The 112,746-nt window shown below is 69.9% G+C and carries 98 protein-coding genes, 1 tRNA gene, 1 other RNA gene and 1 pseudogene (1 of these 101 only partly in view); 58 read left to right on the top strand and 43 right to left on the bottom strand.

The window, feature by feature from the left end:
* Both CSC66_RS11090 and CSC66_RS11085 read right to left on the bottom strand, forming a co-directional pair.
* Positions 1–215, bottom strand: the start of a protein-coding gene (locus tag CSC66_RS11090) for a phospholipase A (protein WP_425501058.1). The gene continues 979 nt to the left of window position 1, outside the view; only the first 215 of its 1,194 coding nucleotides appear in the window; the start codon lies at positions 213–215; its stop codon lies off the left edge, out of view.
* A 19-nt stretch (positions 216–234) separates the two neighbouring features.
* Positions 235–720: a DUF456 domain-containing protein gene (locus CSC66_RS11085; RefSeq protein ID WP_162377452.1), complete on the bottom strand. Its 486-nt coding sequence runs from the start codon at positions 718–720 to the stop codon at positions 235–237.
* 232 nt (positions 721–952) lie between these two features.
* Here CSC66_RS11085 and CSC66_RS11080 point away from each other — a divergent pair, with 232 nt between their 5' ends.
* Entirely contained in the window at positions 953–1,162 is a 210-nt protein-coding gene (locus tag CSC66_RS11080; RefSeq protein ID WP_162377451.1) for a cold-shock protein, read from the top strand.
* An 83-nt stretch (positions 1,163–1,245) separates the two neighbouring features.
* Here the strand turns inward: CSC66_RS11080 and CSC66_RS11075 are convergent, their stop codons facing one another.
* Together CSC66_RS11075 and CSC66_RS11070 are read right to left on the bottom strand one after the other, a co-directional pair.
* Positions 1,246–1,722: a glycine zipper 2TM domain-containing protein gene (locus CSC66_RS11075; RefSeq protein WP_162377450.1), complete on the bottom strand. Its 477-nt coding sequence runs from the start codon at positions 1,720–1,722 to the stop codon at positions 1,246–1,248.
* Positions 1,723–1,865: 143 nt separating this feature from the next.
* A complete protein-coding gene (locus CSC66_RS11070) occupies positions 1,866–2,297 on the bottom strand; it encodes a cytochrome c (RefSeq protein WP_162377449.1) in 432 nt (143 codons plus the stop codon).
* Positions 2,298–2,388: 91 nt separating this feature from the next.
* Here CSC66_RS11070 and CSC66_RS11065 point away from each other — a divergent pair, with 91 nt between their 5' ends.
* Positions 2,389–3,186, top strand: a complete 798-nt coding sequence (locus tag CSC66_RS11065; protein WP_162377448.1) for a tRNA threonylcarbamoyladenosine dehydratase — start codon at positions 2,389–2,391, stop codon at positions 3,184–3,186.
* 145 nt (positions 3,187–3,331) lie between these two features.
* On the opposite strand, the gene CSC66_RS11060 is transcribed toward CSC66_RS11065, so the two are convergent.
* Complete coding sequence (locus tag CSC66_RS11060; RefSeq protein ID WP_162377447.1) at positions 3,332–4,108, bottom strand: TatD family hydrolase; 777 nt, start codon at positions 4,106–4,108, stop codon at positions 3,332–3,334.
* 43 nt (positions 4,109–4,151) lie between these two features.
* The gene (locus tag CSC66_RS11055) at positions 4,152–4,379 is read right to left on the bottom strand and encodes a DUF6116 family protein (RefSeq protein WP_162377446.1); all 228 of its coding nucleotides are present in this window, start codon (positions 4,377–4,379) and stop codon (positions 4,152–4,154) included.
* A 155-nt stretch (positions 4,380–4,534) separates the two neighbouring features.
* On the opposite strand from CSC66_RS11055, the gene CSC66_RS11050 reads away from it, so the two are divergent.
* Positions 4,535–5,353 (top strand): glycine zipper 2TM domain-containing protein, encoded by an 819-nt coding sequence (locus CSC66_RS11050; RefSeq protein WP_162377445.1) that lies wholly within the window; start codon positions 4,535–4,537, stop codon positions 5,351–5,353.
* Positions 5,354–5,500: 147 nt separating this feature from the next.
* On the opposite strand, the gene merR is transcribed toward CSC66_RS11050, so the two are convergent.
* Positions 5,501–5,962 (bottom strand): mercury resistance transcriptional regulator MerR, encoded by a 462-nt coding sequence (gene merR / locus CSC66_RS11045; RefSeq protein WP_046621380.1) that lies wholly within the window; start codon positions 5,960–5,962, stop codon positions 5,501–5,503.
* A gap of 71 nt (positions 5,963–6,033) precedes the next feature.
* On the opposite strand from merR, the gene merT reads away from it, so the two are divergent.
* From merT to merA, 3 genes are read left to right on the top strand one after another with little or no spacing between them, the layout of a single operon-like run.
* A complete protein-coding gene (gene merT, locus CSC66_RS11040; protein ID WP_046621378.1) occupies positions 6,034–6,384 on the top strand; it encodes a mercuric ion transporter MerT in 351 nt (116 codons plus the stop codon).
* 11 nt (positions 6,385–6,395) lie between these two features.
* Complete coding sequence (merP, locus tag CSC66_RS11035) at positions 6,396–6,674, top strand: mercury resistance system periplasmic binding protein MerP (protein WP_028839823.1); 279 nt, start codon at positions 6,396–6,398, stop codon at positions 6,672–6,674.
* A gap of 7 nt (positions 6,675–6,681) precedes the next feature.
* Complete coding sequence (merA, locus tag CSC66_RS11030) at positions 6,682–8,376, top strand: mercury(II) reductase (RefSeq protein ID WP_162377444.1); 1,695 nt, start codon at positions 6,682–6,684, stop codon at positions 8,374–8,376.
* Between the two features lie 94 nt (positions 8,377–8,470).
* On the opposite strand, the gene CSC66_RS11025 is transcribed toward merA, so the two are convergent.
* The gene (locus CSC66_RS11025) at positions 8,471–9,808 is read right to left on the bottom strand and encodes an ISL3 family transposase (RefSeq protein ID WP_062351793.1); all 1,338 of its coding nucleotides are present in this window, start codon (positions 9,806–9,808) and stop codon (positions 8,471–8,473) included.
* A 227-nt stretch (positions 9,809–10,035) separates the two neighbouring features.
* On the opposite strand from CSC66_RS11025, the gene CSC66_RS11020 reads away from it, so the two are divergent.
* From CSC66_RS11020 to CSC66_RS11000, 5 genes are all read left to right on the top strand, one after another.
* Positions 10,036–11,199, top strand: coding sequence for an acyl-CoA dehydrogenase family protein (locus tag CSC66_RS11020; RefSeq protein WP_162377443.1), 1,164 nt, complete (start codon positions 10,036–10,038; stop codon positions 11,197–11,199).
* 84 nt (positions 11,200–11,283) lie between these two features.
* Entirely contained in the window at positions 11,284–11,835 is a 552-nt protein-coding gene (locus CSC66_RS11015; protein WP_162377442.1) for a GNAT family N-acetyltransferase, read from the top strand.
* Positions 11,836–11,849: 14 nt separating this feature from the next.
* Complete coding sequence (locus tag CSC66_RS11010) at positions 11,850–12,473, top strand: glutathione S-transferase family protein (protein WP_238394372.1); 624 nt, start codon at positions 11,850–11,852, stop codon at positions 12,471–12,473.
* Between the two features lie 14 nt (positions 12,474–12,487).
* A complete protein-coding gene (locus CSC66_RS11005) occupies positions 12,488–14,779 on the top strand; it encodes a thiamine pyrophosphate-dependent enzyme (RefSeq protein WP_162377440.1) in 2,292 nt (763 codons plus the stop codon).
* A gap of 202 nt (positions 14,780–14,981) precedes the next feature.
* Positions 14,982–15,536: an NADPH-dependent FMN reductase gene (locus CSC66_RS11000; RefSeq protein ID WP_162377439.1), complete on the top strand. Its 555-nt coding sequence runs from the start codon at positions 14,982–14,984 to the stop codon at positions 15,534–15,536.
* Between the two features lie 80 nt (positions 15,537–15,616).
* Here CSC66_RS11000 and ubiM read toward each other — a convergent pair whose 3' ends face one another.
* Complete coding sequence (gene ubiM / locus CSC66_RS10995) at positions 15,617–16,873, bottom strand: 5-demethoxyubiquinol-8 5-hydroxylase UbiM (protein WP_162377438.1); 1,257 nt, start codon at positions 16,871–16,873, stop codon at positions 15,617–15,619.
* Positions 16,874–17,129: 256 nt separating this feature from the next.
* Between ubiM and smc the strand changes: the two genes are divergently transcribed.
* The 3 genes from smc (at position 17,130) to fosX (ending at position 21,919) form a co-directional block, all read left to right on the top strand.
* On the top strand, positions 17,130–20,633 hold the full coding sequence (gene smc / locus CSC66_RS10990; RefSeq protein WP_162377437.1) for a chromosome segregation protein SMC: 3,504 nt from the start codon (positions 17,130–17,132) through the stop codon (positions 20,631–20,633).
* 88 nt (positions 20,634–20,721) lie between these two features.
* A complete protein-coding gene (gene zipA / locus CSC66_RS10985) occupies positions 20,722–21,468 on the top strand; it encodes a cell division protein ZipA (RefSeq protein ID WP_162377436.1) in 747 nt (248 codons plus the stop codon).
* Between the two features lie 13 nt (positions 21,469–21,481).
* Complete coding sequence (gene fosX, locus CSC66_RS10980; protein WP_274381863.1) at positions 21,482–21,919, top strand: FosX/FosE/FosI family fosfomycin resistance hydrolase; 438 nt, start codon at positions 21,482–21,484, stop codon at positions 21,917–21,919.
* A 112-nt stretch (positions 21,920–22,031) separates the two neighbouring features.
* Here fosX and CSC66_RS10975 read toward each other — a convergent pair whose 3' ends face one another.
* On the bottom strand, positions 22,032–23,156 hold the full coding sequence (locus tag CSC66_RS10975) for a pyridoxal phosphate-dependent aminotransferase (RefSeq protein WP_162377435.1): 1,125 nt from the start codon (positions 23,154–23,156) through the stop codon (positions 22,032–22,034).
* A 78-nt stretch (positions 23,157–23,234) separates the two neighbouring features.
* On the opposite strand from CSC66_RS10975, the gene ligA reads away from it, so the two are divergent.
* The 5 genes from ligA to gyrA all read left to right on the top strand — a co-directional run bounded on the left by ligA (position 23,235) and on the right by gyrA (position 31,456).
* Positions 23,235–25,580, top strand: a complete 2,346-nt coding sequence (gene ligA, locus CSC66_RS10970) for an NAD-dependent DNA ligase LigA (RefSeq protein WP_162377434.1) — start codon at positions 23,235–23,237, stop codon at positions 25,578–25,580.
* A 38-nt stretch (positions 25,581–25,618) separates the two neighbouring features.
* Positions 25,619–26,554 carry an EF-P lysine aminoacylase EpmA gene (gene epmA, locus CSC66_RS10965; RefSeq protein WP_238394371.1) on the top strand — a complete coding sequence of 312 codons (936 nt, stop codon included), beginning with the start codon at positions 25,619–25,621 and terminating at the stop codon, positions 26,552–26,554.
* A 129-nt stretch (positions 26,555–26,683) separates the two neighbouring features.
* A complete protein-coding gene (locus tag CSC66_RS10960) occupies positions 26,684–27,355 on the top strand; it encodes a DUF3011 domain-containing protein (protein ID WP_379655887.1) in 672 nt (223 codons plus the stop codon).
* 55 nt (positions 27,356–27,410) lie between these two features.
* On the top strand, positions 27,411–28,469 hold the full coding sequence (gene mtnA, locus CSC66_RS10955) for an S-methyl-5-thioribose-1-phosphate isomerase (protein WP_162377431.1): 1,059 nt from the start codon (positions 27,411–27,413) through the stop codon (positions 28,467–28,469).
* Positions 28,470–28,855: 386 nt separating this feature from the next.
* Entirely contained in the window at positions 28,856–31,456 is a 2,601-nt protein-coding gene (gyrA, locus tag CSC66_RS10950) for a DNA gyrase subunit A (protein WP_162377430.1), read from the top strand.
* 120 nt (positions 31,457–31,576) lie between these two features.
* On the opposite strand, the gene CSC66_RS10945 is transcribed toward gyrA, so the two are convergent.
* From CSC66_RS10945 to CSC66_RS10935, 3 genes and pseudogenes are all read right to left on the bottom strand, one after another.
* The gene (locus tag CSC66_RS10945) at positions 31,577–32,557 is read right to left on the bottom strand and encodes a restriction endonuclease (RefSeq protein WP_162377429.1); all 981 of its coding nucleotides are present in this window, start codon (positions 32,555–32,557) and stop codon (positions 31,577–31,579) included.
* Between the two features lie 210 nt (positions 32,558–32,767).
* Positions 32,768–33,271 (bottom strand): annotated as a pseudogene (locus CSC66_RS10940) (phasin family protein).
* 69 nt (positions 33,272–33,340) lie between these two features.
* Positions 33,341–33,616: a polyhydroxyalkanoic acid system family protein gene (locus tag CSC66_RS10935; protein ID WP_162377428.1), complete on the bottom strand. Its 276-nt coding sequence runs from the start codon at positions 33,614–33,616 to the stop codon at positions 33,341–33,343.
* 99 nt (positions 33,617–33,715) lie between these two features.
* On the opposite strand from CSC66_RS10935, the gene CSC66_RS10930 reads away from it, so the two are divergent.
* The gene (locus CSC66_RS10930) at positions 33,716–34,501 is read left to right on the top strand and encodes an FHA domain-containing protein (RefSeq protein ID WP_162377427.1); all 786 of its coding nucleotides are present in this window, start codon (positions 33,716–33,718) and stop codon (positions 34,499–34,501) included.
* On the opposite strand, the gene msrQ is transcribed toward CSC66_RS10930, so the two are convergent.
* Together msrQ and msrP are read right to left on the bottom strand one after the other, a co-directional pair.
* Positions 34,470–35,114 (bottom strand): protein-methionine-sulfoxide reductase heme-binding subunit MsrQ, encoded by a 645-nt coding sequence (gene msrQ / locus CSC66_RS10925; protein ID WP_162377426.1) that lies wholly within the window; start codon positions 35,112–35,114, stop codon positions 34,470–34,472. The genes CSC66_RS10930 and msrQ overlap by 32 nt on opposite strands.
* A gap of 34 nt (positions 35,115–35,148) precedes the next feature.
* Positions 35,149–36,120 (bottom strand): protein-methionine-sulfoxide reductase catalytic subunit MsrP, encoded by a 972-nt coding sequence (gene msrP, locus CSC66_RS10920; RefSeq protein ID WP_162377425.1) that lies wholly within the window; start codon positions 36,118–36,120, stop codon positions 35,149–35,151.
* A 145-nt stretch (positions 36,121–36,265) separates the two neighbouring features.
* On the opposite strand from msrP, the gene serC reads away from it, so the two are divergent.
* The 3 genes from serC (at position 36,266) to aroA (ending at position 40,147) form a co-directional block, all read left to right on the top strand.
* The gene (gene serC / locus CSC66_RS10915; protein ID WP_162377424.1) at positions 36,266–37,351 is read left to right on the top strand and encodes a 3-phosphoserine/phosphohydroxythreonine transaminase; all 1,086 of its coding nucleotides are present in this window, start codon (positions 36,266–36,268) and stop codon (positions 37,349–37,351) included.
* A gap of 17 nt (positions 37,352–37,368) precedes the next feature.
* Positions 37,369–38,559 carry a prephenate dehydratase gene (gene pheA, locus CSC66_RS10910; RefSeq protein WP_238394368.1) on the top strand — a complete coding sequence of 397 codons (1,191 nt, stop codon included), beginning with the start codon at positions 37,369–37,371 and terminating at the stop codon, positions 38,557–38,559.
* A 280-nt stretch (positions 38,560–38,839) separates the two neighbouring features.
* Positions 38,840–40,147, top strand: coding sequence for a 3-phosphoshikimate 1-carboxyvinyltransferase (gene aroA, locus CSC66_RS10905; protein WP_162377422.1), 1,308 nt, complete (start codon positions 38,840–38,842; stop codon positions 40,145–40,147).
* 10 nt (positions 40,148–40,157) lie between these two features.
* Here aroA and CSC66_RS10900 read toward each other — a convergent pair whose 3' ends face one another.
* Positions 40,158–40,736 (bottom strand): energy transducer TonB, encoded by a 579-nt coding sequence (locus CSC66_RS10900; RefSeq protein WP_162377421.1) that lies wholly within the window; start codon positions 40,734–40,736, stop codon positions 40,158–40,160.
* Positions 40,737–40,873: 137 nt separating this feature from the next.
* Positions 40,874–41,515 (bottom strand): energy transducer TonB, encoded by a 642-nt coding sequence (locus CSC66_RS10895; RefSeq protein ID WP_162377420.1) that lies wholly within the window; start codon positions 41,513–41,515, stop codon positions 40,874–40,876.
* Positions 41,516–41,631: 116 nt separating this feature from the next.
* Here CSC66_RS10895 and serS point away from each other — a divergent pair, with 116 nt between their 5' ends.
* Positions 41,632–42,909: a serine--tRNA ligase gene (serS, locus tag CSC66_RS10890; RefSeq protein WP_162377497.1), complete on the top strand. Its 1,278-nt coding sequence runs from the start codon at positions 41,632–41,634 to the stop codon at positions 42,907–42,909.
* A 131-nt stretch (positions 42,910–43,040) separates the two neighbouring features.
* Here serS and CSC66_RS10885 read toward each other — a convergent pair whose 3' ends face one another.
* The gene (locus CSC66_RS10885) at positions 43,041–43,628 is read right to left on the bottom strand and encodes an FMN-dependent NADH-azoreductase (protein ID WP_162377419.1); all 588 of its coding nucleotides are present in this window, start codon (positions 43,626–43,628) and stop codon (positions 43,041–43,043) included.
* A gap of 117 nt (positions 43,629–43,745) precedes the next feature.
* Between CSC66_RS10885 and CSC66_RS10880 the strand changes: the two genes are divergently transcribed.
* Both CSC66_RS10880 and CSC66_RS10875 read left to right on the top strand, forming a co-directional pair.
* A complete protein-coding gene (locus tag CSC66_RS10880) occupies positions 43,746–44,726 on the top strand; it encodes a LysR family transcriptional regulator (protein ID WP_162377418.1) in 981 nt (326 codons plus the stop codon).
* Between the two features lie 82 nt (positions 44,727–44,808).
* Positions 44,809–44,898 (top strand) — tRNA-Ser (locus CSC66_RS10875).
* Between the two features lie 245 nt (positions 44,899–45,143).
* On the opposite strand, the gene CSC66_RS10870 is transcribed toward CSC66_RS10875, so the two are convergent.
* Positions 45,144–46,022 carry a M28 family metallopeptidase gene (locus tag CSC66_RS10870; protein WP_162377417.1) on the bottom strand — a complete coding sequence of 293 codons (879 nt, stop codon included), beginning with the start codon at positions 46,020–46,022 and terminating at the stop codon, positions 45,144–45,146.
* Positions 46,023–46,247: 225 nt separating this feature from the next.
* Between CSC66_RS10870 and CSC66_RS10865 the strand changes: the two genes are divergently transcribed.
* Complete coding sequence (locus tag CSC66_RS10865; protein ID WP_162377416.1) at positions 46,248–46,895, top strand: response regulator; 648 nt, start codon at positions 46,248–46,250, stop codon at positions 46,893–46,895.
* Positions 46,896–46,998: 103 nt separating this feature from the next.
* Here the strand turns inward: CSC66_RS10865 and CSC66_RS10860 are convergent, their stop codons facing one another.
* On the bottom strand, positions 46,999–50,109 hold the full coding sequence (locus tag CSC66_RS10860) for an Rne/Rng family ribonuclease (protein ID WP_162377415.1): 3,111 nt from the start codon (positions 50,107–50,109) through the stop codon (positions 46,999–47,001).
* Between the two features lie 420 nt (positions 50,110–50,529).
* Here CSC66_RS10860 and CSC66_RS10855 point away from each other — a divergent pair, with 420 nt between their 5' ends.
* Positions 50,530–51,501, top strand: coding sequence for an RluA family pseudouridine synthase (locus tag CSC66_RS10855; RefSeq protein WP_162377414.1), 972 nt, complete (start codon positions 50,530–50,532; stop codon positions 51,499–51,501).
* Between the two features lie 687 nt (positions 51,502–52,188).
* On the opposite strand, the gene zupT is transcribed toward CSC66_RS10855, so the two are convergent.
* Genes zupT through CSC66_RS10840 form a run of 3 tightly spaced genes read right to left on the bottom strand, consistent with a single transcriptional unit; the run spans position 52,189 to position 53,803 of the window.
* Positions 52,189–52,998, bottom strand: a complete 810-nt coding sequence (gene zupT, locus CSC66_RS10850; RefSeq protein WP_162377413.1) for a zinc transporter ZupT — start codon at positions 52,996–52,998, stop codon at positions 52,189–52,191.
* Positions 52,999–53,026: 28 nt separating this feature from the next.
* Positions 53,027–53,455 carry an energy transducer TonB gene (locus CSC66_RS10845; RefSeq protein WP_162377412.1) on the bottom strand — a complete coding sequence of 143 codons (429 nt, stop codon included), beginning with the start codon at positions 53,453–53,455 and terminating at the stop codon, positions 53,027–53,029.
* 3 nt (positions 53,456–53,458) lie between these two features.
* Positions 53,459–53,803, bottom strand: coding sequence for a 4a-hydroxytetrahydrobiopterin dehydratase (locus CSC66_RS10840; protein WP_162377411.1), 345 nt, complete (start codon positions 53,801–53,803; stop codon positions 53,459–53,461).
* Between the two features lie 78 nt (positions 53,804–53,881).
* Here CSC66_RS10840 and CSC66_RS10835 point away from each other — a divergent pair, with 78 nt between their 5' ends.
* The 6 genes from CSC66_RS10835 (at position 53,882) to CSC66_RS10810 (ending at position 62,685) form a co-directional block, all read left to right on the top strand.
* On the top strand, positions 53,882–54,478 hold the full coding sequence (locus CSC66_RS10835) for an NfuA family Fe-S biogenesis protein (RefSeq protein WP_162377410.1): 597 nt from the start codon (positions 53,882–53,884) through the stop codon (positions 54,476–54,478).
* Between the two features lie 85 nt (positions 54,479–54,563).
* Positions 54,564–56,210, top strand: a complete 1,647-nt coding sequence (locus CSC66_RS10830) for a hypothetical protein (RefSeq protein WP_238394367.1) — start codon at positions 54,564–54,566, stop codon at positions 56,208–56,210.
* Positions 56,211–56,366: 156 nt separating this feature from the next.
* Positions 56,367–57,495 (top strand): peptide chain release factor 2 gene (gene prfB, locus CSC66_RS10825; protein WP_202935635.1). Its coding sequence is split into 2 segments (ribosomal slippage): positions 56,367–56,441 and positions 56,443–57,495, totalling 1,128 coding nucleotides; the frame shifts between segments, so codons are not numbered across the junction.
* 126 nt (positions 57,496–57,621) lie between these two features.
* Positions 57,622–59,148: a lysine--tRNA ligase gene (gene lysS, locus CSC66_RS10820; RefSeq protein WP_162377409.1), complete on the top strand. Its 1,527-nt coding sequence runs from the start codon at positions 57,622–57,624 to the stop codon at positions 59,146–59,148.
* 209 nt (positions 59,149–59,357) lie between these two features.
* Positions 59,358–60,497, top strand: coding sequence for a cyclic di-GMP phosphodiesterase response regulator RpfG (rpfG, locus tag CSC66_RS10815; RefSeq protein ID WP_162377408.1), 1,140 nt, complete (start codon positions 59,358–59,360; stop codon positions 60,495–60,497).
* Positions 60,490–62,685, top strand: coding sequence for an ATP-binding protein (locus CSC66_RS10810; RefSeq protein WP_162377407.1), 2,196 nt, complete (start codon positions 60,490–60,492; stop codon positions 62,683–62,685). Before rpfG ends, CSC66_RS10810 begins: the two co-directional genes overlap by 8 nt.
* Before the next feature lie 94 nt (positions 62,686–62,779).
* On the opposite strand, the gene CSC66_RS10805 is transcribed toward CSC66_RS10810, so the two are convergent.
* Positions 62,780–63,652 carry a crotonase/enoyl-CoA hydratase family protein gene (locus CSC66_RS10805; protein WP_162377406.1) on the bottom strand — a complete coding sequence of 291 codons (873 nt, stop codon included), beginning with the start codon at positions 63,650–63,652 and terminating at the stop codon, positions 62,780–62,782.
* Between the two features lie 251 nt (positions 63,653–63,903).
* A complete protein-coding gene (locus tag CSC66_RS10800) occupies positions 63,904–65,595 on the bottom strand; it encodes a long-chain fatty acid--CoA ligase (protein ID WP_162377405.1) in 1,692 nt (563 codons plus the stop codon).
* Between the two features lie 113 nt (positions 65,596–65,708).
* Between CSC66_RS10800 and CSC66_RS10795 the strand changes: the two genes are divergently transcribed.
* Complete coding sequence (locus tag CSC66_RS10795) at positions 65,709–66,158, top strand: nuclear transport factor 2 family protein (protein ID WP_162377404.1); 450 nt, start codon at positions 65,709–65,711, stop codon at positions 66,156–66,158.
* Positions 66,159–66,316: 158 nt separating this feature from the next.
* On the opposite strand, the gene acnA is transcribed toward CSC66_RS10795, so the two are convergent.
* The gene (gene acnA, locus CSC66_RS10790) at positions 66,317–69,088 is read right to left on the bottom strand and encodes an aconitate hydratase AcnA (protein WP_162377403.1); all 2,772 of its coding nucleotides are present in this window, start codon (positions 69,086–69,088) and stop codon (positions 66,317–66,319) included.
* Positions 69,089–69,318: 230 nt separating this feature from the next.
* Here acnA and CSC66_RS10785 point away from each other — a divergent pair, with 230 nt between their 5' ends.
* Genes CSC66_RS10785 through CSC66_RS10775 form a run of 3 tightly spaced genes read left to right on the top strand, consistent with a single transcriptional unit; the run spans position 69,319 to position 72,561 of the window.
* Positions 69,319–69,522 carry an AbrB/MazE/SpoVT family DNA-binding domain-containing protein gene (locus CSC66_RS10785; protein ID WP_162377402.1) on the top strand — a complete coding sequence of 68 codons (204 nt, stop codon included), beginning with the start codon at positions 69,319–69,321 and terminating at the stop codon, positions 69,520–69,522.
* 7 nt (positions 69,523–69,529) lie between these two features.
* Positions 69,530–69,928: a type II toxin-antitoxin system VapC family toxin gene (locus CSC66_RS10780; protein ID WP_162377401.1), complete on the top strand. Its 399-nt coding sequence runs from the start codon at positions 69,530–69,532 to the stop codon at positions 69,926–69,928.
* 41 nt (positions 69,929–69,969) lie between these two features.
* Positions 69,970–72,561: a bifunctional aconitate hydratase 2/2-methylisocitrate dehydratase gene (locus tag CSC66_RS10775; RefSeq protein ID WP_162377400.1), complete on the top strand. Its 2,592-nt coding sequence runs from the start codon at positions 69,970–69,972 to the stop codon at positions 72,559–72,561.
* 69 nt (positions 72,562–72,630) lie between these two features.
* Here the strand turns inward: CSC66_RS10775 and CSC66_RS10770 are convergent, their stop codons facing one another.
* The 13 genes from CSC66_RS10770 to asnS all read right to left on the bottom strand — a co-directional run bounded on the left by CSC66_RS10770 (position 72,631) and on the right by asnS (position 88,128).
* Complete coding sequence (locus CSC66_RS10770) at positions 72,631–75,867, bottom strand: hypothetical protein (RefSeq protein ID WP_162377399.1); 3,237 nt, start codon at positions 75,865–75,867, stop codon at positions 72,631–72,633.
* 39 nt (positions 75,868–75,906) lie between these two features.
* On the bottom strand, positions 75,907–78,561 hold the full coding sequence (locus CSC66_RS10765; RefSeq protein WP_162377398.1) for an N-acetylmuramidase domain-containing protein: 2,655 nt from the start codon (positions 78,559–78,561) through the stop codon (positions 75,907–75,909).
* 78 nt (positions 78,562–78,639) lie between these two features.
* Positions 78,640–79,242, bottom strand: coding sequence for a DUF2939 domain-containing protein (locus CSC66_RS10760; RefSeq protein ID WP_162377397.1), 603 nt, complete (start codon positions 79,240–79,242; stop codon positions 78,640–78,642).
* 4 nt (positions 79,243–79,246) lie between these two features.
* Positions 79,247–79,933 carry a DUF2461 domain-containing protein gene (locus CSC66_RS10755; protein ID WP_162377396.1) on the bottom strand — a complete coding sequence of 229 codons (687 nt, stop codon included), beginning with the start codon at positions 79,931–79,933 and terminating at the stop codon, positions 79,247–79,249.
* The gene (gene sbcB / locus CSC66_RS10750; protein WP_162377395.1) at positions 79,930–81,369 is read right to left on the bottom strand and encodes an exodeoxyribonuclease I; all 1,440 of its coding nucleotides are present in this window, start codon (positions 81,367–81,369) and stop codon (positions 79,930–79,932) included. Before sbcB ends, CSC66_RS10755 begins: the two co-directional genes overlap by 4 nt.
* An 11-nt stretch (positions 81,370–81,380) precedes the next feature.
* Complete coding sequence (locus tag CSC66_RS10745; protein WP_238394366.1) at positions 81,381–82,763, bottom strand: FAD-dependent oxidoreductase; 1,383 nt, start codon at positions 82,761–82,763, stop codon at positions 81,381–81,383.
* Positions 82,764–82,830: 67 nt separating this feature from the next.
* A complete protein-coding gene (gene kynU / locus CSC66_RS10740) occupies positions 82,831–84,105 on the bottom strand; it encodes a kynureninase (RefSeq protein WP_162377394.1) in 1,275 nt (424 codons plus the stop codon).
* Positions 84,106–84,139: 34 nt separating this feature from the next.
* Entirely contained in the window at positions 84,140–84,703 is a 564-nt protein-coding gene (locus CSC66_RS10735) for a 3-hydroxyanthranilate 3,4-dioxygenase (protein WP_162377393.1), read from the bottom strand.
* Positions 84,704–84,747: 44 nt separating this feature from the next.
* Positions 84,748–85,413 (bottom strand): carbonate dehydratase, encoded by a 666-nt coding sequence (can, locus tag CSC66_RS10730; protein WP_162377392.1) that lies wholly within the window; start codon positions 85,411–85,413, stop codon positions 84,748–84,750.
* A 64-nt stretch (positions 85,414–85,477) separates the two neighbouring features.
* On the bottom strand, positions 85,478–86,113 hold the full coding sequence (locus CSC66_RS10725; protein WP_162377391.1) for an FMN-binding negative transcriptional regulator: 636 nt from the start codon (positions 86,111–86,113) through the stop codon (positions 85,478–85,480).
* A 4-nt stretch (positions 86,114–86,117) separates the two neighbouring features.
* Complete coding sequence (locus CSC66_RS10720) at positions 86,118–86,417, bottom strand: hypothetical protein (RefSeq protein WP_162377390.1); 300 nt, start codon at positions 86,415–86,417, stop codon at positions 86,118–86,120.
* Positions 86,414–86,719, bottom strand: coding sequence for a hypothetical protein (locus tag CSC66_RS10715; RefSeq protein ID WP_162377389.1), 306 nt, complete (start codon positions 86,717–86,719; stop codon positions 86,414–86,416). The genes CSC66_RS10720 and CSC66_RS10715 overlap by 4 nt, the downstream gene beginning before the upstream one ends.
* 8 nt (positions 86,720–86,727) lie before the next feature.
* Positions 86,728–88,128 (bottom strand): asparagine--tRNA ligase, encoded by a 1,401-nt coding sequence (asnS, locus tag CSC66_RS10710; RefSeq protein WP_162377388.1) that lies wholly within the window; start codon positions 88,126–88,128, stop codon positions 86,728–86,730.
* Between the two features lie 181 nt (positions 88,129–88,309).
* Here asnS and CSC66_RS10705 point away from each other — a divergent pair, with 181 nt between their 5' ends.
* The 7 genes from CSC66_RS10705 (at position 88,310) to CSC66_RS10675 (ending at position 94,770) form a co-directional block, all read left to right on the top strand.
* Entirely contained in the window at positions 88,310–88,642 is a 333-nt protein-coding gene (locus tag CSC66_RS10705) for a HesB/IscA family protein (protein ID WP_162377387.1), read from the top strand.
* 213 nt (positions 88,643–88,855) lie between these two features.
* A complete protein-coding gene (locus CSC66_RS10700) occupies positions 88,856–90,652 on the top strand; it encodes a DUF885 domain-containing protein (RefSeq protein ID WP_162377386.1) in 1,797 nt (598 codons plus the stop codon).
* Positions 90,653–90,964: 312 nt separating this feature from the next.
* Positions 90,965–91,393, top strand: a complete 429-nt coding sequence (gene rpsF, locus CSC66_RS10695; protein ID WP_162377385.1) for a 30S ribosomal protein S6 — start codon at positions 90,965–90,967, stop codon at positions 91,391–91,393.
* Positions 91,394–91,417: 24 nt separating this feature from the next.
* Positions 91,418–91,648: a 30S ribosomal protein S18 gene (gene rpsR / locus CSC66_RS10690; protein WP_052633502.1), complete on the top strand. Its 231-nt coding sequence runs from the start codon at positions 91,418–91,420 to the stop codon at positions 91,646–91,648.
* Between the two features lie 155 nt (positions 91,649–91,803).
* On the top strand, positions 91,804–92,253 hold the full coding sequence (gene rplI, locus CSC66_RS10685; RefSeq protein ID WP_162377384.1) for a 50S ribosomal protein L9: 450 nt from the start codon (positions 91,804–91,806) through the stop codon (positions 92,251–92,253).
* 300 nt (positions 92,254–92,553) lie between these two features.
* On the top strand, positions 92,554–93,963 hold the full coding sequence (locus tag CSC66_RS10680) for a replicative DNA helicase (protein ID WP_162377383.1): 1,410 nt from the start codon (positions 92,554–92,556) through the stop codon (positions 93,961–93,963).
* Positions 93,964–94,092: 129 nt separating this feature from the next.
* Positions 94,093–94,770 carry a YiaD family glycine zipper/OmpA-like lipoprotein gene (locus CSC66_RS10675; RefSeq protein WP_202935634.1) on the top strand — a complete coding sequence of 226 codons (678 nt, stop codon included), beginning with the start codon at positions 94,093–94,095 and terminating at the stop codon, positions 94,768–94,770.
* Between the two features lie 131 nt (positions 94,771–94,901).
* Here the strand turns inward: CSC66_RS10675 and CSC66_RS10670 are convergent, their stop codons facing one another.
* Positions 94,902–95,945 carry a LysR family transcriptional regulator gene (locus CSC66_RS10670; RefSeq protein ID WP_162377381.1) on the bottom strand — a complete coding sequence of 348 codons (1,044 nt, stop codon included), beginning with the start codon at positions 95,943–95,945 and terminating at the stop codon, positions 94,902–94,904.
* A 124-nt stretch (positions 95,946–96,069) separates the two neighbouring features.
* On the opposite strand from CSC66_RS10670, the gene CSC66_RS10665 reads away from it, so the two are divergent.
* The 7 genes from CSC66_RS10665 (at position 96,070) to CSC66_RS10635 (ending at position 104,410) form a co-directional block, all read left to right on the top strand.
* Positions 96,070–96,297 carry a hypothetical protein gene (locus CSC66_RS10665; protein ID WP_162377368.1) on the top strand — a complete coding sequence of 76 codons (228 nt, stop codon included), beginning with the start codon at positions 96,070–96,072 and terminating at the stop codon, positions 96,295–96,297.
* Between the two features lie 5 nt (positions 96,298–96,302).
* Positions 96,303–97,085: an SDR family NAD(P)-dependent oxidoreductase gene (locus CSC66_RS10660; protein ID WP_202935636.1), complete on the top strand. Its 783-nt coding sequence runs from the start codon at positions 96,303–96,305 to the stop codon at positions 97,083–97,085.
* Between the two features lie 38 nt (positions 97,086–97,123).
* Positions 97,124–98,314 carry an efflux RND transporter periplasmic adaptor subunit gene (locus CSC66_RS10655; protein ID WP_202935633.1) on the top strand — a complete coding sequence of 397 codons (1,191 nt, stop codon included), beginning with the start codon at positions 97,124–97,126 and terminating at the stop codon, positions 98,312–98,314.
* 109 nt (positions 98,315–98,423) lie between these two features.
* Entirely contained in the window at positions 98,424–101,609 is a 3,186-nt protein-coding gene (locus CSC66_RS10650) for an efflux RND transporter permease subunit (protein ID WP_162377378.1), read from the top strand.
* A gap of 60 nt (positions 101,610–101,669) precedes the next feature.
* On the top strand, positions 101,670–102,419 hold the full coding sequence (locus CSC66_RS10645; RefSeq protein ID WP_162377377.1) for an SDR family oxidoreductase: 750 nt from the start codon (positions 101,670–101,672) through the stop codon (positions 102,417–102,419).
* Positions 102,413–103,831 carry an efflux transporter outer membrane subunit gene (locus tag CSC66_RS10640; RefSeq protein ID WP_162377376.1) on the top strand — a complete coding sequence of 473 codons (1,419 nt, stop codon included), beginning with the start codon at positions 102,413–102,415 and terminating at the stop codon, positions 103,829–103,831. Before CSC66_RS10645 ends, CSC66_RS10640 begins: the two co-directional genes overlap by 7 nt.
* Positions 103,832–103,894: 63 nt before the next feature.
* Positions 103,895–104,410 carry an MgtC/SapB family protein gene (locus CSC66_RS10635; RefSeq protein WP_162377375.1) on the top strand — a complete coding sequence of 172 codons (516 nt, stop codon included), beginning with the start codon at positions 103,895–103,897 and terminating at the stop codon, positions 104,408–104,410.
* A gap of 21 nt (positions 104,411–104,431) precedes the next feature.
* On the opposite strand, the gene CSC66_RS10630 is transcribed toward CSC66_RS10635, so the two are convergent.
* Positions 104,432–104,668 (bottom strand): hypothetical protein, encoded by a 237-nt coding sequence (locus CSC66_RS10630; RefSeq protein ID WP_162377374.1) that lies wholly within the window; start codon positions 104,666–104,668, stop codon positions 104,432–104,434.
* 258 nt (positions 104,669–104,926) lie between these two features.
* Between CSC66_RS10630 and ssrA the strand changes: the two genes are divergently transcribed.
* From ssrA to CSC66_RS10615, 3 genes are all read left to right on the top strand, one after another.
* Positions 104,927–105,281, top strand: a transfer-messenger RNA (tmRNA) gene (ssrA, locus tag CSC66_RS10625).
* Between the two features lie 260 nt (positions 105,282–105,541).
* Complete coding sequence (locus CSC66_RS10620) at positions 105,542–106,942, top strand: site-specific integrase (RefSeq protein WP_379655886.1); 1,401 nt, start codon at positions 105,542–105,544, stop codon at positions 106,940–106,942.
* A gap of 1,082 nt (positions 106,943–108,024) precedes the next feature.
* On the top strand, positions 108,025–108,783 hold the full coding sequence (locus tag CSC66_RS10615) for an MT-A70 family methyltransferase (protein WP_202935632.1): 759 nt from the start codon (positions 108,025–108,027) through the stop codon (positions 108,781–108,783).
* Here the strand turns inward: CSC66_RS10615 and CSC66_RS10610 are convergent.
* Entirely contained in the window at positions 108,674–109,342 is a 669-nt protein-coding gene (locus CSC66_RS10610) for a BglII/BstYI family type II restriction endonuclease (protein WP_162377373.1), read from the bottom strand. The two genes, CSC66_RS10615 and CSC66_RS10610, sit on opposite strands and share 110 nt — an antisense overlap.
* A 38-nt stretch (positions 109,343–109,380) precedes the next feature.
* Positions 109,381–111,036 (bottom strand): MobA/MobL family protein, encoded by a 1,656-nt coding sequence (locus CSC66_RS10605; RefSeq protein ID WP_274381864.1) that lies wholly within the window; start codon positions 111,034–111,036, stop codon positions 109,381–109,383.
* A gap of 398 nt (positions 111,037–111,434) precedes the next feature.
* On the opposite strand from CSC66_RS10605, the gene CSC66_RS10600 reads away from it, so the two are divergent.
* From CSC66_RS10600 to CSC66_RS10590, 3 genes are all read left to right on the top strand, one after another.
* Positions 111,435–111,782, top strand: a complete 348-nt coding sequence (locus CSC66_RS10600; protein ID WP_162377371.1) for a conjugal transfer protein TraD — start codon at positions 111,435–111,437, stop codon at positions 111,780–111,782.
* Between the two features lie 41 nt (positions 111,783–111,823).
* Entirely contained in the window at positions 111,824–111,991 is a 168-nt protein-coding gene (locus tag CSC66_RS10595; RefSeq protein ID WP_162377370.1) for a hypothetical protein, read from the top strand.
* Positions 111,988–112,746: type 4 pilus major pilin (locus CSC66_RS10590; RefSeq protein WP_202935631.1), on the top strand; the 759-nt coding region annotated here is incomplete at its 3' end. The genes CSC66_RS10595 and CSC66_RS10590, both read left to right, overlap by 4 nt.

The following is a 112,746-nucleotide window of genomic DNA, read 5'->3' as shown; positions in this document are numbered from 1 at the left end:
GCCCGCGCCTGCTGGTCGGCATCGCGGGTGTGGTCGGCGTCGCGGCCATACACGGCGTCGTAGCAGGCCAGGCGGGCGGCGTCCGAGGCGATCGCGCGGCAGGCGTCGGCGGTACCGGGGAGGGCGGTCGACTCCTGCGCCGCCAACCCGCCGGCGATGGCGTACAGCGGGGCGATCAGGGCCAGGGTGCGGGGCAAGGCGGGGGACCGGGTCACGGATGGGGCTCCATTGAAGTCAGACGAACCAGGCGAATACGAACAGCCCGAGCATGGCGAAGGCCAGGGCCAGTTTCAGCACGGTGCCGAGCAGCAGGCCCAGCCAGGTGGCCAGCCCCACGTGCGTCGCGCGGCGGAGGGCGCGGGTATGCCACAGCTCGCCCAGCAGCGCGCCGAGGAAGGGGCCGGCGAGGAGGCCGACCGGCCCGAAGAACACGCCCGCCAGGGTTCCCAGCGCGGCGCCCCAGACCGCCAGCGGACCGGCCCCGACCCGCTTGGCGCCCGCGGCGGTGGCGACGAAGTCCGCCACCACCGACAGCGCGGTCAGCAGGCCGAGCAGGACCAGGGTGACCGGGCCGATGCGCTGGAAATCCCCGGCCCAGGCGGCGACCAGCATGCCGGCGAAGACCAGGGGCAGGCCGGGCAGGGCGGGCAGGATCACCCCGGCCAGGCCGACCAGGGCCAGCACGGCCGCCACCACGTACCAGAAGAGTGCGGGATCCATCAGCGTCTTTTCCTGCCCGGGGCGGGCCAAGTCCTTGGCATGATTGCATTTCCCCCGGACGGGGGGTAATTTTGGGCCGCTGCGCTTGACAAGGTCACCGTGACTCGTGGCCGAATGCGGTAGGTCCCGTGATGATGGTCCGCTACATCGTTACACCGCGCGTACTCCTTGCAACCAGCCGCCGTGGCAACGGCGTATCCACCACCCAGCAAAGTTTCGAGGAGTCGCAGTAATGGCAGATCGCGAAGTCGGCACCGTGAAGTGGTTCAACGATGCCAAGGGATTCGGATTCATCAGCCGCGAGAATGGCGAGGACGTGTTCGTCCACTTCCGCGCCATCCAGATGCAGGGCTTCAAGAGCCTCAAGGAAGGCCAGAAGGTCAGCTTCACCGTCGTGCAGGGCCAGAAGGGCCTGCAGGCGGACGCCGTCCAGGCCGCCTGACAAACCTGATCAAGCCTGTACCGGAACGGCCCGCCAGTAGCGGGCCGTTCCTTTTTGCGCGACAGGCTTGATGCGGCGCTGCGTCAGCGCAGCACGACCTTGCCGTTGACCACGCGCACGTAGGTGTTTTCGCGGATGCCGCCGAGGTCGCGCTGGTTGATCACGACCGTGCGGCCATCGTCCATGCGCACGTGGATGTTGTAGGTGTCGGAGGTGACGTTCTTCTGGATGGCGTTGCCGGCCATCGCGCCCGCGGCCGCGCCGGCGACCGCCGACACGTTCTGGTTGCCCTTGCTGCCGCCGGTCTTGTCCGAGATCTCGTGGCCGGCGACCGCGCCGACGATGCCGCCCAGGATCGCGCCGGTGGCCGACGGGGCGCTGCGGTTGGAGGCGACCACGTCGATCCGGGTGACCAGGCCGCAGTCGGCGCAGCGGGCCTGCGAGGGATAAGGCGCGGAGCTGCCGTAGCCGGAGCTGCCGTAGTTGGGCGAAGTCGTGGTGCAGCCGGCCAGGGCAAGCATGCCGAAGGCGGCCAGGCCGATCAGGTGGGTTTGCTTCATCCTCGATACTCCTCGGTGACGGGGTGGCGGACCGGTGCGCGACCTGCGGTCGTGCTGGCGGCCATCGTCATCGCATGCATGTGAACGCAATGCCAATCGTCCGCGGCGCGGCGGGGCCTCGCGGGCATCCTCTCAGCGATGGTTCAGCGGAAATCGCGATGGCAGGCCTTGCAGTCCTCGCCGATGCGTTCGCTTGCCGCGGCCAGTTGCGCGCAGTCCGCCGGCGGCGCGGACAGGGTCTCGTCGAGCGTGGCCCGCAGCCCGCTGGCGGCGGCCGCGAAACGGCTGTCGTCCTTCAGTCCGGGGAAGGCCATCTCGATGTCGTTGGACATCGCCCGCAACGACTGCAGCCGCGGCAGGCTGTCGCTGACCGCGCAGCGGTTGGCCTTGGCCGACTTGCCCAGCTCGGCCGATTGCCTGGCCATGACCTGCATCAGCGCGTCGGGGAACGGGTCGCTGCGCGCCTGCAGCGCCCGCAGCGCCATCACCGCGCAGACCGCGCCGGTGACCAGGCCGACCAGGAAAAGGAACAGGTAACGTCCTGCGTTGCCGGTTCGGGGCGGCTGGCTGGCCATGCGGTGGACTCCTTGTACGTGGCGATGGGTGGCGGCGCGCAGGATGATAGGGCCGCGCCGGGTGTCGATGCACCCCCGGTAGAATGCGCGCATGGAAGCATCCGTTTTCGAACGTTTCGCCGGCATCGACCGGCTGTACGGCCGCGGCGCGGTCGAATGGCTGGCGACCCGGCGCGTGGCGGTGGTCGGCCTGGGCGGCGTCGGTTCGTGGGTGGCCGAGGCGCTGGCGCGCTCGGCGGTCGGCGCGCTCGACCTGGTCGATGCCGACGACCTGTGCATCTCCAACACCAACCGGCAGTTGCCGGCGGTCGCCGGGCAGTACGGACGCAACAAGGCCGAGGCGATGGCCGAACGCTGCCGCGCGATCAATCCGGCGATCGAGGCCCGGCCCGTGGCCGCATTCCTTACCGGCGCCAACCTCGAGGAACTGCTGGGGGGCGGCGTCGAGCTGGTGGTCGATGCCTGCGACAGCGTCCGCACCAAGGTCGAATCCATCGCCTGGTGCCGCCGGCGCAAGCTGCCGATGCTGACCGTCGGCTCCGCGGGCGGTCGCACCGATCCCACGCTGGTCCGGGTCCGCGACCTGTCCCGTACCGAGCACGACGCGATGCTGGCGCTGGTGCGCAAGAAGTTGCGGGGCGAGCACCGGTTCCCGAAGAACCCGGACCGCTTCTTCGGCGTACCGGCGGTCTATTCGCTGGAGAACGTGAAGTATCCGCAGGCCGACGGCAGTGTCTGCGGCGTGCGCCCGGCGATGGGCGCCGACGCCGCGCTCAAGCTGGACTGCGGCGCCGGCCTCGGCGCGGCCACCCACGTCACCGGCGCATTCGCCTTCGCCGCCGCCGGCAAGGCACTGGAGTTGCTGCTCAAGCGCCGCATCGCCGCGTAGAGCGGGGCTCGCCCCGCTGCTTCGACAGGGCGTCCCGCCGGTGGCGGACCATTCGGACCGCGCCCCGTGCCCGTGGAGCGGGGCTTGCCCCGCTGCTGTCGACGACGTGTCGGCCGGCGGGCGCTGCAGCCGGGCAAGCCCGGCGCTACGGGGCAGGGAGGGCGAACAGGCGTTCGGCATTGGCGGTGGTGGCCGCGGCGATCTCCTCGGGCGCCTGGCCGCGCAGCATCGCCACGACATCCAGGACCTGGCGCAGGCGCGCGGGCTCGTTGCGCTGGCCACGGATGCCGGCGTCCGGCTGGTCCGGCGCATCGGTCTCCAGCAGCAGGAACTCCAGCGGCATCTGCGCCACCAGCCGGCGCAGGCGCTGCGCGCGTTCGTAGGTCAGCGGACCGCCCAGGCCGATCATGAAGCCCAGGCTCCAGAGCTGCCGCGCCTGCTCGGGGCTGCCGGAGAAACTGTGGACCACGCCACGCAGCCGTCCATCGCCGAGGCGGCGGATCGAGGCGATCACCGCATCGACCGCGCGACGCGCGTGCACGATCAGTGGCAAGCCATGCTCGCGGGCCAGTCGCAGCTGGCCGTCGAAGTAGTGCGCCTGCGCATCACGGTCGAGCCCTTCGACGAAGTAGTCCAGGCCGCATTCGCCGATGGCGGGCGGATGCTCGTTCTCGATCCAGCTCGCCAGCTGATGAAGGTCGTCGGGCCGGTGCTCGGCCAAGAATGTCGGATGCAGGCCGTAGGCAGGATACAGGCCCGGCGAGGCGCGGCAGACCTGGCGCAGCTTCGGCCAGCTGGCCGCGGTCACCGCCGGTACCACCTGCCCGAGCACGCCGGCGGCGCGCGCGCGCTCGACCACCGCGTCGCGGTCGGCATCGAACTCGGCCGCATCCAGGTGGCAGTGGCTGTCGAGCAGCCGCATCAGGTCGCGTGCGCGCCGGTTGCCGCGGTCATCGCGCCTCCGGTCACTGCGGGCGCCGCTCCGGTTCAGGCAGCGCCGGCGGATCCTTGCGCCGTTTCCAGTTGGCCAGCAGGAGCGTGGCCAGGCCCAGCACGACCTCGTCGATCAGCGGGATCGGATCGAACGGCCACAGGAAGCTGATCGCGAAGGCCACCATGGTGACCTTGAACAGGGTCGGGAAGCGCAGGCCGCGCGCCCATTGCATCAACGGCAGCATGAGGGGGCTGGGCATGGCGGCGGGCCTCGCTCGGAACACGCGCGCAAACTACCATGGCCGTCACAGACTCGAAGAATTTGCCGGTCGAACGCATTCCGGGTCCTGTTCAGGTTTGCCATGATGGAATTCCCCCGAACGTCATGCGGGAACCGCCCGCTAGGAGCCAGGCCATGAAGCAAGCCACTACGATCCTGATCGCCGCCGGTGCCCTGCTGGTGGGGGGCATCGCTACCGCGGCCTTCATGAACAACCGCGACCGGCAACCCGATTCGGTGCTCGCCACCCCGGCCGATGCGGCGCTGGCCGCCGACGACGCGGCCCCGGGCGAGGACGAGATCGCGGCCAACACCCTGGAGTACGCCGAGATCGTCAAGGTCGATCCGGTAACCCAGAAGGAGAAGCTCTACGCCACCGTGATCGGCACCGAGCCGGTGCGCGAAACCACCCAGACCAGCGTACCCAGGGAAGTCTGCGAGGACGTGGTGGTCGAGGAACGGCTGCCCGAGCGGGACGGCAACGTCGGCGGCACCGTGGCCGGCGCGGTCATCGGCGGCCTGCTCGGCAACCAGGTCGGCGGCGGCAGCGGCAAGAAGGCCGCGACCGCGGCCGGCGCGATCGCCGGCGGCGTGGTCGGCAACCAGGTCGACAAGCGCCATGTCGGCGGCAAGGTCGTGACCCGCACCGAGCGCCAGTGCCACACCGAGCAGGCCGTGTCCGAGTCGAGCAAGGTGACCGGCTACAACGTGACCTACCGCAACGCCGACGGCACCACCGGCACCATGCGCATGGCGAGCAAGCCGGGCGACCGGGTGGCGCTGGGCAACACCGACAAGGTCGTCGGCTACGACGTGACCTATCGCTACAACGACCGGGAAGGCACGCTGCGGATGGACAGCAAGCCGGAGACCGACCGCCTGCCGGTGGTGGACGGCCAGATCGTGACGGCGACCGCCGTGGCCGAGGCGCCGGAGGGCGCGACCCGGCAGTAACCACGCCGGCGGGGCGGCGGATCGCCCAGTCGATCGCAGGACGGGAAGGCCGGCACCATGCCGGCCTTCTTTTTTTGGGTATCCGGATTTTAGTGTGGGACGACAGCTAAAGCACTTGCTTGTCTGACTGTTCTTGCTTGTAGGTTTCTAGTTTCGCAGGCTCGTCCGTTTCAAGCCTTCAGTGTGGGTTTTTCCTGCTGGCGCATGTCGGTGCAAGGAAGCAATCAGTGGGCAGGTCACCTTGCCTTGGCTCGAACTGCATGCCTTGACCAATTGGGATAGCGCCAACTCCATGCGCTGGAGATCGGCCAGCCGCAGGCGCACATCCGCCAGCCGCGCTGCCGCGAGGTCGGCGGACTCGTGGCAATGGGTGCCGTCCTCCAGCTTGAGCAATTGCGCAACCTCGTCCAGATTGAAGCCCAAGCGCTGAGCGGACTTCACGAACTTCACCCGGTCCACGTCCGTCGGCCCATAGCGGCGGATGCCGCCGATGGGCCGATCCGGCTCCAGCAGCAAGCCCTTGCGCTGATAGAACCGGATGGTCTCCACGTTGACCCCGGCTGCTTTGGCGAAGGCCCCGATGGTCAGGGTTTCCGGGATGTTCATCATGGCGCTTGACTCCGTACTTGGCTACGGAAGTAACGTTAGCGCATCACGCAAAGTCCCGGAAGGAGACCCTCATGGCAAAACCTAGCAACGGCCGCGGTGCACTGGCTGCCGGCGGCTTGGCCGCCATCCTTGCCTCGACCTGCTGCCTCGGCCCGCTGGTGCTGATCACGCTAGGCTTCTCTGGCGCCTGGATCGGCAACCTAACCGCGCTCGAACCGTATCGGCCGATCTTCATCGGCGCCGCGCTCGTCGCGCTGTTCTTCGCCTGGCGCCGCATCTTCCGGCCCGCCCGCGCCTGTGCACCGGACGACGTGTGTGCCGTGCCCCAGGTGCGAACAGCCTACAAGGTGATTTTCTGGATCGTGTCCGCCCTGGTACTGATCGCCCTCGCGTTCCCCTACGTCATGCCCCTGTTCTACTGAAGGAGACTGTCATGAAGAAATTTGTCGCACTGTTCGCTTTGACTGTAGCCCTGAGCGCTCCAGCTTGGGCCGCCACCAAAACCGTCACGCTGTCGGTACCGGGCATGACCTGCGCCACCTGTCCGATCACGGTCAAGAAGGCGTTGTCCAAGGTCGAAGGCGTCGTTGAAGCCAAGGTGACCTGGGAGCCCAAGGAAGCGGTGGTGACTTACGACGACACCAAGACGACGCCAGCCGCCTTGACCAAAGCCACCGAGAACGCAGGCTACCCTTCCACGGTCAAGAAGTGATCGTCCCATGACCGAGGCGATCACACTGCACGTCGATGGCATGACCTGCGGGGCGTGCTCCGAGCACGTCCGGCAAGCTTTGGAGAAGGTCCCCGGTGTGCGTTCGGCAGCGGTGTCCTATCCGCAACGGCGGGCTGAAATCACGGCTGATGCGGGCGCCGATTTGGAGATGGCACCGCTGGTCGCCGCCGTGTCTGCACTCGGTTACCGGGCGCAGGCTGCCGACAGGCCGAGCAAGCCTGCGGACCTGTTGAACAAGACGCTGGGCGGGTTAAACGGCGAGCCGAAGCGCGGAGATGCAGAGCCGGCATTGCACGTCGCTGTGATTGGCAGTGGCGGCGCGGCGATGGCGGCGGCGCTGAAAGCCGTCGAGCAAGGAGCGCGCGTCACCTTGATCGAGCGAGGCACCCTCGGCGGTACCTGCATCAATGTCGGCTGCGTACCGTCCAAGATCATGATCCGTGCCGCGCATATCGCCCATGTACGGCGCGAGAGTCCGTTCGACGACGGCATTGCGGCCGCTTCGCCGGCGATCCTGCGCGAGCGTTTGCTGGCGCAGCAGCAGGAGCGCGTCGACGAACTGCGTCACGCCAAGTACGAAGGTATTCTGGCCAGCACTCCCGCCATCACCGTGCTACGCGGCGACGCCCGCTTCCTGGACGACCGCCATCTGAACGTGCAACTGGCAGAAGGCGGCGAATGCGCAGTCGCCTTCGACCGCTGCCTGATCGCCACCGGCGCCAGCCCGGCGATTCCGCCGATCCCCGGCTTGCAGGGCACCCCCTACTGGACCTCCACCGAGGCGCTGGTCAGCGACCGTATTCCCGAGCGGCTGGCGGTGATCGGTTCGTCGGTGGTGGCGGTCGAACTCGCGCAGGCCTTTGCCCGACTCGGCAGCAAGGTGACTCTCCTGGCGCGCAACACGCTGTTCTTCCGCGAAGATCCCACTATAGGTGAAGCCGTCACGGCCGCGTTCCGCAACGAAGGCATCGAAGTGCTGGAGCACACGCAGGCCAGTGAGGTGGCCTTTGCAAGCGGAGCATTCGTGCTCACGACCGGGCGCGGCGAACTGCGCGCTGACCGACTGCTGGTCGCCACCGGCCGCACACCGAACACCCGCGCCTTGGATCTCGACGCGGCAGGTGTCGCGGTCAACGCGCAGGGCGCCATCATCATCGACAATGGGATGCGCACCGCCACACCGCACATCTACGCCGCGGGCGACTGCACCGACCAGCCGCAGTTCGTCTACGTCGCAGCGGCGGCCGGTACCCGCGCCGCGGTCAACATGACCGGCGGCGACACGGCGCTGGACCTGACGGCGATGCCGGCGGTCGTGTTCACCGATCCCCAGGTCGCCACCGTGGGCTATAGCGAAGCCGAAGCACACCATGCCGGCATCGAGACCGACAGCCGCACGCTGACACTCGACAACGTGCCCCGGGCGCTCGTCAACTTCGACACACGTGGCTTCATCAAGCTGGTCGCGGAAGCCGGCACTGGCCGGTTGCTCGGTGTGCAGGCGGTGACCCCCGAGGCGGGCGAACTGATTCAGACGGCCGCGCTCGCCATCCGGGCACGGATGACGGTGCAGGAGCTGGCCGACCAGTTGTTCCCTTACCTGACCATGGTCGAGGGACTGAAGCTCGCAGCGCAGACTTTCACCACGGATGTGAAGCAACTGTCCTGCTGCGCGGGGTAGTGCTGTGCTGAGCGTTCAGGCCCAAATGCTCAGCTTCATCCGTTGAGCCAAACACCCAGGTTGAAGCTTCGGGGCTTGTGCGATGGGTCAAGGTTTACTCGAAATACCCCTCTTCGAGCAGCCGCACCAACGTCGGAATGTAAGGTCCATATTCGACCACGCGTCTGACCTGCTTCTTGCGGATCGATGCCATCGTCATTCGCTGGAACTCGAAGTTCGTTGATACCTGGTCATCATCGACATCTACGGTCTCGACTACGGCCCCGTCCTTGCGCGCCTTCTCGTTGTAGAGCATCCGCGCCCGAATCACCTCGAAGCTGTAGCCCCTGCCCATGCGGTTCATGTCTTTGGCCAGTCGGTTGACGGATTCAGTATAGGCATTGGTAATGGGTTGTTCGAAGTAAGAGAAGATTTCGTCGTGCCAGTTGTGCACGGCGGTGGTCAGATCCTTGAACGTGGCCGCCAGCTCCGGCGGAATGTTGCCTAACCACGTCGCGCATGCCGCTTCAGCCTCCGGACGGCTCTTGTGATCCCAGATCGACAAGAAGCCTTCCTTGAGGGCGTGCGCCTCCCCGAGCTGGGGAAACTGGCGGAACCATTCCAGGGCCCGTGTCATGTCTGCGCCCTTCAGATCGTGCTGCCGCTTGAGCAACAGGAAGCGCTCATCCTTGAGCTTGAGGCGCTGCCGAGCCGGCAGATCCTTGCGAATGCGCTTGCGCAGCTTCTCCAGCGCGTCATTGGCCATCCGCTGGATATGGAAACGATCGACCACAATCCGCGCCTGCGGCAGCGTGGCACGCACCACCTGCTTGTAAACGTGGTACATGTCCATCGCCACCCACTCGATGGTGTCCTTGTCCCGCAGGTTGCGGAAATAGGGCAACAGGTCGGCCTTGGCCCGGCTCGGCCGGAGGTCGAATACCGTCTTGCGTTCGATGTTGGTGATCATCGCCCGGTACTGGCCGATGATCTTGAGCTCGTCGATCCCCAGGATGCGGGGCGTCCGGAACCGGACCTTGGCCTCGAACTCCTCGATGAAGTCGTCAAAGACGTGGCGGACCGTCTTCTCGTCCAAGTCCACTTCGCGCGCCAGCGCCGCGAAGGTCTTGGTGAAGCTCTCTTTACGGATATAACGCACCAGGCGGGCCGTGGCTTGACGCTTGCTGTCGAGATCGGCGACAGGCTCGAAGAGCGTCTTATTGCACGAGATGCAGCGATATCGCCTGCGCTGGATGAACACCACGACCGGCTTGCCGTGCGTCGGCGTATCCTGAAACGACTGCTCTTGTGAGCCGTGACCGTGCAAACGTCCGACCTTGCACAGCGGGCAGGTTGCCACTGGCGCAACGCCTTCAGCCTTGACGACATAGCGCTCGTCATCGCCTACGACTTCAAGTGTATTGAGGCTACGCAACTGCAGAAAATCGGTCACTCAACACCTGGGCGAGCCCACACTGAAATCCGGTTTCTAGCTTAGCATGCTCGTTCTCGGTTCCAACACTAGAATCCGTCTTTTGAAATGAGAGCTACAACAGCCATAAACCCTGAAACCCACACCAGATTCCGGATACCCCTTTTTTTGAGCGCGTGCGGCCCCGCGTTGCCCGCCGCCGTGGCTGGGCCGATACAATCGCAACCATCCCAACACCGGTTTCCGTCATGGCCCTGTCCCCGTACGACCTGTTCGATGTGCGTTCCCTGCTCAGCGACGAGGAGCGCGCCGTCCAGGAGGCCGTGGCCCGCTTCACCGACGAGCGCGTCCTGCCGATCATCGGCGAGGCCTTCGACCAGGGCCGCTTCCCGAAGGAGCTGGTGGCCGAGGTCGCCTCGCTGGGCCTGCTCGGTTCCTCGCTCCCCGAGGAATACGGCTGCGCCGGCCTCAATGCGGTCAGCTACGGCCTGATCTGCCAGGAACTCGAGCGCGGCGACAGCGGCATCCGCAGCTTCGTCAGCGTGCAGTCGTCGTTGTGCATGTACCCGATCTACGCTTACGGCAGCGAGGAACAGCGCCGCCGCTGGCTGCCGGACATGGCCGCCGGCAAGGTCATCGGCTGCTTCGGCCTGACCGAACCGCACGGCGGTTCGGACCCGGCCAACATGAAGACCCACGCCCGCAAGGATGGCGGCGACTGGGTGATCAACGGCTCCAAGATGTGGATCACCAACGGCAACCTGGCCGACATCGCCATCGTCTGGGCGCAGACCGACGACGGCATCCAGGGCTTCGTGGTGGAGAAGGGCACGCCCGGCTTCACCGCCCAGGAGATCAAGCACAAGATGAGCCTGCGCGCGTCGGTGACCTCCTCGCTGTTCTTCGACAACGTGCGCGTGCCCGATTCCAGCCGCCTGCCCAACGTGAAGGGCCTCAAGGGCCCGCTGGGTTGCCTGACCCAGGCCCGCTACGGCATCACCTGGGGGCCGATCGGCGCGGCCATCGCCTGCCTGGACGAAGCGTTGCACTACTCCAAGGAGCGCATCCTGTTCGGACGCCCGGTGGCGGCCACCCAGAGCGCGCAGATCAAGCTGGCCGAGATGGCCCGCCGCATCACCCTGGCGCAGCTGCTGGTGCTGCAGCTGGGCCGGCTCAAGGATGCCGGCACCATGCAGCCGCAGCAGGTCTCGCTGGCCAAGTGGAACAACTGCCGCATGGCCATCGACATCGCGCGCGAATGCCGCGACCTGCTCGGCGGCGCCGGGATCACCACCGAGCACGCGGCGATCCGCCACGCGCTCAACCTGGAGTCGGTGATCACCTACGAGGGCACCGAGACCGTGCACCAGCTGGTGATCGGGCGCGAGCTCACGGGGCTGAGCGCGTTCTGACCGGCCGCGCCGCGGCGGCCCGCGACGGGCTGCCGCGCGTGCGCGCCAATGCGCCCAGCGCGCTCCTTCGACGGGCTCCACGCCATGGACCGTTCCTCGCTGCAACTGGAAACCCCACGCCTCCTGCTGCGCCTGCCGCGGCAGGAGGACTTCGAGGCGTGGGCCGCGTTCCTCGCCGACGTCGAGGCGACCCGCCACCTCGGTGGCGTGCAGCCGCGCCCGGTGGCCTGGCGCGGCCTGGCGGCCATGGTCGGCGCCTGGCACCTGAAGGGCTTCGCGATGTTCTCGGTGGTCGAGAAGGACACGGGCCAGTGGGTCGGCCGGGTCGGGCCGTGGCAGCCGGAAGGCTGGCCGGGGACCGAGGTCGGCTGGAGCATCGTGCGCGAGCGCTGGGGACGCGGCTACGCCCCCGAGGCGGCCGCCGCGTGCACCGCCTGGGCGTTCGACACGCTGGGCTGGAGCGAAGTCATCCATACCATCGCGCCGGGGAACGCCAGCTCCAAGGCGGTGGCCGCCAAGCTCGGCTCGCGCTTCATCGGCATGGGTCGCCTGCCCGAGCCCAGCCACGAAAAGCCGGTGGAAATCTGGGGCCAGACCCGCGCCGAATGGCGGGCGCGCAAGGAGCAGTCAGCGTGATCACCGTCTACGGCATGTCCATGTCCGGCAACTGCTACAAGCTGCGCCTGTTGCTGGAGCAGCTCGGCCGCGACTACCGCTGGATCGAGGTCGACAGCGCCCGTGGCGGGACCCGCACTCCGGCGTTCCTGGCCAGGAACCCCAACGGCAGGGTGCCGCTGATCGAACTGGAAGACGGCCGCGTGCTGGTCGAATCCAACGCGATCCTGTGCTGGCTGGCCGAAGGCACCGGCTTCGTGCCCGCCGATGCCTGGCAGCGGGCGCAGGCGCTTTCCTGGATGTTCTTCGAACAGTACAGCCACGAGCCGTACATCGCCGTGGCCCGCTTCATCCGCGGCTGGACGCCGGTCGATTCGCCGCGGCGCGCCGACCTGCCGCGCCTGCGCGAGCGCGGCCACCAGGCGCTGGCGGTGATGGAACGGCACCTGCAGTCGGCCGACTGGTTCGCCGGCGCGGCCTACGGCATCGCCGACATCGCGCTGTTCGCCTACACCCACTGCGCCGGCGACGGCGGCTTCGACCTGTCCGCGTACCCGCGCATCGGCGCCTGGCTGGAGCGCGTGCGCGCCACGCCCGGCTTCGTGCCGATGCCGCCGCTGGACGACGAAGCGACTGCGCGGCTGGCCTCGACCGATTGAACCAGAAGACCCCGATGAACGCTGCCGCCTCTACCCCGACCATTCCCGCCTGGAAACGCGGCATCAACCGCGCCGAGATCTGCGACCGCAACTTCAGCGAGTTCGTCCGCGCCTGGCGCGGCACGCCGGCGCCGCGGCCGCGCGACGGCGATCCGGTGCTGCCGGGCAGCGCGCTGGATGCGCGCGGCTTCCGAGAACTGCTCGAATCGCAGCTGGTCAGCCGCCACCTGGACCTGATGGCGCGCGTGCTGCGCGTGCAGAACAAGGTCTTCTACACCATCGGCAGCAGCGGCCACGAAGGCAACGCGATGGTGGCCCGGCTGGCCCGCCATACCGATCCGGCGTTCCTGCATTACCGCAGCGGCGGCTTCATGGCCGAGCGCTTCCGCAAGCTGCCCGGCATGGACCCGGTAATGGACTCGGCGCTGAGCTTCGCCGCCAGCGCCGAGGACCCGGCGTCCGGTGGCCGGCACAAGGTGTGGGGCAGCAAGCCGTTGTGGGTGCTGCCGCAGACCTCGACGATCGCCTCGCACCTGCCCAAGGCGCTGGGAACGGCGGTGGCCATCGAGCAGGCGCGGCGCATCGGCCACGCGCTGCCGGTGCCGGCCGACAGCATCGCCATCTGTTCCTTCGGCGACGCTTCCAGCAACCACGCCACGGCCCAGACCGCGTTCAATGCCGCCGCCTGGACCGCCTACCAGGGCCTGCCGGCACCGGTGCTGTTCGTCTGCGAGGACAACGGCATCGGCATCTCGGTGAAGACGCCCGACGGCTGGATCGGTCGCAATTTCCGCCATCGCCCCGACCTGGATTATTTCCATGCCGACGGCCTGGACCTGGCCGCCGGCTACGGGCAGGTGCAGGCGGCGGTGGAGCATTGCCGCCGCACCCGCCGGCCGACCTTCCTGCACCTGCGCACGACCCGGATCATGGGCCACGCCGGCACCGATTTCGAGATCGAGTGGCGCAGCATCGAGGAGCTGTGCGCGGTGGAAGCGACCGACCCGCTGCTGCGCAGCGCGGCCATCGCCCTGGAGTCCGGGCTGATGGGCGCCGACGAGCTGCTGGAACTGTACGAAACCACGCGCAAGCGCTGCTTCGCGGCGGCCGAGGAGGCCGACCGCCGGCCGCGGCTGGCGTCGCTGGCCGACGTGGTCGCGCCCCTGGCGCCTTACACCCCGGCCGCGGTGGCCGCCGAGGCCGCGCGTCCGGCGCCGGAGCAGGCGCGCATCGCCGCCTATGGCGGCGAGGACAGGCTGCCGGAGAAGCAGGTGCCGCGGCACCTGGCGATCCAGATCAACCAGGCCCTGCACGAGTTGATGGCCAAGTACCCGGAAACGCTGCTGTTCGGCGAGGACGTGGCGCAGAAGGGCGGCGTGTACACGGTCACCAGGGGCCTGCAGAAGGCGTTCAAGGGCGCGCGCGTGTTCAACACGCTGCTGGACGAGACGATGATCCTCGGCCTGGCCCAGGGCTACGCCAACATGGGCATGCTGCCGCTGCCCGAGATCCAGTACCTGGCCTATTTCCACAACGCCTGCGACCAGATCCGCGGCGAGGCGGCCAGCCTGCAGTTCTTCAGCAACGACCAGTACCGCAACCCGATGCTGGTGCGCATCGCCGGCCTGGGCTACCAGCGCGGCTTCGGCGGCCACTTCCACAACGACAATTCGATCACCGCCCTGCGCGACATCCCCGGCATCGTCGTCGGCTGTCCCTCGCGCGGCGACGACGCGGCGACGATGCTGCGCACGCTGGCGGCCCTGGCCAAGGTCGACGGCCGCGTGGCGGTGTTCCTGGAACCGATCGCGCTGTACATGACCAAGGACCTGCACGAAGCCGGCGACGGCCAGTGGCTGTTCCCGTACCCGGAGCAGGGGCAGGCGATGGTGCTGGGCGAGGGCCGGGTCTATCCCTCCGGTGCAGGGGCGGGGCAGGACGACGACCTGGTCGTGTTCACCTACGGCAACGGCGTGCCGATGAGCCTGCGCGCCGCGCGCCGGATCGAACAGGCGCACGGCTGGAAGGTACGCGTGGTGGACCTGCGCTGGCTGGTGCCGCTCAACGAGGCCTTTATCGCCGAACAGGCGTCGACGGCCAAACGCATCCTGGTGGTGGACGAGGGCCGGCGCAGCGCCGGCGTGGGCGAGGGCGTGATCACCGCGATCGCCGAGGGCGGCTACCGGTCGCGGCCGTTCCGGCGCGTGGTCGGCGCCGACACCTACACCCCGCTGGCCGGCGCGGCGTTCCTGGTGATTCCCGGCGACGACGACATCGTCGCCGCGGCCGCCGAACTGGCCGGTTGATCCCGTAGAGCGGGGCTTGCCCCGCTGCTTTCCGGACGACGCGATCGAGGCAAGGCAGCGGGGCAAGCCCCGCTCTACGGAAGCGTCGCAAGTGCACCAGGGCGAGCGGGGCAAACGTCCCGCCGCGGGAATGGCTTCTTCACCTGCTGCCGGCACCGTTTTGCCTAGCATCCGGGTCTTGTTCCCCCAACAGGATCCAGCCATGGACAAGCGCAAGATCGCGGTATTCGTCGGCAGCCTGCGCGAAGGCTCGTTCAACCGCCAGCTGGCGCGCGCGCTGGAACGGCTGGGCGAGGACCGGCTGGAATTCGACCACGTCGATATCGGCTCGCTGCCGTTCTACAACCAGGATTTCGACGGCGACTACCCGCAGGAAGGCATTGCCCTGAAGGCGCAGGTCCGCGCCGCCGACGCGGTGCTGTTCGTCACCCCCGAATACAACCGGTCGGTACCGGGCGTGCTCAAGAACGCGATCGACCTGGCCTCGCGTCCCTACGGCGACAGTGCGTTCGCAGGGCTGCCGGCGGCGGTGATCGGCGCCTCGGTCGGGGCGATCGGCACGGCGATGGCCCAGCAGCACCTGCGCAACATCCTGTCCTACCTGGACATGGCGGTGATGCCGCAGCCCGAGGCCTACCTGCAGTTCAAGGACGGGCTGGTCGATGAGGATGGCCGGGTGACCCGGCAGGATACGCGCGAGTTCCTGGAGGACTTCGTCGACCGCTTCGTCGAGTGGATCGACCGGCAGCGCGGCTGAGGTGACGGCAACGGCCAGGGCGCGAGCCCTGCGGCCAGCCTGATTGGACAGGCTGCCTGGTGCGCGGCAGCCGGCCGCGCTCAGTGGGCGCCGGTTCCCCTTCCCGCGTCGCGCGCGCCACGCATCCGTGCCAGGCGCGACCGCACGCGCTGCAGGGGCGGCGCGTCGCGCGCCCCTTCGTCGGTGGGGACGTCGGCCAATGCGCGCCGCAAGGGCGGCAACGCGGCGCTGGCGCGCAGGGTCGCGCTCCGCAGCCAGCGTGCCGGCAGGCGGTCGTCCGTATAGAGCCCGACGATCGCGCGGGTGGCCTGGAACAGCGGCCAGCTGCCATGGCGGTGGCGACGCTCGTAGCGTGCCAGCAATGCCGCATCGCCGAGGTCGCGCCGCTCGCGCAGTGCGGTGGCCGCCAGGTCGGACAGCCGCTCGACGCTGGCCAGCCCGAGGTTGAAACCGTGCGCGGTGACCGGATGCATGCCCACGGCCGCATCGCCCGCCAGCGCCAGGCGCGTACCCGCGAAGCGGTGCGCCCAGGTCGCCACCAGCGGGTAGACGTGCCGGCTGCTGGCCAGCTCGATCCTGCCGAGGCGGCCGCCGTAGCGTCGCTCCAGGTCGGCGGCGAACGCGGCCTCGTCCATCGCCGCCAGGGCGCGGGCCTGCTCGCCGGGCAGGGTGACCACCGCGCCGGCCAGTTGTTCCGACAGCGGCAGCAGGGCCAGGGTCTGGCCCAGGCCGAACCATTCCCAGGCTGCGTGCCCGTGCGGCAGCTCGTGGCGGATCCGGCAGACCAGCATGGCCCTGCCGAAATCGTGCAGCTCCGCGCCGATGCCCAGCGCCCGCCGTGTCTCCGAATATCGGCTGTCGGCGGCCACCAGCAGACGCGCTTGCAGGCGCGTGCCGTCGGCCAGTTGCAGCCGCGCGCCGTCGGCACCGGCGTGGATCGAGGCGACCGTGGCCGAGGCATGGAGGTCGATTCCCGCGGTTTCCCGCACCGCCTGCCAGGCCGCGCGCCGGATCAGGTGGTTGGCGACCAGGTCGCCCAGGCGGTCGCCGGCTTGCGGCCGGACGTGCAACTCGTGGGGCAGTTCGCGGTCCATCACCCGCGCGGTGCGCAGCGGGAAGGCTTCGTCCTCCGGAATGCGCTGCCACACGTCCAGCTCCCGCAGCAGGCGCACCGAGGCATGGGTCAGGGCGATCTCGCGGCCGTCGAAGGCCGGGTCGGCCAGCGCGGCCTGTGGCTGCCGCTCGACCAGGGCGACCGCCAGGCCCTGCACGGCGAGGGCTCGCGCCAGGCAAAGCCCTACCGGGCCCGCGCCTACGATGGCGACGTCGTGGTCCATCCATGTGCTCCTGTCGGTCGGTGCGCCAGTGTCGCGGACCGGGTCGTCCCGGCGCCCTGATCGAGGTCAAGCCGCGCCCTGCGCCAGCGCGGGGCGCCGCCGCGGAGACCGGCCCGTGGCCGGCTATACTGCACGGTCCGAACACCGTGGTCGGATGCAGCGGGCGTTGTGATTCAATCACTTGCGCCGCATTCTGGCCAAATCACTTCATTCCGGTGGCGCGTTGCGCCGCATACCCCGGGGAATCGATCGCCGCATGCGCCTGTCCACGATCAAGCTGTCCGGCTTCAAGTCCTTCGTCGACCCCACCACGCTGCACCTGCCGACCAACATGACCGGCGTGGTCGGCCCCAACGGCTGCGGCAAGTCCAACATCATCGACGCGGTGCGCTGGGTGATGGGCGAAAGCTCGGCCAGCCGCCTGCGCGGCGACTCGCTGACCGACGTGATCTTCTCCGGCTCGGCCGCGCGCAAGCCGGTCAGCCAGGCCACCGTCGAGCTGATCTTCGACAACTCCGACCACGCCATCGCGGGCGAGTACGCCGCCTTCAACGAGATCTCGGTCAAGCGCACGGTCAGCCGCGACGGGCAGAGCCAGTACTACCTCAACGGCACCAAGTGCCGGCGCCGCGACATCACCGACCTGTTCCTGGGCACCGGCCTGGGCCCGCGCAGCTATTCGATCATCGAGCAGGGCATGATCAGCCAGATCATCGAGGCCCGGCCCGAGGACCTGCGCATCTACCTGGAAGAGGCCGCCGGCATCTCCAAGTACAAGGAGCGGCGCAAGGAGACCGAGACCCGCATCCGCCACACGCGCGAGAACCTGGATCGCCTCAACGACCTGCGCGAGGAGGTCGACAAGCAGCTCGAGCACCTGCGCCGCCAGGCCCGCCAGGCCGAGCAATACCAGGCGCTGGCCGCCGAGCGCAAGGTCAAGGACGCGGAGTGGAAGGCGCTGCAGTTCCGCGCGCTGGACGTGCAGCTGCAGGCCCTGCGCGAGCGGCTGGCCCAGGAAGAGACGAAGCTGGAGCAGATCATCGCCGGACAGCGCGAGGCCGAGCGCGAGATCGAGACCGGGCGCGTGCGCCGCGAGGCGGCGGCCGAGGCGTTGAACAAGGCCCAGGCCGAGGTCTACCAGGTCGGTGGCGTGCTCGCCCGCATCGAGCAGCAGATCCAGCACCAGCGCGAACTGGCCAGCCGCCTGAACCAGGCCCGCGACGAGGCCGCCAGCGCGCTGGGCGAACTGGACCAGCACATCGCCGACGACCGGCAGAAGCTCGAGGCGCTGCGCGGCACCGTGGAAGAGGCCGAGCCGCGGCTGGAGCAGCTGCGCGAGGACGACGTGTTCAAGCAGGAGGCGCTGCGCGAAGCCGAGGCGGCGCTGGCCGACTGGCAGCAGCGCTGGGAGGCCCACGGCCGCCAGGCGGCCGAGGCCTCGCGTGCCGGCGAGGTCGAGCGCACCCGCGTGGACTACCTGGACCGGCAGGCGCTGGAGGCCGACCGCCGCCGCGAGGCGCTGGCCGCCGAGCGCGCCGGCCTGGACCTGGAGGCGCTGGCCGAGGCCTTCGAGCAGGCGCAGATACAGCACGAGACGCAGAAGTCCGCGCTGGACGGGCTCAACGAACAACTGGAAGCACGCAAGCAGGACGTGTCCGGCCTGCAGGAGCAGCAGCGCGCCGCCCAGGGCGAGCTGGCCGAGGTACGCAAGCAGGCCCAGGCCGCGCGCGGTCGCCTGTCCTCGCTGGAAACCCTGCAGCAGGCCGCCCTGGGCCAGGAGCAGGGCGCGGCGGTGGCCTGGCTCAAGGCGCGCGGCCTGGATTCGGCCGCCCGCGTCGGCGAGCGCCTCACCGTCGAGGACGGCTGGGAAAACGCGGTGGAAGGTGCACTGGGTCAGCTGATCGAAGGCGTGCTGGTCGAGGCGCCCGAACAGCTGGTCGAGGCGCTGGCCGACCTGGGCGAGGGCCGCATCGCGCTGGTCGCCGAGGACACGGCCAGCGCGTCGTTCGCGCCGACCTCGCTGGCGGCCAAGGTGCAGGGGCCGCTGGCCGTGCGCCGCCTGCTGGCGCGACTGCACGCGGCCGACGACCTGGCCCATGCGCGCCGGCTGCTGCCGGCCCTGGGCGAGGGCGATTCGATCATCACCCGCGCCGGCGAGCGGCTGGGCGAGGGCTGGGTGCGGGTGTCGCGGCAGGGCGCCGCCAAGCAGGGCGCACTGCTGCGCGAGCGCGAGATCCAGTCGCTGCGCAGTGCCATCGAGGAGCTGCAGCAGCGCGAGGCGGCGCTGGAAGACCGCCTGGTGCACCTGCGCGACCAGCTGCTGGCCGCCGAGCAGCAGCGCGAGGACGCGCAGCGCCAGCTCTACCTGGCGCACCGCGGCGTCTCCGAGCTGGCGGGACAGCTGCAGAGCCAGCAGGGCCGCATGGATACCGCGCGCCAGCGGATCGAGCGCATCGAGAACGAGCTGGCGCAGCTGGTGCAGACCCTGGACAGCAGTCGCGAGCAGGCCCGCGAGGCCCGTGGCCGGCTGGAAGACGCGGTCGTGTCGATGGGCGACCTGGAAACCGCGCGCCAGGCGCTGGAGGCCGAGCGCCGCCAGCGCACCGAGGCCCGCGACCTGGCCCGCGACGCCGCCCGCGCCAGCCGCGACGCCACCCATGCGCTGGCGCTGGCCCTGGAATCCCAGCGCACCCAGATCGCCTCGCTGACCCAGGCGTTGCAGCGCATGGACGCCCAGCGCGGCCAGCTGGATTCGCGCCTGGGCGAACTGAGCGCGCAGCTGAGCACCGGCGACTCGCCGGTGCAGGCGCTGGAATCCGAACACCAGGCCGCCCTGGCCGAACGCGTGCGCGCCGACCGCGCGCTCGGTGAGGCGCGCTCGCTGCTGGAAGGCATCGACAACGAACTGCGCGGCTTCGAGCAGACCCGCCACCAGCGCGACGAACAGTCGCTGGCCCAGCGCGAGCGCATCTCCCAGCGCCGGCTCGACCAGCAGGCGCTGGTGCTCAAGGCCGAGCAGCTGGTCCAGGCGATCACCGCCGACGGCCTGGTCCTGGAAGACGTGGTCAATACGCTGCCGGAAGTGGCCGACGTGTCGCAGTGGGAGCAGGCGGTCGGCCAGATCGACGCGCGCATGCGTCGGCTGGAGCCGGTCAACCTGGCCGCGATCCACGAATGCGGCGAGGCCGAACAGCGCAAGCAGTACCTGGACTCGCAGAACACCGACCTGACCACCGCGCTGGAAACCCTGGAAGAGGCGATCCGCAAGATCGACCGCGAGACCCGCGGCCGTTTCAAGGACACCTTCGACCGGGTCAATTCCGGCATACAGCAGCTGTACCCGCGCCTGTTCGGCGGCGGCCACGCCTACCTCGAGCTGACCGGCGAAGACCTGCTCGACACCGGCGTGGCGATCATGGCCCGCCCGCCCGGCAAGCGCGTCTCGAACATCTCCCTGCTGTCCGGCGGCGAGAAGGCGATGACCGCGGTGGCGCTGGTGTTCGCCATCTTCCAGCTCAACCCGGCCCCGTTCTGCCTGCTCGACGAGGTGGACGCGCCGCTGGACGAAGCCAACGTCGGCCGCTTCACCGCGATGGTCAAGGAAATGAGCGAGAAGGTGCAGTTCCTGTTCGTCAGCCACAACAAGGCGACGATGGAGGCGGCGCACCAGCTCTCCGGCGTGACCATGCGCGAACCGGGCGTGTCGCGCCTGGTCAGCGTCGACCTGGACGAGGCCGCGCGCCTGGCCGGTGCGGCCTGAGCGGCCGCGGCGGCCGCGCCGGGGTTTTTCCCCGGCCGCCGCTCGTGACATCCTTGCAGCCTTCTGACCCCCGGCGGAGACGCGTTCCATGTCCGACAAAGACCTGCTGCGCATCGGCATCCTGATCGTCGGCCTGCTGCTGCTGGCGGCGATCTGGTTCTTCGGCAGGCCGCGCAAGGAACAGCAGGGCACGCGCCGCGAGTCCCGGCAGTCGCCGGCGATGACGCCCGAGTACGGCAGCGCCCGGCGCGAGCCGTCGCTCGACGGGCTCGACCCGGCGGCGGACGAGGACTACAGCGGTGAGCGGGTCAGCCAGCCCGAGCTGGGCCTGGGCGGCGCGGCGGCGCCCGCGGCCAGCCACCTGGGCCGGCGCGAGACCCAGGATTTCGACAAGATCGTTTCGCTGTACGTGGCCGCCCGCGCCGGGAGCGTGCTGCGCGGGGAAGACATCGTGGTGGCGGCCGAGAAGACCGGCATGGTCTTCGGCCACATGAGCGTGTTCCACCGCCTGCTGGAAGGGCACCCGGAACGCGGCCCGGTTTTCAGCATGGCCAGCATCATCAAGCCCGGCAGCTTCGACATGGGCACGATCCGGGAACTGGAGACCCCGGCCATCGCCTTCTTTCTGACCCTGCCGGCGCCGGTGCCGGCGCTCGATGCCTGGGAGAAGATGCTGCCCACCGTGCAGCGCATGGCCGAACTGCTCGACGGCGTGGTCCTGGACGACAGCCGCAACGCGCTCGGTCGCCAGCGCATCGCCCACATCCGCGACGAGCTGCGCGCCTACGACCGCCAGCACGAAGCGCCGCCGCTGACCAAGGCGCCGCGCTGGTAGGCGGCGACGGGCGATGTCCGTGCGCGGCATCAGCCACGTGACCTTCGTGGTCGCCGACCTGGAACGCACGGCGCGGTTGCTGTGCGAAGGGCTGGGCGCGCGCGAGGTCTACGACAGCGCCGGTCGCGAGCATTCGCTCTCGCGCGAGAAGTTCTTCGTCCTCGGTGATGCCTGGCTGGTGGCGATGCAAGGTGCGCCGCTGGCCGAGCGCAGTTACCGGCACGTGGCCTTCGCGGTGGATGCGGCCGACCTGCCGGCCTGTCGGGCACGGCTGCAGGGGCTTGGCGTGGACATCCTGCCGGGCCGCGGGCGGATCGAAGGCGAGGGCGCCTCGCTCTACTTCCACGACGACGACAACCACCTGTTCGAACTGCACGCCGGCACGCTCGACGAACGGCTGGCCGCCTACGCGGCCGCCGATGCGGCGGCCACGCCGTCTGGGCGAGGTTGAGCGGCGGGCTCTCGAGGCGCGCAGTGCGTATCGACGGCGCCGGTATCCGGCTGGCGGGTATCGAAGCCGGTGGATGTGTAGCAACCGGCTGCGCAGCCCGCGTGCGTGGACCTCAGGCCATCACCTTCGCAAACGCCTCGCGGAACCGCGCCATCTCCGCGTCCGTCCCGACCGTGACCCGCACGTGCCGCGGCATCGCCGGCCAGCTGCGGCCGACGAATACCTTGTGCCGGGCCATCGCCGCGCTGAACGCACGACCGTCGCCTTTTACGTCGACCATGAAGCAGTTGGCCTGGCTGGGCAGGCAGGCATGGCCGCGCGCCGCCAGCCAGGCCACGGTCTCCTCGCGCAGGCGGGTGTTCTCGGCCTTGCGCGCGGCCAGGTGCTGCGGGTGGCGCAGGCTGGCGATGCCGGCCGCCACGCTAGGCACCGGCAGGCTGTTGGCGCCGAACAGCACCAGCCGTTGCAGCAGGTCCGGCCGGGCTACCGCCAGGCCCAGGCGCATGCCGGCCATGCCGTAGATCTTGGAGAAGGTGCGCAGCACGACCACGTCGGCGCCGGCGCGGACCAGGTCCAGCGTGTCCGGCTCGTCGCTGTAGTGGATGTAGGCCTCGTCGACCAGTAGCACGCTGCCGGCCGGCTTGTGGGCCAGCAGCCAGTCGATCCGCGCGCGCGGGGTGATCGAGCCGGTGGGGTTGTTCGGGTTGCACACGTAGACCAGGCCCGCGTCCGACACGCTGGCCGCGGCCGCCATCGCCTCCACGTCGTGGGCGCCGTCGGCCTGCAGCGGTACGCGCACCACCGGCGCGCCGTGGGTACCGGCCATCTGCGCCAGCGATTCGAAGGTGGGATCGGCGGTGACCAGTGCCGCCTGCTTCGAGGTGAACGCCAGCGCCGCCGAATCCAGCGCCACGCCGGAGCCGCAATAGCCGGCGACCTGGTCTTCGCGCAACCGGTTCTGCGCGGCGAACACCTCCACCAGCTCGCGCTGGGGCCCGAACAGGTAGCGGTGGGCCTGGGCCATGCCTGCGCCCGCCGCCGCGCGCGCTTCGGGGAACGGACCCTGCGGGTTCTCGTTGAAGTTGAGCAGCACCGCATCGGGATCGCCCATGCCCGGCAGCGCCGGCGGCAGTTGCGCATGCGCCGGTCCGGTGCCCAGCAGCGGCGCCAGGCCGGCGGTGGCCAGGCTGCAGGCGGTCAGGCCGAGGAAGCGGCGGCGATCGGGCATGTGCGTCATGGTCGCGTGATGGCGGGAGCCTTCCGGCACGCTACGGGAGCGGCCCGGACGCGGCAAGCGCCCGGGTAGAATCGGCGCATGAGCACCCCCGATCCCGCACGTCGCGTCGCCGAGCTCCGCAGCCGGATCGAAGACGCCAACCAGCGTTACCACCAGCACGATGCGCCGGACATCACCGACGCGCAGTACGACGCGCTGGTGCGCGAGCTGGAGGCCCTGGAAGCCCAGCACCCGGAACTGGCCGCCAGCGACTCGCCGACCCGCCGCGTCGGCGCCGCGCCCGCCGGGCGCTTTCCCCCGGTCGTCCACGCCGTGCCGATGCTCTCGCTGGGCAACGCGTTCGAGGACGGGGAGGTGGCCGACTTCGTGCGCCGCATCCGCGAACGGCTGGACCGCGACGTGCTGGTCTTCTCCGCCGAGCCCAAGCTCGACGGCCTGGCGATCAGCCTGCGCTACGAGGACGGCGCGTTCGTGCAGGGTGCCACCCGCGGCGACGGCGCCACCGGCGAGGACGTCAGCGCCAACCTGCGCACCATCGCGGTGATCCCGCAGCGGTTGCAGGGCAAGGGCTGGCCGAAGGTGCTGGAAGTGCGCGGCGAGGTGTACATGGGCCGCGCCGATTTCGAGCGCTACAACGAGCATGCGCGGCTGCACGGCGGCAAGGTGCTGGCCAACCCGCGCAACGGCGCGGCCGGTTCGCTTCGGCAGCTCGATCCGAAGCTCACCGCGCAGCGGCCCTTGAGCTTCTACGCCTACGGCACCGGCCTGGTCGAGGGCGGGACCCTGCCCGATACGCATTCGGCAACGCTGGCGCGGTTGCGCGACTGGGGTTTCCCGGTCAGCGACCTGGCCGAGGTGGTCAGTGGCGTCGAAGGACTGCTCGGGTACTACCAGCGGATCGGCGAGGCCCGCGACGGGCTGCCGTTCGATATCGACGGCGTGGTCTACAAGCTCGACGACTATGCCGGGCAGCGCGAGATGGGTTTCGTCTCGCGCGCGCCGCGCTGGGCCATCGCCCACAAGTTCCCGGCCCAGGAACAGACCACCGTGGTCGAGTCGATCGAGGTCAATGTCGGCCGCACCGGCGCGGTCACGCCGTGGGCGCTGATGCAGCCGGTGCAGGTGGGCGGCGTCACCGTGACCCGCGCCACCCTGCACAACGCCGACCACGTGGCCCGGCTGGACGTGCGCAACGGCGACACGGTGATCGTGCGGCGCGCCGGCGACGTGATCCCGGAGGTGGTGCAGGTGGTGGTCGATCGGCGTCCACCCGATGCCAGGCCCTGGTCGATGCCGATGGCCTGCCCGGTCTGCGGCTCGGAAGTCGTGCGCGAGGAAGGCGCCGCCGTATGGCGCTGCTCCGGCGAGCTGAGCTGCCCGGCGCAGCGCGTCCAGGCGGTGTTCCACTTCGCCAGCCGGCGGGCGATGGACATCGACGGGCTGGGCGAGCGCTACATCGAGTCGCTGTCCGAGCTGGGTTACCTGCAGGACGTGTCGGACCTCTACCGGCTGGGCGTGGACGACCTGCTGGAGATGAAGCGCCGTGCGGACGAGCGCGACGGCACGACGCCCGACACCGTGAAGGCCGGCAAGGTCGCCACCAAGTGGGCCGACAACCTGATCGTGGCGATCGACCGCAGCCGCGACACCACCCTGGCGCGCTTCCTGTACGCGCTGGGCATCGAGCACGTCGGCGAGAGCACGGCCAAGGCGCTGGCGCAGTGGTTCGGCGACCTGGATCTGATCCGCCACCTGCCGTGGCCGCTGTTCAAGCGCGTGCCTGACATCGGCGGCGAGGTGGCGCGTGCGATCGGGCATTTCCTCGACCAGCCCGGCAACCAGCAGGTGATCGACCGCCTGCTCGGACGCGGCGTGCGCATCGGCGACAGCCATCCGCCCAGCTCCAGGCTGGCCGAAGGCCTGGACCTGGCGACGCTGCTGGTCGACCTGGAGATCCCGAAGGTGACGCCGGTGCGCGCGGCGCAGCTGGGCGCGGCGTTCGCGGACGCGCAGGCGGTGCTCGACGCACCCGCACACAACCTTGTCACCGCCGGCCTGCCGGCCGACACCGCCAACGCGCTGGTGGCCTGGCTGGAATCGCCCTCCAACGCCGGGCTGCTGCTGCGCAGCGCGCAGGCGCAGGGACGGCTGCGCGCGCTGCTGCCTGACAGCGGCGGGCAGCCGGCCGGTCCGCTGGAGGGCAAGACGGTGGTGCTCACCGGCACCCTCGCCTCGATGGGGCGCGACGACGCCAAGGCCCGGCTCGAATCGCTGGGCGCGAAGACGGCCGGCAGCGTCTCCAAGAAAACCAGCCTGGTGATCGCAGGTGAAGCGGCCGGTTCGAAGCTGGCCAAGGCCGAGGAGCTGGGCATCGAGGTCTGGGACGAGGCCCGCCTGCTGGCGTTCCTGGAGCAGCACGGTTGAGCGCCGGCGACTGGCGTCCGAGCGGCAGCCTGGAGGCGATGCGCTTGCGCGCGCGCCTCTATGCGGAAATCCGCGGCTTCTTCGCCGCACGCGGGGTGCTGGAAGTGGAGACCCCGGTGCTGTCGGAGGCCGGCAACACCGAACCGAACATCGACAGCTTCACCACCGCCTTCAGCGGTCACCGTGATGCCGGTGCGCCACGGCGCTGGCTGCGGACCTCGCCGGAGTATCCGCTCAAGCGCCTGCTGGCCGCCGGCATCGGCGACTGCTACGAGCTGGGACGGGTGTTCCGCAACGGCGAGGCCGGGGGACGCCACAACCCCGAGTTCACCATGCTCGAGTGGTACCGGGTGGGGTGGGACCACGTGCGCCTGGCCGACGAGGCCGTCGCGCTGGTGCAGCAGGCGCTGGCGCTGGTGGGGCGGCGGGCGCAGGTGGAGTCGACCAGCTACCGGGACCTGTTCCTGCGATGGGTCGGGGTCGATCCGTTCCTGGCCGCCGACGCGCAGCTTCGCCAACCCCTGGACGGAATCGGCATCGACGCGCAGGACCTGAGCCGCGACGACTGGCTCGACCTGCTGATGACGCACCGGATCCAGCCCGCATTCGCCGCCGACCGGATAACCGTCGTGCACGACTGGCCGGCCAGCCAGTGCGCGCTGGCCAGGGTCCGCGATGGCGACCCGCCGGTCGCCAAGCGTTTTGAGCTGTACCTGGGCCGCTTCGAACTGGCCAATGGCTACCATGAACTGACCGATGCGGCCGAGCAGCGCCAGCGCTTCGAACGCGACTGCGCGGTGCGCGCCGCGCGCGGCACCGTGCAACCGCCGGTGGACGAACGCCTGCTCGGCGCGCTGCAGTCCGGCATGCCGGACTGCGCCGGCGTGGCCCTGGGCGTCGAGCGGCTGCTGATGGCCCTGTTGGGCACGGACCGGATCGGCGATGTACTGGCCTTCGATTTCGGACGCGCCTGAGCGGAGTGCGGGGCATTCACCGGATTTTCCGGGGTGGGGTCCAGAATCGGTCGAACAGGGATCCGTCGGGGGGCGGCACGGATGGACGTGGCAGGCGATGCGCAGGTAGGCGGAGGACCGGGCGCGATGGTGCGATGGATGGCGCTGTGCGTCGCCGCGGCGGCGATGGCCCTGGCCGGCCGTGGCGCCGTCGCGGCGGACGGCGTGGTGCGGTGCGAATCGTCCGACCTCAGGCGGGTGCACTGCCCGATGGATACCCGCAACGACGTCGAACTGGTGCGCCAGCTGTCGGGCAACGCCTGCATCCGCGAGTCGGACTGGGGCGTGGACGCCGCGGGCGTCTGGGTGGCGCGTGGCTGCCGTGCGGAGTTCCGGGCAAGCGGCGAGGTCGGCGTGGTGACCCGCCGGATGATCCGCTGCGAATCCAGCGGCGGACGCACCCGCAGTTGCCCGGTGGCGCTGCGTGGGGCGCCGGTGCGGCTGCTGCGCCAGGTCTCGGTGCTGCCGTGCAAGCGCGACGAGAGCTGGGGCGTGGGCCGCAACGAAGTCTGGGTGTCGCGCGGGTGCAAGGGCGAGTTCGAGGTCGGCGACCGCGATGCCGGGTTCCCGCCCGGTCCCCGCCTGCTCACCTGCGAGTCCAAGGACCAGGTGCGCCGCGAGTGCGGCACGACCATCGAACGCGGCGCGACCCTGGTCCGCCAGCTCTCGGGCATGGCCTGCGAGGAAGGTCGCAGCTGGGGCTGGACGCCGGAGAAGGTGTGGGTCGACAAGGGCTGTCGCGCGCAGTTCAGCGTCGAGTAGCGCTCCGGGCGGGGCCGGGCGTGGCGACGGTGCCGGTGCGTCCTACAATGCGCGCATGGATACCACTTTCGACTTCGACCGCTACGACCACATCCGGCCGATCCTGTGGACCGGTCAGGCGCTGGAACTGCTGGACCAGCGCAAGCTGCCGTTCGCCGTCGAACACGTGACCTGCGACGACAGCGACCAGGTCGCGCAGGCCATCCGTGACCTCGCCGTGCGCGGCGCGCCGGCGATCGGCATCGCCGCGGCCTGGGGCGTGGTGCTGGCGGGACGGGCGGTCGATGCCGCCGACGGCGACGAAGCCCTGCGCAGGATCGAACCGGCCCTGCAGCGGCTCAACGCCGCGCGTCCGACCGCGGTCAACCTGGCCTGGGCGCTGGCGCGCATGCGGCGTGCGCTGGCCGGCGCCGGCGGCGACTGGCGGCAGGCACTCGAGCGCCAGGCGCAGGCGATCAACGACGAAGACCTGGCCGCCAACCGCCACATGGGCGCGCTCGGCGCGGCGCTGGTGGCACCCGGCAGCGGCGTGCTGACCCATTGCAACACCGGCTCGCTCGCCACCGCCGGCTTCGGCACCGCGCTGGGCGTGATCCGCGCCGGCGTGGCCGAAGGGCGCATCGCGAAGGTGTTCGCCGGCGAGACCCGGCCCTGGCTGCAGGGCGCGCGCCTGACCGTGTGGGAGCTGCAGCAGGACGGCATCGACGCGACCCTGATCGCCGACTCGGCCGCCGCGCACCTGATGAAGACCGGGGCGGTGCAGTGGATCGTGGTCGGCGCCGACCGGATCTGCGCCAACGGCGACACCGCCAACAAGATCGGCACCTATGCCCTGGCCATCGCCGCCCGCCACCATGGGGTGAAGTTCATGGTCGTGGCGCCGTCGTCCACCGTGGACCTGGATACGCCCGACGGCGCGGCCATCGAAATCGAACAGCGCGACCCAGGCGAGCTGCACGGGGTGGGCGGCATGCGCACCGTGGCCGAGGGCATCGCGGCCTGGAATCCGGTGTTCGACGTGACCCCGGCCGCGCTGATCGACGCGATCGTGACCGAGAAGGGCGTGGTCGAGCAGCCCGACACGGCGAAGATGCGGGCGCTGTTCGGCGCCTGATCGGCAGCGTAATCGCCCGGTACGACCGGGATCGACGATGGTGGGTGCCCGCCGCGAGGTGGTGACGGGCGGCCATGCGCGCTTCCGCGGCACCTGCGCCGGACACTCGCCTGGCTGATGCCGCGAGGCCCGCTCCGCCACGCGCATGGCGGCTCCCGCAGGCCGGCACGGCTGCTGATCCGCGCGGCGGGCAGGGCGTGCCGGCAGGCCGCCCAGGCCCGCCGAAATGACCCGTGGGGCAGGGCGCAAGTGCTTGTTTCTGCGTGGAAATAGGCTCCGTTTCGACGGGCAATCGTGTTAGAATCGCGCGATTGTGCGGAGTCCTCCGCGCTGCGTCCCCCGCGACACCCGCGGGCGGCGCCGGAACCACCTGACGAAGAGCCCTGATGACGGATCTGGCGAAAGAAATCATCCCGGTCAACCTCGAAGACGAGATGCGCCGCAGCTACCTCGACTACGCCATGAGCGTGATCGTGGGGCGCGCACTCCCCGACGTGCGAGACGGCCTCAAGCCGGTGCACCGCCGGGTGCTTTTCGCGATGCACGAACTGGGCGCGCACAGCAACAAGCCGTACTACAAGTCCGCGCGAATCGTCGGCGACGTCATCGGCAAGTACCACCCGCACGGCGACCAGTCGGTCTACGACACGCTGGTGCGCATGGCCCAGCCGTTCTCGCTGCGCTACCTGCTGGTCGACGGCCAGGGCAACTTCGGTTCGGTCGACGGCGACTCGGCCGCGGCGATGCGCTACACCGAGGCGCGCATGTCGCGCCTCACCCACGAGCTGATGGCCGACATCGACAAGGAAACCGTCGATTTCCAGCCTAACTACGACGAGAAGGAACTGGAGCCGACGGTCATGCCGACCCGGTTCCCGAACCTGCTGGTGAATGGCTCGGCCGGCATTGCCGTGGGCATGGCCACGAATATTCCTCCGCACAACCTGACCGAGGTGGTGAACGGCCTGCTCGCGCTGATCGACGAGCCGGACCTGGATGTCGATGGCCTGATGCAGTACATCCCGGGCCCGGATTTCCCGACCGCGGGCATCATCAACGGCGTCGGTGGCATCCAGCTGGCCTACCGCACCGGCCGCGGCCGCGTGCGCATGCGCGCCAAGGCCGATGTCGAGGTGGCCGACAACGGCCGCGAATCGATCATCGTCACCGAGATCCCGTACCAGGTGAACAAGGCGCGGCTGATCGAGAAGATCGCCGAGCTGGTCAAGGAAAAGAAGATCGAGGGCATCTCCGAGCTGCGCGACGAGTCCGACAAGGACGGCATGCGCATCTACATCGAGGTCAAGCGCGGCGAATCGGCCGAGGTGGTGCTCAACAACCTGTACCAGCAGACCCAGCTGGAGTCGGTGTTCGGCATCAACATGGTCGCCCTGGTCGACGGCCGGCCGCAGCTGGTGAACCTCAAGCAGATCCTCGAGGCGTTCCTGCGCCATCGCCGCGAAGTGGTGACCCGCCGCACGATCTTCGAACTGCGCAAGGCGCGCGCGCGCGCGCACGTGCTGGAAGGCCTGACCGTCGCGCTGGCCAACATCGACGAGATGATCGAGCTGATCAAGACCTCGGAGACCCCGCAGGTGGCCAAGGAGCGCATGCTCGGCCGCAGCTGGGAGCCGGGCCTGGTCGGCGCGCTCCTGGCCGCCGCCGGGGCGGAGGCCTCGCGGCCCGAAGGCCTGCCCGAGGGCGTGGGCTTCATCGACGGCCGCTACCAGCTGACCGAGGTCCAGGCCCAGCAGATCCTCGAGATGCGCCTGCACCGCCTGACCGGCCTGGAGCAGGACAAGCTGACCGACGAGTACCGCCAGCTGCTGGAAACCATCCGCGGCCTGATCGAGATCCTCGAGAACCCGGGCGTGCTGCGCGAGGTGATCCGCACCGAGCTCAACAACCTCAAGGAGGAGTTCGGCGACGCGCGCCGCAGCGAAATCCGCGCCAGCGAGGAAGATCTGGACATCCTCGACCTGATCGCGCCGGAAGACGTGGTGGTGACCCTGTCCCATGCCGGCTACGCCAAGCGCCAGCCGGTGTCGGCCTATCGCGCGCAGAAGCGCGGCGGCCGCGGACGCAGCGCGGCGGCGACCAAGGAAGAGGATTTCATCGACCAGCTGTGGCTGGTCAACACGCACGACACGCTGTTGACCTTCACCAGTAGCGGCAAGGTGTTCTGGCTGCCGGTGCACCAGCTGCCGGAGGCCGGTTCCAACGCGCGTGGCCGGCCGATCATCAACTGGATCCCGCTGGAGGAAGGCGAGAAGGTCCAGGCGGTGCTGCCGGTACGCGAGTACGCCGAGGGCTACTACGTGTTCTTCGCCACCCGCGACGGCACGGTCAAGAAGACCCCGCTGACCGAGTTCGCGTTCCGGCTGGCGCGCGGCAAGATCGCCATCAGCCTCGACGAGGGCGACGCACTGGTCGGCGTGGCACTGACCCACGGCGCCAGCGACATCATGCTGTTCGCCTCCAACGGCAAGGCGGTGCGCTTCGACGAGTCCGAGGTGCGTTCGATGGGCCGCACCGCCACCGGCGTGCGCGGCATCCGCCTGGCGCCCGGCGAGGAAGTCGTGAGCCTGGTGGTGCCGGACGGCGAGGGCGACATCCTCACCGCCAGCGAGCGCGGCTACGGCAAGCGCACCCCGCTGGACGAGTATCCGAAGAAGGGCCGTGGCACCCAGGGCGTGATCGCGATCCAGACCACCGAGCGCAACGGCAAGCTGGTCGGCGCGATCCAGCTGTCCGAGCAGCACGAAGTGCTGCTGATCTCCGACGGCGGCACCCTGGTGCGCACCCGCGCCTCGGAAATTTCGCAGGTCGGCCGCAATACCCAGGGCGTGACCCTGATCCGGCTGTCGGAGGGCGAGTCGCTGCAGGCCGTCGAGCGGCTCGATGCGTCGTTGGACGACGAGGATGAGCCGATGCCGTCGCACGCTGCCGGGGAATCGTCCGCCAACGAGGCCGGGCCGCCGGCCTGAGCCGGGTTTCCCGTGGCGGATGCGAGAACGCCGGCCCCTGGGCCGGCGTTCTCGTTTGTGCTGTCGCGGGATGGCGCGCGGTTGCTGGCGGTGCATCCCGGGCCTGGCGCCCGCTGCCGGTCACATGGTCCGGCATTGCCTCCAGCGCACCGGCTCGTCGCTGCCGGGGCGCGGATTGAGCTGCACGCGCGAGGCGCGCAGCGGCGGATAGCGCTCCAGTTCGCCGCAGATCAGAGGCCAGACCATCTGGTCGCTGCCGCTGCGATCGATCACCAGCGTGGCACGGGTCAGCCAGTAGGCGCGGGTGATGCCGGGCACGTCGGAGAGCGTGCGGGCGATGTCGCCCTGGTAGCGGAGCAGGGTGGCGTCGTCGGGATTGTCCTGGATGGCGTCCTGGTCCGGGGCGGGCGTCGCGGCCGCCGGCGCTGCCGGTGCCGGTGCCGGGGCGGCCTGGGCGGCGACAGGCGCCGCCACCGCCGCCGGGCTCGCGCTGTCGCCATCCGCCGATTCCATGCGTGGCAGCACCACCGCCACCACCAGGCCCAGGACCAGCGAGGCGCCCAGGGCGATCCCGGTATGCCGCTTGGCCTGGGCGACGGCGTCGCGGTCGATGCGCCGGGTCGTGTCCACCGGCATGAAGGGCTTGAGCAACGGCCACAGGCGGCGACCATCAATCACCTCGATGCCGCGCTCGGTCGCCGCCGCCAGCGCGTCGCGCTCGGCCCGTCCCTCGGTCAGCAGGATCCCGGAACGCGCGCCGGCCAGGTCCATCGCGCCCGCCAGTTCCTCGACGCTCGCAGCCCCCAGCCGGTAGGCCAGGCCGTGCTTGCACGAGAGCAGCCAGCGGCTTTCGCCGTCGGTCATCAGCAACTGGCTGCTGGTGGAATCACCGCCCGGCTCCGGGCCGAGGCTGGCGTCGCGCAGGCCGCGCTGCTGCATGGCCTGGCCGACGATGGTGGCGAACTCGCGCCAGCGCAGGTTCGCCAGCGCGCGCAGTCCGGCGGCCGTTTCCGTCTCCGGACGCCGCACCAGCCACAAATAGAGCACCGCGAGCACCGCCGCCAATGCGGCCAGAGCCAGTCCCAAGATCCAGGATGACATGCCTATCCTTGCGAAGAATCCCCTGCGCCGGTGCGCGATGTTACACGCCTGCCGGTGCCGCCGATGGGCCGGGCCGGGATGAAAGAAGGCCCGCCAGTCCGGTAGCCGAGAGGGGAGGGGAGCAAACGGCGGTTGGACTGGCGGGCCGGTTCCGATTCTGCACAACCGCGTTGTGCTGTGCAACAAACCGGAGCGCGTGTTTGGCCAAGGCTACGGGCCGGCCGTGGGCTCGCCCGGTCCGCCGTGGGCGTCGCGCGCGGGCGCCTGGGCGTGCTCGCTGTGGCGGCCGCGCTGCAGCTCGCGGGTCAGCGCATCGATGCGGGCTCCGAGCGCATCGAGGTCGTCGCGGGTGGGCACGTCGAGCTGGCGCAGCGCCTGCTGCAAGCGCTGTTCGAACATGCGGCCCATGCCGTCCCACGCCTCGCCGGCGCGGGCCTGGGCCCGGGCAAACGCCGAATCCAGGCTCTGGCGCATGCCCTCCAGGCGAGCCGCGGCACCGGCCGAGCCGGGCGGATCGCCGGCTTCGACCTGCCGGCCTTATTCGGCCAGCTGCTCGAACAGCTTGCTGCCTTCGTCCTGCGCGCGGGCCAGCGCGCCGATGCCGGCCAGCCAGACCTGGTGGGCGTTCTCGCCCAGTTCGCGGGCGATGCGTCCGGCCTGCGCCTGCAGGTCGGCCACGCTGGTGAAACCGGGGGTGTGGGGGTCTGCGCTCATGTCCGCTCCTGGTGGTCGGGTGACCCGGCCAGTCTGCAGGCGCGGCCGATAAGGGCGCGTGAGTCGCGGTCAGTCCAGGCGTTCGCCCAGGACGCGGCGGATCTCCGCCTCGACCTGGCCACGCAGGGCCGAAAGCAGGAAGCCGAGCTCGGCCGTGACCCGCACCTGGCTGGGCAACAGCTCGACCTGGCCCTGCAGGCCGGGGCCGGCCAGCGTGACCGCGTCGCCCCGCCAGGTTCCAGCGACGCCGAAGCGTTCGCCCAACTGGGCGGCGATGCCGTCGATGATGCGTCGCGCCTCGTCGGGGGTACGCGTGTGCAGGTGCACGATCTCGATGCGGGCCATGGCAGGGAGCGGAAGCGGCAAGGCGGATCGGCAAGGTTAGCCGCCCGGCCGGCGGCGGGCCAGCGGAATCGTGCCGCGATTTGCTAGGCTCTGCCGCCAATGACCGAGCTGCAACTCCATTTCAGCAATCGCCAGCAGGCCGACCATCCGTTGTCGCCCGGCGTCCACCGCGTGGTCCGCCAGCCCAACGGCGTGCTGGCCGTCGGCGAGGCGCTCGCCGGCGTGCTGATGGCCCAGTTCTGCCTGGACCAGCGCGGCCTCTGGCTGCAGGTGCCCAACGGCGCGCGCGGCATCCATGTCAACGGCCGGCCGGTGCGGCGGATGGCGCTGCTGAGGGGCGGCGACGCGGTCTACGTCGACAACGTCGAGCTGCTGGTACGCGCGCCGTTGCGGGCCATGCCTTCGCCGCTGGATCCGGGCGAGCATGCGGCCGACCCGCGCGTGCTCCTGCGCGGCGTCGGCGGGCAGCACCACGGGCGCAGTTTCACCCTGGGACCGTCGCGGCTCGTCGGCGCCTCCCGCGAGGCCGACATCCGCATCGACGATCCGGCCTTCCCCGCGCGCCATGCGCTGCTGGAGCGGCATGGCGGGGTGGTCCTGCTGCGCGGCCTCGGCAACGAGCCGACCCTGGTCAACGGCATTCCGGTCCGCGACGCCGTGCTGGGGCCGGGAGACCAGGTGGTGTTCGAGGGCCAGCACCGTTTCGTCGTCGAGTTCCCTTCGCTGCCTGCGCCACCACCTGCGGACGGCCCGGCCCCGGCCGCCGAGGCGACCACGGGCGCGGGCGCGTTGCCCAGGCCGGCGGCGCGACTGCCGTGGCTGTTGCTGGCGGCGTTGTTGCTGGGGCTGGTCCTCAGCGCACTGCTGTGGTTCGGCGCGCGCTGAAGCGGCGCCATGCGCGCCAGCCCAGCAGCAGTGCCGCGATCGCCGCATAGACCGCGGGCTCGCGCACGTCGGATTTGACCAGCCACCAGAAATGCAGGATCGCCAGTACGGCGACCAGGTAAACCAGCCGGTGCAGTTGGCCCCAGCGCCGGCCCAGGCGCCGCATCCAGCCCTGGGTCGAGGTCACCGCCAGCGGCACCAGCAGCAGCCAGGCGGTGAAACCGACGGTGATGTAGGGCCGCTTGGCGATCTCCTCGAAGATCTGCGCCCAATAGCCACCGAGGTCCAGCGCCAGATAGGCGGCCAGGTGCAGGCAGGCGTAGAAGAACGCATACAGGCCGAGCATGCGCCGGAAACGCAGCAGCACCGGCTTGCCGGTGAGCTGTCGCAAAGGCGTCACCGCCAGGGTGAGCAGCAGCAGGCGCAGCGCCCACAGCCCGGTGCGATGTTCGATTTCGGCCACCGGGTCGGCGCCGAGCGCGTCGCTGCCGGTGCGCCAGACCTCGTAGACCTGCCAGCCCAGCCAGGCGGCCGGGGCGATTGCAGCGGCGTGCACGACCGCCTTGGCCCAGGCCACCGCCGGTGGCGTGGCCGGTCGCGGGCGGCGGCTCATGCGCGGCGGCTTCCGGTGGGCGCCGCCCGCCACCTCAATACCACTTGCGCAGGTCCATGCCGGCGTACATCGAGGCCACCTGCTCGGCGTAGCCGTTGAACGGGCGGGTCGGAATGCGCTCGGCGAACAGCTTGCTCTTGCTTCCGGCGATGCGTCGCTCGGTCTTCTGGCTCCAGCGGGGATGGTCCACGTCCGGATTGACGTTGGAGAAGAAGCCGTATTCCGAGGGTTGCAGGTCGTGCCATGCCGTCTCGGGCATCTTCTCGACGAAGCGGATCGAGACGATCGACTTGATCGACTTGAAGCCGTACTTCCAGGGCACCACCAGGCGCAGTGGCGCGCCGTTCTGCTGCGGCAGCGGCTTGCCGTACAGGCCGGTGGCCAGCAGGGTGAGCGGGTGCATGGCCTCGTCGATGCGCAGGCCCTCGCGGTAGGGCCAGTTGATCGAGCGGTAGCGCATGCCCGGCATCTGCTTCGGGTCGGCCAGGGTGGTGAAGGCGACGTACCTGGCTTTCGAGGTCGGCTCGAAGCGCCTGAGCACCTCGCCCAGCGGAACGCCCAGCCACGGGATCACCATCGACCAGCCTTCCACGCAACGCAGCCGGTAGACGCGCTCCTGCGGCGCCAGGCCGCGCAGCAGGTCCTCCAGGCCGACGCGTCCCGGCTTGGCGCACTCGCCCTCCACCGCGACGGTCCAGGGCGAAGTCCGCAGCGTCTTGGCCGCGCGCGACGGATCGCCCTTGTCGGTGCCGAACTCGTAGAAGTTGTTGTAGGTGGTGATGTCCTCGTAGCGGGTCAGCTCCTCGCGGGTGCTGAAACCGGCCTTCGCATCGGCGGCGCTGATCGTCGTCTTCGGCGGCGGTGGCGGTTCGGCCTCGGCGCAGCCAGGCAGGGTGGCCAGCAGCGGGCTGGTGGCGAAGGCGGCCAGCAGCCGGCGCCGGTCGCGGTAGACCGACTCGTCGGTGGTCTGGGTGGCGGCGATGCGGGGAACGCGGAAGTGGCGCATCGAACGGACTCCGGAGGGACGACAGGTCGGACCGCTGGCGAAGCCTGCAGTTCCCAGCGCCGCGCGGCACTGGCGGGCGGGCCTTGGTTGCGCCCGCAACCGCTGCACTGCGGCATACTACGGCACCTTTCGTGACGGGTGTTTCATGACGCGCGCGTACAACTTCAGTGCCGGCCCCGCGACGCTGCCGGAACCGGTCCTGCGCCAGGCACAGGCCGAGATGCTGGACTGGAACGGGGTGGGCGCGTCGATCGTCGAACTGAGCCACCGTGGCGCCGAATTCATGGGCGTGGCCGCCCAGGCCGAGGCTGACCTCCGCACCCTGTTGTCCGTGCCCGACGACTACGCCGTGCTGTTCCTGGCCGGCGGCGCGACCACCCAGCAGGCGCTGCTGGCGCTGAACTTCGCCGCGCCCGGGCAGACCGTCGACTACGTCGTGACCGGCCACTGGGGCAAGACCGCGATCAGGCAGGTCAGGCCGTACGTGGACGTGCACGTGGCCGCCGACGGCGAGCCCGGCGGCTTCCGCGACATCCCGCCACGCCAGGACTGGTCGCTGAGCGCCGACGCCGCCTACGTCCACATCACCGCCAACGAGACCATCCACGGCGTGGAGTTCCGCGACACGCCGGACGTCGGCACGGTGCCGCTGTTCGCCGACTTCAGTTCGTCGATCGCCTCCGCGCCGCTGGACGTGTCGAGGTACGGCCTGATCTACGCCGGCGCGCAGAAGAACCTCGGGCCGGTCGGCGTGTCGGTGGTGATCGTGCGCCGCGAGCTGCTCGAGCGCGCCGGCCAACCGCGCGCCGACATTTTCAACTATGCCTCGCATGCGGCGCGCGATTCGATGCTCAACACGCCGCCGACCTGGAACTGGTACCTGCTCGGGTTGACGGTGAAGTGGATGCTGGAGCAGGGCGGGGTGGAGGAGTTCGCGCGCCGCAACGCCGCCAAGGCCGCGCTGGTCTACGACGCCATCGACGGCTCCGGCGGCTTCTACCGCAACGAGGTCGCCGTGCCGGTGCGTTCGCGCATGAACATCCCGTTCTTCCTGCCCGACGAAACGCTCACCACGCGCTTCGTCGCCGAATCGAAAGCCGCCGGCCTGCTGGCGTTGAAGGGCCACAAGGCGGTGGGCGGCCTGCGCGCATCGCTCTACAACGCCATGCCGGTGGCCGGTGCGCAGGCGCTGGTCGGATTCATGCGCGATTTCCAGCAGCGGCACGGATGAGGCGGGGGAAGCGAGCGATGGCAGCACCGAACAAGCCCAGCAGGCCGCCTGCGAAGAAGGCGGCGCGCAGCGGCGCGAAGAAGGCGACGCGTACACCGGCCGCTTCCAGCCAAGCCCAGGTCGCGGCGGCACCGGCGCTGGCCGATGTCCGCGCGCGGATCGATGGCATCGACCGCCAGATCCAGGAGCTGATCGCACAGCGAGCCGCGTTCGCCCTGCAGGTCGGCAAGGCCAAGGGCAAGCTCGCCGCAGCGGTGGACTACTACCGGCCCGAGCGCGAGGCGCAGGTCCTGCGCATGGTCGTGGACCGCAACGAAGGCCCGCTGTCGGACGAAGTGCTGGTGCACGTGTTCCGCGAGATCATGTCCGCGTGCCTGGCCCAGCAGGAGCCGCTGAAGATCGGATACCTGGGGCCTGAGGGCACCTTCAGCCAGCAGGCCGTGCTCAAGCACTTCGGCCGCTCGGCGCACGGCCTGCCGCTCGGCAGCATCGAGGAGGTGTTCCAGGAAGTGGAGGCGGGCAACGCCGATTTCGGCGTGGTGCCGGTGGAGAACTCGGGACAGGGCACGATCCAGGTCACCCTCGACATGTTCCTGACCTCGGCGCTGAAGATCTGCGGCGAGGTCGAGCTGATGGTCCACCAGTACCTGCTGTCGCGCAGCGGGCGGCTGGAGGACATCGAGCGCATCTACGCGCATCCGCAGGCGTTCGCGCAGACCGCCGGCTGGCTGCGGACCAACCTGCCCAGGGCCGAGAAGGTGCCGGTGTCGAGCAATGCCGAGGGCGCGCGGCGCGCGCGCGGCGCCGACGACTCCGCGGCCATTGCCGGTGAGAGCGCGGCGCACGTGTACGGCCTGAAGAAGGTCATCATGCGTCCGATCCAGGACGACAAGGACAACACCACACGCTTCCTGGTGATCGGGCGCAGGATCTTCCCGCCGTCGGGCCATGACCGTACCTCGATCCTGGTGTTCATCCACGACAAGCCCGGCGCGTTGTTCGACGTGCTCAGCCCGTTCGCGCGGCACGGCATCAGCATGAACCGGATCGAGTCGCGGCCCTCGCACCAGGCCAAGTGGGAGTACGCGTTCTTCATCGACCTGGCCGGCCATGTCGACGACGAGGCGATGAAGCAGGCGCTGTCCGAGCTCGAAAGGCATGTGGCGCAGGTCAAGGTGCTGGGTTCGTATCCGGTGGCGGTGCCGTAGGTTTCTTTGCATGGTGCGTGCCTCGGCGGACGCACGGCCCTGTTCCTCGCCGGACACGCCGTGAATCCATCCCTGGAGGCTCGACGGCGCCATCCATGGCGCCGACGGTCCGGCGAGGAACAGGGCCGTGCATCCCGGGTTCGTGGCGGGCGTTCAAGCAAGAGCGGGCCTGGCGGTTTCCGGACAAGTTGCGCAGGTTCGAATCCGGCCCGCGCCTGCATGATCCGCTGACGATGTGTCGCCAGACGTGATTCAACAGACAAGACGTTACGGAGCTGAGATGTCGCAGTCGCAACATTGGATCGCAACCGCCGGGCAGCCGCTGCGCGGCACGCTGGAGATTCCGGGGGACAAGTCGGTATCGCACCGGTCGGTGATGCTGGCCGCGCTGGCCGATGGCGTCTCGACGATCGACGGCTTCCTGGAAGGCGAGGACACCCGCGCGACCGCGGCGATCTTCGCCCGGCTGGGCGTGCGCATCGAGACGCCGTCGCCGTCGCGCCGGATCGTGCATGGCGTGGGCGTGGACGGCCTGAAGGCCGCCGACGGCCCGCTGGACTGCGGCAATGCCGGCACCGGCATGCGCCTGCTGGCCGGCCTGCTCGCCGCGCAGCCGTTCGACAGCGTGCTGGTCGGGGACGAGTCGCTGTCGAAGCGGCCGATGCGGCGCGTCACCGGCCCGCTGGCGCAAATGGGCGCGAAGATCGAGACGCAGGAGGACGGCACCCCGCCGCTGCGCATCCATGGCGGCCAGCGGCTGGCCGGCATCGACTACACGCTGCCGGTCGCCTCCGCGCAGGTGAAGTCGGCGATCCTGCTGGCCGGCCTCTACGCGCACGGGGAGACGTCGGTGGCCGAACCGCATCCCACGCGCGACTACACCGAGCGCATGCTTTCTGCTTTCGGCGTGGACATCGAATTCTCGCCCGGCCATGCCAGGCTGCGCGGCGGCCAGCGCCTGCGTGCGACCGACATCGCGGTGCCGGCGGACTTCTCGTCCTCGGCCTTCTTCCTGGTCGCCGCGAGCATCGTGCCCGGCTCGGAGCTGCGCCTGCGCGCGGTCGGCCTGAATCCGCGCCGCACCGGGCTGCTGCACGCGCTGCGGCTGATGGGCGCCGACATCGTCGAAGAGAATCCCGCCATCCACGGTGGCGAACCCGTTGCCGACCTGGTCGTGCGCCATGCGCCGCTGCATGGCATCGAGGTGCCCGAGGCGCTGGTCCCGGACATGATCGACGAGTTCCCGGCGCTGTTCGCCGCCGCGGCATGCGCAGAAGGGCCGACGGTGGTCCGTGGCGCGGCCGAACTGCGGGTCAAGGAATCCGACCGCCTGGCGGCAATGGCGACCGGCCTGCGCACGCTGGGACTGCGCGTCGACGAAACGCCCGACGGCGCGACCATCCATCCGGGCGAATTGGCTGCCGGAACGATCGAAAGCCATGGCGACCATCGGATCGCCATGGCTTTCGCGGTGGCCGCACAGCGCTCGACCGGCGAGGTGCGGGTGGAAGACGTGGCCAACGTGGCCACGTCGTTCCCGGGCTTCGACTCGCTGGCCCGTGGCTGCGGATTCGGCCTGGCCAGCTAGCGAAGTCCGATCAGCCGCGACGGAACTCGACCGGCAGCTGCACGGTCGCCGCCACCGGTTCCCCGTTACGGGTGGCCGGCTGGAAACGCCACTGGCGCGCCGCCTCGATCGCGGCGCGGTCGAACGCGCGGTCACGATCCCCGCTGCGCTCCACCACCTGGACGTCGGTCGGCACGCCGCGTGCGTCGACATCGATCCGCAGCATCACCGCGCCCTCCTGGCCGGCGCGCAGGGCGCTGCGCGGATATGCCGGTACCGGGTTGCCCGCCAGCGGTTGCGGGGCACGGTTGGCGATCGCGGCGCGGGCACGATCGGCGCCGGAGTTGTCGCGCGTGCCGGACGCGTCAGCCGGGCGGGTTTCGGTAGCCGCCGGCGTGGTGAGCTGCGGTTCGACCATGGTGACGGCCGGCTGCGGATCGACGGTCATGTCGTCGCGCTGCGCATACCACCACACGCCGAGCGCCACCAGCGCGACCGCCAGTGCACCCATCAGCACCGGGGAGGTGCGTCCGTCGCGTGCCTGGACCTGGTCGTCGACGGGGTTCGGATCGACGTGCGTGTGCTGCGAGTGGTTCGTGTAGGTCGCCATGGGCGTCTCCTCGGTGGTTGGGTGGAACCGTGGCCGAGTTTCAACATGGCGATGTCAGCGCGGGGTCGATTTGCGCTGAACGTTTCCCTACCCGGATTGCTCCGTTCAGGCAGTTGCACGCGTCGTGAGCGGGAGGCTCACTCGAGCTTGAAGTCGATCGGGACCGAAAGCGTGCCGGCGACCGGATTGCCGGCGGCGTCGCGCGCCGGCGAGAAGCGCCAGTGCGACACCGCTTCCACCGCGGCTCGATCGAGGTCGCGCGAGCCGCTGCGCTGGGCCATGTCCACCGATACCGGCTGGCCCTGCGCGTCGACCTGCACCTGCAGCACCACCGTGCCGGTCTCGTTGCGCCGCAGCGCCTCGCTCGGGTAACGCGGCGAGGGCGACTGCTCCGGAAGGGGAATGGGTGCCTGCGCGGCTTCGCCCGCAACCGGAGCGGCCTCGTCGATGGTGGGCGGCAAGGGACTGGTTTCGGCCGGCAGCGGCGCCGGTGCCGGCGCAGGCGCATCCTCCACCAGCCGCGGCGCCTCGCCGGCAGCGGGCGGCAATGGCGTGGCCGCGTCACCGGCCGGGGTGGGGCGCGGCAGTGGTTCGAACTCCTCGGGGACGGCGGCCGGCAACTCCGGTCCCATCGCGACCGCCTGGTCGCGGCGCGCGGCCAGCCAGACCACGGCAAACAGCAGCCAGCCGAGCAGGAAGGCGCCTGCGACCAGCAGCCAGCGGCCTCGCGGCAGGTACGCGGCCAAGCCGGCCGGTGCGGAACGTGGGGTAGTGGCCATGGCGGTCCGGATCACGGGTCCAGCGGATTCTGCCACGACGCCGGTGAACCATCGGCGGGCGCGCGCCGCCGCGATTGGCGATAATGCGCGACCACGTCCGCCAAGCCGTCCCCGCCATGCTCGATCCCGCGCTGCTCCGCAACCAGACCGCCGCACTGGCCGAACGCCTCGCGGCGCGCGGCTACACCCTCGACGTGGCCGCGATCGAGTCGCTGGAGGCCGAGCGCAAGGCGATCCAGGTGCGCACCCAGGAGCTGCAGAACCTGCGCAATACCCGTTCCAAGGCGATCGGCCAGGCCAAGGCCAAGGGCGAGGACGTGGCGCCGTTGCTGGCCGAGGTCGCCGGTTTCGGCGACGAGCTGAAGGCCTCCGAGGCGCGGCTGGAGGAGATCCGCGGCAGGATCGACGCCATCGCGCTGGGCATTCCCAATATTCCCGCCGACGACGTCCCCCGCGGCGATGACGAGGCCGGCAATGTCGAGCAGCATCGCTGGGGCACGCCGCGCAGCTTCGATTTCCCGGTCAAGGACCACGTCGAGCTCGGCGCGCGCCACGGCTGGCTGGATGCGGACACCGCCGCCAAGCTCTCCGGTGCGCGCTTCACCGTGCTGCGCGGACAGCTCGCGCGCCTGCACCGGGCGCTGGCCCAGTTCATGCTGGACCTGCATACCGGCGAGCACGGCTACGAGGAGACCAGCGTCCCGCTGATCGTCAATGCCGACTCGCTGCAGGGCACCGGCCAGTTGCCCAAGTTCGAGGAGGACCTGTTCTCCACCGAGCTGGGCGAGCACCGCCGCTACCTGATCCCCACTTCGGAAGTGCCGCTCACCAACATCGTCCGCGACGAGATCGTCGAAGCCGACCGGCTGCCGCTGCGGATGAGCGCGCACTCGCTGTGCTTCCGCTCCGAGGCCGGCAGCGGCGGCCGCGACACCCGCGGCATGATCCGCCAGCACCAGTTCGAGAAGGTCGAACTCGTGTCGATCGTCAGGCCGGAAGACAGCGACGCCGAGCACGGGCGCATGACCCGCGCCGCCGAGACCGTGCTGGAGAAGCTGGGCCTGCCGTACCGCAAAGTGCTGCTGTGCACCGGCGACATGGGCTTCTCCGCGCGCAGGACCTACGACCTGGAGGTGTGGCTGCCCTCGCAGGAGACCTACCGCGAGATCTCGTCCTGCTCGACCTGCGGCGATTTCCAGGCGCGGCGGATGCAGGCCCGCTGGCGCAACCCGGCCACCGGCAAGCCCGAGCTCGTGCACACCCTCAACGGTTCGGGCGTGGCGGTCGGCCGCGCGCTGATCGCGGTGATGGAGAACTACCAGAACGCCGACGGTTCGATCACCGTGCCGGACGTCCTGCGTCCGTACATGGCCGGTGCCGAACGCATCGCCTGAGCGGTACGTTTCGCCAGGCGCCGCGCGGGGCCGGACCGCCGGGGCCGGCGTCGCCCGTCGAGGCCGGCGGGGCGGCCGCGCTGCACGCCGGCCGCGCGGCTGCCGCTTTCGGCGGCGATTGCCCTCGGGCTTCAGGCCGCCTTGCGCAGCGGCGCCACCAGCGCCGGGATCGCGGCCTTGGCCGCGGCGATCGCATCGCTGCGGTGCTGCGGCGAATAGGCCACGCCTTCGGCACGGACGAACTCGACATCCTCGATGCCGAGGAAGGCGAACACCTGGCGCAGGTAGGGCTCCTGGAAGTCGCTGGGCGCGCCGCTATGCAGGCCTCCGCGCCCGCTGGCGATGACCACCTTCTTGCCGCCGGCCAGTCCCTCCGGCCCGGCCTCGGTGTAGCGGAAGGTGCGGCCGGCCACCGCGACGCGGTCGATCCAGGCCTTCAGCGTCGAGGGAATGGCGAAGTTGTACATCGGCGCGCCGATCACCACGACGTCCGCGTCGAGGAACTGCTGCAGGGTCCGCTCGGCATCGGCCGCCTCGGCCGGATCGGCCTTGGCCAGGCTGCCGCCGGTGAGGTGGGGCAGGGGCTCGCGGTCCAGGTCGCGGTACTCGACCTGCACGCCGTCGAGCGTGGACGTCCACTGTGAGACGATGGCGGCGCTGAGCTCCCGGGTGACCGAGTTCTGGCCCAGGGCGCTGGAATCGATATGCAGCAGGTTCATGGCGGTGTTCCTTGTTTCAAGGGCGGCGATGCCGCGACCGGAACACTATCTGTTGTTGCATTATTGGAATAAAGGTGGTTACATGCCACCGTCTGTTCCATTTATGGAAGTGCGGCCATGCAGGATCTCAACGACCTCTACTACTTCGCCATGGTGGTCGAACACGGTGGCTTCGCCGCGGCCGAACGCGCGCTGGGCATCCCCAAGTCGCGCCTGAGCCGGCGCATCAGCCAGCTGGAGACCGACCTGGGCGTGCGCCTGCTGCAGCGCTCCACGCGCCGTTTCGCGGTCACCGACGTCGGCATGAGCGTCTACCGCCATGCGCAGACCATGCTCACCGAGGCCCAAGCCGCGCGCGAGGTGGTCGACCGCCTGAGCGCCGAGCCGCGCGGGGTGGTCCGGGTCAGCGTGCCGGTCGCGCTGGCCCAGCAGCAGCTGCCCAAGCTGCTGCCGAAGTTCCTCGACCAGTACCCGAAGGTGCGGCTGCAGTTGCACATCGGCAACCGTCGCGTGGACCTGATCAACGAAGGCTTCGACGTCGCTCTGCGCGTGCGTGCGCGCCTGGACGATGACGGCAGCCTGGTGATGCGCAGCTTCGGCCAGATCCAGGAACTGCTGGTGGCCAGTCCGAAGTACCTGGACCGCGCGGGCCGGCCGAAGGATCCCGCCGACCTGGCCTCGCACCTGACCTTGAGCATCCACGAGGACGAAGCCCACCAGCGCTGGGAACTGCACGGCCCCGGTGGCGAAGTACGCCGCGTGGACCTGCAGCCGCGCGTGGCCGGCTTCGATTTCCCGCTGCTGCAGTCCATGGTCAAGGACGGCTTCGGCATCACCATGCTGCCGGAGACCGTGTGCGCCGAAGCGGTGCGCCGCGGCGAGCTGGAAGTGGTGCTGCCGGAATGGTCGCTGCCGCAGGGCATCTGCCACGCCGTGTTCGCCTCGCGCCGCGGGCTGCTGCCGGCGGTGCGCGTGTTCATCGATTTCCTGGCCGAGCACCTGCCGCAACAGATCGAATCCTCGCGCCTGGATTGCGGCAACTGCGGCGGCAAGGCCGGTGCGAAGCCGCCGGTGGCCGAAGCCGTCGAAGCCGGCTGATCGCCCCCGCCGCGCATGCGACAATCGCGCCGCCGTGCCGTGCCGCCAGGCTCGGGCACGGCGATCGCGGCACGCGCAATACGGAGAGATGGCCGAGCGGTTTAAGGCACCGGTCTTGAAAACCGGCGTAGTGGCGACACTACCGTGGGTTCGAATCCCACTCTCTCCGCCAGATACGCGAGGGCCCCCGCAAGGGGGCTTTCGCGTATCTGGCGGAGAGAGTGGACGTAGATGAGGACCCGGTTCGACAACCGCGCAGCGGTTGCACGGCGCAGCCGCCCGCAGGGCGAGGCACCAAAGGTGCCGAGTGAATCCCACTCTCTCCGCCACCGTTGCCGCGCCCACCCGGGCGTCGACGCCGCCACCACCGCATCCGCCGCGCGTTCACCGTAAGGTGCCCGCGTCGCCGTGGGCAGGCTAGGGTCCGCCCGACGCGCCGGCGGCGGATGCCGGGGATTCCGCGCGCGGGACTTCGGCCACGGCGGTCACGTCCAGTGCGCGCAAGCCCGCCTCCACCACCCGCAGCGCCTCGGGCACGGCGGCCGGATCCAGTTGCGAGGCATCGTCGCTCGGCGAGTGGATGACCTGCATCACCCGCGGCGCGGGGTCGGGCGCCTGGCCGTCGAAGGCCTGGAGGATCGCGGCGATCTCGTCGCCGCCGACCAGCGAGAACGACACCGCCGGCCATCCGGCCTTGAGGAAGGCGAGGTGGTCGGTGGGCGGATACCTGTCGCCCGGCTGGAATCCGATGCCCTCGACGCGGCTGGCCGCGTGCAATGCCGCGAGCAGCGGCGTGCCGTCCTGCGGGGTCATCATCCACAACGTATCGCCCCAGCCGAACACGTCGAAGTTGACGTACAACGCAGGCTGCTCCTGCCCGGGCGTGGCGATCCAGGCGTGCGCGCCCAGCAGGCCGCGTTCCTCGAGGTCCCAGAACGCGAGCTTCACGCGGTGGTTGTCCAGCGGGCGCGCCTTCAACGCCTGGGCGAGCTCCAGCACGGTCGCCACGCCGGAGGCGTTGTCGGTGGCGCCGTGGCCGACGTCGACCCGGTCGTAGTGCGCACCGATCAGCAGCAGCGGCGCACCGGCCGGGCCGCCGAGGTCGACGACCAGGTTGCGCCCCGACAGTCCATCGGCCTCGAACGGCTCCTCGCGCCAGTCCAGGCCCAGCGCGTCCAGGCGCGTGCCGATCGCCGAGGCGCGGGCGGCGGTGTCCTCGCCCAGGCTGATCCCGACCACCTGCGCCTGCCAGCGCGTGGCGATCGCGTCCGTCGTGGCGGCAGCGGTCGTCGGCACGGCCGACCCGACCGCTGCGACGGGCTCGGGGGCGTGGGCGGTCGCCGCGGACGGAAGGCCGGCGGCCAGGACGAGCAGCAGCACGGACCGGCGGCAAGGCCGCCGGGAGAGCAAGGAATGGCGCATGAGGTTTCCCCGGAAACGGACCCGGAGTATGCCCGGCCGCCGCTTGCCCGGCGACAGGTCTGGCGATAGTCTGCGGCCGGGCCATACCGAGGGAGCGGGATGACCATCCGGGTATTTCTGTTGGACGACCATGCGCTGGTCAGGACCGGTTTGCGCATGATCCTTTCGGCACAGTCCGATATCGAGATCGTCGGCGAGGCGGAAAGCGGCGAGGAAGCGTTGCCGCTGATCCGCTCCCTGAAGCCCGACGTGGTCCTCTGCGACCTGCACTTGCCGGGCATCAGCGGCCTGGAAGTCACCGAACGCATCGTGCGCGCCCATGCCAGGTGCCGGGTGGTGATCGTGTCGGTGCTCGAGGACGGCCCCCTGCCCAAGCGGCTGCTCGACGTGGGCGCGTCCGGTTACGTGGGCAAGGGCGGCGATGCGGGCGAACTGCTCAACGCAGTCCGCAACGCGGTGCGCGGCAAGCGCTACCTCGGCAGCAGCATCGCCCGCAACATGGCGCTGGCCAGCGTCGGCGGCGACGAGTCACCGTTCGACCAGCTGTCCCCGCGCGAACTCGAGGTGGCGATGCTGCTGGTACAGGGCATGCGCCAGGATGCGATCGCGCGGCGGTTGAGCCTGAGTCCGAAGACGGTCAACACGCACAAGTCGCGGCTGTTCGAGAAGATCGGAGTCGAGGACAACATCGCGCTCGCCCGGCTGGCCGCGCGCTACGGGCTGATGGATCCCGCCACCAGCCTGTGAGGGCCTGCGGCCGGTAACCGGTCCGGCAGCGCGGCGCGTTCCGGGAAGAGAGCCTCCGCCCGCCCGCGACGCGGGAGGGCGGATCCGCCAGGCGTGGCGCGTGTCAGCCGCGCGGCTTGGCCTCGTCGTCGTCGGCTTCCGCGGCGGGCGCGTCTTCGTCGGCCGATGCCACCTCGCTGGCGACCGCTTCCGGCGCCTCGGATCGGCGCTCGACACCCGCGGGCGCGGCAGACACCTGGTCGAACAGGCCGGCGGTGGTGAACGGCGCCGGAGGAGCCGGCTCCGGCTGCGATTCGACGGGCGACGCCGACGGCGGCACCGGGGCCACGGCAGCCGCCGGCGCGGTGGCCGTGCGGATTTCTTCCGTCGGCACGGGCACGGCCGGTGCTTCGGCGGCCGTGGCGGCGGCCGCTTCGGCGGGCGTGGCCGGCTCCACCGGGGCCACCGGCAGGCCAGCGACCGCGTCGGCGGCAGCCTCGGCGGGCTCGATCGCACTGGCTGCGTCAGCGAAGGTCGCCTGGCTGACGCCGGCGCTGGTGGATTCCGGCGCGGCGTCGACGGCCCTCGGTGGCGCGCCTGCGCTGGCCGCGGGGGCTTCCGCCGGTTCGGACCCGGAGTCGGCCGGCGGCGCCATGGCCGCCGGAGCGGACCCGGCTGTCACCGGAGACGGGGCGGCCGCCTCGATGTCGTCGAAGTCGAATTCGGGCTGCCCCGCCGGGTTGGTGCCACCGGCGGCAGCGGCGGCGGGCGCTTCGGCGAACTCGCCTGCAGCGTCGTCATCGCCGGCGTCGTCCAGCTCGCTGGTGCCCTCGGCGCCACCCTCGGCCAGCGCGCCGGCGGCTTCGCCACCGCGACGACGGCGACGTCCACCCCGACGGCCACGGCGACGGCGGCTGCCACCCTCGGCATTCGCCGCGTCATCGCCAGCGGTCGGCGCCGCATCATTGTTGCCCGGCGCCGGCGCGGCTGCCGCGGCGTCGCTGGCGACCGGCGGCGTGGCGTCGGTCGTTGCGGGTGCGGCCACCGGCGTCGCCACGGCGGCGACCAGCAGGGTCTCGGCGGTCACGTCGGCCGGAGTGGCCGCCGGGCGCGCGGCGGCGTCTTCGCCGCGCTGGCGCGGCGGAACCTGCGCCGAAGCCGTCTTGGCCGGCTCGCTGGAATCGCCCGCTTGCCGCTGCGGCTTCTGCTGCTGCGGCTGGCGATCCTGTTTCGGTTGCTGCTGGCGATTGCCGGCGGGCTGTCCAGCCTGGCCCGGCTGCGCGGACTTGGGCTGCTGCTGGCGTTCCTGTTTCTGCGGCTGGGCGTTGCCGCCGCCGCCCTTGCCCTGCTGGCCACGCTGCTTCTGCTGCGGGTTGCGGTTGCCCTGCGGGCCGTCGCCGCGACCTTCGCCACGGCCGTCGCGGCGGCGCTCGTTGCGGTCATTGCGGTTGCCGCGGCCGTCATCGCGCGACGGGCGTTCCGGCGCCGGGGCGGCCGGAGCGGCATCGCCACCGAACAGGCGCTTGAAGAAGCCGACAACGCCACCGGATGCCGGGGCGGGGGCCGGTGCGCGCGGTGCCGGGGTCGCGGCCACCGGCGCCGGCGCTTCCTCGCGCTCCTCGCGCACCGGGGCCGGGCGCGGCGGGGCCACGCGGGTCACCGCCGGCGGCGGCGGGATGTTGAGCTGGGCCTTGGTCAGCGCGTGCACCGGCAGCTTGCGCGGGGTACCGCGCTGGTAGCTGGGCTTGGTGCTTTCCTCGCCCAGCTCGTTCTCGCGCAGGCGGGTGACCTCGTAATGCGGGGTGTGCAGCTGCTCGTCGGCGACGATGATGATCGGCGCGTCGTGGCGGGTCTCGATCTCGCGCAGCGCGCCGCGCTTCTCGTTGAGCAGGAAGTTGGCGATCTCCACCGGGGCCTGGACCAGCACCTGCCCGGTGTTCTCCTTCATCGCGTGCTCTTCGGCCACGCGGATGATCGACAGCGACAGCGACTCGACGCTGCGCATGCGGCCGTGGCCCTCGCAGCGCGGGCAGACGATCTGGCTGGACTCGCCCAGGCTGGCGCGCAGGCGCTGGCGGCTCATCTCCATCAGGCCGAAGCGCGAGATCCGACCCAGCTGGACGCGGGCGCGGTCGTACTTGAGCGAACCCTGCAGGCGGTCCTCGACCGCGCGCTGGTGCTTGGACGAGGACATGTCGATGAAGTCGATCACCACCAGGCCGCCCAGGTCGCGCAGGCGCAGCTGGCGGGCCACTTCCTCGGCCGCCTCCAGGTTGGTGTGGAACGCGGTCTCCTCGATGTCGCCGCCCTTGGTGGCGCGCGCGGAGTTGACGTCGATCGCGGTCAGCGCCTCGGTCTGGTCGATCACCAAGGCGCCGCCGGAGGGCAGGCGGATGGTCCGCTCGTACGCGTTCTCGATCTGCGATTCGATCTGGAAGCGGTTGAACAGCGGGATGTCGTCCTTGTAGTGCTTGAGCTTGCGCAGGTTCTGCGGCATCACCTGCTGCACGAACTCGCGCGCGTCGTTGTACATCTCCTCGGTGTCGACCAGGATCTCGCCGATGTCGTTGCGCAGGTAGTCGCGCAGGGCGCGGATGATCAGCCGGCTTTCCTGGTAGATCAGGAACGGGGCGGGCTTGCTCAGCGCCGCCTCGGCGATCGCCCGCCACACGGCCAGCAGGTAGTCCAGGTCCCACTGCAGCTCTTCGGCATCGCGGCCGACGCCGGCGGTGCGGATGATCACGCCCATGTCGTCGGGGATCTGCAGGGCGTCCATCGCCTTCTTCAGCTCGGCGCGGTCGTCGCCCTCGATCCGGCGCGACACGCCGCCGGCGGTCGGCGAGTTGGGCATCAGCACCATGTAGCGGCCGGCCAGCGAGATGAACGTGGTCAGCGCCGCGCCCTTGTTGCCGCGCTCGTCCTTGTCCACCTGGACGACCACTTCCTGGCCCTCGCGCAGCAGCTCGCGGATGCCGGCCTTGTTCGGGTCGACGCCGCTCTGGAAGTAGTCGCGGGAGATTTCCTTCAGCGGCAGGAAGCCGTGGCGCTCGGCGCCGTACTCGACGAAGGCCGCCTCGAGGGATGGTTCGAGCCGGGTGATGCGGCCCTTGTAGATGTTGGACTTCTTCTGTTCCTTCGACGGCTGTTCGATGTCGATGTCGTACAGGTTCTGGCCGTCGACGATGGCCACGCGCAGTTCTTCGGCCTGCGTGGCGTTGATCAGCATTCGCTTCATGGTGCGTTCCTCGCGCGCTACTACCGCGCGGAACGCCGGGGCGTTCGCTACTCTGGAATCCCGCCTGTCGCCGGGGGCATTGGGGCGGGTTTCGCCGTCCGTCGCGCAGGCGCGTCCGGGCGGATCCTGGTTTCCAGCGCTGCAACACCACGGCGGGCCGCGGGAGCGCTTTGCTCTAATGACTTGATGGGTACGGCGGGCCGGCGGCGGGATCGCCGCGCGGGACATGTTCAGCTACCGGTGCTCTGACCCACCGGGCCATGGTCGGGTCTGCCTGCAAGCCGCTAACATGGCCGCTCCGGGAGCGGTGGCCGCGCACTGTGCCGGGATCGCGGGAAGCCCGGGCTTTCGGCCCTGCAGCTTCTTCCAGCGGAATCAAACCCTTACATCGCCGGCCGAGTCTAACAGAATTCATCCCCCATGAACCCATCCCCCACGGACGCCCCCGCCCGGGCCGGTGCGCGCACCGTCAAGGTGCCCGACGACCGCGACGGCCAGCGCCTGGACAACTTCCTGCTGGGCCAGCTCAAGGGCGCGCCGCGCAGCCTGGTCTACAAGCTGGTCCGCAGCGGCCAGGTCCGGGTCAACGGCGGCCGGGCCAAGGCCGAGCGCAAGCTCGAGGCCGGCGACGAGGTCCGGATACCCCCGGTGCGGCTGGAGGGCGAGGCCGAACGGGGAACGCCGGCGCCGGGGCTGCTGCAGCGGATCGAGGCGGCGATCGTGTTCGAGGACGCGCGCCTGCTGGCCCTGGACAAGCCGTCGGGGGTCGCCAGCCACGGCGGCAGCGGCATTTCCTTCGGCGCCATCGAAACCCTGCGTGCGCTGCGTCCGGGCCAGACCCTGGAACTGGCCCACCGCCTGGACCGCGACACCTCCGGGGTGCTGGTGGTCGCCAAGAAGCGCTCGGCGCTGGCCGAGCTGCAGGCGCTAATGCGCGAGGGCGGGGCTGGCGGTGGCATCCGCAAGCGCTACCTGACCCTGCTCACCGGCCGGATGCCCGACGGCACCCTGAGCGTGGATGCGCCGCTGCACGTGGGACTGCGCCAGGGCGGCGAGCGGCACGTCCAGGTCGACCCCGGCGGCAAGCCCTCGCTGAGCCACTTCAAGGTGCTGGAGCGCCGCGGCGGGCAGTCGTACTGCGAGGTACGCATCGATACCGGGCGCACCCACCAGATCCGCGTCCATGCGCAACACATCGGACACCCGGTCGCCGGCGACGACAAGTACGGCGACCCGGAGGCCAACCGGCGCCTGCGCGACAAGGCCGGGCTGCGGCGGCTGTTCCTGCACGCGGCATCGCTGGAGTTCGCCCTCGACGAGGGGCGCGCGCCCTACACGATCAGCGCGCCGCTGGCGCCCGAGTTGCGCGAGGTCCTGGACCGGCTGGCCTGAGCGGGCCGGTGGCGGCGCAACTCCGATCCGCATGGGTGGGTGGGGCTGTGGCGGCACAACCGGAAACGGCGAAGGCGCTGCGATGCGGGCGAGATAGCTAGACAGCGAGACAGCGAGACAGCGAGAGCATCCGGGTGCGCTGGCTTCGGTGGGAGGCCGCCGCCGCATGGGGGTATGGCCCATCCCTCGGGACGACGTCCTGTCTTTACTCGGGTCGTGGCACATCCATGTGCCACTTGGGCCACACCCCCATGCGACGACGGCCTTCGGGCGGTTCGGGGTTTGTGCCTTCGGAGGGCTGCGGCAGGACGCGACCAGTGCGATGCGTGCGTGGCTTTGCCGGTCGGATGGAGCGGTGTGGACGGGTGGGATCGCCGGAACTCAGTCCCCCCAGTGTCCGCAGCGCATCGACAGCCGGAGAAGCGCGCCCAACATTGCCGTAAGGCCGTCGTCGCGCAGGGGGATGGACCAAGTGGCACAGGGATGTGCCACGGCCCTGAGTAAAGACAGGACGTCGTCCCGAAGGGTGGGCCATCCCCCTGCGTGACGGCGGACTCCTTCCGAAGCTAGCGCCCCGCTCTTCGCCATCGCATCTCGTCGTAGCTCGGCAGCCGATGGACGCGCGCGTGGTCCAGTCATGTGCACGAGCTGCATCAACGAACTGCTCTTGGCTTCAGCCGGCGCCGCTCACCACTTGAACAGCACCAGGCTCAGGGCCAGCACGCCCATGCCGCTGACCAGGCCGTAGACCGTCTCGTGGCCCTGGGCGTAACGCTTGGCGGCTGGCAGCAGTTCGTCTATGGCCAGGAACACCATCACCCCGGCGATGACGCCGAACACCGCGCCGAACACCGCGTCGTTGAGGAACTGCGACAGCAGCATGAAGCCGATGATCGCGCCCACCGGTTCGGCCAGGCCCGACAGCAGGCTGGCGACGAACGCGTAGCCCTTGTTGCCGGTGGCGAAGTACACCGGCACCGCGATCGCGATTCCCTCGGGAATGTTGTGGATGGCGATGGCGAAGGCCAGCGGCAGCCCGACCGCCGGGTTCTCCAGGGTGGCGAAGAACGTCGCCAGTCCCTCGGGGAAGTTGTGCGCGGTGATCGCCACCGCGGTCATCAGTCCCACCCGGCGGATGTACTCGCGGTTGTGCTGGCGCAGCGAGGGATCGTCGGTGGTCAGCGTGTCATGCGGGTTGGGCACCAGCATGTCGATGACCATGATCAGCAGCACGCCAGCCAGGAAGGCGAAGGTGGCGTAGGTGAAGCCCAGCCGCGCGTCGTAGGCCTGGGTGAACGACACCACCGACTTGGTGAAGATCTCGGTCAGCGAGACGTACACCATCGCGCCGCCGGCGAAGGCCAGGCCGAAGGCGAGCAGGCGCGGGTTGGGGCCGCGGGCGAAGATCACCAGCAGGCTGCCCAGGCCGGTGGCCAGGCCGGCGGCCAGGGTCACCCCCAGGGCGACCAGGACCGCCGAGGTCGACGGGTCGTACATGCGTGGTCTCGTCCCTGAGCGCGTGCGGTCAGGGCGCCGGCGCGCGTCCGGCGTCCAGGGCGAAGCATGCATCCGGGCGTACCGCCGGGACGGTGAAATTCACCGGCACCTGGATGCTCTGCGCGACCGGCTGGCCGCCGCGGGTGGCCGGACGGAACTTCCAGCCTTGCACCGATTCCCTGGCCAGGCGGTCGAGTTCGTCGTTGCCGCTGCCGCGGACCAGGTCGATCCGGGTCGGAGTTCCCGCCGGGCCGACTTCGACGCCGAGCAGGGCCTGGCCTCCGATTCCGGCGCACGCCAGTTCGACCGGGTACTGGGGAGGCGGCGTGTCGATCGCGGCCACCGCGGTGGGAGCCGGCACCGGTTCGGCCGGCGGCGCGTTGCCCCCGCAGGCGGCCAGTGCCAGCACGCCCGCGAGGCCGGCCGCGTGCAAGGGAAGGCAGAGGGGTCGGTTCATGGCTCAGTCCTCCAGCAGGGCCGCGGCACGCGCCGCGCAGATGAAGTCGTTCTCGCTCAGGCCGCCGACGTCATGGGTGGAGAAGCGCACCACGCAGCGGTCGTAATGCACGCCCAGGTCGGGGTGGTGGTCCTCGCGGTGGGCGATCCAGGCCAGCGCGTTCACGAAAGCCATGGTCCGGTGGTAGTCCTTGAAGCGGAAGGTCCGGACCAGCGCCCGTCCTTCCTCGGCCAGCTCCCAGCCCGGCACCTGCGGTAGCAGTTCGGCCACCCGCGCCTGGCCGAGCCGGTGTTCGTGGCCGCTGCGGGGCAGGCAGTGCGCCTGCGCCAGCGGAATGAGGTCGGTCATCGGAACCTCCGTCGTGCATGGCTGAACGGCGCGGCCGGGCACTGCAGGCCGCCACCGGGACGGGGCTAGAATACCCGCATGATCAATATCTCCGACAGCGCGCAGGCGCACTTCCGCAAGCTGGTCGAGCGCGAGGCCATTCCCGGCCTGGGCGTGCGCCTGAGCGCGGTGCATCCGGGAACCCCGCGTGCCGATGCACGGCTGGAGTTCGCCGAACCGGCCGAGCTGGCTGGCGACGAGTGGGCGGTGGACTGCGACGGCTTCACGCTGTACGTGGCCAGCGACAGCGTCGCCTGGCTCGACGGGGCGGACATCGATTACGTCTACCAGGGCACCGGCGCGCAACTGACCATCCGCGCGCCGAAGATCAAGGGCGAGGTGCCGGCCGACTCGGCCTCGCTGGTGGAGCGCGTGCGCTGGGTGATGGAGAACGAGATCAACCCGCAGCTCGCCTCGCATGGTGGTCGCGCCGCTGTGCAGGAGGTCTCAGCCGACGGCGTGGTCCTGCTGCGCTTCGGCGGTGGCTGCCATGGTTGCGGCATGGCCGACGTGACCCTCAAGCAGGGCATCGAGAAGACACTGATCGCGCGGGTGCCCGGCGTGACCGCGGTGCGCGACGCGACCGACCACGACAGCGGCCAGGCACCGTACATGCCGCGCGGCAACGCCGCCTGACCTGCCGGTGGCGCAGGCGTCCGACATCGTCCAGGCGCTGATCGAACGAGCGCCGCCGCGTCCTCCGCTTGAACGAAGCACCCGCATGCCCTACGGCTGGGCGTTGTGGCTGCGCGCGCTGCCGGCAATGCCGGCGAAGCCGCATGCGCGGGCCCGGGACGTGGCCGCGCTGCTGGCGGAGCGCCCCGGGACGCCGATCCCGCCGGGCCGGGAGCTGGCGACCTGGCCGGCGTTCTTCTCCCTCTTCCACCAGGGCTGGCAGCCGCCGCCGCGGGACGAACGCCTGGCGCGCTGGGCCTCGCGCATCGGCAGCGGCGTCATGCACGTGCTGTTCGTGGTGTTCCTGGCCTGGATCGCCTACCTGCAGTCGCTGCTGCCCCCGGTGCCGCCGGAAGAGGGCGGCGGTGGCGAGCGGATCGAGGTCGGCTTCGTGGGCGCCGGCGATCCGGGTACGCCGCAGGCCGCCGCCGGCGAGTCGCCTGCGGCCGAGGCCGGCCCGGCGGCGCCACCTGCGCCGACGCCGGCTGCGGCACCGTCGTCGTTGCCAACGGAGGCGGTCGCGCCGCAGGCGCCATCGCTGCCGCCGGTGGAGAGGACGGTCGCCGCGCCGGCGCTGCCGGTCCCGGAGCTGCCGGACGTCATGGTCCGCGAGGTGCCGCAGCCGGAAGCGCCGCCGCCGAGCGTCGAGCAACCGGTGCAGGTCACCGAGGTGGATCAGCCGACCATCGACTACGTGCTGCCGCCGACCACGCCCAGCGAGATCACCGTGCGCCCGGTCGACACGCCGCAGGTGCGCGAGCGCGAGGTCGTGGTGGTGCAGGCGCCGGTCCTGCAGGCGCCGCAGGCGCGGCCGGTCGATGTGCCGCTGCGCCTGCCGCGCGAGGTGCAGCTGCGCACGCGCGAGGTCGGCGAACCGCTGCCGCAACCCGAGGTGCGGCCGGTGACGGTTCGCGCTCCGCAGGTCGAGGCGCGCATGCCCGAGGCGGCGGAAGCGACCGTGCGCCAGCGCGAGGTGGCGATGCCTTCGCCGCCGGCCGCCGCCCCGGCGGTACCGGCCCCCGTACCGGCACCGGCGCCCGCCGCCACACGCGCGCCGACGCCCGCCAGCGGGACAGCCGCCGCGTCCGCGCCGGGCTCCGGCCAGCAGGAGGCGCGTGCGGACACCGGCCGTGCTCCGCCCGGCAGCGCGGCCCCGGCCGGCAGCGGCTGGCAGAGTCCGCGCGCCGGCGACGACTGGGGCCAGGCACGCAGCGGCGAGGTCCGGCCGGGCGGTGCGCCGGGCCTGTTCGACAGCGAGGGCAGGGTGCGGTTGCCCGGCGATGGCGCCGGCCCCGGGCAAGGCCCGGGGTCGGGCGATGGCGTGGGCGAGGGCGTGGCCGACCGCGGCGCCCCGGGAGGGGACAACGACACCTGGACCCGCGACCGCATCGACCAGTCGGGCACCTGGCTCAAGCGGCCGCCCTACGACTACGAGCCGACCAGCTTCGACCGCTACTGGGTGCCCAACGAGTCGCTGCTGGCCGACTGGGTGCGCAAGGGCATCAAGTCGGTCGCGATCCCGATCCCGGGCACCGGCAAGAAGATCAACTGCGTGGTCTCGATCCTGCAGCTCGGCGGCGGTTGCGGCATCACCGATCCGGACCTCAACGAACAGCCGGCCACCGCGCGTCCGCCGCCGGACGTACCGTTCAAGCCGGAACTGCAGGAAGACAACGGCAGCGTCCGGCCCTGATGCCGGCGGCGCCTGCTGCCGGTGGACGCCGGCATGCCCCGGCGGTCGTGCCGGCACAGCGGCCCGTGGCCGTGGTGCGGCGCGGGTTGCCGCAGGGCGCGATGAAGCGGGCATCCCTGCTAGAATCGGCGGCCGTTTTCAAGCCTGCCGACTGCCATGATCGAGCTCAATCCCGTCCGCCAGCGCATCGCCGACCTCACCGGCCGGGTGGTTTCGCTTCGGGGGTATCTTTGACTACGACGCCAAGAAGGAGCGTCTGGAAGAAGTAAACCGGGAGCTCGAGCTGCCCAACGTCTGGGACGACCCCGAGCGCGCCCAGGGCCTGGGCCGCGAGCGTTCCCTGCTGGAGAAGACCGTCGTCGGCATCGCCTCGGTGCTGGAGGGCCTGGAAGGCTCGACCGAGCTGCTGGAACTGGCCGAGGGCGAGCAGGACGAGGACACCGCGCTGGCCGTGGTCGCCGACGTGGACCGCTTCCAGAAGCAGATCGAGGCGCTGGAGTTCCAGCGCATGTTCTCCGGCAAGATGGATTCGGCCAACGCCTTCGTCGACATCCAGGCCGGCGCCGGCGGCACCGAGGCCCAGGACTGGGCGGAAATGCTGCTGCGCATGTACCTGCGCTGGTGCGAGTCGCGCGGCTGGAAGACCGAGCTGATGGAAGCCAGCGGCGGCGATGTCGCCGGCATCAAGTCGGCCACGCTGAGGGTGGAAGGCGACTTCGCCTACGGTTGGCTGAAGACCGAAACCGGCGTGCACCGGCTGGTGCGCAAGTCGCCGTTCGATTCGGACAACCGCCGCCACACCAGCTTCACCTCGGTGTTCGTCTCGCCGGAAGTCGACGACAACATCGATATCGAGATCAACCCGGCCGACCTGAAGACCGACGTCTACCGCTCCTCCGGTGCCGGTGGCCAGCACGTCAACAAGACCGAGTCGGCGGTGCGCATCACCCACGTGCCCACCGGGATAGTGGTCGCCTGCCAGACCGGCCGCAGCCAGCACCAGAACCGCGACAACGCGATGAAGATGCTGGCCGCCAAGCTCTACGAGCTGGAGATCCAGAAGCGCAATGCCGAGCGCGACGCGGTCGAGGCGACCAAGTCCGATATCGGCTGGGGCAGCCAGATCCGCAACTACGTGCTCGACCAGAGCCGGATCAAGGACCTGCGCACCGGCATCGAGCGCAGCGACACCCAGAAGGTGCTGGACGGCGACCTGGACGAGTTCGTCGAGGCCAGCCTGAAGGCCGGCCTGGAGGCCGGCGCGAAACGGTCCGACGCGGCCTGACCGGGCCGCCCGCAAGGGCGAGCCAGGCACCGCGTCCGCATCTCCCCCGACAGGATGCCCGGTGCCGTCGAAGCGGACGCCGGGCGAGCCCCGACTCCAACGCGGCCCCCGCGTCCGACCGATACCATGACCCAGCCCAACGACACCGCCGCCCCTTCCACGCCCGTCGACGAGAACCACCTGATCGCCGAGCGCCGCGCCAAGCTCGCCGCGCTGCGCGGGCAGGGCATCGCGTTCCCCAACGACTTCAAGCGCGCCGACTATGCCGGCGACCTGCAGGCCGAGTTCGCCGATGCGGAGCAGTGGACGGCCGAAGCGCTCGAGGCGCTGCCGCGCAAGGTCGCCCTGGCCGGCCGGCTGATGGCCAAGCGGGTGATGGGCAAGGCCAGCTTCGCCCAGGTCATGGACGAGTCCGGCAGGATCCAGCTGTTCCTGCAGGGCAATGTCCTGGGCGAGGCATACGAGGCGTTCAAGTCGTTCGACGTGGGCGACATCGTCGCGGTCGAGGGCGGGCTGACCCGCACCCGCACCAGCGAACTGTCGGTCAAGGCCGCCTCGCTGCGCCTGCTGGTCAAGTCGCTGCGGCCGCTGCCGGACAAGTGGCACGGCCTGAGCGACGTCGAGCAGCGCTACCGCCAGCGCTATGTCGACCTGATCGTCACGCCCGAGGCGCGCGAGGTCTTCGTCAAGCGCAGCAAGATCATCCGTGCGATCCGCGAGTGGCTCGACACCCGCCGTTTCCTGGAAGTGGAAACGCCGATGATGCATTACATCCCCGGCGGTGCCACGGCCAAGCCGTTCGTCACCCACCACAACGCACTGGACCTGCAGCTGTACCTGCGCGTGGCGCCGGAGCTGTACCTCAAGCGGCTGGTCGTCGGTGGCCTGGAGCGCGTCTACGAGATCAACCGCAATTTCCGCAACGAGGGCGTGTCGACCCGGCACAACCCCGAGTTCACGATGCTCGAGCTGTACGAGGCCTACGCCACGTACCACGAGGTGATGGACCTGACCGAGAGCGTGATCCGCGATACCGCGCAGGTCGTACTTGGCACCACCCAGGTGGAATGGGACGGGCAGGCGATCGACCTGGGGCCGAAGTTCCGCCGCTGGCGCATGGACGAGGCGGTGCGCCACCACAACCCGGAGATCAGCGCCGCCGACTGTACCGACCGCGATGCGCTGCTGCGCCATTGCGAGCGGCTGAAGATCAGGGTCAAGCCGTCCTACGGCTGGGGCAAGCTGCTGCTGGAGATCTTCGAGGCCACCGTCGAGCACACCCTGGTCCAGCCGACCTTCATCACCGACCATCCGGTCGAGGTCTCGCCGCTGGCCCGTGCCAGCGATACCGAGCCCGGCTACACCGACCGCTTCGAGCTGTTCATCAACGGCAAGGAGATCGCCAACGGCTTCTCCGAGCTCAACGACCCGGAAGACCAGGCCGCGCGCTTCCAGGCGCAGGTCGAGGCCAAGGAGGGCGGCGACGACGAGGCCATGCACTTCGACGCCGACTACATCCGGGCGCTGGAGTACGGCCTGGCGCCGACCGGCGGCCTGGGCATCGGCATCGACCGGCTGGTGATGCTGCTGACCGGCAGCACCTCGATCCGCGACGTGCTGCTGTTCCCGTACATGCGGCCCGGGCAGGGCTGATCGCGGCCTGGACGCCCGGAAATCCGGGCGTGCGGCCGCCGGCGGGCGCGGCCGGGCTTCGCCGCCAGGCACCCGTAACGAATCCCCGTTCCCTGCATTGCGTCACGGTTTCCGCCCCTTCCCGCCGCCGTGCTGGCACGCTCCCTGCGTCTTTCCGGGGTACAAGCGGGGCTGAACGCCGCGCGATCCCGCAAGGGCGGGGGGCTGACATGGGTGCGGGCAGGGCCGGTAGCGCGCTATTCTGCGATCCTACGGCGGGGTGCCAAGGGGCGGAACGGCAATTGGACATCGTCATCGTCGACGATCAGGCATCGGCGCGTACGATGCTGCGGCACATCATCGAGGACATCACCTCGGAGCTGGCCGTGCACGACTTCGGCGACGCCCGCCAGGCGCTGGCCTGGTGCGACAACAACCCCACCGACCTGCTGCTGCTCGACTACCGCATGCCGGGCATGGACGGGCTGGAGTTCGCCCGCCGCTTCCGCCGGCTGCCCAAGCACCGCGACATCCCGATCATCCTGATCACCGTCGTCGGCGACGAGCCGGTCCGGCAGGCGGCGCTGGAGTCGGGGGTGATCGACTTCCTGGTCAAGCCGGTACGCCCGCGCGAGCTGCGGGCGCGGTGCCACAACCTGCTCCAGCTGCGCCAGCAGTCGGAGACGGTCAAGCAGCGGGCGCTGTCGCTCGAGCAGCGGCTGCTGTCGAGCATGCACGAAGTCGAGGAGCGCGAGCGCGAGACGCTGTCGCGCCTGGCCCGCGCGATCGAGTTCCGCGACGCCGGCACCAGCGCCTACCTGGAGCGCATGTCGCGCGTGGCCGGGCTGGTGGCCGAAGGCATGGGCCTGGCCGAGGACGACGTGCGCACCATCGAGATGGCCGCCCCGCTGCACGACATGGGCAAGATCGCCATCCCCGACGCGGTGCTGATGAAGGCCGGCAAGCTGGACGAGGCCGAGATGGCGGTCATGCGACGGCATCCGCGCATCGGCCACGAGTTGCTCAGCGGCAGCCAGAACCGCTTCATCCAGGTCGGGGCGATGATCGCCCTGCGCCACCACGAACGCTACGACGGCAGCGGCTATCCCGACGGCCTGGCCGGCGAGGCGATCCCGCTGGAAGCGCGCATCGTCGCCGTGGCCGACGTGTTCGACGCGCTGATCTCGCCGCGCCCGTACAAGGAAGCCTGGACGGTGGACGCCGCGCTGGCCTACCTCTACGCCCAGCGTGGCCGCCTGTTCGACCCCGATTGCGTCGACGCGCTGATGCGCGGGCGCGAGCGCCTGCAACTGATCTGCGAGCAGTACTCCACCGCGTCGGCGCGGCCGGGAGGGCTGGCCCATGGCTGAGCCCTTCGCCTGGCTGCGCCACCGCCTCGCCAACCGCCCTGACAGCGAGCACGGCCAGGCGCTGGTGCGCATCGTCCTGATCCTGCTGATCCTGGGCTACGTGCTGCTGCCTTCCTCGCGCGGCGGGCTGGAGCCGGAGCAGTACCGGACCGTGCTGGCGATCGTGCTCACCGGCCTCACCCTGAGCCTGGGCATCTTCGCCGCGCTGCTGGCGCGCCCGGGGCGCTCCGACGTGCGCCGCGTGGTCGGCATGCTCGCCGACTACGGCCTGATGGCCGCCGGCATGATCGCCATGGGCGAGCCGCTGGCCTGGGTCTACGTGGTGGTGATGTGGGTGACCGTCGGCAACGGCCTGCGCTACGGCAACCGCTACCTGTACGTGGCCGTGGCGATGGCGGTCGCCAGTTTCGGCACGGTGCTGGTGTCCAATGATTTCTGGGCCCAGGTGCGCGGCCTGGGCGTGGGCTTGCTCGTGGGCCTGGCGGCGGTGCCGCTGTACCTGTCCAGCCTGCTCAGGCAGTTGACCCGCGCGACCGAGGAAGCGCGGCGTGCCAGCGAGGCCAAGAGCCGGTTCCTGGCCAACATGAGCCACGAGTTCCGCACGCCGCTCAACGGCCTGGGGGGCATGTCCGAGTTGCTGGCGACCACCCGCCTGGACGATGAGCAGCGCGAGTGCGTGCGCACCATCCAGGCCTCGACCCGCACGCTGATGGCGCTGGTCGAGGACGTGCTCGACATCTCGGCGATCGAGGCGGGCAAGCTCAAGCTCAACCTGTCCGACTTCTCGCCACGCGAGGTCGTGTCCAGCATCGGCCTGATCCTGCACCCGCAGGCGCGCGCCAAGAACATCGACTACCTGGTGGTGGTCGGCGACGGCGTGCCGGAAACCGTGCACGGCGATCCCGGCCACGTCCGCCAGGTGCTGCTGAACCTGGTCGGCAACGCGGTCAAGTTCACCGACCAGGGGCGGGTGCGGGTGGACGTGGACGTGGCCGCCGGCGCGCCCGAGGATGCGCGCACCCGCCTGCGCTTCACCGTCACCGATACCGGCATCGGCATCCCGGCGGCGATGCGCGGCCGACTGTTCGAGGCATTCGAGCAGGCCGACGCGGGCCTGGCCCGCCGCTATGGCGGCACCGGCCTGGGGACCACGATCGCCAAGGGCCTGACCGAGGCGATGGGCGGGCGGATCGGCTTCGAGAGCCTTGAAGGTCGCGGCAGCCGCTTCTGGGTGGAGTTGCCCTTCGCGGCGCCGCAGGCGCGCGCACTGCGCCCGTCGGCTGCGCCGATCGCCGAGGTCGAGAGCGAAACCGCGCTGCGCGATGGCGGCGACAACATCATCGCCTTCGCCGATCCGTTCCTGCGCCACCGTGCGCGCGTGCGCAGCATGCAGCTGCTGGTGGCCGACGACTACGAGGCCAACCGCATGGTGCTGCAGCGGCTGCTGCAGAAGGCCGGGCACCGCGTCACCTCGGTCGAGGGCGGCGAAGAGGTCCTCGACGCGATGGCGGCCAGCGATTACGACGCGGTCATCGTCGACCTGCACATGCCCGGCGTCAGTGGCCTGGACCTGCTCAAGCAGCTGCGCGTGATGCAGGCCGGTGGCGGCCCGCGGACCCCGGTGGTCGTGCTCAGCGCCGACGTCACCCCCGAGTCCATCCAGCGCTGCGAGCAGGCCGGCGCCTACGCCTTCCTGGCCAAGCCGGTCGCCGCCGGCCGGTTGCTGGAGACCCTGTCGGACATCGCCGCCCAGCGCGGCCGCCGCAACGCGGTCCTGCCAGCGCGTCCGGATGTCGGCGAGGCGCCGGTGGGCGTGCTCGACAGCTCGGTGCTGGACGAACTGGCGGCGATGGGCATGGGCGAGGAGTTCGAGCGCGAGTTCATCGCCCACTGCCTGGCCGACGCCGATGGCTGCATCGGCGCCATGACGCACGCGGCCGAAGCGGCGGACTGGGCACGCCTGCGCGACCATGCCCATGCGATCAAGGGCGTGGCCGCCAACATGGGGCTGGTCAAGGTGGCCGAGCAGGGCAGCGAGCTGATGCGGCTGGCTGACTGGCAGATCCGCAACGAATGGCGCCAGCGGATCGCGATGCTCAATGCGGCGCTGACCCAGGGTCGCGATGCCCTGGCCGCGCGCCAGCAGGCGCGGGGCAACTTGCGCGATGGTGGCGGCGAGCCGGGTTGAGCCGGCCCTGAAGAGCAAAGGCCCGGCATCCTGCCGGGCCCGATTCTCCCCCTGATGCCGCTGCCGCTCGATCCGGCGGCCTTGCGGTACCGAATCAGGCGGCTTCCGAGCTGGCCCTGCGCGTCTGCGCACGCACGATGCGCTCCATCGTCCGCAGCGACTTGTCGCCCAGCGCCAGCGCGGTGTCGACCCATACCTCGGTGATGCCCATCAGTTCCTCGTAGCTGACCGGCTGGCCGATCTTGCGCACGGCGTTCATCGCCAGGTGCGAATGCGGCGCCCGCTGGTGCTGGCGGATCAGGTCCTGCACCGCCGACTCGCCCTGGCCCTTGGGCACGAGCACGTCGACCACGCCCAGGCGGTACATCTCCTCGCTGCTGTAGACCTCGCCGCTGAGGATCATCTTCTCGGCCTGGCGCGGGCTGACGCGCTTGCACAGGAACGAATAGGCGCCCATGCCCGGGAACAGGCCGAACAGCACCTCCGGCAGGCCCATGCCGACGCCTTCCTCGGCGACGATCGTGTGGCAGGCCAGCGCCATTTCCAGGCCGCCGCCGAGCGCGTCGCCCTGGATCAGGGACACGGTATGCATGTCGCCGCCGAAACCGGTGTGGACGTGGTGGACGCCTTCCACGCAACGGCGCGCATAGGCCAGCAGCCGCTCGCGGTTGCCCTCGCGGATCAGGCGGCCGAACAGCTCCAGGTCGCCGCCGAGGTTGTAGGCCGAGGCGGCCGAGGCCAGCACGAAGTGGCGCAGCCGGCCCTGGTGGCGCTGCGATTCGCGCAGGGTGATCGAGCTCATGTAGCTCCACATGTCCTCGAGCATCTCGAAGCGGCAGCACGGGCGCACGCCGGACTGGCCGGCGTCGGCATGCATGTAGAGCCAGTGGGCGCTGCCGTCGGGCGGCGTCTGCACGCGGATGGTCGGGAAATGGTGGGTGCGCTGCAGCTTTTCGATCGTGCTCATGGCGGTCTCTCCGGGGTCGGCTGACCTGCCGGCTTCACGGCAGGCGGGGGATGTTGCCCGGCCATGCTACACCTGAACGGATAATTAAAAGCGACTGGCCGGAGCGCCCGGAATCCTCCGTGGCGGATCGTTAAGAAACCGGAAAAACGCGCCCGCAACGGGCGCCGGAGGCCGTCGCCCACGGCCGCCTTGCCGCCAAACGGAAGCGCCCCGGCCCCTGCCGGGGCGCTTCCGTTTGGCGGCAAGGGCGGTCAGGCCGCCGGGGCGGCAGGGGGCGGGTCGCGCAGCTCCTTGCGCAGGATCTTGCCGACGTTGGTCTTCGGCAGCTCGGTCCGGAACTCGATGTGGCGAGGCTGCTTGTAGCCGGTCAGCGCCTCGCGGCAGTAGGCCTTGATCTGCTCGGCGGTGAGCGAGGGGTCCTTGCGGACCACGAACAGCTTGACCGCTTCGCCCGAACGCTCGTCCGGCACGCCGATCGCCGCCACTTCCAGCACCCCGGGCATCGCCGCGACCACGTCCTCGACCTCGTTCGGGTACACGTTGAAGCCCGAGACCAGGATCATGTCCTTCTTGCGGTCGACGATGTAGACGAAGCCCTTGTCGTCGATCCGGGCCATGTCGCCGGTATGCAGCCAGCCGTCGGCGTCGATGACCTTGGCCGTCTCCTCCGGGCGCTGCCAGTAGCCCTTCATCACCTGCGGGCCCTTCACGCAGAGCTCGCCGACCTGGCCGGTCGCGAGGATGTTGCCGTCGTCGTCCTTCACGCAAACGTCGGTGGACGGTATCGGCAGGCCGATGGAGCCGTTGAATTCCTTGATGTCCAGCGGGTTGATGCAGGCCGCGGGCGAGGTTTCGGTCAGGCCGTACGCCTCCACCAGGGTCACGCCGGTGACCTTCTTCCAGCGCTCGGCCACCGCGCGCTGCACCGCCATGCCGCCGCCCAGGGTCACCTTCAGCGAGGAGAAATCCACCTCGTCGAAACCCGGGGTGTTGAGCAGGCCGTTGAACAGCGTGTTGACGCCGGTGATGGCGGTGAAGCGCGTGCCCTTGAGCTCCTTGACGAAGCCGGGCATGTCGCGCGGGTTGGTGATCAGGTGGTTGAGCCCGCCCAGCTCCATGAACACCAGCCCGTTCGCCGTCAAGGCGAAGATGTGGTACAGCGGCAACGCGGTGATGATGATTTCCTTGCCGCGCTCGAGCTGGTTGGCGCCCAGCCAGGCGGAGGCCTGCTGCATGTTCGCCACCAGGTTGCGGTGGGTCAGCATCGCGCCCTTGGCCACGCCGGTGGTGCCGCCGGTGTACTGCAGGAAGGCGATGTCGCCGGGATCGATGTCGACCTCGGGCAGGGCGTGGCGCTTGCCCGCGGCCAGCGCATCGCGGAAGCGCACCGCCCCCGGGATGTCGTAGTCGGGCACCATCTTCTTCACGTACTTCAGCACGAAGTTGACGATGGCGCCCTTGGGGAAGCCGATCATGTCGCCCAGGCCGGTGGTGATCACCTGCTTGAGCGGGGTATCGGCCAGCACGTCCTGCACGGTGTGGCCGAAGTTGTCGACTACCACGATCGCCGAGGCGCCCGCGTCCACCAGCTGGTGCTTGAGCTCGCGGGCGGTGTAGAGCGGATTGACGTTGACCACGGTCAGGCCGGCGCGCAGCACGCCGAAGGTGGCGATCGGGTACTGCAGGCAGTTGGGCATCATGATCGCCACGCGATCGCCCTTCTTCAGCCCCAGCTCGCCGAGCAGGTAGGCGGCGAACTGCTTGCTGAGGTCGTCGACCTGGGCGTAGGTCAGCTGCTTGCCGAAGTTGCTGTACGCCGGCCGGTCGGCATACCGGGATGCCGATGATGCGAAAACCGCGGCGATGGAGCGGTACTCGTCCGGATCGATTTCTGCAGGTACGCCCTGCGGATAGCTCCGCAGCCAGGGACGATCCGAGTTCATTGCGCCTCCCTCCCGAGGTGGATTGCTTGGTTACAACGACATTCTGTATTCGACGGTTCGATTCCGGCCGTCTTCGATGGCAGCATACCGTCCCGGATGGAAAAGGCGAAGCCATGAAGCAAGGGCATGGGGTGCGGCAGGGGGTACGCGTGGCCGGTTTCGCGCTGGCCCTGCTGCTGGTCGCCGGCTGCAGCCGGACTCCGCCGGAACAGCGCCTGCGCGAGCAGATCGCCTCGATGCAGCAGGCGCTGGAGCAGCGCCGGCCTGCCGATTTCATGGACGGGGTGGCGGCCGATTTTGGCGGCAACGCCGGCATCGATCGTGCTGCACTGCAGCAGGTCGTGCGTGCGCAGATGCTCGCCAACGCCCGCATCGGTGTGACCGTCGGACCGGCGGACGTGGAGATCCGCGGCGATCGCGCGACGGTGAAGTTCAGCGCGGTGGCCACCGGCGGCAGCGGCCGCTTCATGCCCGACAGCGCGCAGGCCTGGGACGTGACCAGCGGCTGGCGCGAAGAGGACGGGCAATGGCGGCTGTATTACGCCGAGTGGGCGCCGAGGTAGGAGCCGATTTATCGGCGACAGGGGCGTCGGAATCATGAAGGCGTCGCCTGTGCCCAGGGCGTCGCGTCGCCGATAAATCGGCTCCTACACACACTGCCGCGCGGTGCGCCCGAACGCCCCGCGCGCTGCGCGGGGCAGGGTTTCCGCCGCCCAGGCGGCTAGGTGGCCTTGCGTGCGGCCAGCTGGCGCAGCACGTACTGCAGCAGGCCGCCGTGGCGGAAATACTCCACCTCCTTCGGCGTGAGCAGCAGCACGTGCGCCTGGAAGGCGACGGTCGTGCCGTCACCGCGGCGAGCGGTGACCTGCGCGATCCGGCTGGCGCCATCCTCCAGGCCGGTGATGTCGAAGGTTTCGGTGCCGTCCAGGCCCAGGCTCTGCGCGTTCTGCCCGTCCTGGAACTGCAGCGGCAGCACGCCCATGCCGACCAGGTTGGAGCGGTGGATGCGCTCGAAGCTCTCGGCCACCACCGCCTTGACCCCGAGCAGGTTGGTGCCCTTGGCCGCCCAGTCGCGCGAGGAGCCGGTGCCGTATTCCTTGCCGGCGATCACCAGCAGCGGCGTGCCCTGCGCCTTGTAGCGCATCGCCGCGTCATAGATCGACATCTTCTCCGGCGCGCTCCCATCGGACCCGGGGGTGCCGAAGTACAGCGTGTTGCCGCCTTCCTCGCCGCCGAAGAACAGGTTCTTGATCCGGATGTTGGCGAAGGTGCCGCGGACCATCACGTCGTCGTTGCCGCGGCGGCTGCCGTAGCTGTTGAAGTCGGCCGGCTGCACGCCGCGCGACTGCAGGAAGCGGCCCGCCGGCGAGTCCTTCTTGATGTTGCCGGCCGGCGAGATGTGGTCGGTGGTGATCGAGTCGCCGAACAGGCCCAGCACCCGCGCGCCGTGGATGTCGTCGATGCTGCCCACGGCCATGGTCATGCCGTCGAAGTAGGGCGGGTTCTTGATGTAGGTGGACGCGTCGTCCCACACGTAAAGCTCGCCATCCGGGGATTCGATCGTGTTCCAGCGGGTGTCGCCCTTGAACACGTCGGCGTAGTTCTGCTTGAACATTTCCGGGCCGATGGTCGCGGCGATCACGTCCCCGATCTCCTTGCTGCTCGGCCAGATGTCCTTGAGGAACACCGGCTGGCCGTCGCTGCCCAGGCCCAGCGGCTCGGTGGTGAGGTCGATGTCGGTGGTGCCGGCCAGCGCGTACGCCACCACCAGCGGCGGCGACGCGAGGTAGTTCATCTTCACCTCGGGATGGACGCGGCCTTCGAAGTTGCGGTTGCCCGACAGAACCGAGCTCACCACCAGGTCGCCGGCGGCGATGCCGGCGCTGATCTGCGTGGGCAGCGGGCCGGAATTGCCGATGCAGGTCGTGCAACCGTAGCCGACGATGTAGAAGCCGACCTTCTCCAGTTCCTTGAGCAGCCCGGCTTTTTCCAGGTAGTCGGTGACCACGCGCGAGCCCGGGCCGAGCGAGGTCTTGACCCAGGGTTTGCGGTCCAGCCCGCGTGCGGCGGCGTTGCGGGCCAGCAGGCCGGCGCCGACCATCACCGCGGGGTTGGAGGTGTTGGTGCAGGAGGTGATCGCCGCGATCACCACCGCGCCGTCCTTGAGCTTGAACGACGTCCCGTCGATCTCCACGTGGGCCACGCCCTTCTGCAGCGCCTCGTTGCCGACCGCGGCGGTACCGCCCTCGGCGATGAAGTCCGACACCTCCGGGCTGCGCTTGTCGCGGGCGGCGGTGAGCAACTCGACGTTGTCGCGGTAGTTGCGCTTCATGTCGCCCAGCAGCACCCGGTCCTGCGGACGCTTGGGCCCGGCAAGCGAGGGCTTCACTTCGCCCATGTCCAGTTCCAGGGTGGTGCTGTAGGTCGCGTGCGGGCTGTCGGCGGAGTGCCACAGGCCTTGCGCCTTCGCGTAGGCCTCCACCAGCGCGATCTGCGCTTCGCTGCGGCCGGACAGGCGCAGGTAGGTCAGCGATTCGGCGTCGATCGGGAAGATGCCGCAGGTGGCGCCGTACTCGGGCGCCATGTTGCCGATGGTGGCGCGATCGGCCAGCGGCAGGTGCTGCAGGCCGTCGCCGAAGAACTCCACGAACTTGCCGACCACCCCGTGCTTGCGCAGCATCTGGGTGACGGTCAGGACCAGGTCGGTCGCGGTCGCGCCCTCGGGCAGGCGGCCGGTGAGCCTGAAGCCCACCACCTGCGGGATCAGCATCGAGGACGGTTGCCCGAGCATGGCCGCTTCGGCCTCGATTCCGCCCACGCCCCAGCCGAGCACGCCGATGCCGTTGATCATCGTGGTGTGCGAGTCGGTGCCGAACACGGTATCCGGATAGGCCCAGGGCTGGCCGTCTTCGCCCGGGGCGGTCATCACCACGCGCGCCAGGTTCTCCAGGTTCACCTGGTGGACGATGCCGGTGTTGGGCGGCACCACCTTGAAGTCGGCGAAGGCCTTCTGGCCCCAGCGCAGGAACGCGTAGCGCTCGCGGTTGCGCTCGAACTCGATGCGGCCGTTGATGTCGAGCGCATCGGGCTTGCCGAACGCGTCGACCTGGATCGAATGGTCAATCACCAGTTCCGACGGGATCTGCGGATTGATCTGCTCCGGCCGGCCGCCAAGCCTGACCACCGCGTCGCGCATGGCCGCCAAATCGACCACGCAGGGCACGCCGGTGAAGTCCTGCAGCACCACGCGCGCGGGCATGAAGGCGATCTCGGTGTCCGGCTCGGCCTTGGGATCCCAGGTCGCGACCGCCTCGATGTGCTCTGGCAACACGGTCACCCCGTCCTCGTGCCGGAGCAGGTTCTCCAGCAGGATCTTCATCGAGTAGGGCAGGTGGGCCAGGTCGAAGCGCTGGGCCAGCTTGGGCAGGCTCGCGTACTGGTAGGACTGGCCGCCAACGTCCAGGCGGCTGAGGGTGGCGAAGGAATCGCGCATGGGCCGGCTCCTATGGCTGGGGCCGCCGCGCTCCGGCGGCGGCTGAAGGGTTCAGGGCATTATCCGATGCATTGGATGACGGGGCCGTGGCCGCTGGCAATCCGCCGTTAGGGGGAGGCGAGGGTCGCCGGTCCGCACCCGCATTGTGCGCCAGCGGCCGCATGCCGGTTTGAGTATGCATGGAATGGTATGTATTATCACGTCATACCAGAGCAGTCGTGGAGCGCGCCATGGAAGCCATCGTCGCCGAGCGTGGCCAGATCACCCTGCCCAAGGCCGTGCGCGATGCCCTGGGCCTAACCAAGGGCAGCGTGCTCAAGGTCGAGCTGGAGGGCAGCCGGATCGTGCTGCGCAAGAGCGTGGACGACGCGATCTCGCGCGTGCGCGGCCGCTTCGCCCTGGATGCGTCGGCCGCTGCGGCCGGCGAGGAATGAGCGGGCGATGATCGCCATCGATGCCCCGGTCCTGGTCGAACTGCTCACCGACGGCCCGCAGGCCGACGCGGCCGAGGCCTGCCTGCGCCAGTGCCTGGTCGGCGGGCGGGTGGTCGTGGCCGACGCGGCGCTGGCGCAGCTGTGCGCGCGCTTGAAGAACGGCGCCGAGGCGCTGGGCGCGCTGGAGGAGATGGGCATCCACTTCAACGCCCTGGAGGCCAAGTCGGCGATCCGTGCCGGCGAGATGTGGCGCCGCCAGCGCCAGCGCGGCGACGCGCCGCGGCCGATGGCCGGATTCCTGGTCGGCGCGCACGCGTTGCTGCAGTGCGATGGGCTGATCACCACCGACGTGGCGTTCTACCGCGAGTACTTCAAGGGCCTGAAGCTGATCGTGCCTCAGGCCTGAACCTTTTTCGCACCTACCATCGGATCCCCCGGAGAATCGCCATGCTGGAAGTCTACCGCCACCACGCCGCCGAGCGCGCCGCCCTCGGCATCCCGCCGCTGCCGCTGAGCGCGCAGCAGACCGCGGAGGTCATCGAGCTGCTGAAGGCCCCGCCGGCCGGCGAGGAGTCGTTCCTGGTCGACCTGATCACGAACCGCGTGCCCGCCGGCGTGGACGATGCCGCCAAGGTCAAGGCCTCCTACCTGGCCGCGCTGGCGTTCGGCACCGAGAAGAACGCGCTGCTGTCGCGCGAGCGCGCCACCGAACTGCTGGGCACCATGCTCGGCGGCTACAACGTGCAGCCGCTGATCGAGCTGCTCGATGACGCCGCGGTCGGCGCCATCGCCGCCGAAGGCCTGAAGAAGACGCTGTTGGTGTTCGACCAGTTCCACGACGTGGAAGAGAAGGCCAGGGCCGGCAACGCCAATGCCAGGGCCGTGCTGCAGAGCTGGGCCGACGCCGAATGGTTCACCAGCCGACCGGAAGTGCCGCAGAGCCTGACCATCACCGTGTTCAAGGTGCCGGGCGAGACCAACACCGACGACCTGTCGCCGGCGCCGGATGCGACCACCCGCCCGGACATCCCGCTGCACGCGCTGGCCATGCTCAAGAACAAGCGCGAAGGCGCGCCGTTCGTGCCCGAGGAGGACGGCAAGCGCGGCCCGGTCGCCGAGATCCTCAAGCTCAAGGAAAAGGGCCACCTGGTCGCCTACGTCGGCGACGTGGTCGGCACGGGCTCCTCGCGCAAGTCGGCGACCAACAGCGTGCTTTGGTTCACCGGCGAGGACATCCCGTTCATCCCGAACAAGCGCTTCGGCGGTGTCTGCCTGGGCAGCAAGATCGCCCCGATCTTCTACAACACCATGGAAGACGCCGGCGCGCTGCCGATCGAGCTGGACGTGTCGAAGATGGAGCACGGCGACATCGTCGAGCTGCAGCCTTACGCGGGCAAGGCGATCAAGGACGGGGAGGTGATCGCCGAATTCCAGGTCAAGTCCGAAGTGCTGTTCGACGAGGTGCGCGCCGGCGGCCGCATCCCGCTGATCATCGGCCGCGGCCTGACCGCCAAGGCGCGCGAGTCGCTGGGCCTGCCGGCCTCGGACCTGTTCCGCCTGCCGCAGCAGCCGGCCGATTCCGGCAAGGGCTTTTCGCTGGCGCAGAAGATGGTCGGCCGCGCCTGCGGCCTGCCCGAGGGCCAGGGCGTGCGCCCGGGCACCTATTGCGAACCGAAGATGACCTCGGTCGGTTCGCAGGACACCACCGGCCCGATGACCCGCGACGAGCTGAAGGACCTGGCCTGCCTGGGCTTCTCGGCCGACCTGGTGATGCAGTCGTTCTGCCACACCGCCGCCTACCCGAAGCCGGTGGACGTGAAGACCCACCACACCCTGCCGGAGTTCATCTCCACCCGCGGTGGCATCTCGCTGCGTCCGGGTGACGGCGTGATCCACTCCTGGCTCAACCGCATGCTGCTGCCCGACACCGTCGGCACCGGCGGCGACTCGCACACCCGCTTCCCGGTGGGCATCTCGTTCCCGGCCGGCTCGGGCCTGGTCGCCTTCGCCGCGGCCACCGGCGTGATGCCGCTGGACATGCCCGAGAGCGTGCTGGTGCGCTTCAAGGGCCAGATGCAGCCGGGCGTGACCCTGCGCGACCTGGTCAACGCGATTCCGCTGTACGCGATCAAGCAGGGCCTGCTGACCGTGGCCAAGCAGGGCAAGAAGAACATCTTCTCCGGCCGCATCCTCGAGATCGAGGGCCTGCCGCAGCTCAAGGTCGAGCAGGCGTTCGAGCTGTCGGACGCCTCGGCCGAGCGTTCGGCCGCCGGCTGCACCGTGCGCCTGGACAAGGAACCGATCATCGAATACCTCACCAGCAACATCACGCTGCTGAAGTGGATGATCGCCGAGGGCTACCAGGACCCGCGTTCGCTCGCCCGCCGCATCGCCAAGATGGAGGCCTGGCTGGCCGACCCGCAGCTGCTCGAGCCCGACGCCGACGCCGAGTACGCCGCGGTCATCGAGATCGACCTGGCCGACGTGCACGAGCCGATCGTGGCCTGCCCGAACGACCCGGACGACGTGAAGACCCTGTCCGACGTGGCCGGCGCCACCATCGACGAGGTGTTCATCGGGTCGTGCATGACCAACATCGGCCACTTCCGTGCCGCGGCCAAGCTGCTGGAGGGCAAGCGCGACATCCCGACCCGCCTGTGGGTCGCGCCGCCGACCAAGATGGACGCCAGCGAGCTGACCAAGGAAGGCCACTACGGCACCTTCGGCACCGCCGGCGCGCGCATGGAGATGCCAGGTTGCTCGCTGTGCATGGGCAACCAGGCGCAGGTGCGCGAGGGCGCGACCGTGTTCTCCACCTCGACCCGCAACTTCCCCAACCGCCTGGGCCGCAACTCGAACGTCTACCTGGGCTCGGCGGAGCTGGCGGCGATCTGCTCGCGCCTGGGCCGGATCCCGACCAAGGCCGAGTACATGGCCGACATCGGCGTGATCAACGAGAAGGGCGCGGAGATCTACCGGTACATGAACTTCGACCAGATCGAGGAGTACCAGGACGTGGCCAGGACGGTCGCCGCCTGAGGCATCCGTCGCCAGCAACGGGAAAGCCCGGCCATGTGCCGGGCTTTTCTTTTGCCCTCGTCGTCGCCTTCAGATCCGCAGCACGCCGACGAAGTTCTGCAGCCATTCGCCCAGGTTGGGCGTCAGGGTGGCGGCCAGCATCAGCAGCAGCACCAGCAGCTTGGTGCCCAGGATCCGCATCAGGTCCATCAGCGAGACGTGCTGGGCGTCCTTGGTGAACATCTGCCCGATCAGGGGGGCGCGCTCCAGCGCGATCGACAGCCACGCGCTCACCACGAAGGCCAGGGTCATCGAGCCCAGCGCCACCGCGCTCTGTTCCCATTCCAGCGCGAACGGGAACACCTCCTGCATCGCCAGCAGCACCACCGGCGCGGCGAACGAGGCCCACAGGCAGCTGCGCACGCAGGTCAGGCCGAACTTCATCTCGGCGACCGTCTGGTCGCGCCAGCGTGCCAGGCGCGCGCGCGGGTCGGCCGATGCCACGGCGGCCTGGACGTCGGCCGGATCGGGCACCGGCCAATGGTCGTCGCCGCGCTCCAGCGCCAGCCAGTCCTCGTCATGGAACACCGCGGCCAGCGGCGAGCGCGGCGGCATGCCCAGCCAGTGCGGATTGGGCCAGTCGGCGGGCAGGGCGCCATCGGGCAGGCGCTCGATCACGTGGTCGCGCAGGTCGCGTCCCAGCCGGACCAGTCGTCCGTTCTGCAGCAGGGCCTGCGACAGGAAGAACACGCCCAGCCCGAGCAGCGCCAGCGCAAGCGCGCCAGGCATGCGCACGCCATCGACCGCTTCGGGCATGCGGCTGCCCCAGTAGGCCAGCGGCGCCAGCACCGCGGCGATGGCCAGCAGGATCGAACTGAACGTGTAGCGCCGGCCCAGGTAGCGGCCGGCATCGAACTCCACCGGCGCATGCCGCAGGTGGAGCGCGCAGCGCCGGTTCCAGGCTCGCAGCCGGGTCATCACCAGCCCGGCGAACCACAGGTACAGGGCGAACATCGCCCACAGGGTGATCCGGTCGCGGCCATGGATCAGGTCGAGTGCACCGCGCATGGCGCCGCGGAACTGCTCGGTCAGCAGCAGGTGGCCCCAGCGCACCGCGAACAGCAGCAGCGTTGCCAGCGCGAGCAATGCCAGCAGCGAGCATGCCAGTGCGGCGGCGCTGTAGCCGGGACGGCCATCGGTCGGCGCAAGCCGCGACCCGTGCCCGTCGGGGCCGCCGCGCAGCATGCGGTCCAGCCGCCAGCCGGTCTCGCGCAACGCATAGCGCACCGGCGGCAGCATCGTGCGCCCGGGTCGCGAGGACAGCATCAGCCACAGGCTGGCGACCAGCGCCAGGCTGGCGGCGGCGACCAGGATCGGCAGTACCAGGTTGAGCGAGAGCACCCGGAAGTCGGCGGCGATGAGCGTGCTGCGCGTGCGTGCGCGCCAGGTGCCGGTCGCCGGGCCGGTGGCCGTTCCCGTCGCCGCGGGCGCCTGCTCGAGCCGCATGTACGTATCCGGGTCCAGGCCCTGCAGTCCGGCCAGCGTGATCACGCTCAACGGCGACCGGTTGCGACCGCCGTCGGCAGGCGCGGGGGCTTCCGTCGCCGGCGCACCGGGGCCGGCCGACGCCAGGAGATCCTGGCTGGCGCGGAACAGGTTGGCCGCGTAGTCGGTCGGGAAGGCGAAGATCCGGCGCGTGCCGGGCACGACTTCGCGGTCGGCAGGACCAGTTCCGCTGCTTTCGCGCGGCCGCTGGCATTCGGCGCGGTAGCGGCGCCCGCCTTCGACCATGTCCACGTAGCAGGCCTGCATGCGACCGTTGGCGACCATCAGCGTGCCGCGGTTGGCGCGGCGGTACTCCGGGTGGGTGAGCAGGTGGTCGCCCTCCAGCGCCACCGGAATCGCGCCGGGTACCGAACGCCGCACCACCGCCAGCATGAACAGCCGGTCGCGCACGTCCGTGGCCACCACCATCACCGCGCGCGGCCGCACGTAGACGCTCAGCGCATCCATCAGCTGCTGCAGGCTGAGCTCGTCCGAACGGGTGCTCAGCTGCGGCTGGTATACCGGCGGCAGGTCCAGGCTGGTGCCGGCATCGCGCATGTCCAGCTCGAGGAAGCGTCGCGGCACCAGCTCCGGGTTCTTCGCCGCTTCGCGATCCAGGCTGGCGTGCTCGGCGCGGATCGCCGAGATGTTCTGCGGAAACTGCAGGTAGGTCGGCTGCGGGCTGCCGACGCAGGCCGGCACATCCCCGCCCATGGCCTCGGCCGCGGCCCGCTCGCCGGCCAGCTGGGTGCGGCTTTCCTGGCTGCCCTGGCCGAACGCGGATTCCTCGGTCAGCACCACCACCTCGCCGGGGCAGATGCCGTGCACGATCTCCAGGTAGGCGAACAGGTGGGCCATCTGCGCCAGCTGGTCCCACTGGGCGAAGGTGCGGTAGCGCAGCGAATGGCGGCCGGAAGGATCGTCCTGTTCGATCAGCCGGTTGCTGGCCACGGTCGCCGAGGGACTCAGCAGGTCCAGGTGCAGGCCGGCCTGCCCGGCGATGCCGGCGATGGACGCGAGCGAGCCTGAGAACGTCGGGCCGAGCACGGCCACCCGCGCCGAAAGCGCGGGGTCGGCGTCGACATCCGCGACTTCCGTGGCCATGCATGCGGCGCCGCGGTCGTCGCGGACCGGGCGTTCGCCACCGGCATTGAGCGCGATGACCTGCCGCGCCGCCCGGCAGAACGCCAGCCGCTGCACGCCGAAGGTCGGCGACTCGCCGACCAGGTAGAGGACGAAGTAGCGCGTGCGCGGTCCGGTGTTTTCCGCGTTGCGCCAGGCATCGTTGCGGAACACCAGGACGCCGGGCGTGCTGCGGAACGGACGCGGTGGCGGGCCGTCGCTCTTCTCCGTCGCGACCGGCCAGGGCATCGCGTGGCCCTGCAGCACGTAGCCGCTGAACTGGAAGCTGCGCACCAGCGTGGCCACTTCGATATCGAACGAGCGCGCCAGCCGCGATTCGACGGGGTCGGGGAGGGTGGCCAGCGCGGCCTGCCAGTACGCGCCGCCGGCGGCGCTGACGCCGGGCAGTGGGTCGAATACGTCGCGAACGGCGGCCGAGTCGACCAGCACGCCTTCCCCGCGCGTGGCCGGGTCCGCTTCTGCGGGCGCCTGTGCGCCGGCGGCCAGCGGTGGCGATGGCAGGACGACGGTCGCACCGACCGGGCCCTGCCAGGCCAGCGTTGCAGCCAGCAGGACCAGCATTGCCGCCCACGCGCGCGCGCTCACGAACCGGCGCGTCGTCCGGTCAGCGACGCGCTGCGGAACGATTGCCGCGTCCATGTCGTCGCTCCTGCTGGCGGCCGCCGTGGCGCCGTCCGCTCAGGCCTTGTGGATGAGGTCGAACACCAGCCGCTGCAGCGCCTTGTCGTCATCGAGGCTGCCGTGGGTGGTCGCCTCGGTCGAACGGCTGGCGCTGCCGTCGATCGCGGTGGCGCTGGGCAGCCGGGCGATGTCCGAGTGCGGGCTGGCCACGGCCATCATCTGCGCGCCCCACGGCAGGGTGGCGCGCGCGGGCACCAGGTCGCGTTCCAGGCCCAGGATCGGCGTTTCCTTCTTGTCCTCGAACGATCGCGAGACCAGGTACAGCAGCGAGTGCCCATAGGGCTTGCAGGTCGGGTCGGCGCGCTCGGCCGCATCGGTCAGGTGCGCCACCAGTAGCTTGGTCCCGGTCTTGAGCACCGCCTTGCCCAGCGTGCGGTCGAACTCGTCCACGCGCACGGCCGGTGCGATCAGGCTGACCGAACGCAGGTCGAAGCCGGCCGTGATGGCCGCCGTGCCCAGGTGCGAATGCAGGATCGCCCCGGCCGAATGGCCGATGAGGTGAAGGCGTACCTTCGGCAGGCCATAGGCCTTGCCTTGGGCCTTGTACAGGTCGAACAGCAGGCGCACGCCGGAAGCCGAATTGCTGCTGATCCGGGCCGCGTTCTCCTTCATCTCGTTCCACAGCGGCCGCCCCAGCGGGCGGGCGATGCCCTCCACGCGCTGGTTCCACCACTCCTTCCACTGGTCCTTGACCTTTTGCCAGGCCCCCGACGCGCGCGCCTGGTCCGGTGCGATCTTGTCCTCGATCATGTTGCCGATGGTCTTGATCGCGCCGGTCTCCCACATCAGGAACACCGGGAAGATCCGTTCGTCGTACAGCGCCGGCACCCACAGCTTGGCCGACTGCGCGGCGGCGTCCTCGTCGTTGAGGCCGCCGTGGGCGTAGATGGCGATGTCGACCGCCTGGTTCGCGCGCACGCCCCACTTGCGGCAGGCTTCCTTGAGGTGGATGCGCAGCAGCGCGTCGACGTCCGATTCCTGGGTGCGGAACTGGCCGCGCTGGCTCAGCCGGCCGTCGTTCTCCATGTTGATGATGAACGGGCTCAGCTCGTGCGCGGCGAGGATCGGGTTGCTCGACACCACGCCCTTGCCGCTGGTGTCGATGCGCAACGAGGTGGCGTCGGCGATCGCTTCGTGCTCGGCGGTGACCACGCCCAGCTGCGCCACCCAGCAGTCCATGGCGTTCTCCAGCCAGTCGCTGTAGCGCAGCACCGCCAGCCCGCCCTTGCCCCAGACGGGCCCCCAGGAGTTGTGCACGATGAAGCCGTCGCGGGTGTAGCCGACGATGGCGAAGGCGTGGCCGCCATCGGGGCTGCCGCTCTTGCGCTTGATCACCGGCAGGTCGGCCGGGTCCTCGGGGCGCGGCACGGCCTGCTCTGCCAGCAGCTCTTCCCAGCCGCCATGCGTGAAAGCGCTGGCATACAGCGCGCCGACCTGGTCGATCGCCACGTGCATGTCGCGCAGCGAGCGCGGGTCGATGCGGTAGTAGGCGCCGAGCGGGCGCTTGATCGCGTCGGTCCACCAGTCCTCGCTGGCCGCCGCCTTGGGCAGTGGCATGTCCATCTTCGGCCACAGCCGGGCGCTGCTGGCGCCGTGGCGCAGCCAGCCCTTGAGCGCGCCGCGCAGCGAGGAGCCCGAATCGGCCTCCGGACCGCCGTCGTCGTTCTCGGCCCACTCGTCGTAGCGGCGCGCCATGCTGTAGAGCATGAACGGCGACATCGACTCGACATGGCGCCCGGCGCGCACCAGCAGGTATTCGATCACCACCGCCAGCGCGTAGCCGGTGCAGGCGCTGGTCAGTCCCTGGTCGAGCATCGGCCGCACGTCCGGCGGGTAGCGCACGTCCAGCGGCGCGGAGGAGACCGGCGGCTGGTACTCCCAGTCGCGCAGGTCGACCGCGTCCGGGCGCACGTTGAACACGCGGCTGGTGCGCTTGCGCGCGGTGCCGGCGGCGGTGAGCTCGAGCATTTCCAGCGGCGCCAGCTCGGGCCTGCCGGGTGCGACCAGGGAGCGGGGCGACGGCGCCTTGGCCCCGGCCCGGCGCCCGCCGCGCACCGGGGCCGCGTCATGGCGGGCGTAAGCGGCCGCCATCTTCTCGTCGTAGCGGTTCTGCCGGTAGCCCGGGCCGTTGTACAGGCTGGCGAACTTGGCCCAGTCCTTGCGCCGCAACGGGACGACCAGCGGCGAGCCCGGGCGCGAGAGCAGGTTGGCGAACGCCTCCACCTGGCCGTCCGCGCCCTGGGCGTGGCATTCGACGAAGCGGCCCACGCTGTCCAGGCCGCACAGCGCGTAGTTGAAGCCCATGATCTGGAATGCGCCCCAGCTGGCCGACTGCATCGCCGCGGCAGGATCGAGCGCGGCGGCCTTGTCCAGCCGCTTCCATTCGCCGGCCAGCGAACCGGAGTACTGGCGACGGTCCCACCGGGGGTAGCTGATGTTGGGATGGCTGGCGCTGTACCGCCCGGCGGTGAGGCGATGGAAGACGTGTCCTTCGAACAGGATCTTCGGGCGCCGGTCCGGCGCCGGCAGGAACCCGCTGCCGCTGGACTCCACCTCGGCCACGGCCTTGAGCGCGGCAAGTTCGACCTGCAGCCGGTTCGCCAGCTGCTGCCACATCGCCTCGCTGACGCTGCGCTTGATGTCCGTGTCCATGCGGGCTCCACTCCTGTGCGGGTGACTACGAGGTCAACGCAGTTGGGCTGGCATCCAGGACACCGCCGCTTGAAGGCTTCAGCGCAGGTAGGCCGACAGGTCCTCGGGCAGGCGGATGTCGACCAGGCGCCAGCGCAGGCCCTGGCGCTGCAGGACGAACACGGTCCGGCGGCCGTCGCCATGGTCCACCGTGCCGGTGAAGCGCGACGGCGATTCGTAGCGCAGGCGCGCGCCCTGAAGCGGGCGCGCCGGTTCGGCCGGCGCCCAGGTGTCGCCGCCGACGGTGCGCCCCCCGGCCCGTTGCCAGAGCGCATGGCCCTGCAGCAGCGCGCCGATGCCCAGCGGCGTGGCCAGCGTATCCACCGCCACGCCGGTGGCGCCGCCGGCCATCGCCAGCGCGATCGCGCCCAGCGGGTTGGAAGCGATGTCCTGCCCGGCGGCGCGGACCATGCGGTCGTCGAGCTGGGCCTTCAGGTTCACCCGCAGGCGCGGGAAATCCACATGGCGCTCCAGCGCGGCGGTATCGCGCTGGGCGATCGCCCGTTCGATGCCGCGGATCGCCAGCCACGGCCCGGCGGCCACCCAGGCCACCAGTGCCAGCGCGGCCAGCACCACCGCCGCCACGATCCAGGGCGCGCGGCGCGGCGGCTTGCGGATCGTGCCCGGTGCGGGAGCGGCCATGGCGTCAGAACTCCAGGTCCAGTGCGGCGCAGAGGTAGTCGATGAACGGGCCGAGTGCGGCCAGGTCGGTCTCCAGCGTCTTCTTCAGGCGCGGGCCGGTCATGGCCGCGTCGTCCAGCGAACGCCAGAGTACCCAGTTGCGGTGCTTGAGGTCGTCGATGAACTCGAAGTCGGCGGGGAAGCCGCGCGGCGGGCGCGACAGCACCTCGCTGTCGTCCAGGTCGAAGCGCCGGCGCAGGGCGGGCGCGTGCGCGACCTTCTTCCATGAGCCGGGGTTGTCGAGGATGAACTGGCGCACGCGCCGCTGGGTGTCGGGTTCCGGGTGCCACAGTCCGCCGCCGACGAAGCTCCCGCCGGGCTGCAGGTGGATGTAGAACGACGGCGCGGCGACTTCGCGGCGGCGCTCGTGGAACAGGCGCGCGCCCTGCCAGGGCTTGTACGGCGACTTGTCGCTCGAGAAGCGCGCGTCGCGGTGGATGCGGAACAGCGAACCGCCGACCGTGCGCGGGTCGGCGCGGAAGTGCGGGCTGACCGCGGCCAGCGCCGGCTGCAGGTCGGTGATCAGGCGCAGGAACGGCTGGCGGACGTGCGCCTCGTAGTCCTGCCGGTGCGACTCGAACCAGGCCTTGTCGTTGTGCCGGGCCAGGCCGCGCAGGAACCTGAAGCTGGCATCGTCGAAGTAGCGGCTCATAGTCCTCCCTGGAGATCGCGCCCCCATTGCTCGATCCGGTCGAGCAGGGCGAGTTTGCCGCCATCGCCGGCATGGGCGGCGCGCAGGGCGGCGATTTCGGCGAAGTAGCCGTCGAAGGTGTATTCGGACAGGCCTTCGTCGCGGGTCAGCCGGCGGCGCCGGTAGTCGTCCCAGCGTGCGCGCTCGCCAGGGTCCAGGGTCTGGGGCCAGTTGCGCGCGCGGTAGCGGAACAGCAGTTCGGGCAGGCGCCCGTCGCGGAAGTCGAACGCGCGCGCGCCCAGCCCGGCCGGCGCGGTCGAGCGCACCTGCGTGCACAGGCGCCGGTCGCCGTCGCCGCAGAAGCCCGCGTACAGGGAACCGTCGACGTCGGCTTCGGCGTGCTCGCGGCCGCCGGCGAAGACCTGCCGCGCCTTCTCGGCCAGCACCGGGCCGTGCGCACGCAGGCGCGCGGCCTTGGCCTGCGCCGCGTCCGGGTCGATGCCCAGGCGCTGGAAATCCTCGCCGCGCAGGTGCGCCCACGGCACCAGCATCGGCGAGCGGTTCAGGTGCACTTCCTTCAGCGGAACCCGGTCCACGCCCGGCGGCAGGTCCGCCGCCGGCGTGTAGAGCCGGTCGGCGATATCGCCGGCGTCCTGCTCCAGCAGCGCGTCCTCGTCCCCGTCCAGGTCGAACACGATCACCCGGTTGGAGATCGACGGGTGCGCGGCCAGCGGAAGCACCGCGGCCGCGCACAGCCGGCTGGCCGGATAGCGCTGCGAGACGTGCAGCACCGGCTGCATGGCGAAGGTGTCCAGCAGGCCGGCGGCATGGCGCTTGTCGCGCAGCTTCAGCGCGTAGTCCCAGAGCCGGGGCTGCGCCTGGCGCAGCAGGCGGGCCAGGCCGATGGTGGCATGCACGTCCGACAGCGCCTCGTGGGCATCGCCTTCGCGCACGTGGTTGGCCAGGGCCAGGTGTTCGAGCCGGAACGAGGTCGCGCCGTCCTCGCGCCTGGGCCAGGTGATGCCGTCCGGCCGCAATGCGTGGGACAGCCGCAGCACGTCGAGCAGGTCCCAGCGCGAGTTGCCGCCGCGCCATTCGCGCTCGTAGGGATCGAAGAAGTTGCGGAAGAGCGTATGGCGGACGAACTCGTCGTCGAACCGCAGCGAGTTGTAGCCCAGGGTGCAGGTGCCCGGGCGCACCATCTCCTCGACGATGCGCGCGGCCGCCTCGGCCTCGGGCAGGCCGTCGCGCAGCGCCTGCTGCGGGGTGATGCCGGTGATCAGGGTGGCGACGGGGGAGGGCAGCAGGTCGTCGGCCGGCTGCACGAACAGGCTGACCGGTTCCTCGATCACCTGCAGTTGCGCGTCGGTGCGCACCGCGGCGAACTGGGCGATGCGGCTGCGGCGCGGGTCGGCGCCGAAGGTCTCCAGGTCGTAGAACAGGAAGCTGTCGGGCATCGGCATGCGCGTCAGTGCGCGCCCTCCAGGACCGGCAGGCGTTCGTGCACGCGGCGGCCAAGCGCCTCCCAGTCGATGCCGGACAGGTCGCGGCGTCCCTGCGTCGCCTCCACCAGCAGCTCGCGCTGGATCTCGCTGCGTTCCAGCGCCACCGCGTACGGCGTGCGCATGAAGGTGACCATCGTGTAGTGCGGCACGAAGCGGGTCGGGTGGCGGTGCTGCAGGGCCCGCTCCAGTTCGCGCTGCAGCAGGAAGGCCGGATCGTCCACCCGGTCGCGCATCTCGATGTAGTTCTCCAGCGCCATGGCCTGGATCGCCGCGGCGTTGGGCTTGCGCTCCTGCTCGAACGCGGCGAAGGCCTGCGCCAGCGAAGCCTCGCGGTCCATCGCATCGGCCAGCGCCACGCAATCCTCGAAGGCGCAATTCATGCCCTGGCCGTGGAACGGCACCATCGCGTGGGCGGCGTCGCCCAGCACGACGGCCCGTGCGCCCAGGTGCCAGCGATCCAGGTACAGCGTGCCCAGCAGGCCGGGCGGGTGGTGCTCCCAGTCCTGTTCCAGGTCGGGGATCAGCGGCAGCGCATCGGGGAAGTCGCGGGCGAACAGCGCGCGAACCTCCGTGCCGCTGCGCACGCTGGCGAAGCTGGGATCGCCGCTGCCCGGCGCGGCGTGGTTGGGCAGGAACAGGGTGACGGTGAAGGTCCGCTCGTCGTTGGGCAGGGCGATGCACATGTAGCGGCCGCGCGGCCAGATGTGCAGCGCGTTCGGCTCGATCCGGAAACCGCCGTCGTCCGCCGGCGGGATGGTCAGTTCCTTGTAGGAATGGTCGAGGAATTCGGTGCGCTCGCCGATTCCGGCCCTGCGCACCATCTCCGCGCGCAGCGCCGACCCGGCGCCGTCGCTGCCGATCAGGGTCGAGAAGCGGATGTCCTGCGGCTGGTCGTCGCGGTCGTCGATCAGCCGGGCGTAGCCGGCGTCGAAGTCCACCGTATGCAGCCGGCGATGGAAATGGATGGTGGCGCCGGCCCGTTCGGCGGCCTGCAGCAGGGTGATGTTGAGGTCGGCGCGGTGCACCGACCAGATCACTTCCGAATCGTCGCGGCCGTAGGGCTGCAGCTGCAGCGAGCCGTCCAGGCCGTGGATCATGCGCCCGCGCATCATCACCGCCTGCGCCATCACCGCCTCGTCGACGCCCGCCGTGCGCAGCGCGTGGCGTCCGCGCTCGGCCAGGGCCAGGTTGATCGAGCGCCCGGATTCGTAGCCCTTGATCCGCGGGTCGCCGCGGCGCTCGTAGACGGTGACCTTCCAGCCGCGCTGCGACAGCAGGATCGCCAGCAGAGAGCCGGCGAGGCCGGCGCCGATCAGGGTCAGCTCGCGGTGCCGGTCGCCGTCCAATCGTTGCTCTCCATCGTCCGCGTCCCCGCCGGGGACGGCGGTCCGGCTGTTGTCCGGGGGCGCCTGGTCACACACCGCGCCAGTGCTCCACTTCCTCGACGAAGCGCAGCACGTCGGCGAAGCGGTTGTACAGCGGCGCGGGCGAGATGCGGATGATGTCCGGCTCGCGCCAGTCGCCGAGGATGCCGGTGTCGCGCAGGTAGTCGAACAGCTCCCGGCCGCGTTCGCGACCGCCGGCCACGCGCAGCGACAGCTGGCTGCCGCGGCGCTGGGTCTCGGCGGGGGTGACGATGTCCAGCGTGCCGACCAGCCGTTGCCGGATCAGCGTCTCCAGGAAGCCGGTCAGCTTCTCCGACTTGGCGCGCAGGGCGGCCATGCCGCCGGCGCGGTCGAACTGGTCGAGCGAAGCGCGCAGGGGCGCCAGCGCCAGCACCGGTGGATTGGACAGCTGCCAGCCGTCGGCGCCGGGGGCGGGCACGAATTCGGGCGCCATGCGGAAGCGGGTGGCCGGATCATGGCCCCACCAGCCGGCCAGGCGCGGCATCGCCGAACGGCCGTGGCGTTCGTGCACGAAGCAGCCGGCGACCGCGCCCGGCCCGGCATTGACGTACTTGTAGTGGCACCAGACCGCGAAATCGGCGCCGCTGTCGTGCAGCGCCAGCGGCAGGTTGCCGACCGCGTGGGCCAGGTCGAAGCCGATCGCCGCGCCCTGGGCGCTGGCCAAGCGCGCGATCGCCGGCAGGTCGAAGGCCTGCCCGGTGCGGTACTGGATGCCCGGCCACAGCACCAGCGCCAGGCGGGGGCCATGGACGGCAATGGCGCGTTCGATGGCGGCCATCGAGATCGTGCCGTTGGGCTCGTCCGCCTCCACCTCGACCAGGTCGGTGGCCGGATCGAAGCCGTGCAGGCGGATCTGCGATTCGACCGCGTGCCGGTCCGAGGGAAACGCGCCGGCCTCGATCAGGATCGCCCGCCGCGCGGCGGTGGGCCGGTAGAAGCTGGCCATCATCAGGTGCAGGTTCACGGTGAGCGTGTTCATCGCCACCACTTCCTGCGGTTGCGCGCCGACCAGCCGCGCCAGCGACTCGCGCACCAGGCCGTGGTAGGTCATCCAGGCGGTGTCCCCACTGAAATGGCCTTCGACCGCTTCACTGGCCCATTTGTCGAGCACCTCAAGCACGTGCGCACGGGCGGCGCGCGGCTGCAGGCCCAGCGAGTTGCCGACGAAGTACGTCTGCTCGCGGTCGCCGTGCCGGGGGATCAGGAACTCGCCGCGGAACGGGCGCAGCGGATCGGCGGCGTCCATGGCCAGGGCGTGGGTGCGGGCGTCGGCGTGGCTCATGGATTCCAGTTGCGCAAGGTGAGGCACGGCCGCATCAGGTGATGTCGGCCAGCGATTCGGGCTGCGGGTCGTAGCGGTCCGGGCGCGGATTGAGGTGGCCGCAATGCTTGCAGGTGCGGTGCTCGTCCGAGCCGTAGAACCGGTCGAACACCGGCGGGAAGTCCTGCTCGATGTCGCGCAGGTGGAAGTATTCCTCGTACAGCTTGTGGTTGCACTGTTGGCAGTACCACAGCAGGCCGTCGTCCTCGTGCGCCAGGCGCCGGCGTTCGACCACCAGGCCGACGCTGCCCGGCAGGCGCTGCGGCGAGTGCGGGACGCGCGGCGGCAGCAGGAAGATCTCGCCGGCGCGGATCGGGATGTCGCGCACCTTGCCCGCGCCGCCGTCCGGGTGTTCCTGGATGCGCAGCACCATCTCGCCCTCGAGCTGGTAGAACCACTCCGGGCCCTCGTCCCAGTGGAAGTCGGTGCGCGCGTTCGGGCCGCCCACGACCATCACGATGAAGTCGCCGTCGTAGATGCACTTGTTGCCGACCGGCGGCTTGAGCAGGTGGCGGTGTTCCTCGATCCAGGCCTGCAGGTTGAGCGGGGCGGGCAGCATGGCGGGTTCCTGCGGCAATGCGGTCACGGCGCGGGGCGCGCGGATCAGCGGTTCTCGCGGTCCTGGCGGATGCGGGCCAGGGCGGCGTCGTACTTGTCCGTCAGGCAGTCGATCGAATCGATGTCCATGCCCAGGTGGTGCACGCGGCCGTCCTTGAGGCTGTAGACCCAGCCGTGCACGGTCAGTTCCTGGCCGCGCGTCCAGGCGTCGCGGACGATGGTGGTCTGGCACACGTTGACCACCTGCTCGAGTACGTTGAGCTCGCACAGGCGGTCGTGCTGCAGCTCAAGGCCGCCGGAGGCGTGCAGGCACTCGGAGTGGCGCTCGGCCACGTCGGTCACGTGGCGGATCCAGTTGTCCACCAGGCCCAGCCGCAGCCGCGTCAGGCCGGCGTAGACGCCGCCACAGCCGTAGTGGCCGACCACCAGTATGTGCTTGACCTTCAGCACGTCCACCGCGAACTGGATCACCGACAGGCAGTTGAGGTCGGTGTGGACCACCACGTTGGCGACATTGCGATGGACGAACACCTCGCCCGGGGCCATGTCGATGATCTGGTTGGCCGGCACCCGCGAATCGGAACAGCCGATCCACAGGTACTCCGGCGCCTGCTGCTGGGAAAGCCGCGAGAAGAATTCCGGGTCCTCGGCGCGCACGCGCTCGGACCAGGCATGGTTGCGGCGGATCAGTTCGTTGAGTTCGTCGGCCATGCCGGCATTATCACAGACAACGGCGGCGTTGCCGCACCCTCCGGCGCGGGCTCGGCGCGACCATTCACTCCGGGCGTCGCCGGGCCAGGCGGTCGGCCATCAGCGCCGCCACCTCGGCCGCGGCGTCGCCCGGCTGCCGGCGCAGGCCGGCGATGGCGCCCTCGACATTGGCCGGCGGATGGTTCTGGTTGAGCTTGAACTTCAGTTCGATCCGGCTGGGGTGGAAGCGGAAGCCGACGATGCCGCGCAGCTGGCGGCGTTCGCGTTCGTCGTCCGGGTCGTAGCGCCAGTGGCCGCCGACGGGCGGTTCGAAGCGCTCACCCAGGCGGGCCACGATCGAGGCCAGGTCGGCCTCCTCGTGCAGCGGTTCCAGCGTCCCGGACAGGTGCGCGGCGGCGTAGTTCCAGGTCGGCACGCGCGCAGCCTGCGCCTTGTCCGGATACCAGCCCGGCGAGATGTAGTGGTGCGGGCCGTGCACGACCAGCAGCGCCGGGCCGGCATGGCCGGCTTGCGGATTGGGGCGTGCCCAGTGGCCTTCCAGCAGCACCTGCCCGCCGTGGCGGGCGTAGAGCACCGGCAGGTGCGTGGCCACGGGCAAGCCGTCGCCGCCGGGGGTCACCAGGGTGGCGAAGGGGTCGCGCGCCAGCAGCCAGTCCAGGCCGGCCAGGTCCTGCTCGGCGAAGGCGGACGGGGTGTACACCCGCTCAGGCCCGGCGGCCGAGGCTCACGCTCATCAGGCCGACGAGTTCCTCGTCGCTGGGCGCGCGCGGCGGGGCGATCTCGTCCAGCGAAAAGCCGTGCTCCAGCGCATCGTCCTCGTCCAGCCCGTCGAATTCGACGTAACCGGCATCCAGCAGCATCGAGCGCGCGGTGTCCTCGCTGTCGTAGGCGTGCACCGCGCCCTGGTGGTCCAGGACTTCGGCGGTGCCGGCCTCGCGCTCGCGCAGCCGTGCCCAATGCAGCGTGCGGCCGAGCGTGGCCACCCACCAGGTGTCGCGGATCATGGCAGTACCTCCGCCGCCAGCCACAGCAGGCCGGCCAGCGCCAGGGAAACGAGGGTGGTCAGCAGCGCGATCCGCGCCGGGGTCGCCAGTCCGCTGAGCGAGTGGTCGGCGGTGCTGCGGTAACCGCCGGCGAGCAGCCAGCGCAGCGCGGCCGGGCTGGCGAACGCGCCGGGACCGAAATCCGCGGGGGTGCCCGCGTGGCGGTCACGCACGTGCACCAGGGTCAGCGGCCAGAAGATCACGAACGCGCTGGCGCCGGCGATCGCCACGCCGACGAAGCACAGGGCCAGGAAAAGGATCATCGGCTCTGCTAGAACTCGGCGCTGCCGGGCGCGCGCGGGTAGGCGATCGCGTCGCGGATGTTGGACAGGCCGCACACGTACACCACCAGGCGCTCGAAGCCCAGGCCGAAGCCGGCATGCGGCACGCCGCCGTAGCGGCGGAAGTCGCGGTACCACTGGTAGTGCTCGGGATCGAGGCCGAACTGGGCCATGCGCGCGTCGAGCACGTCCAGGCGCTCCTCGCGCTGGCTGCCGCCGATGATCTCGCCGATGCCCGGGGCCAGCACGTCCATCGCCGCCACGGTCTTGCCGTCGTCGTTCAGGCGCATGTAGAACGCCTTGATGTGCTCGGGGTAGTTCATCACCACCACCGGGCGGCCGACGTGTTCCTCGGTCAGCCAGCGCTCGTGCTCGGTCTGCAGGTCCAGTCCCCATTCGACCGGGAACTCGAACTTCCTGCCCGATTTCTGCAGCAGCCTGATCGCCTCGCTGTAGTCGATGCGCTCGAACGGGGCGTTGATGAAGCCCTCCAGCCGGGTGACCGCGTCCTTCTGCACGCGCTCGGCGATGAAGGCCATGTCGTCGGCGCGCTCGTCCAGCACCGTGCGGAACAGGTACTTGAGGAAGTCCTCGGCCAGGTCGGCATCGGCGGCCAGGTCGGCGAAGGCGATCTCCGGCTCGATCATCCAGAACTCGGCCAGGTGCCGGGTGGTGTTGGAGTTCTCGGCGCGGAAGGTCGGGCCGAAGGTGTAGACCTTGCTCAGCGCCAGGCAGTAGCCCTCGACGTTGAGCTGGCCGGAAACGGTCAGGAAGGTCTCCTTGCCGAAGAAGTCGCGCGAGAAGTCCACCTCGCCGTCCTTGCCGCGCGGCAGGTTGGCCAGGTCCAGGGTGGAGACCCGGAACATCTGCCCGGCGCCCTCGGCGTCGGAGGTGGTGATGATCGGGGTGCTGATCCAGTAGAAGCCGCGCTCATGGAAGAAGCGGTGCACGGCCTGGGCCAGGCAGTGGCGGATGCGGGTGACCGCGCCGAACAGGTTGGTGCGCGGCCGCAGGTGGGCGAACTCGCGCAGGTACTCGAGCGAATGCTGCTTGGGCTGCATCGGGTAGGTCAGCGGGTCCTCGACCCAGCCGACGACCTCGATCCTGGAGGCCTGGATCTCGAAGCTCTGGCCCTGGCCCTGCGACGCCACCAGGGTACCGGTGGCGATCACCGAGCAGCCGGTGGTCAGGTGCTTCACCTCGGTGTCGTAGTTGGGCAGGGCGGCCGGCGCCACGACCTGGATCGGGGCGAAACAGGAGCCGTCGCTGACGTTGACGAAGCTCAGCCCGGCCTTGGAGTCGCGCCGGGTGCGCACCCAGCCGCGGACGGTGACCTCGCCGCCGGCGGGGATCCTGCCCGCGAGCGCATGTTCGACGCTGACCACCGTCATGGCTTGAATCCTTCTGTCCTGGAGCCCATCTGGGAGGAGCGGGAGTGTAGCGGCTGCGGCCGCGCCGGTGCGAGGCGCCGGGCCTGCCACCGCGTCGCTGCGTCCTGCATGGCACGCCAATCACGGCGCCGGCAGGACGCCGCCTGCGCCTATAATCGCCCAGCAATCCCGGAGATGCCCGATGGCCGTAACCCTGACCCCTGTCGCCCTCGATCGCGTGCAGCGCTTCCTGCAGCGCGACCCGACCGCGCTGGGCCTGCGTTTCGGCGTCGAGCGGACCGGCTGCTCCGGCTGGGGCCACGTGGCCGACCTGGCCCGCGACCGCCGCGAGGGTGATGCGGTGTTCGAGCAAGACGGGGTGCGGATCTTCGTCGATGCGCAGAGCCTGCCGCTGGTCGACGGTACCCGGATCGACTTCACCCGCCAGGGCCTGAGCGAGACCTTCGTGTTCGACAACCCCAATGCATCGGCCGAATGCGGCTGCGGGGAGAGCTTTACCACCGGGCCGGGCTGAGCCCTGCCTGCGCTGGAGTTTCCAGGAGCCCAGCCCACCGGCGACCAGGCACCGCCCCCGGCCGGTGGTGCAGATGCGTCGGCAAGTCCGGCGCCCGAGGTGAAGACCGTGCCATCGCGGCCTGGTCCGCATCGCGCCCGGATGGGGACCTGGGGCACAGCCGCCCGCGTGCCCGCCGCGTTAGTCTTGGCGTTTTCCGCCACCGGACTTTCCATGCGCCGCACCGTCCTGCTCGTCGCCCTGGCCGCCTGTCTTCCGTACCCGCCCGCTTTCGCCGCCGATACCCCGGTCGCCGCCGCGCGCAACGAGGCCGCCGCCGCGCTGCACCGCCTGTTCGATTCGGAATGGGAGCGCGGCCTGCGCGAATCGCCGGAGAACGCGGCCTACCAGGGCGACCGCCGTTTCGACGACCGCTGGAGCGACATGAGCCTGGCCGCGATCGAGCGCCGCGAGGCCGCCGACCGCGAGGCGCTGGCCGCGCTCAGGCGCATCGACCGCGCGGCGCTGTCGCCGGCCGACCAGCTGAACTACGACACCTTCGCCTGGCTGCAGGAGCGCACGGTCGCCCGGCAGAAGTTCCGCGAATACCTGCAGCCTGTCGGGCACCAGGGCGGCGTGCAGACCGCCGACGGCATCGCCGAACTGCTGCCGTTCGCCAACGCCCAGGACTACCGCAACTGGATCGCGCGCCTGGACGCGCTGCCGGCGCTGGTCCAGCAGACCACCACGCTGATGCGCGCGGGCCTGGCCGCCGGCAGCATGCCGCCGAAGGTGCTGATGCAGCGCGTGCCCGGCCAGATCGCCGCGCAGGTGGTGGAGGACCCGGCCAGGAGCCCGTTCTACAAGCCGCTGCTGAAGATGCCCGAGTCGATCCCGGCCGCCGAACAGGAGGCGCTGCGCATGCAGGCGCGCGATGCGATCGCCGGCAAGGTGGTGCCGGCCTACCGCGAATTCGGCCGCTTCTTCGACCAGGATTACCTGCCGCACGCACGCGACAGCATCGCCGCCACCGACCTGCCCGATGGCCCGGCGTACTACGACTTCCTCGCCGGCTGGTACACCACCACCGACCTGACCGCCGAGCAGATCCACCAGATCGGCCTGAAGGAAGTGGCGCGGATCCGCGCGGAGATGGAGAAGATCCGCCAGGAAGTCGGCTTCAAGGGCGACCTGCAGGCGTTCTTCCAGCACCTGCGCACCGATCCGAAGTTCTTCTACCAGGAGCCGGCCGAGCTGCTGGAGGCCTACCAGGCCATGTCCAAGCGGATCGACCCGGAACTGGTGAAGGTGTTCCGCACCATCCCGCGCCTGCCGTACGGCGTGCGCCCGATCCCGGACAACATCGCCCCCGATACCACCACCGCCTACTACCAGCCGGGCGCGGTCGACGGCAGCCGCGCCGGCTTCTACTACGTCAACCTGTACAAGCCGGAAGTGCGGCCGAAGTGGGAAATGCTGGCGCTGTCGCTGCACGAGGCCGTGCCGGGCCACCACTTCCAGTTCGCGCGCGGCGCCGAGCTGCCGGACCTGCCGATGTTCCGCCGCACCGCGTACTTCGTCGCCTATGGCGAGGGCTGGGGCCTGTACGCCGAGCGCCTGGGCTACGACATGGGCCTGTACGACGATCCCTACGACCGCATGGGCCAGCTGGCCTACGACATGTGGCGGGCGGTGCGCTTGGTGGTGGACACCGGCATGCACGCCAAGGGCTGGAGCCGGCAGCAGGCGATCGACTTCTTCATGGACAACTCGCCCAAGACCGAGCAGGACGTGGTCAACGAGATCGACCGCTACATCGCCTGGCCGGGGCAGGCCCTGGCCTACAAGATCGGCCAGCTGCGGATCTCGGCGCTGCGCGAGGAGGCCGCCCGCGAGCTGGGCCCGGCGTTCGACGTGCGCGACTTCCATGACGCGGTGCTCGACACCGGCTCGGTGCCGCTGGAAACCCTGGAAGCCCACATCCGGTCTTGGATCGCGACCCAGAAGGCGGTCAAGGCAAAAGCCACTTAATAATAGCAATATCAGCAAGATGCGGTAAATTTATGATGTATTGGAGCAAGTGTTAGCCGTCGGGACGGCGGCCACGACTCCCTCCCATATGGTCGGGCCGGCCGCGCTCATGCGTCGGCCGGAATGGCCAATGCGTCGCGTGCCGCCCCGGGCGAAGTACGTTGTCCGGCAGGCGCATTTGCGTCCAAGTGCCTGAGCCTGCATAATTTCCGGCTCCCTGCGCCATCCGGGCAGGGACCTTGCCCCACCGCTTCCGTTCCGGTCGACGGGGGGCTGCCAGGCCCGCGAGGGCCGCATCCACGAGGAAATGCAATGAGCCGCCATTACGAAGTCGTGTTCCTGGTCCACCCCGACCAGAGCGAGCAGGTGCCGGCGATGATCGAGCGCTACAAGTCGACCATCGAGAACGGCAAGGGCACCATCCACCGCCTGGAAGACTGGGGCCGCCGCCAGCTGGCCTATCCGATCCAGAACCTGGTCAAGGCCCACTACGTCCTGTTCAACGTCGAGGCCGACCAGCCGACGATCGACGAACTGGTCGAGACCTTCCGCTTCAACGACGCGATCCTGCGCCACCTGGTCATCCGTCGCGACGGCCCGGACACCGAGCAGTCGCTGATCATGAAGACCAAGGACGAGAAGGGCGACAAGCCCGAGCGTGGCGAGCGCCGCCGCCGTGACGAAGAAGGCGAGGGCACGCCCGCCGCCGACAACGACGGCGACAACGCCGAAGCCGCCTGATCGCGCCCCCCTAGGAGCACACCCATGTCCAAGTTCTTTCGTCGCCGCAAGTTCTGCAAGTTCACCGCCGAGGGTGTCAAGGAGATCGATTACAAGGATCTCAACACCCTGCGCCAGTACCTGACCGAAAACGGCAAGATCGTCCCGAGCCGCGTGACCGGCACCAAGTCGCGTTACCAGCGCCAGCTGTCGACCGCGATCAAGCGCGCCCGTTTCCTGGCCCTGATCCCGTACACCGACAACCACGACGTTTGATGCGAGTCCCTCGCAGGAGCCCGCACATCCCTGTGCGGACTTTTGACGAAGAGCGCTCGACTTACCGAACTGGCTGTTGAAACCAAGAACGTCCGATCCGGACAGCGATCGTTGCGGCGCCCACGGGCGTCGCTAACGGATAGAGGAGCAATACGATGCAACTGATCCTTCTGCAGAAGGTGACCAACCTGGGCAACCTGGGCGACAAGGTCAACGTGAAGCCGGGCTACGGCCGCAACTTCCTGGTCCCGCAGGGCAAGGCCGTGCCGGCCACCGCCGCCAACCTGGCCGAGTTCGAGGCCAAGCGCGCCGAGTACGAAGCCAAGGCCAAGGCCGGCCTCGAGGATGCCCAGGCCCGCCAGGCCAAGCTCGAGGGCGCCAGCGTGACCCTGAAGGCCAATGCCTCGACCGAAGGCAAGCTGTACGGCTCGGTCGGCCCGCGCGACATCGCCGAGGCGTTCACCGCCGCCGGCCTGCCGCTGGAGAAGAGCGAGGTCATCCTGGGCGAAGGCCCGCTGCGCCACACCGGCGAGTTCGACGTGCTGGTCCACCTGCACGCCGACGTCGAGGCGACCGTCAAGGTCGTGGTCGAGCCCGAGGCCTGATCGACCGCTTCCGGCCGTGGCCGGAACGCGTGTACCAACGGAGGGCGCCGCGAGGCGCCCTCCGCATTTGGGGCGTCGGCGCCGCGAGGCGCCCTCCGCATCCGGTGCTCGCCGCAGTGGCCTCGGCGCGTCGCGGTGCAGGTGCCCCGGTCGCATCTGGCGAGATGCCCACCGGTTATGCACAGGGTTATCTGCAACCCTCGGCTGGCCGCTCCGACTACGATGTCCGCTCCGGTTTTCCTACCTTCCATCGAGCGATCCGCCCAGCCTGGCGGACCCGCCCAGGAGTCCATCGCCCCGATGTCCGCACGCCCCGGCTTCCGCAACGACCGTGATCGCGACCGCGGTGACGCCCGCATCGAGCAGTTGCGCGTGCCGCCGAACTCGGTCGAGGCCGAACAGGCGGTGCTGGGCGGGCTCATGCTCGCGCCCGAGTCCTACGATGCGGTCGGCGACATCCTGGTGGAGAACGACTTCTACCGGCGCGACCACCAGCTCATCTACCGCGCGATCCGCGAACTGGCCGAAAAGAACCGGCCGTTCGACGCGGTCACCCTGGGCGAGTGGTTCGATTCCCAGGGCTACGCCGAGCAGATCGGCGGCGGCGCCTACCTGGTCGAGCTGGCGACCACCACGCCGTCGGCGGCCAACATCCGCGCCTATGCCGAGATCGTCCGCGACAAGGCCGTGCTGCGGCAGCTGATCGAGGTCGGTACCGGCATCGTCAACGACGGTTTCCAGCCGGAGGGCCGCGACAGCGCCGCGCTGCTGGCCAAGGCCGAGCAGGAGGTGTTCGCGATCGCCGAGGCCGGCTCGCGCGGACGCCAGGACTTCACCCCGGTCAACCGCGCGTTGACCGAGGCCTTCGAGGTCCTGCAGAGCCGCTACAACAGCGGCGGCGGCGTCACCGGCATGGCCACCGGCTATACCGAATTCGACGAGATGACCGCCGGCCTGCAGCCGACCGACCTGATCATCCTCGCGGCGCGCCCGGCGATGGGCAAGACCACGCTGGCGCTGAACATCGCCGAATACGGGGCGATGAAGTCGAAGAAGGCCGTTGCGGTGTTCTCGATGGAAATGTCGGCCTCGCAGCTGGCGTTGCGCCTGATCTCCTCGATGGGCCGGGTCAACGCGACCCGCCTGCGCACCGGCCAGCTGGAAGACGAGGACTGGAGCCGGGTCACCAGCGCGATCAAGATGTTGCGCGAGGTCAAGATCTTCATCGACGACACCCCGGCGCTGTCGCCGGACGTGCTGCGCTCCAAGGCTCGCCGCCTCAAGCGCGAGCACGGCCTGGGCCTGATCGTGATCGACTACCTGCAGCTGATGCAGGTGCCGGGCAACAGCGAAAACCGGGCCACCGAGATCTCCGAGATCAGCCGTTCGCTCAAGGCGCTGGCCAAGGAGCTCAACGTGCCGGTGATCGCGCTGTCGCAGCTCAACCGCTCGCTGGAGACACGCACCGACAAGCGCCCGGTGATGGCCGACCTGCGCGAATCGGGCGCCATCGAGCAGGATGCGGACCTGATCGTCTTCATCTACCGCGACGATTACTACAACCGCGAGAACTCGCCGGACAAGGGCCTGGCCGAGGTGATCATCGGCAAGCAGCGAAGCGGCCCGACCGGCTCGGTCAAGCTGAAGTTCTTCGGCGAGTACACCCGCTTCGACAACCTGACCCACGATTCGGTGGGCGTGTTCGAGTAGGGGAGGGCCCGGCCATTGCGGCCGGCTCCGGCGCGCGCGGACAGACACCTAGCGCTCACGATCGGCGCCTTACCATCCGCCTCCAACCCGGCCGGAGCGGCCGGATCGTCCATGCACAGGAGCGCGCCCATGATCCGCAAGCAGACTTCCCTCGCCCTGGCCGCCGCCACGCTGGTCGCGCTGGCCGCCGCCGGCTGCCAGACCACCGACCCGTACACCGGGCAGCAGCAGCCCAACCGCACCGGCACCGGCGCGCTGATCGGCGCCGGCATCGGCATCGCCGCCGGCCTGCTCACCGGCGACAGCGCGGTCGAGCGTCGCCAGCACGCCATGATCGGCGCCGGCATCGGCGCCCTGAGCGGCGGTGCGATCGGCAACTACCAGGACCGCCAGCAGGCGGCATTGAACGAGAAGCTGCGCGGTACCGGCGTCGACGTGGCGCGCAAGGGCGACAACATCACCCTCAACATGCCGGGCAACGTCACCTTCGCCTTCAACAGCGCCAACATCGACCCGCAGTTCTACCCGGTGCTCAACGACGTGGCCGCGGTGCTGCGCGAGTACAACCAGACCGTGGTCGAAGTCGCCGGCCATACCGACAACATCGGCAGCGAGGAGGTCAACCAGCGCCTGTCCGAGCAGCGCGCAGGCGCGGTCGCCCAGTACCTGCAGGCGCAGGGCGTCCAGCAGGAGCGCCTGATCACCGTCGGTGGCGGCAAGCGCTATCCGATCGCCAGCAACGACACCGAGGCCGGGCGCGCGGCCAACCGCCGCGTCGAGATCACCCTGGTGCCGGTGCAGTCCTGAGCCACGGCAGAGCGCAGTGGCAGGACGGGCCGCGTGATGCGGCCCGTCCTGTCCAATCGCAGTGCTTCATCCCGATACTTCATCGCACTGTTGTAGCGTGATCCATCGCCGCGCTCCGGCGCGCGCGCGTTTCAGCCCACCACCTGCTCGAGGATGCGCTTGCCCTCGCGCTCGGCGGACTCGCTCCGCTCGGTCGGCGTTTCGTCCCCATGCTCCGCCGAGGCGCCCTTGCCGCCGGTGCACATCGCCGGGCACTGGGCCATCATGTAGTCGGCGTTGCTGCTGAGCCGTTCCACCAGGAAGTCCACGAACGCGCGCACCTTCGGCGACAGGGTGCGACCGCGCGGGAACACCGCGTTGAGGTCCACCTCCGGTCCGGTCCAGCCGGCCAGCACGCGGCGCAGCGCGCCGACCTCGACGTAGGGCTTGGCGGTGACGTCGCTGGCCAGGGTCAGGCCTTCGCCGCACAGTACCGCGCCGAGAAGCGCGGACGGATCGTTGGCCACCATCAGTGGCTGGATCGGATAGTCCACCGTGCGGCTGCCGTCGCTGAGCGGCCAGGTGATCCGCGAAGGATGATGGTGGTAGGCCTTGCGCACCGCGACGATGCGGTGGTGCTGGAGTTCGTCCGGGTGCAGCGGCTCGCCGTGGCGTTCGATGTAGCGCGGACTGGCGAAGACCTGGGTGCGGAAGCCGGCCAGGCGGCGCGCGACCATGGTCGAGTCGGCCAGCGTGCCCACCCGCAGGGCCACGTCTATCTCGTTGCCGATCAGGTCCACCGGATCGTTGCTCATGTGCATGTCCAGGCGGATGTCCGGATAGAGCTCGTGGAACTGCCCCAGCAGCGGCGAAATCCAGGCGATGCCGATCGAGTACGACACGGTGAAGCGCAGCCACCCGCGCGGACCGCCCTGCAGCTGGCCGACCGCGCTTTCCGCCTCGGCCAGTTCCTGGGCGATGCGCTGGCAGTGTTCGTAGTACACGTTGCCGGCCTCGGTCAGGCCCAGGCGGCGGGTGGTCCGGTGAAGGAGTTGCGCGCCCAGGCGCGTTTCCAGCTCCTGCACCTTGCGGCTGACCGTGGTCTTGGGCAGGCCGAGCGACTTGGCCGCGGCAATGAAGCTGCCCTGTTCGATGACTTTGACGAAGACCAGGGTGTCGTTGAGATCGTGTGCCATGGGAAAGAGTCCGGGGGAGGGGATTGGACCGACTGCGGGATGATTATTCCCTTTAATCAGGACTAATCAAGTCCGGATTGCAGGCGTAACTTGGCGGCCTGTTCACTGCAGCCGGTCCGCCCCCATGAAAATCCGCGACCTGATCGCCCGCCTGTTGCCCCCCTCCGGCCCCAGCAACGACAAGGGCTTGTCGTTCCGTTCCTTCGGGGAAAGCCGGCCGCACGGGCATTTCCGGGAGTTCACCGTGCCGCGGCGACTGCAGCGCGGCGGGGTGACGGTGTCGGCCGGCCGTGCAGGCGGAAAGCGCTGCCCAGGCGGGATTGTCCCTTGTGTGGGAGAAAATATCCCGTGAGTGGGATGCTCGCTCCCGAAGTCCTGGTCCTGGGCGCCAGCGGCAAGGTCGGCTCGGGTATCGTCGCCGCCCTTCTGGAGGCCGGCAGTCCGGTGCTGGCGGTCGGTCGCGACCGTCGCCGGCTGGAGCGGCTGGCCGAGGAGCATGCCGACGAGCCGGGGCTGGTGTTGTTGCCCGGGTCGGTCGCCAACGATCGCCAGGCCGCGCGGCTGGCCGCCCAGGTTGCCGAGCGCCCGCGGCCGCTGCGCGCGGTGGTCGACGCGGTCGGCGGTGCCCACCGCAGCGGTCGCCTGCTCGATGGGCCGGTCTCCTCGCTGCGGCGCATGCTCGACGACGACGTCCTGCCGCACCTGGCCGCCGCGCGCCACCTGTTGCCGCTGCTGGGCCGGCACGGCGACGCGCCCGGGCGCTACATCCTGATCGGCGGCCCGCAGACCGAGTGCGGCTGGTCGGGCTACGGCCAGGCCTCGGTCACCGTCGCCGCCTCGCGCATGCTGGCCAAGGTCCTGCATGAAGAAGCGCAGCCGCTGGGCGTGCGGCTGCAACTGCTGGCGATCGATTCCCCGGTGTGGACCGTCGACAACGCGGCCCATGCCTGCACCGGCTGGCCCAGCGCGCTGGCGGTGGGACGCAACGTGGTGGCGATGCTCGCCAGCCACGCCGAGCGCGGCCGCTGCGTGGTGGCGTTCTCGCCGCCGCACGCCGCGCCGCCGCACCGCCTGCTGGCCGGCGACATCGCCCCTTCGCTGGTCGCCCCGCCGCTCTCCGGCGACGGCCGCCCGGCATGACCCCCATTCCCCGAATCCTCCCCCAAGGAGCTGTTCCCATGAAGATTTCCAAGCCGTTCTCCCGTGGCCGCTGGCATGGCATCGCCGTCGGCGTGCTCGCGATGGCCGTGCTCGCCGGTTGCAGCGGGCAGGCCAACGAAGGCCATCCGCCGCCGCCGCAGGTCGGCGTGGCCACCGTCGCCGTCAAGCCGGTCCAGCAATGGGACGAGTACAGCGGCCGCATCGAGGCGGTCGAGAGCGTGGAGCTGCGGCCGCGCGTGTCCGGTTACATCGAACAGGTGAACTACCGCGAGGGCCAGGATGTGCGCAAGGGCGACGTGCTGTTCACCATCGATGCGCGGAGCTACCGCGCCGAGCTCTCCCGCGCCCAGGCCGAGTTGACACGCGCCCGCACCCGCGCCGAGCTGGCCCGCAGCGAAGCCGAGCGCGCCCGGCGCCTGAGCGAGGAGAAGGTGATCTCCACCGAGACCTGGGAGCAGCGCCGTTCGGCCGCCGAACAGGCCCGGGCCGACGTGGCGGCCGCGCAGGCGGCGGTCGAGGCGGCGCGGCTGGCGGTGGAGTGGACCCAGGTGCGCTCGCCGATCGACGGACGCGCCGGTCGCGCGCTGGTCACCGCCGGCAACCTGGTCGGCGCCGGCGACGGGGCCAGCGTGCTGACCACGGTGGTCTCGCTGGACAAGGTGCATGTCCACTTCGACGCCGACGAGCGCAGCTTCCTGCGCTATGCGCGCATGGAACGCGAGGGCGAGCGCCCCAGCGAGCGCGACGGCCAGGTGCCGGTGCAGGTGGCGCTGGCCGACGAGGACGGCTTCCCGCATGCCGGCGTGGTCGACTTCCTCGACAACCAGGTCGATCGCGGCACCGGCACCATCCGCGCCCGTGCCGTGCTCGACAACGCCGACCGCCGTTTCACGCCGGGCCTGTACGCGCGGGTGCGCGTGCTCGGCAGCAGCCGGTTCGAGGCGGCGCTGGTGGACGACAAGGCCGTGCTCACCGACCAGGACCGCAAGTACGTGTACGTGGTCGACGGCGAGGGCAAGGCCCAGCGCCGCGACGTGCAAGTCGGCCGCAAGTCGGGCGACCTGCGCATCGTCGAGCAGGGCCTTGCCGCCGGCGACAAGGTGATCGTCAGCGGGGTGCAGAAGGTGTTCTTCCCGGGCATGCCGGTGCAGGCGCGGCCGGTGGCGGCCGAGCCCGCCGCCGCCACGACCCCGGTCGCCGCCAACTGAGTCGCTGATTCCGCCGCCGGCCGCGCCGGCCCGCCACATCGACCGGCTCCGTCCGCATCCGCGGACGGGGCACGGGACGCTCTTTCCGACTTCCACAGGAAATCCACCCATGGACTTCTCCCGATTCTTCATCGACCGGCCGATCTTCGCCGCGGTGCTGTCGATCGTGATCTTCGCCGCCGGCCTGATCGCGATCCCGCTGCTGCCGGTCGGCGAATACCCCGAAGTGGTGCCGCCCTCGGTGGTGGTGCGCACCGTCTACCCGGGCGCCAACCCCAAGGTCATCGCCGAGACCGTCGCCACGCCGCTGGAGGAAGCGATCAACGGCGTCGAGGACATGATGTACCTCAAGTCCGTCGCCGGTTCCGACGGCGTGCTGCAGCTGACGGCCACGTTCAAGCCCGGGACCGACCCGGACGAGGCCGCGGTGCGCGTGCAGAACCGCGTCGCCCAGGCGCAGGCGCGCCTGCCCGAGGACGTGCGCCGGCAGGGCGTGACCACCCAGAAGCAGTCGCCGGTGTTCCTGATGGTGGTGCACCTGGTGTCCAAGGACGGGCGTTACGACTCGCTGTACTTGCGCAACTACATGCGCCTGCACGTCAAGGACGAGCTGGCGCGCATCCCCGGCGTCGGCGATGCGCAGCTGTTCGGCGGCGGCGACTACGCGATGCGGCTGTGGCTGGACCCGGACAAGGTCGCCGCGCGCGGCATGACCGCCGGCGACGTGCTGCGCGCGGTGCGCGAGCAGAACGTGCAGGTCTCGGCCGGCCAACTCGGCGCCGAGCCGATGCCCAATGGCAGCGACTTCCTGCTGCCGATCAACGCCAAGGGCCGGCTCGAGAGCGTCGAGGAATTCAACAACATCGTGCTCAAGAGCGGCGCGGACGGGCAGGTCGTGCGCCTGGCCGACGTGGCACGGGTCGAGCTGGCGGCCGGCGACTACACCCTGCGTGCGCGCCTGAACGGCATGAACGCCTCGGCCATCGGCATCTTCCAGGCGCCCGGCGCCAACGCACTGGACATCCGCGACGCGGTGACCGGGAAGATGGAGCAGATCCGCAAGACCTTGCCGCCTGGCGTGGAGATCACCTCGGTGTACGACACCACGGTCTTCGTCCGCGACTCGATCAAGTCGGTGGTCACCACGCTGCTGGAGGCCACGCTGCTGGTGGTGCTGGTGGTGATCCTGTTCCTGCAGACCTGGCGCGCCTCGATCATCCCGCTGCTGGCGGTGCCGGTGTCCGTGGTCGGCACGTTCGCGGTGCTGTACCTGCTGGGCTACTCGATCAACACGCTGACCCTGTTCGGCCTGGTGCTGGCGATCGGCATCGTCGTCGACGACGCCATCGTGGTGGTGGAGAACGTGGAACGCCACATCGAGCACGGCGCCACGCCGCTGGAAGCGGCCCACCTGGCCATGCGCGAGGTGTCCGGGCCGATCATCGCCATCGCCCTGGTGCTGTGCGCGGTATTCGTGCCGATGGCCTTCCTGACCGGTGTCACCGGCCAGTTCTACAAGCAGTTCGCGGTGACCATCGCCATCTCCACGGTGATCTCGGCGATCAACTCGCTGACCCTGTCGCCGGCGCTGGCGGCCAAGCTGCTGCGGCCGCACGACGCGCCCAAGGATGGCCTGTCGCGGCTGATCGACCGCCTGTTCGGCTGGCTGTTCCGCCCGTTCAACCGCTTCTTCAAGCGCAGCTCCGAGCGTTACGAGGGCGCGGTGTCCTGGGCGCTGGGTCGTCGCGGCGCGGTGTTCGCGGTGTACGCGGTGCTGCTGCTGGGCGCCGGGGTGATGTTCAAGGCGGTGCCGGCCGGCTTCATCCCGGTGCAGGACAAGCTGTACCTGATCGCCGGGGTGAAGATGCCCGAAGGCGCCTCGATCGAGCGCACCGACGCGGTGCTGAAGAAGATGGCGGCCATGGTCATGGAAGTGGAGGGCGTGCAGGACGAGATCGCCTTCCCGGGCCTGAACCCGCTGCAGTTCACCAACACGCCCAATAGCGGCGTGGTGTTCTTCAACCTCAAGCCGTTCGGCGAGCGCAAGAACAGCGCCGAGCAGATCACCGCCGAGCTCAACCAGCGCTTCGCCGCGATCGAGGAGGGCTTCACCTTCGCCTTCATGCCGCCGCCGATCCAGGGCCTCGGTAATGGCTCGGGCTGGTCGCTGTTCGTCGAGGACCGCACCCGGTTGGGCTATGGCGAACTGCAGGCGGCCGTGCAGGCGTTCCAGGGGGCGGCGGCGCAGACGCCGGGCCTGGGCTTCCCGATCAGCAGCTACCAGGCCAACGTGCCGCAGCTGGACGCGGAGGTCGACCGGGTCAAGGCCAAGGCGCAGGGCGTACCGCTGACCGAGCTGTTCGACACGCTGCAGACCTACCTCGGCTCGGCCTACGTCAACGACTTCAACATGTTCGGCCGCACCTGGCAGGTGATCGCCCAGGCCGACGGCCCGTTCCGCGACAACGTCGAGGACATCGCCAACCTGCGCACCCGCAATGCCAGCGGCGAGATGGTGCCGGTCGGCTCGATGGTCGACATCCGCCAGACCTACGGCCCGGATCCGGTGATCCGCTTCAACGGGTATCCGGCGGCCGACCTGCTGGGCGAGGCCGACCCGCGCGTGTTGTCCTCCGGCGAGGCGATGGCCAAGGTCGTCGAACTGGCGGAGCAGGCCCTGCCGACCGGCATGGGCATCGACTGGAGCGACCTGAGCTACCAGCAGGCGACCCAGGGCAAGGCCGCGCTGGTGGTGTTCCCGCTGGCGGTGTTGCTCGCGTTCCTGGTGCTGGCCGCGCTGTACGAGAGCTGGACCCTGCCGCTGGCGGTGATCCTGATCGTGCCGATGACGCTTCTGTCGGCGCTGCTGGGCGTGTGGCTGGCCGGCGGCGACAACAACGTGTTCGTGCAGGTCGGCCTCGTGGTGCTGATGGGACTGGCGTGCAAGAACGCGATCCTGATCGTCGAGTTCGCGCGCGAACTGGAGCTGCAGGGCAAGGGAATCGTCGAATCCGCGCTGGAGGCGTGCCGCCTGCGCCTGCGCCCGATCGTGATGACCTCGGTGGCCTTCATCGCCGGCACCGTGCCGCTGGTGCTGTCCACCGGCACCGTGCCGCTGGTGCTGTCCACCGGCGCCGGCGCCGAGGTGCGCTCGATCACCGGCATCACCGTGTTCGCCGGCATGCTCGGGGTGACCGTGTTCGGCCTGTTCCTGACCCCCGTGTTCTACGTGGCGCTGCGCAAGCTCGCCAACCGTCCCCTGGTCTCCCACGCGCCCGCCCTGGCGCACGGATGACCTATACCGCCGGGGCCGCTCCGTGCGATCCCGTGCCTCCCCCTGACGAAGGAAAACGACATGAATACCGCATCGAAGATCGCCCTGGTCACCGGCGCCACCCGCGGCATCGGCCGCGAGACCGTGCGCCAGCTGGCCGAAGCCGGCGTGCACGTGCTGTTGGCAGGGCGCGACCTGGAACGCGCCAAGGCGGCGGCCGCCGCGTTGAAGGGCGACGGACTGCCCGTGGAAGCGATCGCGCTGGACGTCACCGACCCGGCCAGCATCGCCGCCGCGGCCAAGGAGGTCGGGCAGCGCCATGGCCGGCTCGACATCCTGGTCAACAACGCCGGCATCCTGGTCGACGACGCCAGCAAAGGTGTGTCCGGCCAGTCGCTGGCCACCTGGCGCACCACGTTCGACACCAACGTGTTCGGCCTGATCGAAACCACGCAGGCGTTCCTGCCGCTGCTGCGCAAATCCGATGCGGGTCGCATCGTCAACGTCTCGAGCCTGCTCGGATCGATGGCCGAGCACCAGAACCCGGAGTCCTTCATCTACGAGTTCAAGGGCGTGCCGGCCTACAACGTGTCCAAGAGCGCGGTCAACGCGTGGACCATCCACCTGGCGCACGAGCTCAAGGACAGCGGCATCAAGGTCAACACCATCCACCCCGGCTACGTGCAGACCGACATGAACAAGGCTGGCGACCAGCAGAACGGCGAGTTGTCCGTCCCCGAGGGCGCGCGCACCAGCGTGCGGCTGGCATTGATCGGCAACGACGGCCCGACCGGCGGCTTCTTCTACTTCGACCAGGTGCTGCCATGGTGATCCGTCCGCTCGCGTTGGCCCTGGCGGCCGGCTTGCTCGCCGGTTGCGCGGTCGGTCCCGACTACCGCGCCGCGGCGCCGGCGCCGGTGCAACTGCAGCACGCGCAGGTGGAGGGCGTGTTCGCGGCCGATTCGCCGGTGGCTGGCTGGTGGCGGCAGTTCGACGATCCGGTGCTGGAGCGGCTGGTCGGCGATGCGCTCGCGGCCAATCCCGACTTGCGCATCGCCATCACCCGCGTGCGCGCGGCGCGCGCGGTGTTCGTCGAGCGGCGGCTGGATCCCTTGCCGCACGTCACCGCCGGCGCCGACCAGCTGCGCACGCGCCAGGCGGCGGGTGCCGATGGCGAGCGCGTCACCACCGAGGAGTACAGCCTGGGCTTCGACGCGGCCTGGGAGCTGGACCTGTTCGGCCGCCTGCGCCGCGGTGCCGAGGCCGCTCGCGCGGACCTGGAAGCCGAGCAGGCCAGCCTGGAGGACGTGCAGGTCAGCGTTGCCGCCGAAGTGGCGCGCAACTATTTCCTGCTGCGCGGTGTGCAGAAGCGGATTGCCGTCGCCGAGCAGACCCTGGCCAACCTGCACGACACCCTGCGCCTGACCGAAACCCGCCGCGACCTGGGCGCCGGCAGCGAGCTGGATGTCCAGAGCAGCCGTGCCCAGCTCAAGCAGATCGAGGCCGGCATCCCGTTGCTGGAAACCAGCGCGGCCCGTGCCCGGCATCGCCTGGCGGTGCTGCTGGGCCTGCAGCCGGGCGCGCTCGATCCGTTGCTGGCGCCGCGGCCGACCCCGGCCTACGTCAAGGCGTTGCCGCTGGGCGACACGCGCGAGCTGCTGCGCCAGCGCGCCGACGTACGCATGGCCGAGCGGCACCTGGCCGCGGCGACGGCGCGCGTGGGCGTGGCGACCGCCGACCTGTTCCCGCGGATCAGCATCGGTGGCTTCGCCGGCTTCGTCTCCGGCGATTTCAGCGGCCTGGTGGCCGGCGGCAACCAGGCCTGGTCGCTGGCGCCGTCGATCCGCTGGGCGGCGTTCGACTTCGGCAGCGTGCGCGCGCGTCTGCGTGCGGCCGAGGCGGGCGCCGACGGGGCTGCGGTGGCCTACGAGAAGGCCGTGCTGGCCGCGCTGGAGGACACCGAGAACTCGCTGGTGGATTACGCGAGGCACCAGGAGCGCTTGCGGATCGTGGCCGACCAGGCCGCGGCCGCGCGGCGGGCCGAGCAACTGGCCGAGGCCGGCTACCGCGAGGGCGCGGCCGACTTCCTGCTGCTGCTGGATGCCCAGCGCACCCAGCTGGCGGCCGACGACGCGCTCGCCGATGCCGAGGCGGCGGTGAACATCGCCGCGGTGGGCGTCTACAAGGCACTGGGAGGGGCAGGCACGGCGGGCGAGGGTGGCCTGGCGTCGCTGGCCCGCTAGGCCGCGGCGCCGACATGGCCTTCACGGTGCACTGCGGATCGTGGCGCCGTTCAAGGAGCCACGATGGACTGGATCGAAGAATTGCGGGTGTTGCCAGGCATCCTCTACGCCATGGCGCTGGGAGGCGCGATCGGATTCGAGCGCGAGCTGAAGGACAGGCCGGCCGGCTTCCGCACGCACATGCTGGTGGCCGGCACCGCGGCGCTGCTGCTCGGCCTGAGCCGGATGATCCTGGAGGATGCGCACTACGCCGGTACCGGCCTGCAGATCGATCCGCTGCGCCTGGTGGAGGCGGTGATCGCCGGCATTTCCTTCATCGGCGCCGGCACCATCTTCGCCAGCCGCGGCGGTCGGGGCGTGGAGGGCATCACCACCGCCGCGTCATTGCTGATGGTGGCCGCCATCGGGATCACCGTCGGCTTCGGCTATCACGTCCTGGCGCTTGCGATCACGCTGCTGGCGCTGGCGGTGCTCACCGTGCTGCGATGGCTGGAGCGTCGCGCGATCGGGCCGGTGCGCGGGCCCGATCCGGACCAGCCGCGTCGCGCCGACCCGCGCGACGGCGACCGGAAAGTGTAACCACCGTCCCTCCGCGGCTGCTCAGACGCGGTCGTCCAGGCCTTCCACACCGGCATGCCGGGCGCAGCTGGCGCAACAGAAGAAGCGACCGTCGTGCTCGGCGCCGTGGCCGATGATCCGGCAGCGGCAGTGCTCGCAACGCGGCGCCGCGGCATGGATGGCGCATTCGAACGAGTCGTAGGTGCCGCGCGTGCCATCGGCCTGGATGAGCTGGAAGGCCTTGTCGTAGTCGTTTCCGCAGACATCGCAACGGGCCATGGTGGACTCCTTCGCTGGTCGGGAGGTTCGATTCCAGCGCACCTGGCGTGAACGCAAGGCGAGGCGACCGTCGTGCGCGCCGGCCTGGGCGCCCGGCCCCCGGCCGCGCATCGACGGGGCGGGAGCGGCTCGGGGGGCGGCGAGTCCGGAGAGGCGGCGGATGAACGCAGGCAAGCGAGCGGCGGCGTGCGCCTTGAAGCGACCGCACCGCGTCCCTACACTGGACCTCGTCTGGCGATGACTTCGCCCGCAGCTTCCGGGGGTGTCCTGGTTTCGACGGGGGTTGCGAAATCGACCGGCGCATGCCGAGGGGGCAGCTTTCCTCGTTAATCCAGCGGCAAACTCATAGTTGCCAACGACGACAACTACGCTCTCGCCGCTTAAGGCGTAGCCCCGAACCCACTTGTGCCTGTGCTCGTGGATGTAGGGTCATTATCACGGGATGCTCCGGTGGTGGTTACCTGTCAGCCACCGGTCAAGACTCAACAGGCGTGTCCCGAGGTGCGCTTAGCACGCCGTGCTGCCAAGGGACGAGAACCAACGGTGAGCTAAGCATGTAGTGCCGGAGATGGAGTACCTTCGGACGGCGGTTCGACTCCGCCCACCTCCACCACTCTCATTTGCAAAACTAACGTAAGTGGTTTGTTTTTGCAAGGTTTTTTGGTGCATTGCGAGCCTCAAACGATGCCTTCTTCAGGTATCGTTTGAGGTATCGTTTTGCCCAAACCCCTCTTCTTGCGGCGTCCCAGCGGGCTCTACGCCCGCTTTTTGGTGCCTGTGGACTTGCGCGTCCAGGTCGGCTCCCGGTTCTTGATCCGCTCACTGCCGGGCTTGCGAGGCGACGCCGCGCGGCTGGTGGCTGCCCGGCTGGGGCTGGCACTATCGGAAGCCTTCGACTTGCTGCGCAGGGGGCGCACATTGGACATCTACGAGACGTTGAAGGCGGCGCAATCGACCGCCATCCGGGAGCTGACCTTTGAGCGCGAGCGCTTGACGGATGGCACGGTCCGAGAGCGCTGGCAGGTGGACAACGACGACGATGCGCGTCGGCTCAAGGCCATCATTCAAAGCGAAAGCCCTCGAATCGAAGACATTGGGGCGTTCCCACCGCACCTGCTGGCCGAAGCCAATGCCCCGCGGCTGTCCGAGCGCATCGAAACGTTCCTGGGCGACATGCGCTTAGCCGAGCGCAGCCAGACCAACCTGGACGACACGATTTACACCCTCCACCTGTTCTTGGAGTTGACCGGGGACAAGCCGCTCCACCGGCTCACGACCGACGACGTGCGGGCGTTTCTGAGGGCCATGGAGGTCTACCCCAGCAACGCCAGCAAGAAGAAGGTGTTTCGGGGGCTGACCCCCAAAGAGATCCTGGCCAAGGCCCAGCGCGAGGACCACCCGCGCTTGAGCATGCGCACCAAGGACAAGCACAAGGACCGGTTGGCCGCCTTCCTCAACGCCCAGGTGGCCGAGGACTTGCTGACCAAGTCGCCGCACAAGGCCATCCTCAACCGCGACAAGTCCAAGACCGACGCGCCCAGCCGAGAGCCGTTCTCCCCGGAGGAACTGGCGGCGCTATTCGACTCGGAAGCGTTTCCGAAGTGGGCGGCGAAGTATCCGCATCGCTGGTGGGGCACCATCCTGGGCGTGGCCACCGGGGCGCGCCTCAACGAACTCGCCCAGCTCTACGTGGACGACGTGCGCCTGGAGGCCGGGCATTTCGGGATCCACATCCGTGCCAGTCGCGAAGGCCAGCGGCTCAAGAACGCGCACTCGTCGCGGTTCGTGCCCCTGCCGTCGTCCGTGCTCGGTGCCGGGTTCATGACGTTCGTGGAAGACCTCAGGCGCGCCGGATGCGAGCGCTTGTTCCCGCACCTGCCGTTTTCGCAAGCCAACGGCTTCGGCGACGCCATGGGCGACCAATTCCGCGCCTTCGCCATCAAGCAGGGGCTGACCGGGCGCCTGAAGTCGTTCCACTGCTTTCGGCACAACGTGACCAATGGCCTCATCAACGAACACGGCGTGGCCATCCACACCACGCAGGAAATCACGGGCCACGATTTGAGCCTGCCCTCGGGCCTCAAGCACTACGTCAACCCCGGCACCATCCCCAACCGCGTGATGGCCTTGGAGGCCTACGGCCCGCCTGTCCCACTGCCGACCTACAAGGCGGGTCAGTTCGATGCGTCGTTCAAGCAGCTCAAGCACATGGACAAGCGTCGGCAGCGGGCGACGAAAAAGCGGCAGGTCTCGCGAAGCAAAGCGTCGGATTAGGGCCGCCGGGCCTTTGCGGTGCCGGGAGGCACCGCCACGGGCCGAACCCTCCCGGAGGGAAGCGAGCGAGAGCGAGCTAGGCGGACGGCAACGCCGGCCGCGCTTTGGCTCTTGCTCTGGACCGGTTTTGCGGGACGCGGGCACGCGGGAAAGCCTGGGGCTTGGATGAATCCCAGCCCCAGCTTTCCCAGTGGCGAGGTCCGCGCACATGTCCCGACTTGTCGCCCGGCCGCTTTCCTTCCGGGCGGCCCTGAACCGAGCGGGGGGCGCCACGGCGCGCCCCCCGAGCCCCCCGCCGCCGAGTGCGTCCCGCCTGTCGGCGGGCCCGCCCTCGGCCTTCCTGCTCACCGTTACGCTTTTCCCTGTTAGGAAAAACCGGACCGGTTTTCCGGGACGCGGGCACACGGGCCCCACCCTCGGCTGGGTATCGGAGTGAGATGGGCGGCTCGCGCTTGAAGTGCCTTGCGGCTGCGAGTGTGCCGGCGGGGAACGACCCCGTGACGGCCTAGCGTGCTTCACAGCGTCGCCGCTGCTGCCCCTTGTGCACGCCGCCCACGGTCTGTTGTGAGCGTCTCTCTAAGGCTGCGGCCAGGCCAGCGTTCACGCACGGCTCCCCGTGCGTCCGGATTGCGGGGGTGTCCTACACAGTTAAGCCCCCAGTCCCCAGTTGCCGCGCGCTTGCCCGTCCAAGGGGCTGACCGTGAGAACCGTTTACCGGGGATGAGCCGGGCCCGCCTAGCACAGTCGCGCAGGCCGTCCGGGTGGGCAGCGAAACAGAGGACGAGGAAAGGGGGGTTGCGATCGGGCCCTGGCTTGGTAGGCTGACCTCATGGGGCCGCCGCCTGGGCTCGGTAGCTGATTCCTACCTTAGCTCGCCTCTGGGTTTCGCTCACCCAGGGGCCTTCCCTTCAAAGTAGCGCGCCCCGGTCATCCGTCAAGATGGCCGGGGCGTTCTCTTTCCAGTCGCAGCCGTTGCGAGCGCGCCCTCCTAGTCTTTAGTCATGACGCGCTCATTGCCCTTGCCTTTGGCACTCCAGCCAGCGACCATTGAGGATCTTTTTGCTCCCTCAATGCCCCCACCAGTGTCCAAGAAAAACCTAGCCCAGCAGGCGGCCCAAGAACTCAAGGCCTTGGCTCCGTCTAAGGGCTTCAAGACCGTGATGGCGGATCCGCCGTGGCGTTTTCAGAACCGCACGGGGAAAATGGCGCCGGAACACAAGCGCTTGAGCCGCTACGGCACCATGGACTTGCCGGAAATCATGGCCCTGCCGGTGTCCGAAATCGTGGCCGACACCGCGCACCTGTATCTGTGGGTGCCCAACGCGCTGCTCCCAGAAGGCCTAGAGGTGATGAAGGCGTGGGGGTTCTCCTACAAGTCCAACATCGTGTGGCACAAGATCCGAAAGGACGGGGGGCCAGACGGCCGGGGGGTGGGCTTCTACTTCCGCAACGTCACCGAACTGCTGTTGTTCGGGGTGCGGGGCAAGAACGCGCGCACGCTGGACCCGGGCCGCACGCAGGTGAACTTCCTAGCAACGCAGAAGCGCGAGCACTCCCGCAAGCCCGATGAGCAATACCCGCTGATTGAGGCGTGTAGCCCTGGCCCATTCCTGGAGATGTTCGCGCGTGGCCCGCGCAAGGGCTGGAGCGTGTGGGGCAACCAGTCGGACGACTACGCGCCGACCTGGAACACCTACGCCAATCACTCGCAGGCAGACCGGAGCCCGTCGGTTAGTCCGCGCGCTGCGGCTCCAAAAGGGGAGCCGGTGCGGGCTTCTTCTTCGCCTTCGCTTTCTTCGGCACAGCGGGCGGCTCGGCGTCGGTCAAAAGGGACTTCTTGATACCGATGACCAGCAGGGGGCAGCCGCCCCCGCTGCCACCCTCCACGCGCGGCAGCAGCTTGCCCATGTGGGTGGTGCTGTTCCCGTAAGAAGAGCCGCGACCCATCGCGTCGAACACCTCTTGCAGCTCGTCGGCCCGGGTGAAGATAACCCCGACACTGACCACGCCCAAGTCAAACAACAGGCGAAAGTTGTTGAGGTCACGGTCGTAGAACGGATCCTTGTTGTTCCATTCGACCTCAAGCGCTACCCGATTTCGGAAGCAATCCACTTTGTGGGTTGGGCTGTCCCTGGTGATCTCATCAACCTTGATCTGCGTGTTGAACTTCGTCTCTACCCATCCCCGCTCGCCCAACGTGTGGTCAACCCATGCGGCGAGGTTAGAGCGGTTGCCACCGCCCACCTCAATCCAGCCCTTATAGAGCCTGAAGTCCTCCAGCATTCGCAGGATATCGGCCCACTCGTCTGGGAAGTCCGACTTGAGGATGGCGACAGCGTGCCGCCATTCGTGGAGCTCGTAGTTCGCGCGGATGAAGTCGCTAAAGTCGGTCTCGGCCATGGCCGGATCCTATTCAGCGCCGCCGCCCTTGCATACCCCTAGCGCATGCGCGGCCTTTGTCGTTCCTGGAGGGACGTCCGCCCAGGTGTCGGCTCCACGCCCGGGGCCAACGTGGGCGCGGGCTCGGGTTGCTGCGGGGGTTTCGCGTCGAAGCGGGGCACGGGCATGCCAAAGGCCTGGGCGAACTGGGCCCGCGCCTTTTCGGCAACGGCTTCTGCTTGCTGACGCTGCCGGCTGGCGGCATCGCGATCCGCCTTGGCCTGGGCCTCGGCAACCTTCGCCCGCTTCACGGTTTCAGCGGCGTCCAAGGCCTGGCGGTCGTGCGCCGTGGGATGGCCCAGGGCTCTGCGCATTCGGCTGAAGGGGTCATCTGCCGGCGGCCCGTAGTGCCCCCGGTCGGCACGGGCACGGCGAACCGCTTCCCGCGCTTGCTTTCGCTCCTCGACCGTTCGGCGCCACGCCTCGCGGGCCTGGCGTGCTGCGTCGTGGGTTTCCAACAGGGTGCGCGCGGTGGCCCGCTGCCATGGGGTTGCTTCTGGCAGCTGGAGGGCTCGCCTGGCGCGGGCCAGCATTTCGGCAATCAGTTCTTCGAGTTGCTTCTGGGCTTCTTGCATAACCACGTTCTCCACCTGGACCCGGTCTTTACTGCGTGCTACTCGCTCGACGGCAGCCGATACCTTTCCCCGCTGACCAGCGGCGCCAGCCGCCTGCCGGGGCACGGAGGCCCCGGCCTTGTGCGGCTTCTTCGCACGCGCCTGGACGGCGGCCTTTGGCGTGGGGCTGTTAGGGGTGGCCTGGGCCATGGCGGCAGTTCGCAGCCGCTGGGCGCCCTCCTTGCGTCGCTCCAACAAGGCGCGCGCGTGTAGGGCTTGCTCGTCCACCAGCTGCAAGCGGCCGTCGGCGGCCGCCTTGGCCTTGAGGTCTTCAAATCTGCGGGTGTGCTGGTTGAAGCGGCGCTCACTGGCCGTTCTTGCTCGGTCGTTGCGCTTTGCCCTGGGCAGGCGTTCGCCCCGGCGGCGGGCCTGGGTGACGGCCTTGCCCTCGTGTTTAGTCGGCACGCGGTCCAATTGGGCGACCGCGCCGAAATCGCCGCGTTGGGCTGCCTCGGCTTTCTGGTCCACAAGGCGCCGGTGGTCCACGCGCGAGGCAACGCCAGCGGCGGTTAGGGCGGCATTGATACGCGCGCCGATGGCGGCCCGTAGGTCTTTCAGTTCCTGCGCCCCTGCCTTGAATTCGTCCAGGACTTTCGCCGCACTGTTGCCGAAGCCATCCGGGCCCACCTGGCGCGGGGTGATGAGTATGTGCGCGTGAAAGTTGCGGTTGTCTCCGCCTTTGTCGGGTGCGTGGAGCGCGACCTGGGCGGCAACGCCGTAGCGTTCGACCAGCAATTGCCCCAGGTCTTTAGCCAGGCCGCGCCGCTGCTCGGGGTCCAGTTCGTGCGGCAAGGCCACCAGCACCTCACGCGCAACGCGCGCGTTCTTCCGCGTCTCGTGGCCTTCGACCTTGGCCCAAAGCTGCCGCGGATCCGTGGCCCACGCGGGCGCGCCATCGGGTGCCAGCATGTCCACCGACAGAACACCGCCTTTCTTGCTGTAGTCGTGGCGCGCGCCGCTGGGGTCGTCCAAGCACAGGCCAGCGCGGTAAGCAGCGGCAGCGGTCGCGCTGTCGCCCTTCCCACGGCTAAGACTTTTCACCTGGACCGAGTAAATCGCCACTACCTGAAAACCCCAACAACGACGGAAGCGCAGCCCCCTCTGGGGGCGAGCATTGGGGGGCAGGCGTGCGAAGCGCGCCGGGGTGTCGGGGGCGTAGCCCCTGACCGCACGGTTTCGCGAAGCGAAACCATAAGTGCGCTATTGCTGTTCTCTTCGGGCGCTTCGCACCCTCATCAAACCGCGCTAGAACCGGGGCGCTCGCTGTCGCTCGCCGGCCCCCGTTTTCAGGTTCCCATGCACGTAAAAGCTGTCAACTTTTTAGCCAAAACAAGAGCGGCGCTCGCTATCCGCTCGCGCCATCGATTGGGGCGTTGCCCCCTTGCGCTCCGCGCGATTTCTGGTTGCATGGTTTATCAAGGGCTGTTTGCAGGCGTGTCGTGGCAGATGTTGAAAAGAGAAAGCTAAAACTTGATCGGATGATCGAAGCGGTGGCGAAAGAGCAAGCAAAACTGCTCTTGGCCGAACGCGAAGAACAGCGGAAGCGCCGCCGCGCTGAGCTGAAGCAACGCGAGGAAGCCCGGCGCGCAGACGCGCACCGCAAGATTGAATTGGGCGGCCTCGTCATTGCCGCCGCCGCGGACGAGTGGGACCCGGCGGAAATCGTGGGCGCGCTGCTGGCTGTTGCCGAACAACTCACGCCCGAGCAGCGACGCGACCGGCTGCGCAAGAAGGGCCTGGACCATCTCGAAGCGCGCGACGCCGCCCGCAAGGCGGCGAAGCGATGAGGCGCGTTCCGCCACAAGCGTCTGGCTTCCGCCGCGCGGTGGTGGACGAAGCCCTGGGCGAGGACGGCGCGTTGGTCTACGTCGTGCGCCTGCTCAAGCCGGACCGCTCCCTGACCGTCACGCGCACCCATGCGACCTATGAGGCCGCCGCCAAAGAAGTCTTCGACTGGATGGACTGGTCGGACCGCATTCCCCCGAGGGTCCCATGAAGAAGAACCACAAGCAGCGCCCACACGGCTGGGGCCTCGTCGAAACGATGTTGACCCTGGGCGCGTTGTCCGCGCTCTCCCTGGGGATTTACATGGTCCTGGCACCGGCCTCGGCCAATGCCAAGGCCAAGCGCGAGCAAGACAACTTGCGCGACCTGTCCACTGCCGTGGACCGCTCTTTTGGGCTGCTGGGCAGCTTCCAGGGCGTGAGCGCGTCGCGGGTGTTGGAGGACGGCTTGGCGCCCCCGCGCATGGTGGAAGGTTCGGCCCTGCGCACTGCGTGGGGCACGTCGGTCACCATCGCGCCGCACACGGTCAACGCCCCGGCGGACGGGTTCGTGGTGGTGTATCCGTTCGCTCCCGCCGACGTGTGCCCGCGCCTGGCCGCCGCCGTTGCGCGCGACGCCTACGACATTCGGGTGGAGGGGGTGAGCGTCTACGACGGTGGGCAGCTCAACCCGAGCGCAGCGGCAGCCGCCTGCGGTCAGGCGGACACCGCAACGATGGAATTCGTTTACCACTCCGGCTTGGTGGCTGGCACCGCCGTGGCCTCCCTGCCCCTTCAACTTCCGCCAGCGCCCCCCGGCGTTTCGCCACCAAGCTCGCCGCCGCTTGGCGGGCCGGTTGGACCTGCTGGGCCCGTCGGCCCAGCAGGTCCAATTGCGCCCGTGGGTCTGGCTCCGCCATCGGCCCCGCCGCCTTCGTCGGTCGCGCCCCCGTCCACCACGCCGGTCTCGCCGATCACCCCTTCCACC

Source organism: Pseudoxanthomonas kaohsiungensis (genome assembly GCF_010211765.1).
Lineage (GTDB): Bacteria > Pseudomonadota > Gammaproteobacteria > Xanthomonadales > Xanthomonadaceae > Pseudoxanthomonas > Pseudoxanthomonas kaohsiungensis.
This window is presented reverse-complemented; position numbering and strand designations above follow the sequence as displayed.

Excerpts from the sequence above, each read along its gene's own strand:
- CSC66_RS11075 (WP_162377450.1), bottom strand. The coding sequence starts at position 1,722 with ATGAAGCAAACCCACCTGATCGGCCTGGCCGCCTTCGGCATGCTTGCC.
- merA (WP_162377444.1), top strand. The coding sequence starts at position 6,682 with ATGACCGAGGCGATCACACTGCACGTCGATGGCATGACCTGCGGGGCG.
- mtnA (WP_162377431.1), top strand. The coding sequence starts at position 27,411 with ATGGATACCACTTTCGACTTCGACCGCTACGACCACATCCGGCCGATC.
- CSC66_RS10630 (WP_162377374.1), bottom strand. The coding sequence starts at position 104,668 with ATGGCCCGTTGCGATGTCTGCGGAAACGACTACGACAAGGCCTTCCAG.
- CSC66_RS10835 (WP_162377410.1), top strand. The coding sequence starts at position 53,882 with ATGATCAATATCTCCGACAGCGCGCAGGCGCACTTCCGCAAGCTGGTC.
- rpfG (WP_162377408.1), top strand. The coding sequence starts at position 59,358 with ATGGGTGCGGGCAGGGCCGGTAGCGCGCTATTCTGCGATCCTACGGCG.
- CSC66_RS10715 (WP_162377389.1), bottom strand. The coding sequence starts at position 86,719 with ATGATCCTTTTCCTGGCCCTGTGCTTCGTCGGCGTGGCGATCGCCGGC.
- CSC66_RS10895 (WP_162377420.1), bottom strand. The coding sequence starts at position 41,515 with ATGGCCACTACCCCACGTTCCGCACCGGCCGGCTTGGCCGCGTACCTG.
- CSC66_RS10880 (WP_162377418.1), top strand. The coding sequence starts at position 43,746 with ATGCAGGATCTCAACGACCTCTACTACTTCGCCATGGTGGTCGAACAC.
- ubiM (WP_162377438.1), bottom strand. The coding sequence starts at position 16,873 with ATGGACCACGACGTCGCCATCGTAGGCGCGGGCCCGGTAGGGCTTTGC.
- CSC66_RS10760 (WP_162377397.1), bottom strand. The coding sequence starts at position 79,242 with ATGGCCGCTCCCGCACCGGGCACGATCCGCAAGCCGCCGCGCCGCGCG.
- CSC66_RS10840 (WP_162377411.1), bottom strand. The coding sequence starts at position 53,803 with ATGACCGACCTCATTCCGCTGGCGCAGGCGCACTGCCTGCCCCGCAGC.
- CSC66_RS10755 (WP_162377396.1), bottom strand. The coding sequence starts at position 79,933 with ATGAGCCGCTACTTCGACGATGCCAGCTTCAGGTTCCTGCGCGGCCTG.
- lysS (WP_162377409.1), top strand. The coding sequence starts at position 57,622 with ATGACCCAGCCCAACGACACCGCCGCCCCTTCCACGCCCGTCGACGAG.
- can (WP_162377392.1), bottom strand. The coding sequence starts at position 85,413 with ATGGCCGACGAACTCAACGAACTGATCCGCCGCAACCATGCCTGGTCC.
- CSC66_RS10805 (WP_162377406.1), bottom strand. The coding sequence starts at position 63,652 with ATGAGCACGATCGAAAAGCTGCAGCGCACCCACCATTTCCCGACCATC.
- rplI (WP_162377384.1), top strand. The coding sequence starts at position 91,804 with ATGCAACTGATCCTTCTGCAGAAGGTGACCAACCTGGGCAACCTGGGC.
- msrQ (WP_162377426.1), bottom strand. The coding sequence starts at position 35,114 with ATGAGCCGCCGCCCGCGACCGGCCACGCCACCGGCGGTGGCCTGGGCC.
- CSC66_RS10765 (WP_162377398.1), bottom strand. The coding sequence starts at position 78,561 with ATGGACACGGACATCAAGCGCAGCGTCAGCGAGGCGATGTGGCAGCAG.
- pheA (WP_238394368.1), top strand. The coding sequence starts at position 37,369 with ATGGCAGCACCGAACAAGCCCAGCAGGCCGCCTGCGAAGAAGGCGGCG.
- ligA (WP_162377434.1), top strand. The coding sequence starts at position 23,235 with ATGAGCACCCCCGATCCCGCACGTCGCGTCGCCGAGCTCCGCAGCCGG.
- CSC66_RS10665 (WP_162377368.1), top strand. The coding sequence starts at position 96,070 with ATGAAAATCCGCGACCTGATCGCCCGCCTGTTGCCCCCCTCCGGCCCC.
- CSC66_RS10650 (WP_162377378.1), top strand. The coding sequence starts at position 98,424 with ATGGACTTCTCCCGATTCTTCATCGACCGGCCGATCTTCGCCGCGGTG.
- CSC66_RS10885 (WP_162377419.1), bottom strand. The coding sequence starts at position 43,628 with ATGAACCTGCTGCATATCGATTCCAGCGCCCTGGGCCAGAACTCGGTC.
- CSC66_RS11065 (WP_162377448.1), top strand. The coding sequence starts at position 2,389 with ATGGAAGCATCCGTTTTCGAACGTTTCGCCGGCATCGACCGGCTGTAC.
- serC (WP_162377424.1), top strand. The coding sequence starts at position 36,266 with ATGACGCGCGCGTACAACTTCAGTGCCGGCCCCGCGACGCTGCCGGAA.
- rpsR (WP_052633502.1), top strand. The coding sequence starts at position 91,418 with ATGTCCAAGTTCTTTCGTCGCCGCAAGTTCTGCAAGTTCACCGCCGAG.
- CSC66_RS10780 (WP_162377401.1), top strand. The coding sequence starts at position 69,530 with ATGATCGCCATCGATGCCCCGGTCCTGGTCGAACTGCTCACCGACGGC.
- smc (WP_162377437.1), top strand. The coding sequence starts at position 17,130 with ATGCGCCTGTCCACGATCAAGCTGTCCGGCTTCAAGTCCTTCGTCGAC.
- CSC66_RS10770 (WP_162377399.1), bottom strand. The coding sequence starts at position 75,867 with ATGGACGCGGCAATCGTTCCGCAGCGCGTCGCTGACCGGACGACGCGC.
- gyrA (WP_162377430.1), top strand. The coding sequence starts at position 28,856 with ATGACGGATCTGGCGAAAGAAATCATCCCGGTCAACCTCGAAGACGAG.
- CSC66_RS11050 (WP_162377445.1), top strand. The coding sequence starts at position 4,535 with ATGAAGCAAGCCACTACGATCCTGATCGCCGCCGGTGCCCTGCTGGTG.
- CSC66_RS11010 (WP_238394372.1), top strand. The coding sequence starts at position 11,850 with ATGTCCATGTCCGGCAACTGCTACAAGCTGCGCCTGTTGCTGGAGCAG.
- CSC66_RS11060 (WP_162377447.1), bottom strand. The coding sequence starts at position 4,108 with ATGCGGCTGCTCGACAGCCACTGCCACCTGGATGCGGCCGAGTTCGAT.
- CSC66_RS10900 (WP_162377421.1), bottom strand. The coding sequence starts at position 40,736 with ATGGCGACCTACACGAACCACTCGCAGCACACGCACGTCGATCCGAAC.
- CSC66_RS11080 (WP_162377451.1), top strand. The coding sequence starts at position 953 with ATGGCAGATCGCGAAGTCGGCACCGTGAAGTGGTTCAACGATGCCAAG.
- CSC66_RS10860 (WP_162377415.1), bottom strand. The coding sequence starts at position 50,109 with ATGAAGCGAATGCTGATCAACGCCACGCAGGCCGAAGAACTGCGCGTG.
- rpsF (WP_162377385.1), top strand. The coding sequence starts at position 90,965 with ATGAGCCGCCATTACGAAGTCGTGTTCCTGGTCCACCCCGACCAGAGC.
- merR (WP_046621380.1), bottom strand. The coding sequence starts at position 5,962 with ATGATGAACATCCCGGAAACCCTGACCATCGGGGCCTTCGCCAAAGCA.
- CSC66_RS10930 (WP_162377427.1), top strand. The coding sequence starts at position 33,716 with ATGACCGAGCTGCAACTCCATTTCAGCAATCGCCAGCAGGCCGACCAT.
- CSC66_RS11005 (WP_162377440.1), top strand. The coding sequence starts at position 12,488 with ATGAACGCTGCCGCCTCTACCCCGACCATTCCCGCCTGGAAACGCGGC.
- CSC66_RS11000 (WP_162377439.1), top strand. The coding sequence starts at position 14,982 with ATGGACAAGCGCAAGATCGCGGTATTCGTCGGCAGCCTGCGCGAAGGC.
- CSC66_RS10675 (WP_202935634.1), top strand. The coding sequence starts at position 94,093 with ATGATCCGCAAGCAGACTTCCCTCGCCCTGGCCGCCGCCACGCTGGTC.
- CSC66_RS10830 (WP_238394367.1), top strand. The coding sequence starts at position 54,564 with ATGCCCTACGGCTGGGCGTTGTGGCTGCGCGCGCTGCCGGCAATGCCG.
- CSC66_RS10640 (WP_162377376.1), top strand. The coding sequence starts at position 102,413 with ATGGTGATCCGTCCGCTCGCGTTGGCCCTGGCGGCCGGCTTGCTCGCC.
- CSC66_RS10635 (WP_162377375.1), top strand. The coding sequence starts at position 103,895 with ATGGACTGGATCGAAGAATTGCGGGTGTTGCCAGGCATCCTCTACGCC.
- merT (WP_046621378.1), top strand. The coding sequence starts at position 6,034 with ATGGCAAAACCTAGCAACGGCCGCGGTGCACTGGCTGCCGGCGGCTTG.
- CSC66_RS10700 (WP_162377386.1), top strand. The coding sequence starts at position 88,856 with ATGCGCCGCACCGTCCTGCTCGTCGCCCTGGCCGCCTGTCTTCCGTAC.
- CSC66_RS10735 (WP_162377393.1), bottom strand. The coding sequence starts at position 84,703 with ATGCTGCCCGCCCCGCTCAACCTGCAGGCCTGGATCGAGGAACACCGC.
- CSC66_RS10645 (WP_162377377.1), top strand. The coding sequence starts at position 101,670 with ATGAATACCGCATCGAAGATCGCCCTGGTCACCGGCGCCACCCGCGGC.
- CSC66_RS10945 (WP_162377429.1), bottom strand. The coding sequence starts at position 32,557 with ATGTCATCCTGGATCTTGGGACTGGCTCTGGCCGCATTGGCGGCGGTG.
- msrP (WP_162377425.1), bottom strand. The coding sequence starts at position 36,120 with ATGCGCCACTTCCGCGTTCCCCGCATCGCCGCCACCCAGACCACCGAC.
- asnS (WP_162377388.1), bottom strand. The coding sequence starts at position 88,128 with ATGACGGTGGTCAGCGTCGAACATGCGCTCGCGGGCAGGATCCCCGCC.
- CSC66_RS10610 (WP_162377373.1), bottom strand. The coding sequence starts at position 109,342 with ATGGCCGAGACCGACTTTAGCGACTTCATCCGCGCGAACTACGAGCTC.
- sbcB (WP_162377395.1), bottom strand. The coding sequence starts at position 81,369 with ATGCCCGACAGCTTCCTGTTCTACGACCTGGAGACCTTCGGCGCCGAC.
- aroA (WP_162377422.1), top strand. The coding sequence starts at position 38,840 with ATGTCGCAGTCGCAACATTGGATCGCAACCGCCGGGCAGCCGCTGCGC.
- CSC66_RS10680 (WP_162377383.1), top strand. The coding sequence starts at position 92,554 with ATGTCCGCACGCCCCGGCTTCCGCAACGACCGTGATCGCGACCGCGGT.
- CSC66_RS11070 (WP_162377449.1), bottom strand. The coding sequence starts at position 2,297 with ATGGCCAGCCAGCCGCCCCGAACCGGCAACGCAGGACGTTACCTGTTC.
- CSC66_RS10800 (WP_162377405.1), bottom strand. The coding sequence starts at position 65,595 with ATGAACTCGGATCGTCCCTGGCTGCGGAGCTATCCGCAGGGCGTACCT.
- epmA (WP_238394371.1), top strand. The coding sequence starts at position 25,619 with ATGCGCTTGCGCGCGCGCCTCTATGCGGAAATCCGCGGCTTCTTCGCC.
- fosX (WP_274381863.1), top strand. The coding sequence starts at position 21,482 with ATGTCCGTGCGCGGCATCAGCCACGTGACCTTCGTGGTCGCCGACCTG.
- CSC66_RS10795 (WP_162377404.1), top strand. The coding sequence starts at position 65,709 with ATGAAGCAAGGGCATGGGGTGCGGCAGGGGGTACGCGTGGCCGGTTTC.
- CSC66_RS10670 (WP_162377381.1), bottom strand. The coding sequence starts at position 95,945 with ATGGCACACGATCTCAACGACACCCTGGTCTTCGTCAAAGTCATCGAA.
- zipA (WP_162377436.1), top strand. The coding sequence starts at position 20,722 with ATGTCCGACAAAGACCTGCTGCGCATCGGCATCCTGATCGTCGGCCTG.
- kynU (WP_162377394.1), bottom strand. The coding sequence starts at position 84,105 with ATGAGCCACGCCGACGCCCGCACCCACGCCCTGGCCATGGACGCCGCC.
- serS (WP_162377497.1), top strand. The coding sequence starts at position 41,632 with ATGCTCGATCCCGCGCTGCTCCGCAACCAGACCGCCGCACTGGCCGAA.
- CSC66_RS10845 (WP_162377412.1), bottom strand. The coding sequence starts at position 53,455 with ATGAACCGACCCCTCTGCCTTCCCTTGCACGCGGCCGGCCTCGCGGGC.
- zupT (WP_162377413.1), bottom strand. The coding sequence starts at position 52,998 with ATGTACGACCCGTCGACCTCGGCGGTCCTGGTCGCCCTGGGGGTGACC.
- CSC66_RS10785 (WP_162377402.1), top strand. The coding sequence starts at position 69,319 with ATGGAAGCCATCGTCGCCGAGCGTGGCCAGATCACCCTGCCCAAGGCC.
- CSC66_RS10855 (WP_162377414.1), top strand. The coding sequence starts at position 50,530 with ATGAACCCATCCCCCACGGACGCCCCCGCCCGGGCCGGTGCGCGCACC.
- CSC66_RS11085 (WP_162377452.1), bottom strand. The coding sequence starts at position 720 with ATGGATCCCGCACTCTTCTGGTACGTGGTGGCGGCCGTGCTGGCCCTG.
- CSC66_RS10720 (WP_162377390.1), bottom strand. The coding sequence starts at position 86,417 with ATGATCCGCGACACCTGGTGGGTGGCCACGCTCGGCCGCACGCTGCAT.
- CSC66_RS10975 (WP_162377435.1), bottom strand. The coding sequence starts at position 23,156 with ATGACGCACATGCCCGATCGCCGCCGCTTCCTCGGCCTGACCGCCTGC.
- CSC66_RS10865 (WP_162377416.1), top strand. The coding sequence starts at position 46,248 with ATGACCATCCGGGTATTTCTGTTGGACGACCATGCGCTGGTCAGGACC.
- CSC66_RS10810 (WP_162377407.1), top strand. The coding sequence starts at position 60,490 with ATGGCTGAGCCCTTCGCCTGGCTGCGCCACCGCCTCGCCAACCGCCCT.
- CSC66_RS11055 (WP_162377446.1), bottom strand. The coding sequence starts at position 4,379 with ATGCCCAGCCCCCTCATGCTGCCGTTGATGCAATGGGCGCGCGGCCTG.
- merP (WP_028839823.1), top strand. The coding sequence starts at position 6,396 with ATGAAGAAATTTGTCGCACTGTTCGCTTTGACTGTAGCCCTGAGCGCT.
- CSC66_RS10705 (WP_162377387.1), top strand. The coding sequence starts at position 88,310 with ATGGCCGTAACCCTGACCCCTGTCGCCCTCGATCGCGTGCAGCGCTTC.
- CSC66_RS10935 (WP_162377428.1), bottom strand. The coding sequence starts at position 33,616 with ATGGCCCGCATCGAGATCGTGCACCTGCACACGCGTACCCCCGACGAG.
- CSC66_RS10660 (WP_202935636.1), top strand. The coding sequence starts at position 96,303 with ATGCTCGCTCCCGAAGTCCTGGTCCTGGGCGCCAGCGGCAAGGTCGGC.
- CSC66_RS11015 (WP_162377442.1), top strand. The coding sequence starts at position 11,284 with ATGGACCGTTCCTCGCTGCAACTGGAAACCCCACGCCTCCTGCTGCGC.
- CSC66_RS10775 (WP_162377400.1), top strand. The coding sequence starts at position 69,970 with ATGCTGGAAGTCTACCGCCACCACGCCGCCGAGCGCGCCGCCCTCGGC.
- CSC66_RS11020 (WP_162377443.1), top strand. The coding sequence starts at position 10,036 with ATGGCCCTGTCCCCGTACGACCTGTTCGATGTGCGTTCCCTGCTCAGC.
- CSC66_RS10655 (WP_202935633.1), top strand. The coding sequence starts at position 97,124 with ATGAAGATTTCCAAGCCGTTCTCCCGTGGCCGCTGGCATGGCATCGCC.
- acnA (WP_162377403.1), bottom strand. The coding sequence starts at position 69,088 with ATGCGCGATTCCTTCGCCACCCTCAGCCGCCTGGACGTTGGCGGCCAG.